Origin of the sequence: Micromonospora coxensis, from assembly GCF_900090295.1 — a bacterium.
Lineage (GTDB): Bacteria > Actinomycetota > Actinomycetes > Mycobacteriales > Micromonosporaceae > Micromonospora > Micromonospora coxensis.
On record NZ_LT607753.1, the window covers coordinates 1,137,313 to 1,251,409 of the forward strand.

Annotated in this window: 99 protein-coding genes (2 of these 99 running past the window's edge); 56 read left to right on the forward strand and 43 right to left on the reverse strand. The window is 74.1% G+C overall.

Features of this window, described 5'->3' with window-relative positions:
• The 7 genes in view from GA0070614_RS05070 to GA0070614_RS05100 are tightly spaced (at most 30 nt apart) and all read right to left on the reverse strand, a layout consistent with a single transcriptional unit that may run on beyond the window.
• Positions 1–425: the 5' portion of a sugar kinase gene (locus GA0070614_RS05070; RefSeq protein ID WP_088974866.1), read on the reverse strand. 637 nt of this gene lie to the left of the window's left edge; the window shows 425 of its 1,062 coding nt (coding positions 1–425); it begins with the start codon at positions 423–425; the stop codon falls past the left edge of the window.
• A complete protein-coding gene (locus GA0070614_RS05075; RefSeq protein ID WP_088974867.1) occupies positions 422–1,270 on the reverse strand; it encodes a DUF6807 domain-containing protein in 849 nt (282 codons plus the stop codon). Before GA0070614_RS05075 ends, GA0070614_RS05070 begins: the two co-directional genes overlap by 4 nt.
• Positions 1,267–1,875 carry a hypothetical protein gene (locus GA0070614_RS05080; RefSeq protein WP_088974868.1) on the reverse strand — a complete coding sequence of 203 codons (609 nt, stop codon included), beginning with the start codon at positions 1,873–1,875 and terminating at the stop codon, positions 1,267–1,269. The genes GA0070614_RS05075 and GA0070614_RS05080 overlap by 4 nt, the downstream gene beginning before the upstream one ends.
• Positions 1,872–2,753: a carbohydrate ABC transporter permease gene (locus GA0070614_RS05085; protein ID WP_088974869.1), complete on the reverse strand. Its 882-nt coding sequence runs from the start codon at positions 2,751–2,753 to the stop codon at positions 1,872–1,874. The genes GA0070614_RS05080 and GA0070614_RS05085 overlap by 4 nt, the downstream gene beginning before the upstream one ends.
• Positions 2,753–3,730, reverse strand: coding sequence for a carbohydrate ABC transporter permease (locus tag GA0070614_RS05090; protein ID WP_088974870.1), 978 nt, complete (start codon positions 3,728–3,730; stop codon positions 2,753–2,755). The genes GA0070614_RS05085 and GA0070614_RS05090 overlap by 1 nt, the downstream gene beginning before the upstream one ends.
• 30 nt (positions 3,731–3,760) lie before the next feature.
• A complete protein-coding gene (locus GA0070614_RS05095) occupies positions 3,761–5,104 on the reverse strand; it encodes an ABC transporter substrate-binding protein (protein ID WP_088974871.1) in 1,344 nt (447 codons plus the stop codon).
• Between the two features lie 19 nt (positions 5,105–5,123).
• Complete coding sequence (locus GA0070614_RS05100) at positions 5,124–6,248, reverse strand: LacI family DNA-binding transcriptional regulator (RefSeq protein WP_088974872.1); 1,125 nt, start codon at positions 6,246–6,248, stop codon at positions 5,124–5,126.
• A gap of 243 nt (positions 6,249–6,491) precedes the next feature.
• On the opposite strand from GA0070614_RS05100, the gene GA0070614_RS05105 reads away from it, so the two are divergent.
• From GA0070614_RS05105 to GA0070614_RS05145, 9 genes are all read left to right on the forward strand, one after another.
• A complete protein-coding gene (locus tag GA0070614_RS05105) occupies positions 6,492–7,820 on the forward strand; it encodes a Gfo/Idh/MocA family protein (RefSeq protein ID WP_088974873.1) in 1,329 nt (442 codons plus the stop codon).
• Positions 7,821–7,837: 17 nt separating this feature from the next.
• Positions 7,838–9,259 carry a glucuronate isomerase gene (uxaC, locus tag GA0070614_RS05110; RefSeq protein ID WP_172892372.1) on the forward strand — a complete coding sequence of 474 codons (1,422 nt, stop codon included), beginning with the start codon at positions 7,838–7,840 and terminating at the stop codon, positions 9,257–9,259.
• Positions 9,256–10,560 (forward strand): enolase C-terminal domain-like protein, encoded by a 1,305-nt coding sequence (locus GA0070614_RS05115; RefSeq protein ID WP_088974875.1) that lies wholly within the window; start codon positions 9,256–9,258, stop codon positions 10,558–10,560. Before uxaC ends, GA0070614_RS05115 begins: the two co-directional genes overlap by 4 nt.
• Positions 10,551–12,041, forward strand: coding sequence for a mannitol dehydrogenase family protein (locus tag GA0070614_RS05120; protein WP_408630734.1), 1,491 nt, complete (start codon positions 10,551–10,553; stop codon positions 12,039–12,041). The genes GA0070614_RS05115 and GA0070614_RS05120 overlap by 10 nt, the downstream gene beginning before the upstream one ends.
• A gap of 193 nt (positions 12,042–12,234) precedes the next feature.
• Positions 12,235–13,413, forward strand: coding sequence for a Gfo/Idh/MocA family protein (locus GA0070614_RS05125; RefSeq protein WP_088979227.1), 1,179 nt, complete (start codon positions 12,235–12,237; stop codon positions 13,411–13,413).
• Between the two features lie 254 nt (positions 13,414–13,667).
• The gene (locus GA0070614_RS05130) at positions 13,668–15,029 is read left to right on the forward strand and encodes a pectate lyase family protein (RefSeq protein WP_088974876.1); all 1,362 of its coding nucleotides are present in this window, start codon (positions 13,668–13,670) and stop codon (positions 15,027–15,029) included.
• A 359-nt stretch (positions 15,030–15,388) separates the two neighbouring features.
• Positions 15,389–19,510: a SpoIIE family protein phosphatase gene (locus tag GA0070614_RS05135; protein WP_172892373.1), complete on the forward strand. Its 4,122-nt coding sequence runs from the start codon at positions 15,389–15,391 to the stop codon at positions 19,508–19,510.
• A 59-nt stretch (positions 19,511–19,569) separates the two neighbouring features.
• Entirely contained in the window at positions 19,570–20,286 is a 717-nt protein-coding gene (locus tag GA0070614_RS05140) for an HD domain-containing protein (protein ID WP_088974878.1), read from the forward strand.
• Positions 20,287–20,324: 38 nt separating this feature from the next.
• Positions 20,325–20,855, forward strand: coding sequence for a hypothetical protein (locus GA0070614_RS05145; protein WP_088974879.1), 531 nt, complete (start codon positions 20,325–20,327; stop codon positions 20,853–20,855).
• A 15-nt stretch (positions 20,856–20,870) separates the two neighbouring features.
• Here GA0070614_RS05145 and GA0070614_RS05150 read toward each other — a convergent pair whose 3' ends face one another.
• The 6 genes from GA0070614_RS05150 to GA0070614_RS05175 all read right to left on the reverse strand — a co-directional run bounded on the left by GA0070614_RS05150 (position 20,871) and on the right by GA0070614_RS05175 (position 31,613).
• Positions 20,871–25,862: a hypothetical protein gene (locus GA0070614_RS05150; protein WP_088974880.1), complete on the reverse strand. Its 4,992-nt coding sequence runs from the start codon at positions 25,860–25,862 to the stop codon at positions 20,871–20,873.
• Between the two features lie 134 nt (positions 25,863–25,996).
• Complete coding sequence (locus GA0070614_RS05155) at positions 25,997–29,038, reverse strand: WD40 repeat domain-containing protein (RefSeq protein WP_088974881.1); 3,042 nt, start codon at positions 29,036–29,038, stop codon at positions 25,997–25,999.
• Positions 29,013–29,840, reverse strand: coding sequence for a lipase family protein (locus tag GA0070614_RS05160; RefSeq protein WP_088974882.1), 828 nt, complete (start codon positions 29,838–29,840; stop codon positions 29,013–29,015). Before GA0070614_RS05160 ends, GA0070614_RS05155 begins: the two co-directional genes overlap by 26 nt.
• Before the next feature lie 117 nt (positions 29,841–29,957).
• Positions 29,958–30,323, reverse strand: coding sequence for a nuclear transport factor 2 family protein (locus GA0070614_RS05165; protein ID WP_088974883.1), 366 nt, complete (start codon positions 30,321–30,323; stop codon positions 29,958–29,960).
• A gap of 65 nt (positions 30,324–30,388) precedes the next feature.
• Positions 30,389–31,321, reverse strand: coding sequence for an HNH endonuclease (locus GA0070614_RS05170; RefSeq protein ID WP_088974884.1), 933 nt, complete (start codon positions 31,319–31,321; stop codon positions 30,389–30,391).
• A gap of 52 nt (positions 31,322–31,373) precedes the next feature.
• A complete protein-coding gene (locus tag GA0070614_RS05175) occupies positions 31,374–31,613 on the reverse strand; it encodes a winged helix-turn-helix domain-containing protein (protein WP_088974885.1) in 240 nt (79 codons plus the stop codon).
• Between the two features lie 291 nt (positions 31,614–31,904).
• Between GA0070614_RS05175 and GA0070614_RS05180 the strand changes: the two genes are divergently transcribed.
• Both GA0070614_RS05180 and GA0070614_RS05185 read left to right on the forward strand, forming a co-directional pair.
• The gene (locus tag GA0070614_RS05180; RefSeq protein WP_231933535.1) at positions 31,905–32,183 is read left to right on the forward strand and encodes a DivIVA domain-containing protein; all 279 of its coding nucleotides are present in this window, start codon (positions 31,905–31,907) and stop codon (positions 32,181–32,183) included.
• A 31-nt stretch (positions 32,184–32,214) separates the two neighbouring features.
• Positions 32,215–32,409 carry a hypothetical protein gene (locus GA0070614_RS05185; RefSeq protein ID WP_231933536.1) on the forward strand — a complete coding sequence of 65 codons (195 nt, stop codon included), beginning with the start codon at positions 32,215–32,217 and terminating at the stop codon, positions 32,407–32,409.
• Between the two features lies 1 nt (position 32,410).
• Here GA0070614_RS05185 and GA0070614_RS05190 read toward each other — a convergent pair whose 3' ends face one another.
• The 3 genes from GA0070614_RS05190 to GA0070614_RS05200 all read right to left on the reverse strand — a co-directional run bounded on the left by GA0070614_RS05190 (position 32,411) and on the right by GA0070614_RS05200 (position 36,908).
• On the reverse strand, positions 32,411–35,017 hold the full coding sequence (locus GA0070614_RS05190; protein WP_157744939.1) for a tetratricopeptide repeat protein: 2,607 nt from the start codon (positions 35,015–35,017) through the stop codon (positions 32,411–32,413).
• Between the two features lie 221 nt (positions 35,018–35,238).
• A complete protein-coding gene (locus tag GA0070614_RS05195) occupies positions 35,239–36,564 on the reverse strand; it encodes an RNA polymerase sigma factor (RefSeq protein ID WP_088974888.1) in 1,326 nt (441 codons plus the stop codon).
• Positions 36,561–36,908, reverse strand: a complete 348-nt coding sequence (locus GA0070614_RS05200; protein ID WP_088974889.1) for a YciI family protein — start codon at positions 36,906–36,908, stop codon at positions 36,561–36,563. The genes GA0070614_RS05195 and GA0070614_RS05200 overlap by 4 nt, the downstream gene beginning before the upstream one ends.
• Positions 36,909–37,044: 136 nt before the next feature.
• Here GA0070614_RS05200 and GA0070614_RS05205 point away from each other — a divergent pair, with 136 nt between their 5' ends.
• From GA0070614_RS05205 to GA0070614_RS05225, 5 genes are all read left to right on the forward strand, one after another.
• Entirely contained in the window at positions 37,045–38,361 is a 1,317-nt protein-coding gene (locus tag GA0070614_RS05205; protein WP_231933537.1) for a flavin monoamine oxidase family protein, read from the forward strand.
• 115 nt (positions 38,362–38,476) lie between these two features.
• Positions 38,477–39,211 carry a lysozyme gene (locus GA0070614_RS05210; protein ID WP_088974890.1) on the forward strand — a complete coding sequence of 245 codons (735 nt, stop codon included), beginning with the start codon at positions 38,477–38,479 and terminating at the stop codon, positions 39,209–39,211.
• A gap of 22 nt (positions 39,212–39,233) precedes the next feature.
• Positions 39,234–39,905 (forward strand): peptidoglycan recognition protein family protein, encoded by a 672-nt coding sequence (locus GA0070614_RS05215; protein ID WP_088974891.1) that lies wholly within the window; start codon positions 39,234–39,236, stop codon positions 39,903–39,905.
• A 38-nt stretch (positions 39,906–39,943) separates the two neighbouring features.
• Complete coding sequence (locus GA0070614_RS05220; protein ID WP_088974892.1) at positions 39,944–40,312, forward strand: ArsR/SmtB family transcription factor; 369 nt, start codon at positions 39,944–39,946, stop codon at positions 40,310–40,312.
• Positions 40,309–40,947, forward strand: a complete 639-nt coding sequence (locus tag GA0070614_RS05225) for an SRPBCC family protein (RefSeq protein WP_088974893.1) — start codon at positions 40,309–40,311, stop codon at positions 40,945–40,947. The genes GA0070614_RS05220 and GA0070614_RS05225 overlap by 4 nt, the downstream gene beginning before the upstream one ends.
• Positions 40,948–41,035: 88 nt before the next feature.
• Here GA0070614_RS05225 and GA0070614_RS05230 read toward each other — a convergent pair whose 3' ends face one another.
• The gene (locus GA0070614_RS05230) at positions 41,036–41,398 is read right to left on the reverse strand and encodes an ADP-ribosylation/crystallin J1 (RefSeq protein ID WP_088974894.1); all 363 of its coding nucleotides are present in this window, start codon (positions 41,396–41,398) and stop codon (positions 41,036–41,038) included.
• A 123-nt stretch (positions 41,399–41,521) separates the two neighbouring features.
• On the opposite strand from GA0070614_RS05230, the gene GA0070614_RS05235 reads away from it, so the two are divergent.
• Together GA0070614_RS05235 and GA0070614_RS05240 are read left to right on the forward strand one after the other, a co-directional pair.
• Positions 41,522–42,079: an NADAR family protein gene (locus GA0070614_RS05235; protein ID WP_088974895.1), complete on the forward strand. Its 558-nt coding sequence runs from the start codon at positions 41,522–41,524 to the stop codon at positions 42,077–42,079.
• A 41-nt stretch (positions 42,080–42,120) separates the two neighbouring features.
• A complete protein-coding gene (locus GA0070614_RS05240) occupies positions 42,121–42,630 on the forward strand; it encodes an NUDIX domain-containing protein (RefSeq protein WP_088974896.1) in 510 nt (169 codons plus the stop codon).
• Between the two features lie 147 nt (positions 42,631–42,777).
• On the opposite strand, the gene GA0070614_RS05245 is transcribed toward GA0070614_RS05240, so the two are convergent.
• Both GA0070614_RS05245 and GA0070614_RS05250 read right to left on the reverse strand, forming a co-directional pair.
• Positions 42,778–44,190 carry an endo-1,4-beta-xylanase gene (locus GA0070614_RS05245; protein WP_088974897.1) on the reverse strand — a complete coding sequence of 471 codons (1,413 nt, stop codon included), beginning with the start codon at positions 44,188–44,190 and terminating at the stop codon, positions 42,778–42,780.
• A 419-nt stretch (positions 44,191–44,609) separates the two neighbouring features.
• A complete protein-coding gene (locus GA0070614_RS05250) occupies positions 44,610–46,574 on the reverse strand; it encodes an ABC transporter ATP-binding protein (RefSeq protein WP_088974898.1) in 1,965 nt (654 codons plus the stop codon).
• A gap of 240 nt (positions 46,575–46,814) precedes the next feature.
• Between GA0070614_RS05250 and pgi the strand changes: the two genes are divergently transcribed.
• The 4 genes from pgi (at position 46,815) to GA0070614_RS05270 (ending at position 50,789) form a co-directional block, all read left to right on the forward strand.
• Positions 46,815–48,452: a glucose-6-phosphate isomerase gene (gene pgi / locus GA0070614_RS05255; protein WP_088979230.1), complete on the forward strand. Its 1,638-nt coding sequence runs from the start codon at positions 46,815–46,817 to the stop codon at positions 48,450–48,452.
• A 107-nt stretch (positions 48,453–48,559) separates the two neighbouring features.
• On the forward strand, positions 48,560–49,285 hold the full coding sequence (locus tag GA0070614_RS05260) for a FadR/GntR family transcriptional regulator (protein ID WP_088974899.1): 726 nt from the start codon (positions 48,560–48,562) through the stop codon (positions 49,283–49,285).
• The gene (locus tag GA0070614_RS05265) at positions 49,282–50,130 is read left to right on the forward strand and encodes a sterol desaturase family protein (protein WP_088974900.1); all 849 of its coding nucleotides are present in this window, start codon (positions 49,282–49,284) and stop codon (positions 50,128–50,130) included. Before GA0070614_RS05260 ends, GA0070614_RS05265 begins: the two co-directional genes overlap by 4 nt.
• Positions 50,127–50,789: a lysoplasmalogenase gene (locus tag GA0070614_RS05270; RefSeq protein ID WP_088974901.1), complete on the forward strand. Its 663-nt coding sequence runs from the start codon at positions 50,127–50,129 to the stop codon at positions 50,787–50,789. The genes GA0070614_RS05265 and GA0070614_RS05270 overlap by 4 nt, the downstream gene beginning before the upstream one ends.
• Before the next feature lie 90 nt (positions 50,790–50,879).
• Here GA0070614_RS05270 and GA0070614_RS05275 read toward each other — a convergent pair whose 3' ends face one another.
• Both GA0070614_RS05275 and GA0070614_RS05280 read right to left on the reverse strand, forming a co-directional pair.
• Positions 50,880–52,595, reverse strand: a complete 1,716-nt coding sequence (locus tag GA0070614_RS05275; protein WP_088974902.1) for an acyl-CoA dehydrogenase — start codon at positions 52,593–52,595, stop codon at positions 50,880–50,882.
• A 14-nt stretch (positions 52,596–52,609) separates the two neighbouring features.
• Positions 52,610–53,170 (reverse strand): PadR family transcriptional regulator, encoded by a 561-nt coding sequence (locus tag GA0070614_RS05280; RefSeq protein ID WP_088974903.1) that lies wholly within the window; start codon positions 53,168–53,170, stop codon positions 52,610–52,612.
• Positions 53,171–53,361: 191 nt separating this feature from the next.
• Here GA0070614_RS05280 and GA0070614_RS05285 point away from each other — a divergent pair, with 191 nt between their 5' ends.
• A complete protein-coding gene (locus GA0070614_RS05285) occupies positions 53,362–53,658 on the forward strand; it encodes a hypothetical protein (RefSeq protein ID WP_157744940.1) in 297 nt (98 codons plus the stop codon).
• A 135-nt stretch (positions 53,659–53,793) separates the two neighbouring features.
• Here GA0070614_RS05285 and GA0070614_RS05290 read toward each other — a convergent pair whose 3' ends face one another.
• Both GA0070614_RS05290 and GA0070614_RS05295 read right to left on the reverse strand, forming a co-directional pair.
• Entirely contained in the window at positions 53,794–54,657 is an 864-nt protein-coding gene (locus GA0070614_RS05290; protein WP_088974905.1) for a siderophore-interacting protein, read from the reverse strand.
• 5 nt (positions 54,658–54,662) lie between these two features.
• A complete protein-coding gene (locus GA0070614_RS05295; RefSeq protein WP_088974906.1) occupies positions 54,663–55,694 on the reverse strand; it encodes an ABC transporter substrate-binding protein in 1,032 nt (343 codons plus the stop codon).
• Positions 55,695–55,897: 203 nt separating this feature from the next.
• Between GA0070614_RS05295 and GA0070614_RS05300 the strand changes: the two genes are divergently transcribed.
• The 3 genes from GA0070614_RS05300 to GA0070614_RS05310 are packed head-to-tail and all read left to right on the forward strand — an operon-like array spanning position 55,898 to position 58,683.
• The gene (locus GA0070614_RS05300; RefSeq protein WP_408630758.1) at positions 55,898–56,833 is read left to right on the forward strand and encodes a FecCD family ABC transporter permease; all 936 of its coding nucleotides are present in this window, start codon (positions 55,898–55,900) and stop codon (positions 56,831–56,833) included.
• Positions 56,830–57,855: a FecCD family ABC transporter permease gene (locus GA0070614_RS05305; RefSeq protein WP_088974908.1), complete on the forward strand. Its 1,026-nt coding sequence runs from the start codon at positions 56,830–56,832 to the stop codon at positions 57,853–57,855. The genes GA0070614_RS05300 and GA0070614_RS05305 overlap by 4 nt, the downstream gene beginning before the upstream one ends.
• A gap of 42 nt (positions 57,856–57,897) precedes the next feature.
• Complete coding sequence (locus tag GA0070614_RS05310) at positions 57,898–58,683, forward strand: ABC transporter ATP-binding protein (RefSeq protein ID WP_088979231.1); 786 nt, start codon at positions 57,898–57,900, stop codon at positions 58,681–58,683.
• 60 nt (positions 58,684–58,743) lie between these two features.
• On the opposite strand, the gene GA0070614_RS05315 is transcribed toward GA0070614_RS05310, so the two are convergent.
• Genes GA0070614_RS05315 through GA0070614_RS05325 form a run of 3 tightly spaced genes read right to left on the reverse strand, consistent with a single transcriptional unit; the run spans position 58,744 to position 61,357 of the window.
• Positions 58,744–59,334: a GerMN domain-containing protein gene (locus tag GA0070614_RS05315; RefSeq protein WP_088974909.1), complete on the reverse strand. Its 591-nt coding sequence runs from the start codon at positions 59,332–59,334 to the stop codon at positions 58,744–58,746.
• Positions 59,331–60,686, reverse strand: coding sequence for a sensor histidine kinase (locus tag GA0070614_RS05320; protein ID WP_088974910.1), 1,356 nt, complete (start codon positions 60,684–60,686; stop codon positions 59,331–59,333). Before GA0070614_RS05320 ends, GA0070614_RS05315 begins: the two co-directional genes overlap by 4 nt.
• Positions 60,683–61,357 (reverse strand): response regulator transcription factor, encoded by a 675-nt coding sequence (locus GA0070614_RS05325; protein ID WP_088974911.1) that lies wholly within the window; start codon positions 61,355–61,357, stop codon positions 60,683–60,685. Before GA0070614_RS05325 ends, GA0070614_RS05320 begins: the two co-directional genes overlap by 4 nt.
• Positions 61,358–61,570: 213 nt before the next feature.
• On the opposite strand from GA0070614_RS05325, the gene GA0070614_RS05330 reads away from it, so the two are divergent.
• From GA0070614_RS05330 to GA0070614_RS05340, 3 genes are all read left to right on the forward strand, one after another.
• Positions 61,571–61,843 (forward strand): GlsB/YeaQ/YmgE family stress response membrane protein, encoded by a 273-nt coding sequence (locus tag GA0070614_RS05330; protein ID WP_088974912.1) that lies wholly within the window; start codon positions 61,571–61,573, stop codon positions 61,841–61,843.
• Positions 61,844–61,948: 105 nt separating this feature from the next.
• Positions 61,949–62,233 carry a BON domain-containing protein gene (locus tag GA0070614_RS05335; RefSeq protein WP_088974913.1) on the forward strand — a complete coding sequence of 95 codons (285 nt, stop codon included), beginning with the start codon at positions 61,949–61,951 and terminating at the stop codon, positions 62,231–62,233.
• 194 nt (positions 62,234–62,427) lie between these two features.
• The gene (locus tag GA0070614_RS05340; RefSeq protein WP_088974914.1) at positions 62,428–63,546 is read left to right on the forward strand and encodes an FUSC family protein; all 1,119 of its coding nucleotides are present in this window, start codon (positions 62,428–62,430) and stop codon (positions 63,544–63,546) included.
• Positions 63,547–63,628: 82 nt separating this feature from the next.
• Here GA0070614_RS05340 and GA0070614_RS05345 read toward each other — a convergent pair whose 3' ends face one another.
• Complete coding sequence (locus GA0070614_RS05345; RefSeq protein ID WP_197701424.1) at positions 63,629–65,827, reverse strand: sulfatase; 2,199 nt, start codon at positions 65,825–65,827, stop codon at positions 63,629–63,631.
• Between the two features lie 53 nt (positions 65,828–65,880).
• Positions 65,881–66,900: a CDP-alcohol phosphatidyltransferase family protein gene (locus GA0070614_RS30990; protein ID WP_088974915.1), complete on the reverse strand. Its 1,020-nt coding sequence runs from the start codon at positions 66,898–66,900 to the stop codon at positions 65,881–65,883.
• 94 nt (positions 66,901–66,994) lie between these two features.
• Between GA0070614_RS30990 and GA0070614_RS05355 the strand changes: the two genes are divergently transcribed.
• From GA0070614_RS05355 to GA0070614_RS05405, 11 genes are all read left to right on the forward strand, one after another.
• Positions 66,995–67,972 carry a zinc-dependent alcohol dehydrogenase gene (locus GA0070614_RS05355; protein WP_088979232.1) on the forward strand — a complete coding sequence of 326 codons (978 nt, stop codon included), beginning with the start codon at positions 66,995–66,997 and terminating at the stop codon, positions 67,970–67,972.
• 2 nt (positions 67,973–67,974) lie between these two features.
• A complete protein-coding gene (locus tag GA0070614_RS05360; RefSeq protein WP_088979233.1) occupies positions 67,975–68,373 on the forward strand; it encodes a 6-pyruvoyl trahydropterin synthase family protein in 399 nt (132 codons plus the stop codon).
• A 3-nt stretch (positions 68,374–68,376) separates the two neighbouring features.
• Positions 68,377–69,408 carry a glycosyltransferase family 4 protein gene (locus tag GA0070614_RS05365; protein WP_088974916.1) on the forward strand — a complete coding sequence of 344 codons (1,032 nt, stop codon included), beginning with the start codon at positions 68,377–68,379 and terminating at the stop codon, positions 69,406–69,408.
• Positions 69,405–70,226 carry a class I SAM-dependent methyltransferase gene (locus tag GA0070614_RS05370; RefSeq protein WP_088974917.1) on the forward strand — a complete coding sequence of 274 codons (822 nt, stop codon included), beginning with the start codon at positions 69,405–69,407 and terminating at the stop codon, positions 70,224–70,226. Before GA0070614_RS05365 ends, GA0070614_RS05370 begins: the two co-directional genes overlap by 4 nt.
• Positions 70,227–70,285: 59 nt before the next feature.
• Complete coding sequence (locus GA0070614_RS05375; RefSeq protein ID WP_231933538.1) at positions 70,286–71,308, forward strand: lysylphosphatidylglycerol synthase domain-containing protein; 1,023 nt, start codon at positions 70,286–70,288, stop codon at positions 71,306–71,308.
• Between the two features lie 12 nt (positions 71,309–71,320).
• Positions 71,321–71,977, forward strand: coding sequence for a GTP cyclohydrolase II (locus tag GA0070614_RS05380; RefSeq protein ID WP_088974919.1), 657 nt, complete (start codon positions 71,321–71,323; stop codon positions 71,975–71,977).
• Between the two features lies 1 nt (position 71,978).
• Positions 71,979–72,716, forward strand: coding sequence for a RibD family protein (locus tag GA0070614_RS05385; protein WP_088974920.1), 738 nt, complete (start codon positions 71,979–71,981; stop codon positions 72,714–72,716).
• Positions 72,717–72,866: 150 nt separating this feature from the next.
• Positions 72,867–73,418 carry a sigma-70 family RNA polymerase sigma factor gene (locus GA0070614_RS05390; RefSeq protein ID WP_088979234.1) on the forward strand — a complete coding sequence of 184 codons (552 nt, stop codon included), beginning with the start codon at positions 72,867–72,869 and terminating at the stop codon, positions 73,416–73,418.
• Positions 73,419–73,448: 30 nt separating this feature from the next.
• Positions 73,449–74,225 (forward strand): zf-HC2 domain-containing protein, encoded by a 777-nt coding sequence (locus tag GA0070614_RS05395; protein WP_088979235.1) that lies wholly within the window; start codon positions 73,449–73,451, stop codon positions 74,223–74,225.
• A 96-nt stretch (positions 74,226–74,321) separates the two neighbouring features.
• Positions 74,322–75,017, forward strand: coding sequence for a response regulator transcription factor (locus GA0070614_RS05400; protein ID WP_088979236.1), 696 nt, complete (start codon positions 74,322–74,324; stop codon positions 75,015–75,017).
• Positions 75,010–76,038 (forward strand): sensor histidine kinase, encoded by a 1,029-nt coding sequence (locus tag GA0070614_RS05405; protein WP_088974921.1) that lies wholly within the window; start codon positions 75,010–75,012, stop codon positions 76,036–76,038. The genes GA0070614_RS05400 and GA0070614_RS05405 overlap by 8 nt, the downstream gene beginning before the upstream one ends.
• Before the next feature lie 58 nt (positions 76,039–76,096).
• On the opposite strand, the gene GA0070614_RS05410 is transcribed toward GA0070614_RS05405, so the two are convergent.
• Positions 76,097–76,534, reverse strand: coding sequence for a DUF4395 domain-containing protein (locus GA0070614_RS05410; protein WP_088974922.1), 438 nt, complete (start codon positions 76,532–76,534; stop codon positions 76,097–76,099).
• 160 nt (positions 76,535–76,694) lie between these two features.
• On the reverse strand, positions 76,695–77,132 hold the full coding sequence (locus GA0070614_RS05415; RefSeq protein WP_231933539.1) for a TlpA family protein disulfide reductase: 438 nt from the start codon (positions 77,130–77,132) through the stop codon (positions 76,695–76,697).
• A gap of 353 nt (positions 77,133–77,485) precedes the next feature.
• Between GA0070614_RS05415 and GA0070614_RS05420 the strand changes: the two genes are divergently transcribed.
• Together GA0070614_RS05420 and GA0070614_RS05425 are read left to right on the forward strand one after the other, a co-directional pair.
• Positions 77,486–77,698, forward strand: coding sequence for an SHOCT domain-containing protein (locus GA0070614_RS05420; RefSeq protein ID WP_088974924.1), 213 nt, complete (start codon positions 77,486–77,488; stop codon positions 77,696–77,698).
• Between the two features lie 102 nt (positions 77,699–77,800).
• A complete protein-coding gene (locus GA0070614_RS05425; RefSeq protein WP_157744941.1) occupies positions 77,801–78,715 on the forward strand; it encodes a F510_1955 family glycosylhydrolase in 915 nt (304 codons plus the stop codon).
• Between the two features lie 177 nt (positions 78,716–78,892).
• Here GA0070614_RS05425 and GA0070614_RS05430 read toward each other — a convergent pair whose 3' ends face one another.
• On the reverse strand, positions 78,893–81,229 hold the full coding sequence (locus tag GA0070614_RS05430) for a heavy metal translocating P-type ATPase (RefSeq protein ID WP_231933540.1): 2,337 nt from the start codon (positions 81,227–81,229) through the stop codon (positions 78,893–78,895).
• Positions 81,230–81,599: 370 nt separating this feature from the next.
• Between GA0070614_RS05430 and GA0070614_RS05435 the strand changes: the two genes are divergently transcribed.
• Positions 81,600–82,832, forward strand: a complete 1,233-nt coding sequence (locus GA0070614_RS05435; RefSeq protein ID WP_088979238.1) for an acetyl-CoA hydrolase/transferase family protein — start codon at positions 81,600–81,602, stop codon at positions 82,830–82,832.
• A gap of 4 nt (positions 82,833–82,836) precedes the next feature.
• On the opposite strand, the gene GA0070614_RS05440 is transcribed toward GA0070614_RS05435, so the two are convergent.
• A complete protein-coding gene (locus tag GA0070614_RS05440) occupies positions 82,837–83,733 on the reverse strand; it encodes a DUF4231 domain-containing protein (RefSeq protein ID WP_172892374.1) in 897 nt (298 codons plus the stop codon).
• 275 nt (positions 83,734–84,008) lie between these two features.
• On the opposite strand from GA0070614_RS05440, the gene GA0070614_RS05445 reads away from it, so the two are divergent.
• Entirely contained in the window at positions 84,009–85,319 is a 1,311-nt protein-coding gene (locus tag GA0070614_RS05445; protein WP_088974927.1) for an extracellular catalytic domain type 1 short-chain-length polyhydroxyalkanoate depolymerase, read from the forward strand.
• Between the two features lie 46 nt (positions 85,320–85,365).
• Here GA0070614_RS05445 and GA0070614_RS05450 read toward each other — a convergent pair whose 3' ends face one another.
• On the reverse strand, positions 85,366–85,692 hold the full coding sequence (locus GA0070614_RS05450) for a hypothetical protein (RefSeq protein ID WP_088974928.1): 327 nt from the start codon (positions 85,690–85,692) through the stop codon (positions 85,366–85,368).
• Between the two features lie 307 nt (positions 85,693–85,999).
• Here GA0070614_RS05450 and GA0070614_RS05455 point away from each other — a divergent pair, with 307 nt between their 5' ends.
• The 3 genes from GA0070614_RS05455 to GA0070614_RS05465 all read left to right on the forward strand — a co-directional run bounded on the left by GA0070614_RS05455 (position 86,000) and on the right by GA0070614_RS05465 (position 87,690).
• The gene (locus GA0070614_RS05455) at positions 86,000–86,590 is read left to right on the forward strand and encodes a hypothetical protein (protein WP_172892375.1); all 591 of its coding nucleotides are present in this window, start codon (positions 86,000–86,002) and stop codon (positions 86,588–86,590) included.
• 11 nt (positions 86,591–86,601) lie between these two features.
• Complete coding sequence (locus tag GA0070614_RS05460) at positions 86,602–87,243, forward strand: copper resistance CopC family protein (protein WP_157744942.1); 642 nt, start codon at positions 86,602–86,604, stop codon at positions 87,241–87,243.
• Positions 87,244–87,390: 147 nt separating this feature from the next.
• A complete protein-coding gene (locus GA0070614_RS05465; protein ID WP_157744943.1) occupies positions 87,391–87,690 on the forward strand; it encodes a hypothetical protein in 300 nt (99 codons plus the stop codon).
• 271 nt (positions 87,691–87,961) lie between these two features.
• On the opposite strand, the gene GA0070614_RS05470 is transcribed toward GA0070614_RS05465, so the two are convergent.
• Together GA0070614_RS05470 and GA0070614_RS05475 are read right to left on the reverse strand one after the other, a co-directional pair.
• Positions 87,962–90,142, reverse strand: coding sequence for a peroxidase family protein (locus tag GA0070614_RS05470; RefSeq protein WP_231933541.1), 2,181 nt, complete (start codon positions 90,140–90,142; stop codon positions 87,962–87,964).
• A gap of 308 nt (positions 90,143–90,450) precedes the next feature.
• The gene (locus tag GA0070614_RS05475; protein WP_197701425.1) at positions 90,451–91,305 is read right to left on the reverse strand and encodes an AfsR/SARP family transcriptional regulator; all 855 of its coding nucleotides are present in this window, start codon (positions 91,303–91,305) and stop codon (positions 90,451–90,453) included.
• A gap of 374 nt (positions 91,306–91,679) precedes the next feature.
• Here GA0070614_RS05475 and GA0070614_RS05480 point away from each other — a divergent pair, with 374 nt between their 5' ends.
• Positions 91,680–92,660 carry an NAD-dependent epimerase/dehydratase family protein gene (locus tag GA0070614_RS05480; RefSeq protein WP_088974931.1) on the forward strand — a complete coding sequence of 327 codons (981 nt, stop codon included), beginning with the start codon at positions 91,680–91,682 and terminating at the stop codon, positions 92,658–92,660.
• A 94-nt stretch (positions 92,661–92,754) separates the two neighbouring features.
• Here GA0070614_RS05480 and rfbH read toward each other — a convergent pair whose 3' ends face one another.
• The 4 genes from rfbH to GA0070614_RS05500 form a co-directional block, all read right to left on the reverse strand.
• Complete coding sequence (gene rfbH / locus GA0070614_RS05485) at positions 92,755–94,056, reverse strand: lipopolysaccharide biosynthesis protein RfbH (protein WP_088974932.1); 1,302 nt, start codon at positions 94,054–94,056, stop codon at positions 92,755–92,757.
• A gap of 120 nt (positions 94,057–94,176) precedes the next feature.
• Complete coding sequence (locus tag GA0070614_RS05490) at positions 94,177–94,794, reverse strand: TIGR03086 family metal-binding protein (RefSeq protein WP_088974933.1); 618 nt, start codon at positions 94,792–94,794, stop codon at positions 94,177–94,179.
• A 187-nt stretch (positions 94,795–94,981) separates the two neighbouring features.
• Entirely contained in the window at positions 94,982–96,004 is a 1,023-nt protein-coding gene (locus tag GA0070614_RS05495) for an alcohol dehydrogenase catalytic domain-containing protein (RefSeq protein ID WP_088974934.1), read from the reverse strand.
• A gap of 183 nt (positions 96,005–96,187) precedes the next feature.
• On the reverse strand, positions 96,188–97,597 hold the full coding sequence (locus tag GA0070614_RS05500) for a nucleotide disphospho-sugar-binding domain-containing protein (protein WP_088974935.1): 1,410 nt from the start codon (positions 97,595–97,597) through the stop codon (positions 96,188–96,190).
• Between the two features lie 354 nt (positions 97,598–97,951).
• On the opposite strand from GA0070614_RS05500, the gene GA0070614_RS05505 reads away from it, so the two are divergent.
• The 3 genes from GA0070614_RS05505 to GA0070614_RS05515 all read left to right on the forward strand — a co-directional run bounded on the left by GA0070614_RS05505 (position 97,952) and on the right by GA0070614_RS05515 (position 102,683).
• Positions 97,952–99,169 carry a cytochrome P450 gene (locus GA0070614_RS05505; RefSeq protein ID WP_231933542.1) on the forward strand — a complete coding sequence of 406 codons (1,218 nt, stop codon included), beginning with the start codon at positions 97,952–97,954 and terminating at the stop codon, positions 99,167–99,169.
• A 34-nt stretch (positions 99,170–99,203) separates the two neighbouring features.
• Entirely contained in the window at positions 99,204–100,319 is a 1,116-nt protein-coding gene (locus GA0070614_RS05510) for an abortive infection protein (RefSeq protein WP_088974936.1), read from the forward strand.
• Between the two features lie 180 nt (positions 100,320–100,499).
• Positions 100,500–102,683 (forward strand): molybdopterin oxidoreductase family protein, encoded by a 2,184-nt coding sequence (locus GA0070614_RS05515; RefSeq protein ID WP_088974937.1) that lies wholly within the window; start codon positions 100,500–100,502, stop codon positions 102,681–102,683.
• Between the two features lie 197 nt (positions 102,684–102,880).
• Here the strand turns inward: GA0070614_RS05515 and GA0070614_RS05520 are convergent, their stop codons facing one another.
• A complete protein-coding gene (locus GA0070614_RS05520; RefSeq protein WP_088974938.1) occupies positions 102,881–104,062 on the reverse strand; it encodes an acyltransferase family protein in 1,182 nt (393 codons plus the stop codon).
• A 362-nt stretch (positions 104,063–104,424) separates the two neighbouring features.
• Here GA0070614_RS05520 and GA0070614_RS05525 point away from each other — a divergent pair, with 362 nt between their 5' ends.
• Positions 104,425–105,672, forward strand: a complete 1,248-nt coding sequence (locus GA0070614_RS05525) for a cytochrome P450 (RefSeq protein WP_088974939.1) — start codon at positions 104,425–104,427, stop codon at positions 105,670–105,672.
• Between the two features lie 77 nt (positions 105,673–105,749).
• A complete protein-coding gene (locus GA0070614_RS05530; protein WP_088974940.1) occupies positions 105,750–106,970 on the forward strand; it encodes a cytochrome P450 family protein in 1,221 nt (406 codons plus the stop codon).
• Between the two features lie 63 nt (positions 106,971–107,033).
• On the opposite strand, the gene GA0070614_RS05535 is transcribed toward GA0070614_RS05530, so the two are convergent.
• Together GA0070614_RS05535 and GA0070614_RS05540 are read right to left on the reverse strand one after the other, a co-directional pair.
• Positions 107,034–107,588 (reverse strand): TIGR03086 family metal-binding protein, encoded by a 555-nt coding sequence (locus tag GA0070614_RS05535; protein ID WP_088974941.1) that lies wholly within the window; start codon positions 107,586–107,588, stop codon positions 107,034–107,036.
• 230 nt (positions 107,589–107,818) lie between these two features.
• Positions 107,819–109,204, reverse strand: a complete 1,386-nt coding sequence (locus tag GA0070614_RS05540) for an aminotransferase family protein (protein WP_231933543.1) — start codon at positions 109,202–109,204, stop codon at positions 107,819–107,821.
• A gap of 534 nt (positions 109,205–109,738) precedes the next feature.
• Here GA0070614_RS05540 and GA0070614_RS05545 point away from each other — a divergent pair.
• From GA0070614_RS05545 to GA0070614_RS05555, 3 genes are all read left to right on the forward strand, one after another.
• The gene (locus GA0070614_RS05545) at positions 109,739–110,512 is read left to right on the forward strand and encodes a hypothetical protein (protein WP_088974943.1); all 774 of its coding nucleotides are present in this window, start codon (positions 109,739–109,741) and stop codon (positions 110,510–110,512) included.
• Between the two features lie 479 nt (positions 110,513–110,991).
• Positions 110,992–112,344 carry an FAD-dependent oxidoreductase gene (locus tag GA0070614_RS05550; protein WP_231933544.1) on the forward strand — a complete coding sequence of 451 codons (1,353 nt, stop codon included), beginning with the start codon at positions 110,992–110,994 and terminating at the stop codon, positions 112,342–112,344.
• A 264-nt stretch (positions 112,345–112,608) separates the two neighbouring features.
• A complete protein-coding gene (locus GA0070614_RS05555) occupies positions 112,609–113,925 on the forward strand; it encodes a DUF4872 domain-containing protein (RefSeq protein WP_231933545.1) in 1,317 nt (438 codons plus the stop codon).
• A gap of 35 nt (positions 113,926–113,960) precedes the next feature.
• On the opposite strand, the gene GA0070614_RS05560 is transcribed toward GA0070614_RS05555, so the two are convergent.
• Positions 113,961–114,097, reverse strand: the 3' portion of a protein-coding gene (locus tag GA0070614_RS05560; RefSeq protein WP_157744944.1) for a 4-hydroxyphenylacetate 3-hydroxylase family protein. The gene runs 1,438 nt beyond the window's last position; the window shows 137 of its 1,575 coding nt (coding positions 1,439–1,575); its start codon lies beyond the right edge, outside the window; the stop codon is at positions 113,961–113,963.

Genomic DNA, 114,097 nt, shown 5'->3' on the forward strand with positions numbered 1-114,097 from the left:
CCGGCCAACCGCCGGTCGTCCAGCGCCTCCGGCCCGAGTCGGGAGGCCGCCGAGCCGGCCCGGTAGTAGTGCACGGCCGTACCCTCGGGGGCCGGGTCCTTGAGGTAGACGCCGGTGGGCGCGGCCGGGTCGACCTCGACCAGCGCGGTGTCCACCCCGGCAGCGGCGACCTGCCGCACCACCCGACGCCCGAACGGGTCGTCGCCGACCCGGCTCACCCAGCTGACCCGGTGGCCGAGCGCGGCCAGCCCCACCGCCACGTTGGACTCCGCGCCGCCGATCGAGACCCCGAGCCGGTCGGCCCGCTCCAACGGCCCCGCCGGATCGGGGCCGAGCACCACCATCGTCTCGCCGACGGTGGCCACCTCCGGGCCGGCCGCCGACGCCCCGTGGCCGTCGTCGGCGGGGCCGCTGCGCGCGCTCATCCGGCGGCCCCGGCGGCGAGCAGCGCGGCGATCCGCGCCCGGTCGAGCGTCCCGTCGGCGACCAGCACCGCGTGCCGGCCGTGCCGGTCACCGCCGGCCGGCACCAGGGCCGGCCGGTCGAAGGCGAAGGCCACGCAGACACCCGGGTACATGGCGGTCCGCACGAACCACCGGTCGCCGGGGCCGAGGCCCGTGAAGACCAGGGTGTACGCCCCGCCGCCCGGCCCGACACCGGTCAACGCGACCCACGCCTCGGCGCTGCCGTTGACCGACTCCTCCCCGTCCGCGCCGGCGCTGAAGGCCCGGGGCTCGCCCTCGGCGACGGCCCGCCAGAAGAAGCCGCCGTAGCCGGCCCCGCCGGGGCGGCCGTTGGTGGCGGGGCTGCCCAGCCGCACGTCCCGCCCGGCGGGGGCGGTGAGGGTGTAGTCGACCGCCAGCCGCCACACGTCCGCCGCCACCGGGGCCGCGGCGAGCCGGCGGCGCTCGGTGAGCAGCACCCCGTCGTCGCGGTCGCGCCACTCCAGTCGGTGCTCCAGCCGGTCGGCGCCCCGCTCGACCCAGCCGGTGTGGGCGATCACGCCGTGGTCGTCGCGCCAGGTGTAGCCGGTGTCCCGGACGTAGGTCCGGCCGCCCCAGAGGTTGGTCCCGTCCACGTCCTGCACCGCCAGGGACGCCCCGAGGTGCCAGACGTGGTCGGCCGGCAGGGTGTCGGTGACCGGCGTGCCGGCGAGCGTACGGACCGGGTGCAGGTACGGCCGGGGGCCGTGCCGGCGGTCCAGGTCGGGCTGGAGCACGTAGCGGGCCACCTCGACCTCACCCACCCGCAGCCGGGGCTCGTCGCTCACGACGCCTCCGTCCGGGCGACCGGCCGGCGGGCGGCGACGGCGTGCAGGGCGGCCAGGGCGTACCCGGCGAGGATCGGCGCCGCCACCGGGGTGACCAGCACGCCGAGCAGCCCGGCGACGGCGCACACCCCGCTCGTGGCGGCCCAGGTGCCCGGCTGCCGCGTCGCGGTGCGCGCCGCCGCCCGGGCCGCCTCCCGCCAGCCCCGTCCGCCGGCCCGCCCGACCTCGACCACGACCAGCCCGGCGTACCCGGTCAGGGCGGCCGTGACCACGACGGTGAGGGCCAGCGCGGGCGCGCCCCCGGGGACCCGCCCGGCGGCGAGCGCGGCCAGGTCGGCGCCGAGCGCGGCGGCGACCGCCAGCGCGGCGAGGCTGACCGCCAGGCCGGCCGGCAGCGCCCGGCCGAACCGGGACAGCGTGGTACGCGGGGCGGGCCAGCCGCCCCGCGTCGCCCGGTCGTGCACCGCGGCGCTGGCGGCGGCCACCGCCGGAGCCAGGGTGAGCAGCGGCAGCGCGGCCAGCACCAGGGCGAAGCCGAGCAGCGCCAGGTCGGTGGCGTCGCGCAGGGTGTCCCGCCAGTCGCGGCGGGGCCGCTCGTCGCTCATCCCTTGAGCCCGCTGGTGTTGATGCCCTCCACCAGCATCCGCTGGAAGGCGAGGAAGAACAGGAAGACCGGCAGCAGCGACAGCACCGACATGGCGAACATCGGCCCGACCGCGCTCTGGCTGGTGGAGTCGATGAACAGGGTCAGCGCCACCGGCACCGTGTAGTCCTCCAGGTTGGACAGGAAGACCAGCTGCCGGAAGAAGTCGTTCCAGGTCCAGATGAACGAGAAGATCGCGGTGGTGACCAGCGCCGGGCGGCTCAGCGGCAGGATCACGTGCCGGAAGATGCCGAACGGGCTGGCCCCGTCGATCTTGGCGGCCTCGTCCAGCTCGCGCGGGATGCCCCGCATGAACTGCACCATCAGGAACACGAAGAACGCCTCGGTGGCCAGGAACTGCGGGATCAGCAGCGGCAGGTACGGCCACTCCCCGCCGACCAGGCCGAGGCTGCGGAACAGGATGTACTGCGGCACGATCAGCACGTGCCCGGGCAGCAGCAGGGTGCCGATCATGACGGCGAACCAGACCCCGCGCAGCCGGAAGCGCAGCCGGGCGAAGGCGTACGCGGCCAGCAGGCAGGAGACCGCGTTGCCGACCACGGTGAGCAGGCTGACCATGGCGCTGTTGAGGAAGAACGCGCCGAAGCTGAAGTCGAAGTTGTTCCACCCGTCGGTGTAGTTGCCCGGGGTGAACGTCTCCGGCAGCAGGCCGATGTTGTTGACGATCTCCTCCTGGGACTTCACCGACGTCCCGAGCATCCACACCAGCGGGTAGAGCACGACCGCGACGATCGCGATCAGGACGACCAGGCGTACGGCCTGCCGTCCGCTCGGCTTGCGGGCGCCCTGCACGGGCGCCGTCGAGGTCACCGCCGTCATCACCGCTCCCCGTCGGAGTAGTGCACCCAGAACCGTCCGGTGCTGAAGAAGACCGTGGTGATCAGCCCGATCGCGATCAGGAAGACCCAGGCCATCGCCGAGGCGTAGCCCATCTCCAGGTCGGTGAAGCCGGAGATGTACAGCTTCAGCGTGTACATCAGGGTCGAGTCGACCGGGCCGCCGGTGCCGTTGCTGAGCACGAAGGCCGCGGTGAAGCCCTGGAATCCGTTGATCGTCTCCAGCACCAGGTTGAAGAAGATCACCGGGGAGAGCATCGGCAGGGTGACGTGCCAGAACTGCCGGAACCGGTTCGCCCCGTCGACCGAGGCGGCCTCGTACAACTCGGTGGGGACCTGCTTGAGCCCGGCCAGGAAGATCACCATCGGGGCGCCGAACTGCCAGATCGCCAGCAGCATCAGCGTCTCCAGGGCCCAGTCCGGGTCGTTGACCCAGGGCAGCCCCTCGATGCCGAAGATCGCCAGGAACGAGTTGAACGCGCCGTCGCGGTTGAACATGTTGACCCAGACGATGGCCAGCGCGACGCTGCCGCCGAGCAGCGACGGCAGGTAGAACAGGCTGCGGAACAGCCCCACCCCGCGCCAGGCCTTGTTGAGCAGCACCGCGACGCCGAGCGCGGCGGCGAGCTTGAGCGGTACGGCCACCAGCGCGAAGGTGAGGGTGACCTGGACGGCGTGCCAGTACGACGGGTCCTGGGTGAACATCCGCTCGTAGTTGGCCAGCCCCACCCACTCCACCTCGGACAGCGGGGTGAGGATGTCGTAGTTGGTGAAGCTGAGGTAGAGCGAGAGCAGCATGGGGATCGCCGTGACGCCCATCAGTCCGATGAGCCAGGGCGAGAGGAATACGTAGCCCGCCAGACCTTCGCCGTGCCGGTCCCGGCCGGCCCCACGCCGGGTGGCGTGGGGCCGGGGGGAACCGGTGCGGGTGGTCCGGCCGGGGGCCGTGGTGAGGGCCACGGGGCCGGCTCCTTTCCGTCGACCGCGAGGTCAGGCGATGGCGGACTTGCAGGCCGCGACGTACTGCGCCGCCGCCTCGGCCGGCGTGGCCCGGCCGTACTGGACGTTCTCGGCGGCCTTGACCAGCTCGGACTTGACCTTGCTGTGGCCCTTGATCGGCACCTGCGCCGCCTGGCCGAACTTCTGCGCCAGCTCCGTCTCGACCTGGATGGACTGCTTCATCGCCGGGTCGGTCGCCGTCTCGCTGACCTTGGCCCGCAGGTCGAGGTTGGAGGGCAGACCGCGGTCGGTGCCGAGCAGCGCGACCGCCTCCGGGTCGTTGGCCAGGAAGTTGATCACGTCGACCGCGACGTCCCGGTGCTTGCTGCCCTTGAACACCGACCAGTACATCGCGGCCCGGGCCCACTGCCCGCTCGGGTCACCCGGGTAGGCGACCACGCCCAGCTCGTCCTTGGTGTTCTTCTTCAGGTCGGGCATCTGGTTGACCCAGACCCAGCTCGTGGCGGCCTTGCCGGTGACCACGAGCTGCTTGGTGACGTCGCTGGCGTTGCCCTCGTGGATCACGTCCGGGGTCGGGGTGGCGCCCCGCTCGCGGGCCCCCTTCCACAGCTCGAACCACCTGGTCACGTCCGCCTCGTCGAAGCCGAGTTCCTTGCCCTTGTAAAGGTCCTTGCCCTGCTGGCGCAGCCACACCCAGAACGCCTTGTAGTCGGCGCTCGGGTCCTGGGTGCCGGGGACCTTGGTCTTCTTCGTCACCTGCTCGGCCCAGGCGATGTGCTCCTCCCAGCTCATGCCGGTGGTCGGCTCCGGGAGGCCGTTGCTGGTCAGCAGGGTCTTGTTGTAGACCAGGCCCTGGGTGTTCTCGCCGGAGGCCACCCCGGCGAGCTTGCCGTCGACGACGCCGTACTCCAGCAGGCTCTTGGGGAACTTCGACACGTCGAGCTTGCCGGAGTCCTTGTAGCTGTTGAGGTCCAGCACCGTGCTGCGCTCGGCGTACTCGGACAGGTAGTTGTCGTCGATCTGGAAGATGTCCGGCGGGTTGCCGCCGGCGGTGAGCGTGGCCAGCTTGTCGAAGTAGCCCTGGTTGGCCTGCCAGGTCTTCTCGAACGTCACGTTCGGGTGCTTCTTGGTGTAGAGGGCCAGGGCGTCCTCGGTGAGCTTGGCCCGGTTCTCGCCGCCCCACCAGAAGATGGAGAGCTTGACCGTGCCGTCGCCGGCCTCGGAGCTGTCGTCGCCGCAGGCCGCGGCGCCGAAGATCAGCGGCGCGGCCACCACGGCGGCGACCAGGCCACGCAGGAATCGACGGCGGGGTGCGAGGGTACGGTGAGTGGGTTCGGCCGGCGTGCCGGCGGTGGGGGACGTTGCGGGGTGCATCTGCGCTCACTCCTCGGCGTTAGGAGGCGACGACGCCACCGGTGGTCCTGGCCGGGCCGCCCGGGTCCGCAAGGCGATGCGGACCCGGGCCCTCCGGGGTACCTCCGGGGCGGGTTCGACCGGTTTCCGGTACGGGTCCGGTCGAGTCGCGGATGACCAGTTCGGTCTGGAGCATTACCTGTGCGGTGGTGCGACGGTCGCCGACGGCCGCCGTCCGGCCCCCGCCACGCGGGCGGGGCTCGGAGTCGTGTTGCAGCAGCATGTCGACGGCCGTCCGGCCGGCGGCCGCGGTCGGTGTGGCCACCGTCGTCAACTTGGGGCGGGTGAGCCGGCTCAGCGCGATGTCGTCGACCCCGACGACGCTGACGTCCTGCGGCACCCGCAGGCCGAGCTGGTCGAGCCCTTCGATCAGCCCGATCGCCATCAGGTCGTTGTAGGCGAGCACGGCGGTGACGCCGCTGCGGCGCACCTGCTCGGCCTGCGCGCCGCCACCGGTCTCGGTGGGCGGGTTGGGGCCGAGCAGGGTCAGCTCGGCGCCGCCGGCGCGGGCGGCGGCCCCGGCCGCCCGCCGGATCTCGCGGTTGGTCCAGGACCCGCGCGGGCCGCCGAGCAGGGCGATCCGCCGGTGGCCGAGGCCGAGCAGGTGCTCGACCGCGGACCGGGCGCCCTGGCCGACGTCCATCATCACGCAGGGCAGCCCGGCCACCTGGCGGTTTATCACCACCACCGGGACCTCTCTGCTGACCTGCTCGATGAGGCTGTTGCTCATCCGGGGGCTGCACAGCAGCACCCCGTCCACCTGCTTGGCCAGGGCGTGGACCAGCTCCTCCTCGGCCGCCGGGTCCTCGTTGGTGTCGGCCACGAAGACGTGGTAGTCGCGGTGCCGGGCCTGCCCCTCGGCCGCCTTGATCAGCGGCGGGAAGAACGGGTTGGCGATGTCGGCGATGATCAGGCCGATGTTGTGCGTACGGCCGGTGATCAGCGCCCGGGCGGCCCGGTTCGGCCGGTAGCCCAGTTCCTCGGCGCTGGCCAGCACCCGTACCCGGGTCTCGGGGTTGACCAGGTGCGGCGCCGAGAAGGTGCGGGACACCGTGGAGATGTGCACGCCGGAGGCCCGCGCGACGTCGCGGATGGTGGCTGGCACGGGCGGGCCCCCTCGTCAGGTGTTGTGGCTGCGGTCACATGGGTGCCGCCAATTAATGCAAACGGTTGCTCCAGTGTCAACGGGCGATTGTTACGGCTCGATTGCGACCGCGCTCCCAGCCGACCATCAAGTCGGCACTAATCGGGACGAATGCCACGGGATTGGCATCCATCGTTGACGCCGTCTTCATCGACATGGTTTCTTCGCTGCAAACCTTTGCAGCACGAGCGGGAGGTCCACCGCATGTCACCACCACCCGGGCGGCGGCGCCGCCACGCCCTCGTCGGCACCGGGGCCCGGGCGGAGATGTTCGTCCGCGCCCTGGTCGGCGAGCACGCCGCGCACGCGGAGCTGGTCGCCTTCGCCGACGTCAACCAGGCACGGATGGACGCCCACAACCGGTGGCTGGTCGAGCTGGGTCACCCGGCGGTGCCGACGTACCGGGCCGGGGACTTCGTCGCCATGCTCGAGAAGGAACGCGTCGACGTGGTCCTGGTGACCACCGTCGACTCCACCCACGACGAGTACATCGTCGCCGCGCTGCGCGCCGGCTGCGACGTGATCACCGAGAAGCCGATGACCGTCGACGCCCCGCGCTGCCGGCGCATCCTGGACGCCGTCGCCGAGACCGGACGGCAGGTCACCGTCGCCTTCAACTACCGCTACAACCCGCTGCACGAGCAGCTGCGCCGGCTGCTCGCCGACGGGGCGGTCGGCGAGATCGGGTCGGTGCACTTCGAGTGGCTGCTCGACGTCCGGCACGGCGCCGACTACTTCCGCCGCTGGCACCGCGACAAGGCGTCCTCCGGCGGGCTGATGGTGCACAAGGCCAGCCACCACTTCGACCTGGTCAACTGGTGGCTCGACGCCGAGCCGGTCGAGGTGTACGCCGCCGGCCGGCTCTTCTTCTACGGCGACGAGGGCCGCCGGCACGGGTACGCCCGCGACTACGACCGGGCGCACGACGCCCCCGCCGCCGCCGACGACCCGTTCGCGCTGCGCCTGGCCGAGCACCCCCGGCTGCGCGAGCTGTACCTCGACGCGGAGGCCGAGGACGGCTACCGGCGCGACCGCAACGTGTTCGCCCCCGGCGTCACCATCGAGGACGACATGGCGGTGCTGGCCCGCTACAGCAGCGGCGCGACGATGACCTACCACCTCACCGCGTACGCCCCCTGGGAGGGCTACCGGGTGATGGTCAACGGCAGCCGGGGCCGGCTGGAGCTGGAGGTCGTCGAGAGCGACTTCGTCAGCCCGGCGGCGGCCGGCGCGCTCAAGGGCGCGGCCCTGCACGGCGACGAGGCCGCCGCCGAGTCCGGCGGCGCCACCCTCACCCTGCGCCCGTTCTGGGAACCGCCCACCGTCATCCCGGTCGAGGGTCACACCCGGCAGGGCCACGGCGGGGCGGACGCCCGGATGACCCGGGTGCTCTTCGGCGGGGCGGCCGACCCGCTGCACCGGGCCGCCACCGCCCGCGACGGCGCGCTCGCCCTGCTGACCGGCCTGGCGGCCAACCGCTGCATGGAGACCGGTGACCCGGTCCGGGTCGCCGACCTGCTCCCCCTGCCCTGACCCTGCGAGGAGTCCCCGTGCCAACCCCTGACCTGCTCCTCCCCGCGGACCCGGGCGTCCGCGGGCTCGCCCGGGAGCTGTACGCCCTGGCCGCGCCGCAGCCGATCATCTCGCCGCACGGGCACGTGGACCCGGCGATCCTCGCCGAGGACCGCCCGTTCCCCGACCCGGCCCGGCTGCTCATCGTGCCCGACCACTACCTCACCCGGATGCTGCTCAGCCAGGGCGTCCCCCCGGCGCGGCTCGGTGTGCCGACGGTGGACGGCAGCCCGGTGGAGCCCGACGGACGGACGATCTGGCGGCTCTTCGCCGCGCACTGGCACCTGTTCCGCGGCACTCCGTCCCGGCTCTGGCTGGAACGGACCTTCGCCGACGTGTTCGGGGTGACCACCCCGCTCTCCCCCGCCACCGCCGACGCCGTCTACGACGAGCTGGCCGCCCGGCTCGCCGAGCCGCAGTTCCGTCCCCGGGCGCTGTTCGAGCGGTTCGGCATCGAGGTGCTGGCCACCACCGAGTCGCCGCTGGACGACCTCGGCCCGCACGCCAAGCTCGCCGCGGACGGCTGGGGCGGGCCGGGTGGCCGGGTGGTCACCACCTTCCGTCCGGACAACGTGGTCGACATGGAGTTCGACGGCTGGCGGACCAACGTCGCCCGGCTCGGGGAGATCGCCGGCGAGGACACCGCCACGTACCCCGGCTACCTGGCCGCGCTGCGGGCCCGCCGGGCGGCGTTCGTGGCCGCCGGGGCGACCTCCTCCGACCACGGCCACCCGACCGCCCGTACCCTGGCGCTCTCCCCCGGCGAGGCCGCCGCGCTGTACGACAAGGGGCTGCGCGGCGAGGCCGACGCGACCGACGCCGAGGCGTTCCGGGCGCACATGCTGCTGGAGTTCGCCCGGATGTCGCTGGACGACGGGCTGGTGCTGCAACTGCACCCCGGCGCGGCGCGCAACCACAACCGCTGGCTGTACGCCACCCACGGCCGCGACGTCGGCGGCGACGTGCCGCAGGCCACCGAGTACGTCAACGCCCTCGCCCCGCTGCTCGACGCCCACGGCAACGACCCCCGGCTGCGGGTGGTCGTCTACACCCTGGACGAGTACACGTTCAGTCGGGAGCTGGCCCCGCTCGCCGGCGGGTACGCCGCGCTCTACCTCGGCGCGCCCTGGTGGTTCCTGGACTCCCCGGAGGTGCTGCGGCGCTTCCGGGAGGCGGTCACCGAGTCGGCCGGCTTCTACAACACCGCCGGGTTCGTCGACGACACCCGCGCGTTCTGCTCCATCCCGGTACGCCACGACGTGGCCCGCCGCATCGACGCCGGCTTCCTCGCCCGGCTGGTCGCCGAGCACCGGCTGGCCGAGGACGAGGCCGCCGAGACCATCGTCGACCTCGCGTACCGGCTGCCCAAGAAGGTCTTCAAGTTCGGGGAGTCGTCATGAGTGTCAGGATCACCGACGTCGAGGTGCACGACGTGCGCTTCCCCACCGCGGCGGCCGGCGACGGCTCCGACGCGATCAACCGGGGCGACTACTCGGCCACCTACGTCGAGCTGCGCACCGACGGCGGCCCGACCGGCGCCGGGTTCACCTTCACCAACGGCCGGGGCAACGAGATCACCTGTGCCGCCGTCCGCGCCCTGGCCCACCACGTGCGGGGGCGCACCGTCGCCGAGATCGAGGCCGACCCGGTGGCGTTCTGGCGCTCGCTCGTCGCCGACGTGCAGCTGCGCTGGCTGGGGCCGGAGAAGGGGGTCATCCACATGGCCACCGGCGCGCTGGTCAACGCGGTCTGGGACCTGCGCGCCAAGCTGGCCGGCAAGCCGATGTGGCGCTACCTGGCCGAGCTGCCCACCGACGAGCTGGTCGCCAACGTCGACTTCCACCACATCACCGACGCGCTGACCCCGGACGAGGCCGCCGCCATCCTGGACAAGGGCCGTGACGGGCTCACCGACCGGCTCGCCGAGCTGGAGCGTGACGGGCTGCCGTCGTACACCACCTCGGTCGGCTGGCTGGGCTACCCGGACGACAAGGTCCGGGCGCTGACCCGCGAGGCGTACGCCCAGGGGTGGCGGGCGATGAAGATGAAGGTCGGCGGGCCGCCGGAGGACGACCTGCGCCGGGCCCGGATCATCCGGGCCGAGATCGGCCCGGACGCGCTGCTGATGATGGACGCCAACCAGGTCTGGGACGTCGACGAGGCGATCGTCACCATGACCGCGCTGGCCGAGGTGGACCCGTACTGGATCGAGGAGCCGACGCACGCCGACGACATCCTCGGTCACGCCCGGATCGCCCGGGCGGTGACCGAGCTGACCGGCGGCCGGTGCCGCGTCGCCACCGGCGAGGTCGCCGCCAACCGGGTGATCTTCAAGCAGCTGCTCCAGGCCGAGGCGATCGGCGTGATGCAGGTCGACGCCTGCCGGGTCGGCGGGGTCAACGAGGTCCTCGCCGAACTGCTGATGGCGGCGAAGTTCGGGGTGCCGGTCTGCCCGCACGCCGGCGGGGTGGGCCTCTGCGAGTACGTGCAGCACCTGACCGCGTTCGACTTCCTGCGGGTCGGCACCAGCCTCGACGGGCGGATGGTGGAGTACGTCGACCACCTGCACGAACACTTCGTCGACCCGGTCCGCACCCGTGGCGGCCGGTACGTGCTGCCGACCGCCCCCGGCTACAGCACCAGCATGAGGCCGGCGTCGATCGCCGAGTTCCGTTTCCCGGACGGCCCGGCGTGGCGGTGAGCGTGGGCACGGAGCGGCTCGGCCTGGCGACCCTGCGCCGGGTGCCCGCCGAGTGCCGGCCGCTGCTGCGTCCGGGCACGGTGCCGGCCGGCGTGGTGCACCTGGGGCTGGGCGCGTTCCACCGGGCCCACCAGGCGGTCTACACCGAGGCGGCGGTCGGCGCGGCCGGCGGGGACTGGGGCATCGTCGGGGTCGCGCCGCGCAGCACCGCGCTGGTCGAGGCCCTGGCCGCGCAGGACAACCTGTTCAGCGTCACCACGCTCTCCGCCGAGGGCGCGGCTGTCCGGGTGGTCGGGGCCCTGGCCGGGGTACGCCACGCCGCCGGTGACCCGACGGCGGTGGTGCGCCTGCTCGCCGACCCGGCGATCCGGGTGGTGACGCTGACCGTGACGGAGAAGGCGTACCAGCTCGACCCGGTCAGCGGAGTGCTGCGCGCCGACGCGGAGCTGACCGGTGACCTGACCACCGACCGGCCGCCGGTCACCGTGCCCGGGCTGCTGGTACGCGGGCTGCTCGCCCGGGCCGCCGCCGAGGCCGGCCCGATCGCGCTGGTCAGCTGCGACAACCTGCCGGCCAACGGCCATCGACTGCGCGGGCTGGTGCGGCAGTCGCTGGCCCTGGCCGGCACGCCGGACGCGACGCTGGACCGGATCGCCGGGCAGGTCAGCTTCCCCTCGACGATGGTGGACCGGATCGTCCCGGCCAGCACCGGGGAGACCCTGGCCACCGCCCGGGCGCGGCTCGGGGTGGCGGACCTGGCGGCGGTGGCGGCCGAGCCGTACACCCAGTGGGTGGTCGAGGACGACTTCCCCGGCGGCCGGCCGGCCTGGGAGCGGGCCGGCGCGGTGCTGACCGACGACGCCGGCCCGTGGGAGCGACTCAAGCTGCGCGGGCTCAACGGGGTGCACTCGGCGGTGGCGTACCTGGGCGCGCTGGCCGGCTGCGAGACGATCGCGGACGCGCTCGCGCTGCCCGGCCTGACCGGGGTGCTGCGCCGCTTCGTCGCCGAGGACGTGGCCGCCAGCTTCACCCCGCCGGACGGGGTCCGGGTGACCGACTACGGCGAGCAGGTGCTGGCCCGCTTCGCCAACCCGGCGATCCGGCACCGCACCCTCCAGGTGGCGATGGACGGCTCGCAGAAACTGCCGCAGCGGGTGCTGCACACCATCGCCGACCTGCGCGCCCAGGGCCGGCCGGCGCACTGGGGCACCCTGGTGGTGGCGGCCTGGCTGCGCTTCGTGGCCGGGCGGGCCGACGACGGCCGGCACCTGCCGCTGGACGACCCGCTCGCCGACCGGATCCGGGCCGCGCTGGCCGCCGCCCCGGACACCCCGGCCGGCACGGTGGACGCGCTCTTCGCCCTGCGCGAGGTGTTCCCGGCGACGCTGGCCGAGGATGACGAGGTGCGCGACGAGGTGACCGGCTGGCTGACCGCCCTGCGCCGCCACGGCGTGGCGGCGACCCTGGCGGGTGCGGCATGAGCGCGGTGCCGCGTCTGCGAGCGCCGCAGTCGCGAAACCGAGGTGACGCCGTGAGCGCGAGGAGTGGGCCGGGTCTGCGAGCCCCGCAGTCACGAGCGGAGGTGGCACGGTGAGCGCGGTGCCGCCCGCCGCCGCCGGCGGGCTGGCGGCGTACGGCGCGCCGGGCGGTCGGGCCGGCGGGCGCCGTACGCCGGTGGCTCCGCCGCGGGTGGCGATCATCGGGGCGAACGGGCACGGCCGCTGGCACCGCCGGGTCCTCGCCCCGCTGCACGAGGCCGGCCGGGTACGGCTGGTGGCGCTGGTCGACGTCCGCCCGATCGAGGAGGAGGCGGCCGCGCCGGTGCCGCCGGAGGCCACGGTGCACACCGACCACCGGGTGATGCTCGCCGCCGCCCGGCCGGACGTGGTGATCGTCTGCACCCCGCCGCACACCCACCTGCCGATCGCCCTGGACGTCCTGGCCGCCGGCGCGGACCTGCTGCTGGAGAAGCCGCCGGTGCTCTCCACCGCCGAGCACCGGACGCTGTCGCGGGCGCTGGCCGACACCGGCCGGGTCTGCCAGGTGGGCTTCCAGGCGCTCGGCTCGGCCGCCCTGGCCGAGTTGACCGGCGCGGTGCGGCAGGGCCGGCTCGGCACGGTCACCGGCATCGCCACCGTCGCGGCCTGGCAGCGCTCGGACGGCTACTACGCCCGCTCCCCCTGGGCCGGCCGGCGCACCCTCGACGGGCGGCCGGTGCTGGACGGGGCGTTGGCCAATCCGCTGGCGCACGCCGTGATGCAGTGTCTGGCGGTGGCCGAGGCGGTGGCCGGCGCGCCCGTGCGCCCGGCGGCCGTCGAGCTGGAGCGGTACCGGGCCCGCCCGATCGAGGTGGACGACACGGCGACCCTGCGGGTGCTGTCGCGCGGCGGGCCGCCGATCGTGGCCGCGGTGACCCTGGCCGGTGAGGACTTCGTCGCCGGTGAGGTGATCGTGACCGGCACGGCGGGCCGGGCGGTGCTGGAGTACCCGACCGACCGGCTGCTGCTGCCCGGCGACGACGCGCCCCGGGAGGTGCCCGGGCGGCGTGGCCTGCTGGAGAACCTGGTGGCGCACCGGGCCGACCCCGCCGGGGTGCCGCTGATCGCGCCGCTGGCGCGTACCGCGCCGTTCACCGCGGTGCTGGAGGTGGTCCAGGCCGCGCCCGAGCCGGCGCTGCTCGGCGGCGAGCTGGTGAGCGTGACCGGGGAGGGGCCGCAGCGGGTGGTGACGGTACGTGGGGTGAACGACGCCCTGCGCCGGGCCACTGAGCAGGGGGCGCTGCTGTCGGAGCTGGCGGTGCCATGGGCGGTGCCGCCGGTACGCAGGGAACTCACGGACGAGGGGGACGGCTGACCGCGGGCCCGGGGAGGGGCCACGGAAAACGCACTGCAAACGCCGGACGACCCGGCCGTCGGCAAATAGGGCGCAACAGCCGCAATCTCGACCGCGACCGGCCGAGTGAATGCCGCTTGTCACGATTCAATGCAAAATAGCTGCATATTGATTTCATTGACTGTCTTGTGTGACTTTCCTTACCGTCAGTCGTATCGGCATTTCGTACCCGTCACGGAATCCGCCGCACCGACCGGACACTTCGGAGAGCTCACATGCGTCCACCACTTCTCGGGGCGACCCTGGTCGCCTTCTCCCTGATCCTCGTGCCGGGCGCGGCGATCGCCGCGCCCGGCCCCACCGCCACCGACACCGCCGGCGTCCCCCGGGCCGTCGAGGCGCTGGCCCGCCAGACGCTGCCGGCCGGCGACGGCTGGGCCGCCGACGGGGTCGGCACCACCGGCGGCGCGGCGGCCGGGACCGACCAGGTGCACCTGGTCCGCACCCGCGCCGAGCTGGTCCGCGCCCTGGGCGGCGACAACGCCACCAACAGGGCCAACGCCACCCCCAAGGTGATCGTCGTCGACGGGGTCGTCGACGGCTTCGAGGCCGACGACGGCACCCTGCGCAGCTGCGCCGATCTGGCCGACCCGGCGTACTCGCTGCCGGAGTACCTGGCCGCCTACGACCCGGCGGTCTGGGGCAGGGTGGCGCCCACCGGGGCGCTGGAGGCGGCCCGGGTGCGCTCGGTGGCGAACCAGACCCGGCAGACGCAGATCAACGTCGGCCCGAACACCACGATCGTCGGGCTGCGCGGGGCGACGCTGACCGGCCTGACCCTGATGATCGACGGGGCCAGCAACGTCATCGTGCGGAACCTGACCTTCGACGACGCCCGGGACTGCTTCCCGGCCTGGTCCCCCACCGACGGCGACGCCGGCAACTGGAACTCCCAGTACGACCAGATCTCGGTGCGCCGCAGCGAACACGTCTGGATCGACCACAACACCTTCACCGACGGCGACAACCCGGACAGCGCCCAACCGACCTACTTCGGCCGGCCGTACCAGGTGCACGACGGGTCGCTGGACGTCACCCACACCGCCAGCCTGGTCACCGCCTCCTGGAACCGGTTCACCGGGCGGGACAAGCTGATGCTCATCGGCTCGTCCAACACGGTCGGCCCGGACGTCGGCCGGCTGAAGGTGACCCTGCACCACAACCTGTTCGACCGGGTGCTCCAGCGGCTGCCCCGGGTCCGCTTCGGCCAGGTCGACGTCTACAACAACTGGTACCGGCTCGCCGACCCGGGCTTCGACTACGCCATCGGGGTCGGAGTGCAGTCCGCGGTGCACGCCGAGAACAACTACTTCTCCCTGGGCGCCGGCATCGCCGCCGAGGACCTGCTGCACGACTGGGGCGGCACCGCGATCACCACCCGGGGCAACTGGGTCCGCGCCGACGGTGACCGGCCGCGCCCGGTAGACCTGGTCGCCGCGTACAACGCCGGCCACGACCCGGACCTGGGCGTCGACGCCGGCTGGACGCCGACCCTGCGCGCCGGTCGGGTGCTGCCCGCGCCGGTGCTCCCGATCGTGGTCGGGGCGCTCGCCGGGGCGGACCGGCTGCCGCTGTAGGCCCGCGGGCGCGTCGCGTGTTCCGCGCGGCGCGCCGGCAGGACGTGGGCCGCCGCGTCCGGCGCTCAGCGCGGCGGCCCACCCACACCCCACCACCCGATCCCCTACCCGTACACCGTCGACCCCGTCGGCGGGGTGGAGGCGGCCGTCACCGCCGGCGCCGGCCACCTCGCACGGTGAGTCCCGGGTCCCGGCGCGGGCGTCCCACCGCGCCGGGACCCACCCCGCCGCCCGGATGGCCCGGCCCCCGCCCCCGGGCAGGTTGCTGCCGGGTCGACGTTCGAAGTCACCCCCCGCCGGGGACAATGGGGGCCGCGGGGCGACCGGACCCGGGCGACGAGGGGCGGGAGGTGGCCGCGGTGGGGACGTACGGATCGGCGTACGACGCCGCGGCGCGGGTCTTCCCCGGCGACGACCCCACCAGCGTGGCGCACCGGCACACCGACTGGGCGGCCACCCCGCTCGGCCCCGTGACGTCCTGGCCGGCCGAGCTGCGGGCGGCGGTGCGTACGGTGCTTCCCTCCACCATCCCGATGCTGCTGTGGTGGGGCCCCGAGCTGGTGCAGATCTTCAACGACGCGTACACGCCGATCATGGGCGACAAGTACCCGGCCGGCATCGGGCAGGCCGCCGCCGAGTGCTGGCCGGACGTGTGGGACGCGATGGGACCGCTGGCCGAGGGCGTCCTCGCCGGCCGGGGCGCCGCGCACGGCGAGAACACCATGCTCTACATGTACCGGCACGGGTACTGGGAGGAGACGTACTGGACGTTCTCCTACAGCCCGATCTGCGACGACCGGGGCGGGGTGGCCGGGATCTTCGTGGCCACCTCCGACGTGACCCGGCGGGTGGTCGGCGACCGGCGCCTCTCCCTCCTGCGTGACCTGGGCGAACTCTCCATCGCCGAGGCGGACACCGCCGCCGACGCCGTCCGCGCCGCCGTCGCGGTGCTCGCCCGCGGCCATGCCGACCTGCCACTGGGCCAGGTCTACCTGCGCGAGCGCTTCGACGCGCCCGACGCCGACACGGCGCAGCAGGACACCCTGACCCTGGCCGCCTCCTTCGGCGAGGCTCCACCCGGGCGGCTGGCCACCGCCGGGCAACTGCCCGAGGTGACGCAGGTGCTGCGCACCGGACACCCGGCCCGGATCACCGACCTCGGCGAGCTGCTGCCCGAGTCCCACCGGCCCGACCTGCACCCGGGCACGGCCCCGGTCGTGGAGGCGGTGGCGCTGCCGCTGCTGGCCACCGGGCGCAGCCGGCCGGTCGGGGTGCTGGTGCTCGGGGTCAGCCCGTTCCTCGCCCTCGACGAGCCGTACCGGCACTTCATGGACCTCGTCGCCAGTCGGGTGTCGACCGCGCTGACCGACGTGCTGGCGTACGAGGCGCAGCGCCGCCGGGCCTCGGCCCTGGTCGAGCTGGACCGGGCCAAGACCGAGTTCTTCACCGACGTCAGCCACGAGCTGCGCACCCCGCTGACCCTGATCGCCGCGCCGGTGCAGGAGAGCCTGGCCGACCGGCGCGAGCCCCTGCCGCCGGCGCAGCGGGAACGGCTGGAACTGGTGCACCGCAACGTCGGCCGGCTGCGCAAACTGGTCAACGACATGCTCGACGTGGCCCGCATCGAGAGCGGGCGGACCGACCCGGACCGGGCGCCCACCGACCTCGCCGCGCTCACCACCGGCGTCGCCGAGTCGTTCGCGCACGCCATGCGCCGCGCCGGGCTCACCTACACCGTCGACGTCGCGCCGCTGCCGCGCACCGCGTACGTCGACCGCGACATGTGGGAGAAGGTGGTGGTCAACCTCCTCTCCAACGCGCTCAAGTACACCCCGGCCGGCCGGGTCGAGGTGCGCCTGCGCGGCGACGACACCCACGCCACGCTCGCCGTCGGCGACACCGGCGTCGGCGTGCCCGCCGAGGAGCTGCCGCTGGTGTTCCGGCGCTTCCACCGGGCGCACGGCGCCGGGCACACCGAGGGCACCGGGATCGGGTTGGCCCTGGTCCGCGAACTGGTCCACCTGCACGGCGGCGACATCGAGGTCGAGTCCGTCGAGGGCGCCGGCTCCACGTTCACCGTCCGGCTGCCGTACGGGACGGCGGCAGCGGCGGCGCAGCCGCCGGAGATCGGCGGGCCCGCGTACCCCCGGGAGGCCCTGAGCTGGACCGCGGCGAGGAGCACGGCGCCGGCCCCGGCGCCCGCGCCGGCCCGCCCCGCCGCGGCCCCGTCGGTGCTGGTGGTGGAGGACAACGCCGAACTGCGCGCGTTCCTGGCCGGGCTGCTCGCGCCGCACTACCGGGTGGTGACCGCGGTGGACGGCCGCGACGCGCTCGAGCAGGCCCGCGCCCGGCCACCCGACCTGGTCCTCACCGACCTGATGATGCCCCGGCTCGACGGCGTCGGGCTGCTGCGTGAGCTGCGCGCCGACCGGCGCACCGCCACCGTGCCGGTGATCGTGCTCTCCGCCCGCGCCGGGGAGGAGGCGGCCGTCGAGGGGCTGCGCGCCGGCGCCGACGACTACCTGGCCAAGCCGTTCTCCTCGGAGGAGCTGCGGGCCCGGGTCCGCGCCCACCTGGAGCTGTCCCGGCTGCGCAACCACGAGGCGACCTGGCGGGCCGCGCTGATCGACTCGTTGCAGGACGCGTTCGTGGTCATCGAACCGGACAGCACGATCGTCGAGGCCAACGAGGCGTTCGGCCGGCTGGTCGGGATCGCGCGGCTGGAGCTGCCGCTGCGCCCGCCGTTCGCCTGGTGGCCGGAGGACCAGCTGGAGCCGGAGCAGCAGGCTCGCATCACCGGGGCGCTGGCCGCGGCGGCGCGCGACGGCCGGGGCCGGGTGACGCTGCCGGCGTGGCACGCCGACGGCCACCGGATCTGGGTGGAGGCCGTCTACAACTGCGTACGCGAACCGGGCACCGCCCGCCTGCTCTACGTGGCCACCCTGCGCGACGTGACGACCGAGGTGGGAGCGGCGGCCCGCAGCGCGACCCTGGCCGCGCTGGCCTCCCGGCTGGCCGGGGCGACCGACATCGGCGAGGTGCTCGACGCGGGCCTGCGGGAACTCTGTGGGCTGGTCGGCGGCGCGCGCGGGATCGCGGTGGCGCTCGACGGCGCCGGCGCGCCGGTGGTGGTCGGCGCGGGTGTCGAGTTCACCGAACCGGTCCGGCGGGTCCTCGCCGAGCTGCGGCCGGACGGCGAGCCCCAGCTGACCCGCGACGACGCCGGCCGGGTGACCGGGATCGGCGCCCGGATCGAGCCGGGGCACGCCGAGGGTGGCATCTGGGTGGAGCTGGACCGGCCGCGCCCGCTGCCGGCGCTGGACCTGCCGCTGGTCCGGCAGCTCGGCGGCGCGCTCGCCCAGGCGCTGGTCCGGGCCCGCGCCTTCCAGACGCAGCGCACGGTGGCCCTGGCCATGCAGCGGGCGCTGCTCGGCCCGGTCGAGCTGCCCGGCGGGTTCGCCGTGCGCTACGAGCCGGCGGTGCGTCCGCTGGAGGTCGGCGGCGACTGGTACGACGTGGTCCCGCTCCCCGACGACCTGGTCGGTGTGGTGGTCGGGGACTGCGTGGGCCGGGGGCTGTCCGCGGCCACCGTGATGGGGCAGCTGCGCAACGCCTGCCGCGCCCTGCTGTTGCAGGCCAAGAGCCCGGCGGAGGTGCTGGCCGCGCTGGACGACTTCGCCCGGCTCGTCCCCGGCGGGGGCAACACCACCGTCTTCTGCGCCATCGTCGACCGGGCGCTCGGAGTGCTGCGGTACTCGTCGGCCGGGCACCCGCCCGCGATCCTCACCCACCCGGACGCCACCTCCGAACTGCTGGACCGGGCCGGTTCGGTGCCGCTGGCGAGCGTGACGGTCAGCGGCCGGCCCGAGGCCGAGGTGCGGCTGCGTCCCGGCTCCACCCTGCTGCTCTACACCGACGGCCTGGTGGAACGGCGGCGGGAGCTGATCGACGCGGGCATCGCCCGGGCGGTCGCCATCCTCACCGAGGGTCGTCAACTGCTCGAGGGTGAGCTGGCCGACCGGCTGGTGCGCGACCTGCTGCCCGACGTCCGCGACGACGACGTCGCGGTGCTCGTCTACCGGCACCGGGAGCCGGCCCTCTTCCACGCGACGCTCGCCGCCGACCCGGCGCAACTGCGGCCCACCCGGGAGTCGCTGCGGGCCTGGCTGGTCGGGCTCGGGGTGGGCGAGTCGGACGTCGAGGCCGCGCTGATCGCCGTCGACGAGGCGTGCGCCAACGCCATCGAGCACGGCTACCGGTTCGCCCCCGGCGCCACCGTGACGGTCCGGGGACACCTGCGCGCCGACCGGCTGGAGGTCGAGGTCGCCGACACCGGCGGGTGGCGGGAGGCCGGCGCGGAGGGGTCGGAGCGGGGGCGAGGGCGATTGATCATGGCGCGGCTGATGGACGAGGCGGTCATCGACGGCACTCCGCGGGGGACGGTCGTGCGGCTGGTCAAGCGGCTGTCCGGCACCGCCTGACCCGTCGCCCATCCGACGGCCGTCACCATCGGTGAGTGATGATCGGCTATAAGTAGGGGATGGAGCTCCCGCCGTACCTCGCGACCATGCCGATGCACGCGATCACCGAGATCCACGGTGAGCGTGGCCTGCTGGAGCGGTTCCGGCTGGAGATCCGAACCTTCGACCCGGCGGCCCGCGAGCGCCTCACCGAGGCCCTCGACCTCGCCGCCGACCTGCACCGTGACGACCGGCGGGTACGCGAGCCGTACCTCAACCACCTGCTGCGGGTGGCGATCCGGATGATGCACCACTACCAGGTGCGTGACGTCGACGTCATCGTCGCCGGCCTGCTGCACGACGCGGTGGAGGACCACCCCGACGAGCTGGCCGGTCCGGGCGCCGCCGACCCGACAGCGGCGGCGCTGGCCGCGCTCGCCGACCGTTTCGGCCCGCGCGTCGCCCGCCTGGTCGGCGCGGTCACCAATCCGGCGTACGACCCGGGCCGCGACCGGCACGTCCAGTACCGCGAGCACGTGGCGGCCAGCCTGGACCGGGAGCCGTGGGCCCGGGTCATCAAGATCTCCGACTTCACCGACAACGGGCTGGGCGTGGTCTACACCATCGGTCCGAAGGTGGCCCGCTCGGCGGCGAAGTACCGCCCGCTGGTGCCGGTGTTCCGGGACCTGATCTCCCGGCCGGACACACCGCTGTCCGCGCCGGTGAAACGGCACATCTTCGCCCAGCTCGACCTGGCCGAGGAGCGGTTCAGCGCGATCCTCGACCAGCCGAACTAGCCCCCGGCGATCATGACCGCTTCCGGGTGGATGGCACGATGTCCACCATGGACTGGATGCCGTTGCTGAGCACGGGAGCGGGCGCCCTCATCGCGCTCTCCGGCAGCCTCCTGGTCGACCTGCGCCGGGAGCGCGACACCCGCTCCCGTGACCGCGACCTGGACCGCTGGCGCACCTGCGTGGACTTCGCCCTCGCCCTGGACGCGGCGCACACCGCGCTGCGGACCGTCCCCGCCGGCGACCGGCAGGCGGCCGGCGTCGCGATGACCGAGGCCGGGGCGTACCAGGCGCGTGAGCGGCTGCTGATGTCCGGCACGCCGGACCTGGTGGTGGCCGGCGAGGCCGCCTTCCACCGCCTGGTGGCGATGCGCAAGCTGATCGGCGCGGGCTCGGACCTGCGCTCGCCCGCCGGACACGAGTCGTACCACGAGTTCGCCGAGACGCTGTGGACGTTCCGGATGGCGGTCCGCAAGCACTTCGGGCACCGGGCGATCCAGCCGGGGGCGCTGGAACGCAGGGACTGGTCGGAGCGGCACGAGTGCGCGTACTGCGTGACGGCGACCGACTGACCGGTCCCCCGCCCGTCAACCGGCCTGCGGCGTGTTCGCGGGCACCCTGGCGTACCACTGGCGGACGTCCCGGGCGTGCACGCTGAGCCGTCCCTCCGGCACGGTGGTGGTCCGCACCACCGCCTCCCGATGCGCGACCAGCAGGTCACGCAGCCCCGCATGCCTCATGGACATCGCCTGCAGCGCGCGTATCCGGGTGAAGGAGACCTGGGGCAGCAGTTCCGCCACCTGGTCCTCGTCGGGCAGGACGCGGTCCAGTGGCACGTCCTGGGCGGACGCGGCCGCGAGGCTGAAGAACAGCTCGGTCGGAGTGGCCGGGCGCCGGGCACTCACCGCGTCGATGCTCTGCCGTTGGCCGGTACGCACCCACGGCACGTCCGCCGGGAGGTGGGCCATCGCCCAGGCGGCGTGATGCGGCACGGTGAGATTCACGGTCAGCGTCTGCTTCCGGGGCAGCGCCAGCTCCACCCCGCGCGCTCGCGCCAGCCAACCGACCCACCCGATGGTCGTCCACCGACGCTGCTCGTCGAGGACCATGGTGCGCGCCAGTTCGCCGGGCAGGTCCCGTACCGATGCCTCCGCGAGGTCCCAGGCCAGATCGGGGTCGTGCCGGTCGACCGCCGTCACCAGGTCGTAGGAGACGTCCAGGCCGGTGGCCGCGACGACGTCCGCCGGCGTGAGGCGGCCGACCGCGTCGACGACCTCCGCCGCGTCGTCGCCGTGGTCGGCGAGGTCGAACGCGTTGATCAGGCGCGGCACCGCCACCAGGTCGTCCCGCCGCCCGTAGCCGAGTCGCCCGGCGAGCCGGTCGACCGAGATCTCGCCGGCGATGGCGCGGCTCCAGTCGTCCCGGCCCCACAGCAGGAACACCCGGAGCAGATCGGCGACCCGACGCGGCCCGGCGATCAGGTGCGCCGTCTTCGACCAGCGGGAGAAGACCTTCTCGGTCCAACTGCTGTACGTCCGCCCCGGCAGCAGGCCCACCCGGGCCAGGTGCCGCACGGCGGCGAACAGGCTGGCCGGGTCCTGGAGGTGTTCGAGTTCGGTGGTGAAGACCCGCCAGCGGTGCGAATGGCCGCTCACCGTCTCGAGCAGTCGGCGCCCCGCGTCCGGGCTCACCCGCTCGACCGCCGCCATCAGGTCGGCCGCGTCGAGCTGGTGGTTGAACATCGCGAATCCGACCTGGCGTTCCAGCGGGGTGTTCCGTCTCCCGCTGCGGTCCGTGACCGGCCGACTGACCTCGTCGAGCACGGCCTTCGCGCGTTCGGGGTGCAGACGCTCCAGAACGCGGAGCACGGACGCCGTCTGGCCCGGGGTGGCGCTGCGCCGCAGGCGCTTGCCCCAGCCGACGCCGCCCATCCGCCCTTCGACGGCGTCGAGCACCTGATGACCGGCGTCGGAGAGACCGGCCAGGGTGAGCGTCTGCGCGGTGGCCAGGCACCACTGCACCGTGGCGTCCGGTGAGAAGGACAGCAGGCGCGAGTGGAGGTTCCCGGGGTCGAAGTGCCGCAGGTACTCGCCCGCGATGCCCGGGTACAGGGCCCGACCCAACCGGTGGAAGTGCACCTGCGCGTCCGGCGTCGGGGCGTTGCGCATGGCGTGCAGCAGCCGCTGGTGGGAAACCCGGGCGGACAGCTCCCGCATGGCCACCTCACCCAGCTCACGGTCCTCGCCGAGCATGACCGCCAGTTGCGGCCCCCAGGAGCGCAGCGACTTGTTGATCTCGTTGGCGACGGCCTCGACGGCCGCCTCCATGATCTCTTCCCGGTAGTCGATGCCGGCCTGCCAGACGCCCTTGATCAGGTAGTACTTCGTCGAGGTGCGGGGATCGTTGGCCACCTGGTCGAGCACCCACTGCCGGCCGAGGAAGCCGGCCAGGAGATGGGCGAAGGACGCCCCGGTGAAGCGGTATTGGTCGTCGATCGCCTGGGTCACCGAGAGCAGCATCCCGGCGCCCTTGCCGTCGCGCGCCTGGGTCACCCGGGACGCCAGGTGCTGGGCGAGGGTCTTGTGCGCGGTGGAGTCCCGGTCGGTGGTGATGACCCGGAACGCCGTCATGCCGTGGATCCGCAGGACCGTGTTGAGCAGGTCGGCCGCCTCCGTCGGCAGCGCGTCGACCAGCAGCAGGTTCCGTACCGCCGAGTCGAAGTGCCGGAACTCGTTGAGCAGCATGGTGCAGAACTGCGGGTTGTAGTCGTACAGCTCGCCGAGGGCGAGCCGGAGTTCCCGGGCCTTGCTGGACCGCATGGACTTGCGGATGCGTTCCTCGTGCGTCCTGATCACCGCACGCCAGTCGGTGTCCTCCCGGCCGAAGTGCATCCGCAGGGTCAGCCACGCGAGTTGCAGAGCCACGCCACGGTTCGCCGGCGGGACGCTGTCCAGCAGGTCCTGCACGTCGGGCTCGTTGTCCACCGGAGCGGCCCACACGCCATCGCCGGTGGCCTGCCGGATCAGCTTGTCCACCCGGCGCACCGTGATGTAGTCCAGCACCCGGTTGCGGGACAGCCCGCGCAGGATCTCGCTGCCCCGCTCCCGCAGGACCGTGTTCGTCACGTCGTGGTGCAGTCGCACCATCCGGTACTCGATGCGGAAGAGGTCGGTCCGGTTGCGCGGGCCGATCGCCCGGTCGAGCTGCGCGGCGAAGGCTTCGGCCACCCACTCGGCGCAGCGGTCGAACGCCGCGTCCTCGATCAGGTCCCGACGTCGGGCCAGCACGTAGAGGACATCGGCCAGACCGGCCGGGGTCATGGCGCGGGAGCTGTCCGGCAGGGTGTCCGCGAACTGCTTCAGCAGTCGCGGCAGCAGGTCGTCACCGAGCGCGCCGTCGACGAGTCGGAGCAGCGCGGCGCGTTCTGCGACGTCGACGTTGGACATCCAGGTGGCGAAGCCGTCCACCCGCTTGGCGGCGGCGATGATGCCGTCGCACACCGCCTCGGAGCCGAGCCGGGCACCGCGCAGCAGGGACAGGACGTCACGCTGGGACGGGTCGGCCACCCGCAGGGCGTTGACCAGCTCCCGGCCGCCCAGCTCGATCAGGACCGGGTCGATGGACTGGTCCGGGTGTGCCCCCGGCTGGTCGTCACGCCCGTACTCCCGCAGGACCTGCCGACACCGCTGGTAGCTGCTGAAGCGCCAGTGTCCCCGCCGGTATCCCCGCTCCGCGCCCAGCGCGATCAGCTCCTGCGGGGTGAGACCCTGCAGGTGTCGCTCATGGGTCTCACTGCGCAGCAGCGACCGTGCCGCCATGCCCGCCACCTGGTCCCGGCCACCGTCACCGAGGCGACCGAACAGGTTGCGGAACTCCGCCTCGGCCTGCTGCACGCTGCGACCGCCGGCCGCGTCCGCGAGGGCTGCGGTGAGGGCCCGGGCGTCGTTGGGGTACCGCTCGGCCAGGCTGCGTACGGTCGCCGAGTCGACGCCGGCCAGTTCCGGCGTCTGGGCGACCAGGGTGAGGGCGAAGAGGCGGCTCGCCTCCACCCCACCGGGCGCGGTGACCACCGCCACCGTGTCGGTCTCCCAGTCCCTCAGGCTGTGCGGCTCGTAGCGCAGCACCGCGAGGACCGAGGCGTCGAGCTGCTCGGCCACCTCGGGCAGGATCCGGTCGACGTCGCCCTCACCCACCGGCAGCAGGTCGTCGAGGATCAGCAGCCGGGGGCCGGCGCCGGCCTCGGCCAGTGCCAACGCGTGCCGGCCCAGCGCCACCAGTTCGTCGGTCTCCGGCAACCACGTGGCGTTCACGCTCATCATGGCGACCGTCCACCGCGGGGCCGGTGCGTCGGGGGCGGCGAGCCGGCGGGCCACCTGGCCGGCGATCACGGTCTTGCCGCTGGACGCCGGCCCGCCCAGGACGACAGTGGCCACCGGCCGGTTGCGCAGCACGCTCAGGATCTCGTCGACCTGCCCCATGGGGGCCTCGGGCACCGGCTCCCGGACCGGCCGGCTCCAGTCCCGCAGATAGCAGTCCCGCCGCTCCAGCAGGGCGCGGCGGCAGCGGCCGGCCCAATTCTCCCAGTCATCCCCCCACAGCACGCGCGCCGCGCCGTCGACGTCGCGCCGGTCGTCCGGGAGCGACTCGCCGCCGCCGTCGACCCGCAGCAGCCGCCATCCTCCGCCGGCCGGCACGAGCAGGGCGTCGTGGCGACCGTCGACACGCAGCGCGGCCAGCCGGGAGGCGGCCTCGTCCTCGTCCATCGGCACGAACTGCCCGCCCTCCCACGCCCCGGCCGCCACCACCCGGCGCCGGGGCATTCCGACCAGCTCGCCCAGGAGCCACAGGGCCGCCGGCAGGGCCAGGGTCGCGTCCTCGATCGTGGTCGGCGGCAGGCAGCCCGGCACCCCGTACCGGGTCGGCGCCGGACGGGTGGCGAACTCCAACTCCTCGAGGAGCAGGCCGACGGCCTCGGCGGCTGCGGACAGGGCCGACCGGGACGTCGCGGTCAGCGGCTGCCAGCCCTGCTGAGGGCCGTGGCCCCGACCGGGGGACGACCTCTGCACCGGTGCGTTCGTGTCGGGGGCCGGCCCGCCCTCGCCGTTCGTCGTGGCTGTCGCCGTCGGGACCGGCGACAGCCCCAGCAGCAGGTGACCGTTGCGGGCCGGACGGGCGACGGTGACCTCCAGTCGCCGCTCGCGTCGACGCAGGTCGTCCCGGTACGCGGCGTCGCCGGCGCCGTCGACCCACGGCCGGGGGCCGCCGTCCAGCACCTCGACGAGCGCGCAGAGCCGGTCGAAGGCGGGGACGTCCAGCACCTCGGCCAGCCCCGGGTCCACATCGGTGGAGGTGACGGCGTCACAGAGCCACTTCACCGCGTCCAGGTCGTCGGCGGTGAAGCCGTATCCGAGGTTCGCCGCGCCATCGTGTGCCACGCTGCGGACCAGCGTGTCGACGACGTCGGCGTCGAGCTGCCCGAGCACCGCACCGATCCGGTGCGGGTCCCCGCCGCCGCGCCGGATCTGGTCGAGCGCCAGCAGAGCGCCGACGACAAGCTCCCGCGGTCCTGGCTCCGGCATGGACACGGCGCATCTCCCCCTCGGAGGACGCACCCTCGACCGGACGAGAGACCACCCGACAGGCATGGCGTCCATACTCGACGCTGGTGATCGTGAGCCGTCAGCCTAATCGTCGATCCGTCGTCAGATCGCCTTCATCGGATATGCGACAGCACGGTCAACGTCGAGGCCGACTGCACGACGAGCAGGTCCCCGACGGCCCCCACGCCGGTCGGGGCGTCGTCCCAGGGCAGCTCCGTCACCTCGCCCAGATCCACGTCGTACACCCGCAGCCACCGGTCGCCGGCGATCGCGACGAACCGGTCGGCGGCGGCGACGCTCATCGCCGGGGTACGGCTCGGCAGCCCGACGGTGGCACGTAGCCGGTGCACCGCCACGTCACCCCGAGCGCCGATCCAGGCGACGACCGTCCCGGCGGGGGACATCGACAGCGCGTGCACCGTGCCGGAGAGGATCGGGGTGCCCGCCCGAACCGGGGCGCCGTCCGGGCTGACGTCCACCACCTGGATGCGTCCCCGCACGGTCGCGACGGCCGCCCGTCCGCCACTCATCCGCACCGCGCGGGTGGGTCCCCCGCCGAGCGGGTGGGGGCGGACGTCACCCTCGACCGGGTCCAGCACCGTCCAGCCGCTGTCGGCGGGCAGCACGATCCGGCCGTCGCCGGTCCAGGAGACGCTGTCCAGCACCCTTCCGTCCGGTGGTCGTACCTGATCCACCCGCCCCTCGGTGGGATCCCAGACGTCGACGCCACCGTCGGATCGGGCGATCGCCACGACCGGCGTCCCCCGCCGTACCGTGAGGGCCAGGGCGGACGGCACCGCCCGGTCCGCCGGCGCGGGCAGCTCGCCCACCGGCGCCAGGTCCGGCACCCGCCAGAGCCGCACCACACCGTCGTCGTGGGCGGTCGCCGCCAGGCCGTCGGTCACGCTCACCCGGTACATCGGGGCGCCTTCCACGGTGCGTGCCGCGTCGGGCCGCCACCGCGCCTCGGGTGACGTGTCCTCGACGAGTTCGGCCACACCGTGTCGCCGGGCGAGCAGGGACAGCAGGAAACCTCTGTTCCCCGTCACCCTCGGCCGGGCGCGCAGGGCCGCGCAGACGGCGCGCAACCCCTCCGCCACGTCGTGGATGTCGGCGGCGGCGAGCGCCGGATCCGTCGGCGCGGGCAGGGCGGCGAGCAGGAAACCGTGGTTCAGCAGATAGGGCCGGACCGTGCCGGCGCGGGGTAGGCATCGCAGGACGGCGCGGACCAGGAACGGGTCGGCCGTCGACCAGTCCGGCCCCTCCGGCGTGGCGGGGACGAGGTCGCGCAGGACCGCGACGACCCGTTCGACCGGCACCCGGGCCGGCGACGCCGGCGGCGACACCGGAAGACGCCAGGCCGACGTGCCCGTCTCCGAGCCGGTGCGGGTCAGCAGGCCGGCCACCGCGTCGACCGCGTCCGCCACGTCCTGCGCGGTCCGGTCCCTGCCCGCGAGACCGCTGGCCAACGACGGCCAGAACGCCTCCGGCACCGGCTCGTCGGGCAACGCGTCCAGCGGGGCCACCAGATCCGCCGCCCAGCGGTCGTCGCGCCGCAGGTCCCGCAGGGTGTGCAGGAGGTCGCTGTGCAGGACGGCGGCGATCGCCGTCCGCGCCCCGGACAGCGTGCCACCGCCGCACAGTTCCCGAGCGGCGCGGGCCGCCGCCCGGAAGCTCGTCCGACACAGGGGGGCGAGCTGGTGGGCGAGGTTCTCGGCCTCCCGCCGGCCGTCCGGCCCCTGCGCGTACGGCGACCCGGGGGCACGGACGAGCCGCTGCCGCAGATAGACGCGGAGGTCCGTCGACGTGTCCGGCAACTGGTCCAGCCGCAGCAGCACCGCGTCCGGCCGGACGCCGAACGGGTCGCCGCCGCGCACGGCCGCCACCAGGCGCACCGAGGGCAGCTTCGCCAGGTCGGCCAGCAGTCCCCCGAGTTCGTGGGCATCGGCCGCCGACTCGTGGGTGAGGTCGACGAGGATGCCGTGGCACCCGGGATCGTCCGCCAGGCGGGCGATCAGCTCGGCGGGGGCGAGGCGCAGGCCGCCGTAGAGCTGTGCGCTGATCTCCCGGGCGGCGTCGGCGACCGGGTGGTGGTACCGGATCCGCAGCGCGGCGGAGACCAGGCCCGGCGCGACGCCGACGGACCTGCGCAGCGGCCGGGGCAGACGCTCCCGCATCCGCCGGTCGCCGGTGACCGCGGCCCAGCCGAGCAGGGCGGACTTGCCACAGCCGCGAGGCCCGGTGACCACCATCGGCCCGCCGTGGGGACCGCTCAGGTGCGCGGTCAGCAGCGCCATGGCCGACCGGCGGCCGGTGAAGAACCAGCCCTTCTCGTCCCGGTCCTCGACCCCGCGCGCGACCCCGCGCCAGGACGCGTCCAGCCAGAGCGGCGCGTCCAGTGGCAGGTGACGGGGATTCGGCAACATCCGGCTGGGCACCACCCGCTGGGTGATCGGCCGCGCCTCCTGCCCCGCCGGCAGGCGGAGGTTGACCGCCGCCATCAGGTCCTCCACGACGAGGTACTCGTCGGTCTGCCGACCGTCCCCGACGACGTGGGCGAACGCGTCGGCGAAGGCGAGCTGCTTCGCGACCTCGTTACGGGATGCGGCCGAGACCACGCAGAAGTTCACCCGGGTCGCCTCGCGTTGGGTGACATCGCTCAGCTTGCCGACCGCCTCCGTCACCCCGTGCTGGGCGTAGCAGGCGTCGAGGATGAGGACGAACTCGTCGAGCACGGGAAACGTCAGGGCCGGCATCAGGAGATCGGCGGCAGGGACCATCGTCCTGGCGACGTGCAGGGGGTTGCCCTCCCTGCCGGGCAGGTGCCAGGTGTCGTCGATGGTGCGGACGTACCCGTGCCCGGTGTAGTAGACCAGCAGGCGCAACGGTGGCGGCTGTTCCTCGCCGTCGCGCTCCCGCTTCCGCGCGGCCAGCCACTCGTTGAGTGTCCAGCGCAGCCAGTCGCTGTCCCTGTCGTCGTCCGGCACGTCCGGGAACAGCTCCGTCAGGCCGAGGCCGGTGAGCGTACGCCGCATCACCCGGAGCTCGTCGGGCACGTGGACGAGTTCGGCGAACTCCCCGCCCTCCGGGTACGACTTCGTCCCGGCCAGCAGGAAGTACCGCTCCGGCTCAGTCGAGGGCGGCGGCGAGGACATCGGCGCAGTGCGCGTTCTTCAGGTACCAGGTCACGTCGTGCGCTCGCAGCCGCGGATTCGCGCACAGCCGGTCGTCGACGCGGTGGTCGTACACCTCGGAGAGCGTCTTGACCATCGCCACCGCGTCCTGCCGGGCGGCGATGTTCACCCAGCCGGCGACGCTGCCCGGCCAGCCGTCACCGGGTCCGACGGGCGGCACCAGCCGGTCGACGACGGCCCTCAGCCCCAGCGGCGAGCCGAGGGTGACCAGTGTCCGCACCGGCCAGTCCGGATTGTTCCGCAGCGCCTCGTAGGCCACGATGCTGCCCAGCGAGTGGCCGACCAGGACCCTGGTGTCCTCGTCGACGGCGGCGGCCACCTCCTGCTGGACCCGCCACCGCAGGTCGGTGTCGTCGAGGTAGCGGTGGACCTGTTTGACGAAGCGGACGATGAGGCTGGTGGTCGCCGTGCCGAAGAAGGTCGTCCGTTGCAGCACCGCCAGGGCGGCCTGGACGCCCTGCGGCAGGTAGACCTTCGTCGGTTCGGTCGCCTCCGTCTGCTCGGCCGCCACCGCGTCGTGCAGCGCCCAGAACAGCTCGGTCTCGAAGCCGTCGTCGAGGTCGTCGAGGTGGTACTGCGGCCCGGCGCCCTTGCCGTCGTTGTAGAGATCGCCGTAGAAGGCCGGAGCGAAGGCGACCTCGGCCGCCCGGGGGTGTCGTCGATTGTGCAGGCCGCTGCGGATCGCCGCGCCCCACAGCTCGGACATCTGTGCCCGGGACTGCCAGTTCCACATGATGCCGTGCACACCCACGATCTCCGCCACGGGTCCAGAGTAGGCAGTGCGGCGATGCTCCGAGTGACGGGAACCGGACGGAGCAGCGCGTCCGACGGTGCGGCGGTGACCGGTCTGTCCGCACCCGTCCGACCGGCCGGGGCCGGGTCAGCGGGTCGACTCGACGGTGTAGTGGATGGTCTGCGCGACGATCCAGCCGTCCTCGATGACGAAGGAGTCGGCGCCGTCGCGGACCCGGGCGCCATCGGCCTCGGCGGTCCATTCCAGGAACGCGATGCGGTCCTCGACGATCCGGGTGCGGTACGTGAAGCGCGCCGCCGGCAGCTCCTCGCCGAGCCAGCGCGCCAGCAACGTCACCCCTTCGTGGCCCCGGAACACGCCACGTCGATCCAGCACGAGGCAGGTCGGTGAGACGTTGCGATCGATGTCCTCGGCGAAGCGGCCCTCCGCGGCCAGCCGCAGGTGTTCGTCGAAGACGTCCGCGGCCGACCGTGCCCGCAGCTGCGCTGTCATGACCCGATCGCCCCTCGCCGTCGACGCCCTCACCTGACCTGCAGAAACGATAGTCGGTGGACCGGTCAGGCCGCTTTGAAAACCGTGTCGAGGTGCCATTCGAGGAATTCGGCGTGGGGTCGATCCGCGCGGCGCGCCGGCACCGCGATCGGCGTACCGGCCCTGGCGTAGAACTGGTCGCCGTTTCCGAACTCGCTTCGCAACCGCGGACTGACCAGCAGACGGTATTTCGGGTCGACGCCCAGATAACCCCGGTCGAACAGGATGTGCACGTCCGACTTCAACAGCAAGCCATTGTCGAGTCGGTGCTCTCCACCCTCGGGCAACGGTCGGATATGCGCAGCCTGGAGCACCGGTCGCACCTTGTTCCCGGTGATGGCGCACCGTCGACCGTAGGCACCGAGCACGACGGCCTTGAAGGACTGCTGGCCGAGACGCTGCGGCACCAGGCGTGGGTCGCCGTAGACCGGACCAGGGCGATGCCACGGCTCGCTGAGGTCGATCTCGACGGTGGCGCCGATCAGTCGGTGCAACAGCAGTTCGAAGTACCGGGTGACGGCCGGGTCGGCCAGGTCGTAGGTCTTGCCCTGCACCACGTTGGACGCGAAGCCGGGAGGTGGGTCGACGGTCGACTCGTCCGGGAAGAACACCGTGTCCCGGACGAAGATGCAGCCGATCACGGGATCCTCATCGGGCCCGATCGGCGCGCGACGGTACCGCCCGACGCTGTCGCGCATCGCCGCGAGGCTGGCGACGCCGTTCGCCTCGCCGAACAACTCCCAGGCCTCGGAGATCCGCAGCTGGGTGAAGCCGCTGAAGAAGCCTCCACCGACCACCCGATTCAGCGGGTGGTGGGCCTTGAAGAGGAAGGGTTCACCGGGCGTCAGGGCGCGGAAACCGCCGCCGGACGGGCGCCAGAAGTTGACCTCTGTCAGGTCCGGGCGGGCGGCGAGGAACCGGTACCACTTCTCGTCGGTGACCCCGACAAAAGCCTTCACATCGGCCAGCCTGCACCAGAGGTGATCACCACGGCACCACCGAACGGACGGTTCAGGGCTCGCGCATCCAGAGCTTCGGATCGTTGACGAAGATGCCCTTGCCTTGATGACGCCAGATCACCCGGAGCGCTTCGAGGCGCACGTAGGTCTGCTTCACGGTCGACGGGCTGACCTTGTGCGTCGCGGCCAACTGGGCGATCGAGGGCAGCTTGTCGCCCGGCTTGAGCCTCTTGGCTCTGATGTCGGCGACGATCTCGTCGGCGATACGGATGTAGTCGGCGGTGATCGGCATGACTCCCCCTGCGTGGCATGCCAATTCGATCACGCAAGGAGACCCGTCAACAACTCTATGTTTGACTTAGCCCACTGAGACAGCTAAGTTTCTTCCTGCCCCTCCCCTTGCGTGGCAACAAGGAGCAGAGGCGTCCCCCTGGTCGGGGCGGGTGCGCGTGCCCGTCCCGACCCACCGGACCGCTCCGCTGTCGTACCGCTGATCCCAGGCTGCGGCGGTGGGGCCGGCGGGTCGCGCGCGGCCCGCCTTCCAGGCAGCGCACGGCACACCGACGCTCAGGAGAGGACCGACGTGGCTCAGGTGTATCGCTCAGGCCGGCTCTACGGGACCGGCCGCCCGGCCCGGACGACCCCGCACGAGGTACGCACCCGCACGTTCGCGCCGCGCTGGCGCGGCGTCGACCCCGACCAGGTACGCCAGTTCCAGGCACAGGTCGCCGACGAGCTGGCCGACCTGCACCGGCAGGTACGCGAACTCGCCCAGGAGAACGGCCGGACCAAGCAGGCCCTGCGCGACTGGCGGCCCCTGCACGCCCGCGAGTGCCGCGCACCGAACTCCGGGCACTGGTGAACGAGCGGCCCTCCCCGGCGACCTGCTGATCGTGGACGGGGCGGCCTCGGTGCAGTTCGCCGGGAACCGGGCGCTGCGGCTGCGGGTGGTGTCGGTCGGCGCGGACGAGCCGTACCCGGGCTGGCTCTGGCTGACCGGGTACGTGCTCGACCGGCGGGACCGGGCGATCGCCAAGCGGGAGATCTACGTTCGCCATGCAGGTCTGCGTACCACTGCGGCGCCGTGATTCAGGGGCGGAGCCGCTCCTCAGGCTGAGGCGGTCGTTCGATGTCTATCGGAAAACGCTGGAGATGCTCCGCCACCCGCTGCCACTCAGACGCCCGGACCGTGCAGAGATCATGAAGTTCCCGCAGGCTCGGCAGGATCCCGCGATGGTCCCGACTCTGCGCCCTTGCCGTCCCGACCCGTCCCATCGAGGCCGCCCGCTCGGCGAGGTATCCGACCAGACACTGGAGCATTTGGTCGATGACGAAAGCGGTGGTGTCGGACAGGTCAGTCGGTGACGCGGAGGCTGTCGCCTCCGCCGTCCCCGACCCGTCGAGCGACAGGTTCACCTCCTCATAGCGCGGATACGGCGGGGGGAAGCCGGCGCCGGCCACCGCCATCGGGTCGACGGTGTCCTGCACCAGCCGGATGAACCTGGCACGGTCCCGCCAGTACCAGGCGCGATCGTCCGTGATCTGGTGCAACGCCTCCCACAGGTCCACGTCTCCGCGGAGCCACTCGGCGATGTCGTGGACGTCCCCGCCGCGACTCCAGTTCTCGTGCCACTGCTGTTCGAGCAGCTGTGCCGCGTCCAGGATCAACTGCCGGGCATAGGCGCGACTGCACACATGAAAGGAGACGGCGGGACGGGCGGGTACCGGGCCGGGACGGGGGAACAGGTCGCGTTCGAAGTGCTGGAACTCAGGGCAGGATCGGAGCTCGGTAAGGTCCAGGTCCCCGGCCAGCACCCAGTCCCTCACTCGCGCGGCCACGCCACTCTCCACCGAGGCCAGCGCTGCTCGGAGATGCCAAACTGCCTTCCGGGCCAGTTGGGTGCGGCTTTCCGAGCCCTGGGGACTCCATTTCAACGCAATGCTGTACGCACAGGCCGCGTGGTAATGGTCCGCGTATGTCATCGGTGCCAGCAACTGGCGGACACGGCCACCCGACGCTTGGTTGATCGCCGCGTCGATCATTTCGGGCCTCCACGAAATCTCGAGTTGGAGCACCTCACCAAGGACCGACGGCGTCCAAGGTGTCGCGACCTGCGGACCACAGCCGAGCAACCCCGATATCAAGCGTTGCGCCACCTGGGGCGGTACGGACGAACGCTCGACAGGAGCCGCCAGATATCGACTCAGCGCCTCACTCACCCGCAGCGGCGCCCACACGTCCCGCAAGATGAGCAGCGACCGACCGGTCAACTCGCCACCCCTGCTCCTTCCCAGACGACGAACGCGCTTCCCGACCGGCAGCTCGTCGAAGAGATCCTGGAGCTCACGCATCGCCATCAGCCTGAAGAGCACCTCCAACAGCCGTTTGTCCCTCTCGCTCCGACCGTCGAGCGCCGAAGCGAAGTCCCGGTCGATCGACTCCCCGTTCGGCAACTGGACGTAGTGCGTGAAGCGCTCGGCAAGGCTTGCCCGCAGACGCTCCTTCATCTGCTCACGGACCTCGGCTCGCTCCCCCTTGGCATCGTCGACGAGCCACTCGTGGGCGCTCCATTCCGTAGCCGCCAGCGTGTTCGCGTAGCGGTAGCGCAGCTTCAGGCCTGGTCGTTCATTCCATCGGTGCCAAATCCGGTTCGAGAACCTCTCCAGCTTCTCCCGGAACCACCCCCTAGACGTCGTCGCACATCCCCCGCGTCCCTCGTCAATGCAGTGTCGCGCCCCGCTGTAGATGTCGAGCGCCTCGAGGTACAGGCCAAGTTGTTCGAGCACGTCTGCGACCAACAAGCGCACCTCGATGTTGTACGGGTCCGCCCGGAGCACCTCCCCGTACTGCCACAGCGCCAGGTCGAACTGGCGCTCATCATGGTGGCGCCGGCCCTCGTTGTACGCCTGAAAGAGTCCCCACGGCAGGACGCGACCACGCCACAGACGCCATGGTGGAAGCCGTACCTGCCTGGTCACGGGCAGGATGGCCGCCATCACCCAGTAGCCGACATGACACGTGACGTCCTCCCAGCTCCGCCCCCACAGCGTCGTCATCGCACTGCGACCACCCAGCGCGAGCGAGGTCACTGTCACCGTCATCCCGAACTCGGGCCGCTGGTCTCGCTTGAGTACTGTCACGTTGACCCGGTAGGCAGCTTGCGGCCAACTGTTCATTGCCAAGCCGAGGGCAGTGGAGACAGCGCTCATCCAGTTCGTCGGGGCCGCCTGTCCCGCTGCCACATCCAGAAAAACCGTAGGGTTCGCCGGCGCCCGACCGGTGGACGGCGGGTACAGCCGAGTCTCCGAGAGCTGCTTGGCGAGCAGGCTACGTAGTGCGACCCTCGGGGCGTCCACCGCGCTGCCGCCGTCCTCGAAGTCGCACACGTCGACCGGGCCCGGCGCAGCCGCGACACAGGCGCGGCACCAGCTACGGCAGGTGAAGAACAACAGCACGAACAGCGACAGCACCGTAAGCCGAGCCGGCAGCCCGGCGCCCTTCCCGGTCGTCACCACGGCGGACAGCCCGGTCATGAGCCGGTATGGCAGCCATGCCAGTAACGATTGGTCGAAGGCCGCAATCCGTTGCGGCGGCTCACCCAGCGTCCAGAGGCAGAACAGCAGCACAACCGCGACCGCTGTCGTGATCAAGGCCCACCGAAGCCGATGAGGCACCGGCAACAGCGCCGGATCCATGGGGACCCTGCGCCCCCGCAGGAAGGAAAAGCCGTTCAACGTCGGTTCGGCCCACTGACGGGTCGCACGCCTACCCTGTGCAGCCTCCCACATTCCGTCTTCCGATCGCACACCGACACCGCCCACGCCTCGACAGGCGCAGCTCTGTCTCTCGTTGAGAACCAACTTATGGAGCCATTAGCGGCCTCACAGCATTTGGGCCGACTGATCCCCCGTACCGGTTACCGCGCAGGACGATTCGCCGGATGCGTCACCCCACCAGTCACCGCCTCTGCGGTGGTTGCACCACAGGTCTCCCACACCGATCCGTCACAACCGGCCAGGGAGGCGAGGCGGCTGTGAAGGTACGCCTGCTCGGCGGGGTTGGCCGTACGCCTCACGGCGGTGCCGTAGGCCGCAGCCGCCTCCTCGGTGCGCCCCAGCCGGCGCAGCAGGTCGGCGCGGACGGCGTGGAAGACGTGGTAGCCGTCCAGGTCGAGGGCGTCGACGAGGGCGAGCGCCACGGCGGGCCCGTGCACCTCGGCCACGGCGACGGCCCGGTTCAGCGCCACGACCGGGCCGGGGGCGAGCGCGTGCAGGTGGTCGTACAGTGCCAGGATCTGGGCCCAGTCGGTGTCGGCGGCCGTCGCGGCGTCGCTGTGCACGGCGTTGATCGCGGCCTGGATCTGGTACGGGCCGGGACGTCCGCGGCGCAGGCAGCGGCGGACGAGCGCCTGTCCCTCGGCGATCAGCGCGTGGTCCCAGCGGCTGCGGTCCTGGACGGCCAGCGGCACGAATCCGTCGGCGGTGACCCGGGCGGGGCGGCGGGCTTCGGTGAGCAGCATCAGCGCGAGCAGGCCCAGCGCCTCCGGCTCGTCGGGCATCAGCTCGACCAGCAGCCGGCCGAGCCGGACCGCCTCGGCGCACAGCTCGGCGCGGACCGGTTGGGGTCCACTGCTCGCGGTGTGTCCCTCGGTGAAGATCAGGTAGACCACGGCGAGCACGGCACGGAGCCGGTCGGGCAGGTCGGCGTCGCGCGGCACCCGGTACGGGATGCCGGCGTGGCGGATCTTGGCCTTGGCGCGGACCAGCCGCTGCGCCATGGTCGGCTCGGCGACCAGGAAGGCGCGGGCGATCTCGGCGGTGCTGAGCCCGCCGAGCAGGCGCAGGGTGAGCGCGACCCGGGCGGCCGGGGCGAGGGCCGGGTGACAGCAGGTGAAGATCAGGCGGAGCCGGTCGTCGCGCACGGGTCCCTCCTCGGCGGGCGGCTCCTGGGCGCCGCACCCGGACCCCATCCCGGCTCCCGCGTGCAGCAGGGCGGCCTGGGCGTGCCGGTCGGCCCGGGACGCCTCGCGGCGCAGCCGGTCGATGGCGCGGTTGCGGGCGGTGGTGATGATCCAGCCGGCCGGGGCCGGCGGTGACCCGTCGACCGGCCAGCGTCGGACGGCCTCGGTGAACGCGTCCTGGACGGCCTCCTCGGCGAGGTCGATGTCGCCGAGGAGGCGGACCAGGACGGCGACCGCGCGGCCGTACTCCGCGCGGAACACCCGCTCGACCGGGTCGGTCACCCCTCGCCCTGGAAGGGTCGGACCTCGATGGGCAGGGTGGTGGCGCGGGCGTAGCGGCGGCCCCAGTGCAGGGCGGCGTCCAGGTCGGGGGCCCGCAGGATGGTGAAGCCGCCCAGGTGCTCCTTGCCCTCGACGAACGGTCCGTCGGTGACGAGGACGTCGTCGCCCTGGGCGCGCAGCACGGTGGCGGTCTCCGGGCCGTGCAGGCCCTGCCCGAAGACCCAGCAGCCGGCGGCCTCCAGTTCGTCGCGGATCGCGCCCAGCTCGCGCATCACCCCGGCCAGGAACTCCGGGTCGGGCGTGCCGCCGTCGGGCTGGTAGATGCTCAACAGGTACTGCTTCACGTGACGCCTCCTGGTGGATGTGGTCGGCTTCCACCTTCCACACGATCGGCGGCCCGGCGAATCGACACTCCGGCGCCGGGAACCTCGCCACCGGCGGCCAGGTGTGCCCGACGGTGGCACGGGTATCCGGCCGCCCGTGCGGGTCGTGGTGGTGGGCGCGGGGTTCTCCGGGCTGGCCGCCGCGTCCGTGTTGGCCGGGGCCGGCGCGCAGGTGGCGGTGCTGGAGGCCCGGGACCGGGTGGGCGGCCGGGTGCTCACCCGCCGGCTGGCCGACGGCACCGCGCTGGACCTGGGCGCGCAGTGGATCGGCCCGACCCAGGACCGGATGGCGGCGCTGGTGGCCGAGCACGCGCTGACGACCTTCCCGTCGGCGTCCGTCGGTGCGGCCACGGTGCTCTGGGACGGCCGGCGGCGGGACGCGCCGCCGGACTCGGCGCACCGGCTGGTCGCCCTGCTGGACGCGGACGCCGCCGAGGTGGATCCGGCGGCGCCGTGGCGGGCCGCGCGGGCGGCCGAGTGGGACCGTACGACGCTGGGTGGCTGGCTGGCCGAGGTGGCGGCGGACCCGGTGTCGGCCCGGTACGTCGGACGCCTGCTCGCCGGCGGCCTGCTCGCCGCCGACCCGGCGGAGGTGTCGCTGTTGCAGCTGCTGTTCTACCTGCGCAGCGGGGGTGGCAGTGGGTTGCTGCTGGCGATGGCGGGTGGGGCGCAGCAGGACCGGATCGTCGGTGGGCCGGCGGCGCTGGCGGAGCGGATGGCCGCCGCGCTGCCGCCGGGGAGCGTCGTCACGGGCACGCCGGTGCGCGCGATCGGCCACGACGACGCCGGTGTGGTGGCGTACACCGACGGAGGCCTGCACCGGGCGGACGCGGCGGTGGTCGCGCTGGCCCCGGCGTTGGCCGGCCGGATCGGGTACGACCCGCCGTTGCCCGCGCTGCGCGACGGGCTGACCCAGCGGATGCCGATGGGTGCGGCGCTGAAGGTGCACGCGGTCTACCCGGAGCCGTTCTGGCGGGCCGACGGTCTCTCCGGGGTGTCGACCGCCGCCGAGGGGCCGGTGACCGAGACGGTGGACAACGGCGTGCCGGGCTCGTCGCGCGGGGTGCTGACCGCGTTCGCGTACGGCGGTGAGGCCCGCGAGTTGCGGCGGATGTCGCCGCAGCGACGGCGGGCGGCGCTGGTGGACGCGCTGGTGGCGATCGTCGGCCCGGCCGCCGCGCGCCCCGACGAGGTCGTCGAGTACGACTGGTCGGCCGACGAGTGGACCCGGGGCTGCTTCTGCGGCGCGCTGACCCCCGGCTCGTGGGCCGGGTACGGCCCGGAGCTGCGTCGCCCGACCGGCCGGGTGCACTGGGCGGGCACCGAGACGGCGACGCGGTGGGCCGGTTACCTGGAGGGCGCGGTGCTGGCCGGCGAGCGGGCGGCGGCCGAGGTGCTGGCCGCACACGCCTGACTGAATGGACAATCTTGATTGAAGCTATTGAAACCTATCTACGTCTCGTGCCCTAATACTGACAGTTCCTTTCGCCACTCCCCGCCGCCCGCGCGGCATTCCCCCGGGAGGAAAGATGAACCGTCTGCGCGCGAGCGCGGCGGCCCTGCTGGCGACCGTCATGGTGCTCGCCGGCGTCGCCGCCCTCCGCCCCACCTCCGCCGACGCCGCCCCGGCCGGGCTGCCCGGCCTGGACGTCTCCAGCTACCAGGGCAACGTCAACTGGTCGGCCGCCTGGAGCAACGGCGCCCGCTTCGCGTACGTCAAGGCGACCGAGGGCACCACCTACACCAATCCGTACTTCGCCCAGCAGTACAACGGCTCCTACACCGTCGGGATGATCCGGGGCGCGTACCACCTCGCGCTGCCCGACCGGTCCAGCGGCGCCACCCAGGCCAACTGGTTCGTCGACCACGGCGGTGGCTGGTCGCGGGACGGCCGGACGCTGCCCGGGGCGCTCGACATCGAGTACAACCCGTACGGCGCGACCTGCTACGGGCTGAGCCAGAGCGGCATGCGCAGCTGGATCACCTCCTTCGTCAACCAGTACCGCGCCCGCACCGGCCGCTGGGCGACGATCTACACGACCACCGACTGGTGGAGCACCTGCACCGGCAACTACGGCGGGTTCGCCGCCACCAACCCGCTCTGGATCGCCCGGTACGCCGGCGCCGTCGGCACGCTGCCGGCGGGCTGGCCGACGTACTCCTTCTGGCAGTGGTCGTCCTCGGGAGTGCTGCCGGGCGGCCAGAACGTCTGGAACGGCTCGCTCGACCGGCTCAAGGTGCTCGCCTGCGACGGACCCTGCTGACCCCGGACCGAGGAGGACGAGAATGTCCGTACCCGTCTCCCGCCGCACCGCGCTGCGCGGCGCGGTCCTGCTCGGCGCCGCCGCCGGCGTCTCCGGGCTGGCCCAGCTCGGCGGCGACCGGGGCGTACGCGCCGCCGCCACCCGCGTCGACCAGCCGATCATCGCCAACTGCGCCACCTGGGGCGCCCGGCCGCCGGCCTCCCGGGTCAGCGTGGTGCAGAGCCGCCCCAACAAGATCATCGTGCATCACACGGCGTTCCCGAACTCGACCGACTACAGCCTGGCCCACGCGTACGCGAACTCCCGCGACATCCAGGACCTGCACATGGACACCAACGGCTGGCTCGACTCCGGGCAGCACTTCACCAACAGCCGCGGCGGCCACCTCACCGAGGGCCGGCACGGCAGCCTGTACGCGTTGCTGCACGGGCAGACCATGGTGCAGGGGGCGCACTGCGTCGGGCAGAACAGCCAGGCGATCGGCATCGAGAACGAGGGCATCTACCTGGACGTGCAGCCGCCCCAGGCGCTCTGGGACAGCCTGGTCCGGTTCTGCGCCTTCACCTGCCAGCAGTACGCCATCCCGGCCAGCGAGATCTACGGCCACAAGGACTTCAACGCCACCCAGTGTCCGGGGCTGCTGCACGGCCGGCTGCCCGAGCTGCGCGCCGCCGTCGCCGCCCGCCTCGGCTAAGTTGTTGCTTATATAAGTCGGTCTTGATAGAAAGGGCTGTGCACGCCTTCGACGTCCTCGGCGACCCGGTACGCCGCCGCATCCTGGAGCTGCTGGCCCAGGGTGAGCGGAGCGCCGGTGAGGTCTGCGCGGCGATCCAGGAGGAGTTCGGCATCTCCCAGCCCGCCGTCTCGCAGCACCTGCGGGTGCTGCGGGACAACGGCTTCGCCACGGTGCGCCCGCAGGGCACCCGCCGCCTCTACGCGGTGGACCCGCGACCGCTGCGGGAGGTCGACGAGTGGCTGGCCGGCTTCCGTGGGTTCTGGGGCCCGAAGCTCGACGCCCTGGGCACCGAACTGGCCCGCGGCCGGCGCGAACGGCGGATGCGCCAGGAGCAACAGACCGACGAGGAAGAGAGACCACGATGAGCGACGTCACCCACCAGATCGCCGCCGTACGACGCACCGTCGGCACCCGGACGCTGGAGGCCGGCGAGGCCCGCGTGCTGACCATCAGCCAGACGTACGACGCGCCGCTGGAGGACGTCTGGGACGCCTGCACCAGCGCCGAACGGATCCCCCGCTGGTTCCTGCCCATCACCGGCGAGCTGCGGTTGCACGGCCGCTACCAGTTCGAGGGCAACGCCGGCGGCGTGATCCAGCGCTGCGACCCGCCCAAGAGCTTCTCGGCCACCTGGGAGTACGGCGACGAGGTCTCCTGGATCGAGGTCCGGCTCACCCCCGAGGGCGACGGGCGCACCCGGTTCGAACTGGAGCACGTCGCCCACGTCGACGACGAGCGCTGGCTGCAGTTCGGCCCGGGCGCGGTCGGTATCGGCTGGGACTCCGGCCTGCTCGGCCTCGCCTCCCACCTGGCCGCCGACGGCAGCGGGATCACTCCCGACCAGGCCGCCGCCTGGATGGCCTCCGAGGAGGGACGACAGTTCTTCACGCTCTCCGGCGAGCGCTGGTGCGAGGCCGACATCGCCGGCGGCACCGACCCGGAGGCCGCGCGGGCAGCCGCCGCGCGCACCATCGCCGCCTACACCGGCGCGCCGGCCTGACGGCCACGCGACGGCGCCGGGTCGCGCCTGCACGCGGCCCGATCGGGGGTACGCCGGGCCACGCGACAGCCGTGGCCCGGCGTCACCCTCAGCCGCCGTCGGCTCCGGCGCCGAAGGTGTGCACCACCTCGATCCGGCCGACGATGTGCCGGTTGAACTCGGCCAACTCCTCGGCCGGCACCCACAGCTCCAGGATGTCCCGGCCGCCGACCTGCCGGACCGGGTACCGGGCGGCGAACTCCCGGTCCACCTCGAACCGGGTGACGAAGCCGACGCCGGAGGCGGGCACGTTCCAGTCCCGGGCGATCATGACGGCGTACGCCTCGGAGAGCACCGGGTAGAAGATCGGCTGGTCGGGCAGGCGCGGCGGCCACGCCGTCCAGCCCGACGCCTCGACCAGCGCCAACTCCTGCGGACCGGTCGGCCGCCACAGCGTCATCGTCGCGTCCATCGCTCCCCTCCCCCGCCGTGCGTGCCGCCGGACGTTACCGGTCGACCGCCGGTGCGACGAGGCGGTTTCCGGGCGCGGAAAACGGAGGGCGGACTGTCGGTGGTCCCGGGGAGACTGTCCGGCATGTCGTCACCGCGTACCGCCGAGGACCTCGCCGCGCTCGCCCGCGAGGGCCGGCGGCTGACGTACCTCTGCTTCTGGGGGCACCGGCCACGGCCGGACGGCACGGTCGGCGCCGGTTGCCTGAGCCAGTGGTGGCCGGCGGCGTTCGAGGTGGACGGTCGGCGCTTCGCCACGGCCGAGCACTGGATGATGTGGCACAAGGCGGTGCTCTTCGGCGACGGGGAGACCGGTGAGCGGATCCTCGCCGCCGGGCACCCGCACCGGGCCAAGGCGCTCGGCCGTCAGGTGCGCGGCTTCGACGAGGCCGTCTGGCGGTCCCGGCGCTACGACATCGTGGTCGCCGGCAGCCTCGCCAAGTTCGGCCAGCACGACGACCTGCGGGCGTACCTGCTGGGCAGCGGTGACCGGGTGCTGGTCGAGGCGAGCCCGGTCGACCGGGTGTGGGGCGTCGGCCTGTCCGCCGACGACCCGCGCGCCGAGGACCCGAGCCGCTGGCGAGGGCTGAACCTGCTCGGGTTCGCGCTGATGGAGGCGCGGGAGACGCTGCGGGCGGCGTGACGCGAGCGGGGTGGCGCACCCGGGCGGTAACGTGCGGCGGCATGACCGGCGTACCGTACTCGCACTGCTCCTTCTGCGGCGTCGCCTATCCGGCGGACGTGGCCTGGCCCCGGGTCTGCGCGGCCTGCGGCGAGACGGTCTGGCGCAATCCGCTGCCGGTCGCGGTGGCGCTGCTGCCGGTGCGCACCGACGCCGGGCTCGGCCTGGTGGTGGTCCGCCGGGACATCGAGCCGGCGCGCGGGCTGCTCGCCCTGCCCGGCGGCTTCATCGAGTACGGCGAGGAGTGGTCGCAGGCGCTGGTACGCGAGTTGTGGGAGGAGACCGGCCTGGTCGGTGACGCCGGTCAGGCGCGGCTGTTCGCGGTGCACGGCGCCCCGGCCGGCGGCACCATCATGATCTTCGGTGAGCTGCCGGAGCGGCCGGCGGCCGAGCTGCCCCCGTCGGCGCCCACCGAGGAGGCCACCGAGTGGCTGGTCCTCACCGAGCCGGTCGAGCTGGCCTTCTCCACCCACACCCGCGCGATGGCCGACTTCTTCGCCCGCCACCGCTGACGGTGAGCGTGGCCGGGGCGGGCATGACGTCGGCGGCACGACACGCCGTGTCGTGCCGCCGACGTCATGGTCAGCGACCCGGCTCACGGGCGGAGCCGGAGCGTGCGCCCGCCGCGGCGGGTGCGCCCGCCGCGCCGGGCCGTAGGGTCAGCTCGCCGCGCAGGTCGGCGTGGCGGACGGGCCGACGCCGGTGCCCTGGAAGCCGAACGTGGTGCTGGTGCCGGCGGCGACGCTGCCGTTGTAGCTGACGTTGCGGAACGTCACGGCGCCGCTGGTGGCGCTGGGCTGCGCGCTCCAGGTGTTGGTGATCGCCGTGCCGCCGGGCAGGGTGAGCCCGACCGTCCAGCCGTTGAGCGGCGACGAGCCGGCGGTGACCGTCACGTTCGCCACGAAGCCGCCGGTCCAGGAGTCGAGCCGGACGGTGGCGACGCAGGCGGCGTTGCCCGGCGGCGGAGTGGTCGGCGGCGGCGTGGTGGGCGGCGGGGTGGTCGGCGGCGGAGTGGTCGGCGGCGGGGTCGTCCCGCCGCTGTTGAGCGCGGTCAGCACGGCGTTGTAGGCGGGCTTCTTGTTGCCGCTGCCGTCGAAGAGCAGCGGGCTCTCCCCGGAGCGCCACGAGTCGGAGTCGCGGATGCCCCAGACCGTGATGCCCTTGCACCGGGCGACCGCGAGGCAGTCGGTGACCACGTTGCGGTACGCGTCGGACGGCGCGTTGCGGATGTCCAGCTCGGTGATGTGCACGTCGACGCCGAGGGCGGCGAAGCTGGACAGCGTGGTGCGGTAGTTGCTCGGGTAGTTCGAGCCACCGGTGAAGTGCGACTGCAGGCCGACGCAGTCGATCGGGACGCCCCGGCTCTTGAAGTCCTGCACCATCCGGTAGACGGCCTGGGTCTTGGCGTCGTTCCAGTTGTCGATGTTGTAGTCGTTGTAGCAGAGCTGCGCGTTCGGGTCCGCCGCGTCCGCGGCCCGGAACGCCGCCTCGATCCAGTCGTTGCCGGTGCGCTGCAGGTTCGAGTCACGACGGGCGCCGCTGCCGCCGTCGGCGAACGCCTCGTTCACCACGTCCCACCAGTCGACCTGGCCGCGGAAGTGGGTGGCGACCTGGGTCACGTGGTTCAGCATCGCGCTGCGCAGCGCGCTGCCGGACAGGTTCTGCATCCAGCCGGGCTGCTGCGAGTGCCAGGCCAGCGTGTGGCCGCGGACCTTCATGCCCTGGCTGCGGGCGTGCGAGACGATCCGGTCGGCGTTGCCGTACGTGAACACGCCCTGCTGCGGCTCGGTCGCGTCGATCTTCATCTCGTTCTCGGGCGTGACCTGGTTGAACTCGCGGTTCAGGATGGTCGTGTACGCCGAGTCGCTCAGTCTGTTCGCCGCGACGGCGGTGCCGAAGTACCGGCCGGACTCGGCGGCGGAGGCGCCCAGCGTCGTCGCGGCGCTGGCGCCGGGGGCCAGGGCGACCGTCGTGCCGACGGCGGCGACCCCGGCGACGGCGGCGATGAGCGCGGCGCGTAGCCGGGCCCGGGTCGTCGAACGCCCGCTGGCGCGGGCGGGGACATGGTTCATGGCAGATCGCCTTTCGACAGGTGTGGTGGGGGGACCGTCGCCTCGACCGTCGCCCGACGCGGTGGCCGTCGCCGACGCGCCTGCCCGGAGGCCACGTCGGGAACCGCCGTGGTGGGCGGTGCCACCGCGAGGGTCGAAGCGTTCCCGCCGCCACGGTATCGAAATGCTTTCGATAGTTCAACGAAAGTCGATGGCCCATCCGACCGTCTCGCCGGGCGTCGCGGAGAGCGCCGCCGTCCGGCCGCGACGCGGCGAGCGGCGACCGCCCGTACGGCCGCTCGCCGCGCCGCCGCACGCCACCGTCGGTCCGATGACGTACGGACACCGGCCGGACGGTGGGCCGTGCCGGCGGGCCGCTCCGCCCTCGGCCGGACGGTCGGTGCCGAAACTTTCGGAACCCCGAGGCGCCGGACCCGGGGTCAGGCGTCGACCGGGTGGGGGTCGCCGAATCCGCCGCCGTGCGCGACGTAGCCGCTGGCCTGGAGCTGGAACAGCTCGCGGTAGAGCCCGTCGACCGCCATCAGCTCGTCGTGGGTGCCGCGCTGCACGAGCCGGCCGCGCTCCATCACGAAGATCTGGTCGGCGTGCCGGACGTTGGCCAGCCGGTGGGTGATCAGGACGACCGCGCGGTCCGGCCGGCGGCGCAGATGCTGGAACAGGGCGTGCTCGGCACGGGCGTCGAGGGCGGCGGACGGCTCGTCGCAGATCAGCAGCCGGGCGTCGCGGTAGAGGCTGCGGGCGGCGACGAGGCGCTGCCACTGCCCGCCGGAGAGGTCCTGACCGTTCTTGAACTCCCGGTCCAGCAGGGTGTCGTACCCGAACGGCAGGTCGGCGATCATGTCGTGCGCGGCGGCGGCCCGGGCGGCCTCCTCCACGCTCGGGCCGCCCTGGCCGGGTTGGCGCTCGTGCCGGCCGATGCGGATGTTCTGCCCAGCGGTGAACGGGAACTTCCACCAGTCCTGGGTCATCACGGCCACCTGGGCGGCGGTCTGCTCCGGGTCCAGCTCGGTGGTGTCCACCCCGTCCCAGCGGATCACCCCGCCGGTGGGCCGGTAGAGGCCGGCGATCAGCTTGGCCAGGGTGGTCTTGCCGGAGCCGTTCTCGCCGACCAGGGCGACGACCTCGCCGCGCCGCAGGGTGAGGCTGACCTCGTCCACGGCCGCCGTCTCGGTGTTCGGGTAGCGCAGGGTGACCCGGTCCAGCTCGATGGTGTCGAACCCGGCGGTGGGCCGGTCCGCGCCGGTGGCGACCCGCTCGCGCGCCCGGTCCAGGAAGTCGCGGTAGTCCTGGTAGTAGAGCGCGTCCTCGTAGAGGTTGTTGGTGGCGAACACGGCGACGCCCAGGCTGGAGCGCGCGGACTGCAGGGCGAGCAGGGCGGTCGCCGCGGCGGCCAGGGCCACCACCCCGGTGAGCAGCAGGCCGCCGAGGAGCGCGTACACGGCGAAGGCGGCGACGCCCCCGACGGACATGCCGAGCGCCCGGGTGGTGCTCTGCGCGCGGGCCAGCCGCAGCAGGGCGCGCGTCTCGACGGTCATCATCCGGCGGTACTGGCCGAGCAGGAAGCCGCGCATCTGGTAGGCCCGGACCTCGGCGGCGGTGTGCCGGTTGGCCATCAGGTGGGCCAGCATCCACATCCGGCGGCGCCGGGTGATCCGGGCCAGCATGTGCAGGTACTGCCGGCGGGCCATCTTCACCGCGGTCACCGCCTCGGGCACCGCCGCCAGCAGCAGGCAGGGCAGCAGCACCGGCTGGATCACGGTCACCGCCACGGCGGTGGCGAGCACGCCGACCACCCCGGTGAGCAGGTTGACGGTGTGGTCGACGATGGACGCCGCCTCGGCCATCCCCCGGTCGCGGACCCGGTCCATCTCCTCGGCGAAGCCGGCGTCGTCGAAGGCGGCCAGCTCCACCGCCGTGGTGGCCTCGAAGAGCCGCAGCTCCACCGCGTAGTTGATCTGCGGGATGAGCCGGGCCTGCGCCCACCCGGCGGAGACGGTGAGCGCGCCCTTGGCGGTCACCGCCGCGGCGGCCAGGGCCAGCGACGGCAGCGCGGCACGCACCCGGTCCGGGGTGGGTCCGGCGGCGAACAGCTCCCGCAGCACCCCGGTGGTCGCCAGCAGCCCGAGCGTGGTCATCACCCCGGCGGCCAGGTTGAGGCCGATCGCCGCGCAGGTGTCCCGGCGGCTGGTCGACCAGGCCAGCGTGACGGCCTCGCGGACCAGGTACGGCAGGCGCCGGGCGACCGCCCGGAAGCTGGTGTGCGCGAACCGGGTGGCGTGGTGCATCCAGTGACCGTCCTCCAGCTCCGGCAGGTCGAACCCGTCCTCCTCACCGGACGGAGAGTCCGTGCCGGGCGCGGGGCGGGAGCCGGTCACCGTCGCCATGGGTCCTCCCGGGGGTCGAGGAGCGGAGCACGGCGAGCCTACTGTCGGCGATCGTCCGGTGTCTGCGCGTGACCGGCGTGTCGTACACGTGTCGCAACGGCGTGTCGGCGACCACCCTGCGGGACGGGTCTGACGCGTCGCGTCGCGCGGGTCCCCCACGGGTGGCAGGCTGGACGACGAGCCGGCGGCCGGCGCGAGGCCCGCCGCCGGGTGAACGTCGTGAAGGAGAAGATCGACCCGATGGCAGCGAGTGTGACCACCACCGACGAATGGCAGGCGCTGCGCAAGCACGCCGAGACGATGCGCGGCGTCCACCTGCGGGAGCTGTTCGCCGCGGACCGGCGCCGGGGTGAGCGGCTCACCGGCGAGGTCGCCGACCTGCACGTCGACTACAGCAAGAACCTGGTCACGGACGAGACGCTGACGCTGCTCACCGCGCTGGCCGAGCGGGTCCGGCTGACCGACCGGATCGCCGCGATGTTCGCCGGCGAGCACATCAACACCACCGAGGACCGGGCGGTGCTGCACACCGCGCTGCGGCTGCCCCGCGACGCCTCGCTCACCGTGGACGGCCAGGACGTGGTCGCCGACGTGCACCGGGTGCTGGACCGGATGACGGCGTTCGCCGAGCGGGTCCGCTCCGGGCAGTGGCGCGGGCACACCGGCGAGCGGATCACCACGGTGGTCAACATCGGCATCGGCGGCTCCGACCTCGGGCCGGTGATGGCGTACGAGGCGCTGAAGGCGTACCGGGACGGTGGGATCAGCTGCCGGTTCGTCTCCAACATCGACCCGACCGACATCCACGACAAGACCCACGACCTGGACCCGGCGACCACCCTGTTCGTGGTCGTCTCGAAGACCTTCTCCACCCAGGAGACCCTGGCCAACGCGAACCAGGCGAAGACCTGGCTGCTGTCCGGGCTCGACGCCGCCGACGACGCGGCGATCGCCCGGCACTTCGTGGCGGTCAGCACGAACGCCCAGCGGGTCGCCGACTTCGGCATCGACCCGGAGAACATGTTCGGCTTCTGGGACTGGGTGGGCGGGCGGTACTCGCTGCCGTCGGCGGTGGGGCTGTCGGTGCTGCTGGCGATCGGCCCGGACCGCTTCCGGGAGCTGCTGGCCGGGTACCACGCCGTGGACGAGCACTTCCGGACCACACCGGTGGAGCGCAACGTGCCGGCCCTGATGGGCCTGCTCAACGTCTGGTACACCAACTTCTTCGACGCGCAGACCCACGCCGTGCTGCCGTACTCGCAGTACCTGCACCGGTTCCCGGCGTACCTGCAGCAGTTGACGATGGAGAGCAACGGCAAGTCGGTGACGCTGGACGGCACCGCCGTCGACCACGCCACCGGGGAGATCTTCTGGGGCGAGCCGGGCACCAACGGCCAGCACGCCTTCTACCAGCTCATCCACCAGGGCACCGTGCTGATCCCGGCGGACTTCATCGCGTTCAGCCGACCCAACCACGACCTGGGCGACATGCACGACCTGTTCATGTCGAACTTCTTCGCCCAGACCGCCGCGCTGGCGTTCGGCCGGACGAAGGAGCAGGTCGAGGCGGAGGGCACGAAGCCGGAGGTGGTGGCGCACCGGGTGATGCCGGGCAACCACCCGACCACCTCGATCATCGCGCCCAAGCTGACCCCGTCGACGCTGGGCCAGCTGATCGCCCTCTACGAGCACATCGTGTTCACCGAGGGTGCGATCTGGGACATCAACCCGTTCGACCAGTGGGGTGTGGAGCTGGGCAAGGTGATGGCCAACCAGCTCGCGCCGAAGCTGACCGGTGACGCGCCGGACCTGTCCGACGTGGACTCCTCGACGGCGGCGCTGATCCGTCGCTACCGCGCGGAGCGCGGCCGGGCCTGAGGTTCACCGACGGCGGCCGGGTCCCGGTGACCCGGCCGCCGTTTCTCGTACGGAAAGACTGGTCCAACCAGTTGACGGGTTGATGTGTCTGCCGTCACACTGCTGCCGTGGCCTTCCTCCCCGTCCCCCGAAGTTCCGTCTCCGACCACGTCTTCGCCCAGCTCCGCGACGCCATCGTCAGCGGGCGCTACCGCCCCGACGACCCGCTGCCCGGCGAGCGGGAGCTGGCCGCCGCCTTCGCCGTCAACCGGCACGCCGTCCGCGAGGCGCTGCGCCGGTTGCAGCAGCTCGGCCTGCTGCGGGTCAGCCAGGGCGGCGCGACCCGGGTGCTCGACTGGCGCGAGCACGCCGGCCTCGACCTGGCGCTGTCCCTCGCCCAGTCCGGCGACGTGCTGCCGGTCGACAACCTGATGCGCGACATGCTGGAGATGCGGGCCTGCATCGGCGTCGACGCCGCCCGGCTCTGCGCCGAGCGGGCCGACGCGGCGCTGCGGCGCACGGTCGTCCGCGCCGTCGAGGAGATCGCCGCGCTCGCCCCCGACCTGCACGCCATGGGCGAGGCGAACATCGCGCTCTGGCGGCACGTCGTCAACGGCTCCGGCAACACCGCGTACCTGCTGGCGTTCAACAGCCTGGTCGCCGGGGCGGTGGCCGTCGGCGAGGTGCCGCCCGAGCGGCGCGCCGCCGAGCTGCTGGACGTCGCCGGGCACCGCCGCCTGGCCGAGGCGATCGCCGACGGGCGGGGCGCCGACGCCGCCCGGGAGGCGCACGCCCTGCTCACCGCCTCCCTCCCCACCCCCACCACGCCACCGGAAAGGGAATGTCGCGCATGATCCCCGCCGTGCTCTACGCCGTACCGGCGTTCCTGCTGCTCATCGTCGTCGAGGCGTTGTCGTACCGGTTCGCGCCGGACGACGACGAACGCGGCTACGAGCTGCGTGACACCACCACCAGCCTGTCCATGGGCGCCGGCAGCCAGGTGATCGGCTTCCCGTGGAAGCTGCTCACCGTCGGGCTCTACGCGGCCGCCTGGACCGTCGCGCCGGTGCAGCTCTCCCCCACCAGCGTCTGGACCTGGGTGCTGCTCTTCTTCGCCGACGACCTGGCCTACTACTGGTTCCACCGGGTCCACCACGAGGTGCGCTTCTTCTGGGCCGGCCACGTGGTGCACCACTCCAGCCAGTTCTTCAACCTCTCCACCGCGCTGCGGCAGAGCTGGACGCCGATGACCTCGCTGCCGTTCTGGCTCGGCCTGGCGCTGCTCGGCATCCCGCCGTGGATGATCTTCCTGCAGCAGTCGGTCAGCCTGCTCTACCAGTTCTTCCTGCACACCGAGCGGATCGACCGGCTGCCCCGGCCGATCGAGTTCATCTTCAACACCCCGTCGCACCACCGGGTCCACCACGGCGCCAACGCCGAGTACCTGGACCGCAACTACGGCGGCATCCTGATCATCTGGGACCGGCTCTTCGGCAGCTTCGAGCCGGAGCGCGCCGCCGTCCGGTACGGGCTGACCAAGAACATCACCACCTACAACCCGCTGCGGGTGGCCACCCACGAGTACGCCGCCATCTGGGCGGACCTGCGCTCGGCCACCTGCTGGCGGCACCGGCTGGGCTACCTGTTCGGCCGGCCCGGCTGGCAGCCGGCCTCCCCGCAGCCGGCGGTCGGCCGGTGAGGCGGCTCTGGCCCTGGCTGTTCGGGCTGGTCGTGGCCGTCGAGCTGACCGGTGTCGCGCTCGACGCGCGGGCGGTGCAGTGGGCGGCGAAGCCGCTGCTCGCGCCGCTGCTGCTGGTCCTGCTGGGCGTACGCCGCCGGTGGGACCTGGTCGCGACCGGGCTGGTGTTCGCGACGGCCGGTGACGTGGCGCTGCTGCTGCCCGGCACCACCGCGTTCCTGGTCGGAATGGGCTGCTTCCTCGGCACCCAGCTGGCCTTCCTCACCGCGTTCCTGCGACACCGGCGGGCCCCGCTGGCGGTCTTCGCCGGCTACCTGACGCTGTGGGCGGCGGCCAACGCGCTGCTCTGGGGGCGGCTGGACGAGCTGCGGCTGCCGGTGCTCGGCTACAGCCTGGCGCTGTGCCTGATGGCCGCCGCCGCGGCCGGGGTGTCCCGGCGGGCCGCGGCCGGCGGGGCGCTCTTCCTCGGCTCCGACCTGCTTATCGGGCTCGGCGCGGCCGGGGCCGAACTGCCCGGGCGGGGGCTGCTGGTGATGATCACCTACATCGCCGCGCTCTACCTCATCACCACCGCGTGGGCGCGGCGCGACCAGCCCGAGCGTCCCACCCCGTCGACGACCAGAACGCCGGCCGGAGCGGAGCCCGCGATCGACGCCTGATCGGCCGCACGGTTTGCGGCGTGTCGCGGTGTCCGAGTGCGCTGACACCGCAACACGCCGCAAACCGTGAGCCCGGCGGGACCGGGTCCGTCAGGGGTTCATCTCGTAGGCGCCGGAGAGGGCGGTGACCTGGGTCCAGACGCGGGCGGTGCGCTCGGGGTCGGTGACCGGGCGACGGACGTGGGCCAACGCCCAGGCCGCCTGTTCCTCGCTGGTGGCCGTCTTGCCGTGCAGCTCGGTGGCGTGCCCGGAGAAGTCCCGGACCAGCACGTCGAAGATCTCGTCGAGCAGGTCGGCGTCGAGGCCGGTCAGCTCGGCCTGCTCCAGGATCAGCTGGCCGTAGACCACCAGCGCGAAGAGCTGCCCGACGGCGAGCAGGAAGTCCAGGTCGCGCTGCTGCTCCTCGCTCGGGGCGTGCGCGGCGAGCAGCGCCCGGAGCCCGTCGGCCTGCTCGGTGAACCGGGCCACGTTCGGCAGGTGGGCGTAGGCGGCGTACGCGGCCCGCCAGTCGTGGAAGCGGATCGCGCCGAGGCCCCGGGCCGGGCCCTGCCGGAACAGGAACTCGTCGTCGGCCGGGTCGTGCCGGGTCGGCACCGGCGGGAACTCGGCCGGGGCGAAGAGGTAGTTCGCCATGAACTTCAGGATCAGGGCCAGGTTGACGTGCACGGTGCCTTCGAGCTTGGGCAGGCCACGGATGTCCCGGGCGGCCTTGTCGAAGTAGGTGTCCGCCTCGAAGCCCTTGGCGGCGATGACGTCCCAGAGCAGGTCGATCACCTTCTCGCCCTCGGTGGTCACCTTCATCTTGGTCATCGGGTTGAACAGCAGGTAGCGGCGGTCGTCCGGCCCGGCCGAGCGGAAGTAGTCCACCGCCCGGTCGCTGAACAGCTTCATCGCCACCAGGCGCACGTACGCGTCGGTCAGCTCCCGGCGCACGTGCGGGAAGTCGGTGACCCGCCGGCCGTACAGCACCCGGTTGTGGGCGTGGGTGACCGCCTCGAACATGGCGTGCTCACAGATGCCGACGGAGGCGGTGCAGAGGTTGAACTTGCCCACGTTGACGGTGTTGAGCGCGGCGTCGAAGGCCGCCTTGCCGGTGTGCAGCACGTCCTCGGCGCGCACCGGGTAGTCCTCCAGCCGGAACTCGCTGACGAACATCTGCGCGTTGACCACGTTGCGCACCAGCCGGTACGCCGGGTGCCGGCTGTCGGCGGCGAAGAAGACGTACCCGTCGGGGCCCTCGACGTCGGCGCGGCGGCCGAAGACGGAGACCAGGCCGGCGACGTTGCCGTTGCCGATGTAGTACTTGCCGCCGGTGGCCCGGAAGCCGCCCGAGCCGTCGGGGGTGAGCAGCATGTCGGTGGAGTAGATGTCGGCGCCGTGGCTGCGCTCGGAGAGGCCGAAGGCCATCACGTGGCCGGCGTCGAGCAGTTCGGCGGCCCGGGCGCGGGCGGCGGCGTTGTCGCTCTGCCAGACCGGGCCTAGGCCCAGGACGGTGACCTGCCAGGTGTACCAGTAGCCGAGGCCGTAGAAGCCGAGCACCTCGCTGAGCGCGGCGTTGCGGGCGGTGTCCCAGCGCTTGGCTGGGTCGCCGCCGCCGTCGGCGGCCGGGGTGCAGAAGGCGGCGAAGAGGCCGGACTTGGCGGCGAAGTCGAGGAAGTCGCCGTACCAGTCGTGCCGGTTGTAGCTGTCGACCAACGCCTGCTTGCCGCGCTGCTCGAAGAAGTCGACGGTGGCGCGCAGCAGCCGCCGGGACTCGTCGTCGAGGTGGGCGGGGTCGTAGGTGCGGGGGTTCAGCAACACGGACATGGGGGCGTCCTTCCTCAGGAGGTGGGGCGGTCGAGGTCGCGCAGGGTGGCCAGGACGTCGTCGAGCCAGGCCAGCACCATCCGCTCGTACGCGATGCCGCCGCGCAGCACGACGTGCTGGAGGGCGGCGCGGGCGTCCGGGTCGGTGGCGTCGGGGAAGTCGCGGCGCTCGCCGGCGAGGTAGCGGGCGAGGACCGCCTCGTGGTCGACCCGGTAGCGCTCGACCTCGGCGACGAGCGCGGCACGCCCGGCCGGGTCGGCGAAGGCCGCGCCGCGGATCTTGACGGCCAGCTCGTGCCGGACCGCCTCGGGCTGCACGGGAGCGCGCAGCCACTCGGCGAGGGCGGCCCGCCCGGGCGGCGCGGCGGACCAGCGCCGCTTGTCCGGCCGGCCCTCCTGCCCGACCTGCTCGGCGGTCACCCAGCCGTCGGTCTCCATCCGCTTGAGCACCCGGTAGATCTGCTGGTGGGTGGCGGTCCAGAACCGGCCGATCGAGCGGTCGAAGCGCCGGGCCAGCTCGTAGCCGGAGGCCGGCTGCTCCAGCAGGGCGACCAGGATCGCGTGTTCGAGGGCCATGCCGGCATCCTGCTATGCAACGAGTTGCATAGGCAAGGTGCCAGGGGCATCCGTCACACGACGACGCCGCGCACCCGACGGGGCCGGATGCGCGGCGTGGACGGCGCGACGTGGCGAGGACCACCCGCGGCGCAGGTTTGGCGTACGGCACGCCGGGAGACTGTCCTCCGGTGCGAACAGAGGGGAAAACCGTGTCCGAGCAGACCCGACCGCAGCCGCGAACAGCGCCCGCCGGGGTGACCGATCCGCTGCTGTGGCGGCTCGCCGCCGACGTGGCGCAGGCGCACCAGCCGGACCGGACGGGGCGCTGCGACAACCTGCTCTGCGACCGTCAGGAGTGGCCCTGCGAGGCGGCCAGCAACGCCCGACGGGCCCTGGAGATGTCCGGCCTGGCGGCGGAGGAGCTGCCCGGGCCGCCCCGGGCGGAGTCGGAGTCGTCCCTGCCCGCCCTGCCGCACCGCCGCTCGCGGACCGCCGAGGCGGCCTGATCCCACAGCCGCCGGCCGGGCCGACGCGACGCGCGACCGCACCGACCCGGACGGGATCCCCATGGCGCCGACCAGCCGGCGCCCGTCAGGGCAGGCCGGGCACCCTATGGACACCTCCGATGCCGGGTCGCCCGGTCAGGACAGCTCCGCCGCGTCGGCGGTGACGGCCTCCGCGCGCAGGTCCTCCTCCGAGGCGCCGCGCCGCCAGTAGCCGGCGAAGGTCACCCGCCGCCGGTCCAGGCCACGCTCGGCGACCAGGTGCCGCCGCAGCGCCCGTACGGTCGCCGACTCACCGGCGATCCAGGCGTACGGCAGGCCGGCGGGGAGCCGGGCGGCGCGGACCGCCTCGACGAGCAGTCCGCTGCCGGGCGGGGTGCTGCCCCGCACCAGCCAGCGCAGCTCCGCGTCGGCGGCGGTCGGCAGCCGGCGGATGTCCCCGGCGTCCGGCACCTCGACCCAGGCCCGTACGGACGTGCCGGCGGGCAGCCAGGCGAGGATGCCGGCGAGGGCGGGCAGCGCCGTCTCGTCGGCGGCGAGCAGCACGTGGTCGGTGTCCGACGGCGGCCGGAAGCAGACGCTGCGGTTGTCCGACGTGGCGGGCCCGAGCAGCACCACCGCGTCCCCGGGACGGGCCCGGCCGGCCCAGCGCGAGGCGGGGCCGACGTCGCCGTGGTGCACGAAGTCGATGTCCACCTCGGACACCTCCGGACGCTGGGCGCTGATGGTGTACGAGCGCATCACCGCCCGCACGCAAGGGTCGGTCGCCCGCCACTGCGCGTACCAGTCCTCGCCGGCGTCGAGCGGCACCACCGGCTCCGGCTGGCCGGGGTGCGGCAGGAAGAGCGAGACGCTCTGGTCCCGCCCGCCGCCGGCGAAGCCGGCCAGCTCGGGGCCGGTGAGGGTGACCCGGATCAGCGACGCGCCCACCCGCCGGGTGGAGCGCACCCGCGCCCGGTAGAAGCGGTAGACCAGCGGGGGCGCTACGGTCGCGGTGCCCACCGGCGTCAGCCCAGCCGCTTGGCGGACCGGATGGCGGTGGCCAGGTTCTCCAGCAGCGGGGCCGCGCCCGCGTACGAGAAGCGGGGCACCGCGTCCCACGGGGTCACCTGACCGGCGCGGACGGCGGGCAGCGCCTGCCAGGTCGGCTTGGCGGCCAGGTCCTTGGGCTGCAACGCGGTGGACCGGTTGTCGAGCAGGATCAGGTCGGCCGGGAACTTGCCGGCGTTCTCCCAGCTCAGGCTCTCGAAGTAGTCGCCGCCGGAGAGCTTCGTCGGCACCACGATGTCCACGCCCAGCTCGGCGAAGTACATCAGGTCGGTGCTGACCTTCGGGTTGGAGACGTAGAACAGGTCGGGGCTGCCGGAGGCGGCCATCACCCGGATGCCGGGGTTGGCCTGCACCGCCTGCCGGACGGACTCGGCGGCCGCCTCGAACCGGGCCTTGGCGTCGGTGACCTTCTTGGCGTCCAGGTCCGCGCCGAGGGAGCGGGCCAGTTCGGCGTAGCGCGCGATGGGACGGGTCATCGGCACCCGGGCGGTGGTGACGGTGACGCTCGGCGCCAGCGCGAGGATCTTGTCCTTGCTCTCGTCCGGGACGTACCAGAACGCGCCGGGGTCGTACATGTGGGTGACCAGCAGCTCCGGGCGGAGCCCGGCGTACTTCTCCAGGTTGAACTCGCCCCACACGTTGCCGAGCACGGTCACCTTGTCGACGTCGAGCGCGCCCGCCTGCGGGTCGAGGGTGCCGTCGGCGCGGGTGGTCTCCCCGAAGACCCCGACGATCTGCGAGTCCAGCCCGAAATCGATCAGTGCGGCGGCCACCCCGGTGAAGGCGACCACCCGGGTCGGGGTGGCCTTCAGCTCGACCTTCTGGTTGCGGTCGTCGGTGAACGACCAGGGCCCGCTCGCCTTCTTCTCGTCGGCGGAACCGGCCTTGTCGGCGCCGCCGCAGCCGACCAGGAGGGAGGCGAGGGTGGCACCACCGGCGGCCAGCAGGCCCCGCCGGGAAAGTCCGCGTGCGGACGAGGAAGGAAGCATCGTTGACGTCTTTCGATCAGGGGCGGACTGCGGTGATCCGCGATGACGCGGTTAGGTTAACCTAACCTAACCAGCCGTCAAGAGCCGCCGTGCGGTTTCTCCCCACATCGGAGCCGACACTGTCCGTCACCACACTCGTCGACGCGCCGCCCTCGGTGCCGGCCGGCCGTCGTCGCCGGCGGGCCGGGGTGCTCGCCGCCGGCCTGCTGCTCCTGGTCACCGTCGCCCTGCTCAGCATCGCGGTCGGCGCGCGCCCCCTCTCCCCCGCCGAGGTCTGGCAGGGCCTGGTCTCCGCCGCCTCCCCCGAGCACGCCGTGGTGCACCGGATGCGCCTGCCCCGGACCCTGCTCGGCCTGCTCGCCGGGGCGGCGCTCGGCACGGCCGGGGCGCTGATGCAGGCGCTCACCCGCAACCCGCTCGCCGACCCGGGGCTGCTCGGCATCAACGCGGGCGCGTCGGCCGCGGTCGCCACCGCCGTCGGGCTGCTCGGCGTGGCCACGGTAGGCGGCTGGATCTGGTTCGCCCTACTCGGCGCCGCCGTCGTCACCGCCCTCGGGTACGCCGTCGGCGGCGGCCGGCGGGCCACGCCCGAGCGGCTGGCGTTGGCCGGGGCGGCGCTCAACGCGGTGCTCTACTCGTACGTCAGCGCGATGATGCTGCTCGACTCCGCCTCGCTGGACCGGCTGCGGTTCTGGACGGTCGGCTCGCTGGCCAACGCCGACTTCGGCACCGTGCGTACCGTCGCGCCCTTCATGCTGGCCGGCCTGCTCGCCGGCCTGGCCGGCGCCCGCGCGCTGAACGCCCTGGCGCTCGGCGACGACGCGGCGCGGGCGCTCGGCGCCCGGCCGGCGCTGGTCCGCGCCGGCGCGATCACCGCCGTCACCCTGCTCTGCGGCGCGGCGACCGCGGCCTGCGGGCCGATCGTCTTCGTCGGGCTGCTCGTGCCGCACCTGGTCCGGCCGCTGACCGGGCCGGACCTGCGCTGGCTGCTGCCCGCCTGCGCGCTCTACGCCCCGGTCCTGCTGCTCGGCGCCGACGTGCTGGGCCGGGTGCTCGGCCGCCCCGGCGAACTCCAGGTCGGCCTGGTCACCGCGATCCTCGGCGGGCCGCTCTTCCTGCGCCTGGTGGCCCGCCGATGAGCGTGCTGCGGGCCCCGGGCGGCATCTCGCTGCGCTGGCGCGCCCGGTCGCTGGCCGTCGGCGGCGCCTGCGTGCTGGCCGCCCTCGTCCTCGGGGTGCTCGCCGTCGGCGGCGGCGACTACCCGATGAGCCCGGCCGACGTGCTGCGCACCCTGACCGGCGGCGGCACCGCCGCCGAGGAGTTCGTCGTCGGTGAACTGCGGCTGCCCCGGCTGGTCACCGCGCTCGGCGTCGGCGGCGCGCTGGCGCTGGCCGGCGCGGTGATGCAGTCCCTGCTGCGCAACCCGCTCGCCAGCCCCGACGTGCTCGGCATCACCCAGGGCGCGGCGACCGGGGCGCTGGTCGTGGTCGTCGTCGGTGGCGGCAGCCTCACCCTGGCCGGCGCGGCGCTGGCCGGTGGAGTCGCCACCGGCCTGCTGATCGGCGCCGTCACCGGCGGGCGCGGACTGGCCGGCTTCCGGGTCGTGCTGGTCGGCATCGGCGTCACCGCGATCCTCACCGGGTTCAACGGCTGGCTGCTCACCCGCGCCCCACTGATGGACGCCGCCCGGGCGGTGCTCTGGCTCACCGGCAGCCTGGACGGGCGCGGCTGGGCGCAGGCGCTGCCCCTGCTCGCCGTGCTGGCCACGCTGACCCCGGTGCTGCTCACCGGGGCGCGGGCGCTGTCCATGGTGGAACTCGGCGACGACACCGCGACCGCCCTGGGCGTGTCGGTGGCCCGGGTCCGGCAGGCGTTGCTCGCAGCGGCGGTGCTGCTCGCCGCCGTCGGCGCGGCCGCCGCCGGACCGGTCTCGTTCGTCGCGCTCACCGCCCCGCACCTGGCCCGCCGGCTGACCCGCGCCCCGGGGCCGAACCTGCTGGCCTCGGCGCTGGTCGGGGCGGTGCTGCTGGTCGCCGCCGACCTGATGGCGCAGCGGGCGTTCGCCGACCGGCAACTGCCGGTCGGCGTGGTGACCGGCGTGCTGGGCGGGGCGTACCTGGTGTGGTTGCTCGCCGCGCAGCGGCGGGCCGGACGGAGCTGAGGAGATCACGTGTCGGGAAACCCACGTCTGGGCGGGGTCGGGCTGACCCTGGCCTACGAGCGGCGGGTCGTCGCCGAGGGGCTGACGGTGGACGTGCCGGACGGCTCGTTCACCGTGGTGATCGGGCCGAACGCCTGCGGCAAGTCGACCCTGCTGCGCGCCCTGGCCCGTACGCTGCGCCCCCGCGCCGGGACGGTGCTGCTGGACGGGCGGGACATCCACTCCCTGCCGTCGCGCGCGGTGGCCCGTACCCTCGGGCTGCTGCCGCAGTCGTCGGTCGCGCCGGACGGCATCACGGTGGCCGACCTGGTGGCCCGGGGCCGGTACCCGCACCAGGGGCTGCTGCGCCAGTGGTCGGCCGAGGACGAGCGGGTGGTGGCCGAGTCGATGGCCGACACCGGCGTCGCCGACCTGGCCGACCGACCGGTCGACGAACTCTCCGGGGGGCAGCGGCAGCGGGTCTGGATCGCCATGGCGCTGGCCCAGCGCACCCCGCTGCTGCTGCTCGACGAGCCGACCACCTGGCTGGACATCGCCCACCAGGTCGAGGTGCTGGACCTCTGCGCCCGGCTGCACGAACAGGGCCGCACGCTGGTGGCGGTGCTGCACGACCTGCACCAGGCGGCCCGCTACGCCACCCACCTGATCGCCATGCGCGACGGCCGGGTGGTGGCCGAGGGCGACCCGCGTGAGGTGGTCACCGTCGAGCTGGTGCGGGAGGTGTTCGGGCTGCCCTGCCGCATCGTCCCCGACCCGGAGACCGGCACCCCGCTGGTCGTCCCCGTCGCCCGCCCGTCGACCGCCCGGGTGCCCGGGCCACGCCCGTGACGTCCTGCGCCCTCCCGGCCCGGCCGGAGCAGCCGGCCGCCGGCACCACACGCGGACCGGTCAGCTCGGGACGGTGAGGGCGGCGTAGTCGGCGGCGGTCAGCGGGCCCGGGGAGAGCGAACCGTCGGCCCGGGGCACCCCCAACGGCCGTCCGTCCCGGACGAACGACACCCCGCTGACGTCGTCGCGGGCGTCCAACGTGCAGACGACCTGCCCGTACGCCAGCACCTCGTCGGCGCGGCCGGACTCGTCCGCCGGCGGGGCGACCACCACCTCGGCCCGCCCGTCCACCAGCCGGGCCCCGGTGACGCCGACCGCCCCGGGCAGGGCGCTGCCCAGCCCGGTCTCCCGCTCGGCCGCCGAGGCCCCGGCCAACAGCCGGCGCAGGTGCAGGTCGACGTCGCCGGCCACGTCGACCTGACGGACCACCCGGACCAGCCGGTCGTCGCGGACCAGGCAGAGCGGCTGCGCCACCCGACCGGCCGCCGGGCTCGCCGCCGCCACCGACGGCAGGCCCACGCCCGCCGGCGGGCGGACCGCACGGGGCCGGTCCTCGGCGGGCACCCCGCACCCGGCCGTGCCCAGCGCCAGCAGCGCGAGCAGGGCGGACGCCCTCCGCCACCGGCGGCCGGCGGCGGCGGACCCGGTCACGGCAGGGCCCCCGGCAGCTCGACCCGGAACCGCGCGCCGCCACCGGGCCGGTCCCCCACCGCCGCCCGGCCACCGTGTGCGGCGGCGTGCTGGGCGACCAGCGCCAGACCGAGCCCGGTGCCGTCCCCACCGGCGCGGGCGTGCGCCGCGCGGCCCCGGACGAACCGGTCGAAGACCACCTCCCGGTCGGCCGGTGGCACGCCCGGGCCGGCGTCGTCGACCTCCACCACCCCGGACCCGCCGGCACGGGACAGCCGCACCGCGACCGGGCCACCGCCGTAGCGCACCGCGTTGTCGAGGAGGTTGACCAGCACCTGCTCGACCCGGCGCGGGTCGACCGACCAGAGCGCGGTGGCCGCGGGCTCCGGACGGACCAGCGACTCCGGCAGCGCCTGCGCGCGGCACACCCGGCGGGCCAGGGCCACCACGTCCACCGGCTCCCGCTGCGCCGGCCGGTCGCTGCGGGCCAGCTCGATCAGGTCGTCGACCAGGTGCTCGAATCGGGTCACCTCGTCGACGACCAGCCCGGCGGCGGTCGCCGTGCGCTCGTCGAGGTGCTCCCGACGGCGGGCGAGCACGCTCGCCGCGGCGGAGAGGGTCTGCAACGGCGAGCGCAGCTCGTGGCTGACGTCCGCGGCGAACCGGCGGTCCCGCTCGATGCGCTCCGCGACCTGGTCCACCATCCGGTTGAACGAGGTGGAGAGGCGGGCCAGGTCGGGGTCGGTGCCCGGCGCCAGCCGCGCCGTCACGTCCCCGGCGGCGATCTTCTCCGCCGCGTCGGCGACCGCGGTCAACGGCCGCAGGCCGTGCCGGGTGGCGTACCAACCGAGCGCCGCCCCGGAACCGGCCACGGTCATCGCCACGACGGTCAGCGCCAGCGCCAGCACCTGGATGGTCTGCTCCAACTCCCGCAGCGAGGTGATCTCGTAGTAGCCGGTCGACTCCGACAGCGGCAGCCCGACCAGCAGCGCCGGCTGGCCGTCGACCCGTACCCGCTGCACCGCCGGCTCGCCCGCGGCCACCATCGCCACCAGCCCCGCCGGCACCGCCGCGGACGGGCCCTCGTCGGCGGTGCGCGCGTACCACCGCCCCTCGCGGTGCACCAGGGCCCGGCGGCTGCCGCCGGTGTCCAGCGACCGCAGCACCTCGTACACGTCGGGCCGGTCGGTGTCCAGGCCGGTGCGCACCACGGCCGCGTCGAAGTACGCCGCCCGCACCGCGGTGCGTTCCCGCTCCTCCAGCAGCGAGCGCCGGACCAGTTCGTACGAGACCAGGGCCATCAGCGCCGACAGCAGCAGAGCGCCCACGGCGAACGCGGCGGTGACCCGGGCCCGCAGGCCGAGACGCCTCATCGTTGCAGCTTGTAGCCGAGACCGCGCAGCGTCACCAGGTGCCGCGGGTTGGCCGGGTCGGCCTCGATCTTCTGCCGCAACCGACCGACGTGCACGTCGACCAGCCGCTCGTCGCCGGTGTCGTACCCCCAGACCCGGCTGAGCAACTGCTGGCGGGACAGCACCCGGCCGGCGTGCTCGGCCAGCTCGCACAGCAGCCGGAACTCGGTGCGGGTGACCGGCACCGGGCGGCCGTCCCGGCGTACCTCGCCCTCCTCCGGGCTGATCTCCAGATCGCCGAAGGCGTACACCGGCACCGGCGCGGCGGCGGTGCGGGCCCGGCGGCGCAGCGCGCGCAACCGCGCCGACAGCTCCTTGATCGCCACCGGCTTGACCACGTAGTCGTCGGCGCCGGCCTCCAGCGCGGCGACGATGTCGTGGGTGTCGTCCCGGGCGCTGACCACCACGATCGGCACGTCGTCGTCGCGGCGCAGCTGCCGGATGCACTCGAAGCCGTCCAGGCCGGGCAGCATCAGGTCGACCAGGACCTGGTCGGCCGGGTCCTGCCGCTGCGCGCGCAGCCCCTCCTCCGCGGTGGCCGCCCCGCGCACCACGTAGCCCTCGTCCTCCAGGGCCAGCAGCAGCGCCAGACGGATCCGGTCGTCGTCCTCGATCACCAGCACGCCCGCCATATCCGCATCGTGCCCGGACCGGGGCGGGAACGGCCAACCCGGTCGGCCGGACGGGGGATTTGTCACGCAACTGTCATCCGACCGCGCGGCGGTCGCCAAGGGCCGTGACCAGGCTGGGCACCGACGACGACAGCAAGGGGGCGCGTTCGTGACACCGTCCGGGAGCAGTGCGTCACCGGTGCGGATCAGCAGCACCGGTCGGGAGCGGATCCGATGACCGTCACCAGCATCGTCGGCGCCGTCGTCGTCGGCCTCGTCGTCGGCGGACTCGGCCGGCTCGTCATCCCCGGCCGGCGGCGGATACCGGTCTGGTTGACGGCGGCGGCCGGGCTGGTGGCCGCGCTGTTCGGCCTCATCGTCGCCCGGCTGGCCGGCATCGACACCGACGGTCCCCGCCTGCTCCCCCTGGTCGTCCAGGTCGGTCTCGCCGGTCTCGGCGTCGCGCTCGTCGCGGGCACCGCCGGGGGATCCCGATCAGAGCGTTGACCCGGCCGGCCCGTCCTGGTCGCGCACCGGCAGCCGCTCGTCCGTCGACCGCGCCGGGAGGTGGCCGGACCGCTCGGCACCCGGCCCCGAAGGAGGAGTACGCACATGGTGATGCCCTGGCCGCTGCCCGACGACAGCTGGTTCCGAGCCGAACCGCAGCCGCCCGTGTCGGGCGGGGACGACGCGTGGCTGGCCACCGAGGTCACGTACCGGATCGTCGGCGGCGCTGGGCCTCGGGCCCGGCGCGTCTCGGTCACCGTGCAGAACCGGGTGGCCATCCTCACCGGCAGCGTGCGCGACCCGTCCACCCGGCAACTCGCCGGTGAGCTGGCCTGGCTGGTCCCCGGCGTGGCCGACGTCTGCAACAGCATCCGGGTGCGCGTCCGCTGACCGCCGGCTCCGGCTCACGCCCGACGCGCCGCCGTACCGACGGCCGACACCTGTCGATCGGATGCCGCCACGGCGGACCCGGGAACTCCACGGCGCGAAGCGTCCGTGATCGTTTGCGCCACCGCGCGATCCGGGTAGTCACGAGCCCGGGACCGGGCGGCACGATCCGGTGCACAACCGGAGGAGAGTCGACGATGGCACGCGGGCGACGGTGGGCGGGGACGGCGGCCGGCCGGTTACGGCAGGGCTGGGTGCCGGCGCTGGAGGCGGCGGTCGCCGCGACGATCGCCTGGGTGGTGGCGGCCCGGCTGATCGGTCACCCCGATCCGTTCTTCGCGCCGAGCGCCGCGCTCATCGTGCTCGGCGAGGCGCGCGGCAAGCGGGTACGCCAGAGCGTCGAGATGGTGCTCGGGGTGGCCGCCGGGGTGCTCGCCGCCGACCTGGCGGTGCAGGCGCTGCCCACCGGCACCGGCACGCTCTTCCTCGTCCTGCTGCTGACCATCGCCCTGATGGTCGGCGCCGGGGCGAGCAGCACGCTGACCGTGCAGGCCGCGATCTCCGCGCTCTACCTGGTGGTGGTGGCCGCGCCGCAGGGCACGATGGTGCCGTTCCGCTTCGTCGACGCGCTGATCGGCGGCGCGGTGGCGCTGGCCGCGAGCCAGCTCATGGTGGGCCGCGACCCGCTCGCCCCGCTGATCGCCGAGGCCCGCCGCACCTACGGCGACCTGGCCGAACTGCTCACCCGGCTGGACGACGCGCTGTGCCGCTGCGACGAGGAGGCCGCGCGGGCGGCGCTGGAGCGGGCCCGCGAGGTGGACGGGTGCGTGGACCGGTTCCGCACCGCCGTGCAGGCCTGCACCGAGTCGCTGCGGCTGCGGGTGCGCAAGCGCCGCCACCTCGGCCAGGTGGAGGAGGTCGAGGCGACCTGCCGCCAACTCGACTACGCCGTACGCAACATCCGGGTGCTGGCCCGCAACGGGGTGACCCTGACCCGGCTGCACACCGCGACCCCGCCGGAGCTGGGGGCCGCGCTGCGGGCGCTCGGGCAGGCGGTCCGCGCCGCCGCCGACGCCCTCTCCACCGACCTGGGCGGACGCTCCGACGCCGACCGGCACGCCCGGCGGGCCGACGAGCACGCCATGGAGGCGGTCCGGATCGCCGCCGGGCTGCTGCGCACCGACCCGCCGCTGCCGGTGGTGATGATCGTGGGCCAGATCCGGGCCACCGCCATCGACCTGCTGCGCGGCGTCGGCGTGGACGACGCGGCGGTGCTGGGCCGGGTCGACCAGGCCCTGGGCCTGCCCTGCGGCTGACCGGCCCCGGCCCGGCCGGGCACGCCCCGACCCGCCCCCGCCCGGCCGCGCGACCCGCCGCAACGGCCGGCGGCGCGGCAGGTCAGCGGGGCGCCGGCGCGGCGGGCATCGGCGGTGGGGCAGGCCAGCGGGGTGCCGGCGCGGCGTGCGTCGGCGGCTGGGGTCCGAAGGCGGTGAGGAAGCGGTCCCGGAAAGCGTCCATCCGCCACACCGGCGCGTCCGGGCCGGGCCGCAGCCCCGCGTGCCAGCCCCAGCCGTCCACCCGGGCCAGCACGGCCGGGTCCCGGGCCACGATGGTGACCGGCACGTCCCGCCCGGCGTCCTCGCCGGTGATCACCGGAGCGGGCTGGTGGTCGCCGAGGAAGACCAGCACCAGGTTGTCGTCGCCGTAGGTCTCCACGTAGGAGATCAGGCTGTTCAGCGAGTACTCGACGGCCTGCCGGTAGCCGGCGCGCACCTGCGGGACGCTGCGCCCCACCACGTCGGACGGGTTGGCCGCCACCGAGGTGGGCCGCCGGTAGATCGAGCCGTCGCCGACGTGGTCCCAGTCGAGCAGCCGGGGGATCGCCGCCCAGGGCGAGTGGCTGGAGATCAGTGGGATCTCCGCCATGATCGGGGCGCGATCCTTCGTGGCGCGCTCGCGGCGCTGGAACTCCGCCAGGGTGTACTGGTCGGGCATCGGGGCGTAGCTGAACTTCGGGCCGCGGTAGCCGAGACCGGCCGCGTCGTGGTAGCGCTCGTAGTCGAAGAACGCCCCCTCCGGCCAGGGCGCGGTCGCCGCCGGCATCACCCCCACGGTGTCCCAGCCGGCCCGCCGGAACGCGCCGTTGAGGGTGAGCCGGTCACTGGCCAGCAGGGTGAGGTGGCGCTGCTGGTTGTCGACCCAGAGCCCGGACAGCAGCGTGTCGTGGGCCAGCCAGCTGCCGCCGCCCGTCGTCGGGGAGGTGAGGAAGCCGCTGCGGGCCGCGTACCCGGCCCCGGCCAGCCGCCGGGTGCCGCCGTCGAGGAGCGCGCCGATGCGGGGCGCGTACTGCGGGTCCTCGACCGCGTCGCGGCCGTAGCTCTCCACGAACGCCAGCACGACGTCCTTGCCGCGCAGGCCGGTCAGCAGCCGGTCGGCCGGGACGTCCCGGAAGGCGTCGGCGGCGAGTTCGGCGGTGAACGCCTCCCGGTCCCGCAGCCCGGCGCCGACCTGGCCGACGTGCTGGCCCACCAGCACCGACGAGCGGGAGTCGGCGACCGGCACCCCGATCGTCGCCCCGGCCACCCAGACCGCAACGAGGGCCGCGAGCACCCGGACCGTCGCCCGGTCGTGCCGGGCCACCAGCCGGGCCAGCCGCAGCACCGACCGGGTGGTCAGCACCAGCAGCGCGACGACCAGGGCGCCCAGCCCGACGGCCGCGCCGACCGCGCCACCGGAGCCGACCGAGTCGGTGACGAAGCCGTACGCGTCGTCGAGCAGCACCCAGTCGAGCACCAGGTCGAAGGGGCGGGCCAGGCTCGCGGACATGCCCATGTCGAGCAGCTTGACGATGGCGAGCAGCCCGAGGGTGACCCCCAGCACCAGGGCTGCCGCCCGCCGCGCCCACCCGCGCAGCACCAGCAGCAGCACGCCGGCCGCCAGCGCCTCCACCGGCACCCGCAGGAACGCGGCGGGGGTGAGCTGGTCGAGCCGGTTCGGCGCGGCCAGCACCGCGAAGACCAGCAGCACGGCCAGGACGCTGGTCACCGCGCCGGCCACGGTCCGCAGCCGACCGCGCGGGCCGGCGGATCCCACGCCGGCGTCGTCGTCCTGCCGCACGCCGGCCGGGTCACCGTCGGCAGCGGCCGGCGGGGCGGAGCCGTCCGCGCCCGGGGAGATCGTCGGGTCATCGCCGTCCGGTGGGGTCGCTGCGGCGTCGCCCTCATCCGGTCGAGTCGCCGAGCCGTCCTCATGCCGGTCCGGCCCGGAGTCCACATCGCCCTGCCGGTCCGGAGCCGGGTCGCCGTCGCCATGACCGGCCGCGCCGCCGTCGCCGTGACCGGCCGGCGGCAGGGTGGCGTCGCCGACCGGCGGCAGGGTGGCGTCGCCGACCGGCGGCAGGGTGGCGTCGCCGACCGGCGGCAGGGTGGCGTCGGGTGCGGCGGTGTCCGGGTCGGCGGGGACGCGGGCGGTGTCCGCCGCCGACGCGGCCCGCTCGGGCCCGGTGTCCGGCGACGGCTCGGGGCGAGCGGCGTCGGCCTCGACGCCGGACGGGTCGTCCGCCGCCGGTCGGGGCTGGGAACGCGACGGCACTGACACGGTGGAGTCCCTTTCCTGGGCAGGTCCCGGCGGTGGCCGGCGGGCGGTACGGCTCAGACCGGCTGGTGCGCGACCAACGGACGCTCGGGCGCGACGACCTCCCGCCGGGGCCGCCCGGCGACGACCTGCGGCGCGGAGCCGGACGGCACAGCCGGGACGGGCTGCGGCGCGGAGCCGGACGGCACAGCCGGGACGGGCTGCGGCGCGGAGCCGGACGGCACAGCCGGGACGGGCTGCGGCGCGGAGCCGGACGGCACAGCCGGGACGGGCTGCGGCGCGGGGACGGACTCCGGAGCCGCGACGGACTGGCCGGCGGCGGCGGGCTGGCCGGCCGCGGTGGGCTGCCCGGCCGGAAGCGTGGCGGCGCGGGACGGGCGGTGCCACCACAGCCAGCCGACGTCGTGGCCGAACGACTCCACCAGCAGCGCCAGCGAGACCGCGACCAGCACGGCGGTCGCCGGTCGGGGCAGCACGTCCGCGACGGCGGTCAGCAGGAAGACGCCCTGCGCGGCGGCGACCACCTTGCGCCAGTAGCGCGGCGGCAGGGTGCCGCGCATCCAGGGCAGCACCCAGCTCGCGGCGACGAAGGCGTACCGCATGCCGCCGATGGCGAGCACCCAGGGCCCGACCACCGGGGCGACGTGCAGGCTCAGCACCAGGATGAGGAACGCGTCGACCTCCATGTCGAACCGCGCCCCGAGCGCGCTGGCGGTGCCGGTGCGCCGGGCCACCCAGCCGTCCACCGCGTCCAGGGCGAGCGCCACCGCGGTCAGCGGCACCAGCACCGCCAGCGGGGCCGAGGCGTCCGGCGCGTCCGCCACCAGCGCGTCCACCACCAGCGCGGTCACCCCGCCGGCCAGCACCGCCCGGGCCGACGTCACCCGGTCGGCCGGTCCCAGCCGGTCGCCGCCGTGCCGGCGTACGCCGCGCGCCAGCACGGCGCACAGGACGAGCCCGTACCCGGCGCCGGCCAGCCACCCGGCGACGCCGAGCCCGACGGTCGCGGCCAGCACGGCCAGCAGGACGAGCTGCGCGATCAGTCCGAGCACCGGACCGGTTCGAACCCTGGACACGCTGCCTCCGTGTTTATGATCGACGACCTCGACAGAGCAGTACGGAGCGCACGGCCGATCGGTTCGGTTCCGCCGCCAGATGGGAGACGACCGCGTGATCCGAGACGCCCGCGCCTTCTGGCTCCGCTCCCCCGGCCGGGGTGAGATCCGACCGGTGACGCTACCCGCGCCCGGCCCGGACGACGTGCTGGTACGCAGTCTCTTCTCCGGCGTCAGCCGGGGCACCGAGACGCTGGTGTTCACCGGCGGGGTGCCGCGCGGCCAGTACGCCGCGATGCGCGCCCCGTTCCAGGAGGGCGACTTCCCCGCCCCGGTGAAGTACGGCTACCTCAGCGTCGGCGTGGTCGAGGCCGGGCCGGCGCGGCTGCGCGGGCGTATCGTCTTCTGCCTGCACCCGCACCAGACCGCGTACGTGGTGCCCGCCTCGGCGGTGACCCCGGTGCCCGAGGGGGTGCCGCCCGCGCGGGCGGTGCTGGCCGGCACGGTGGAGACCGCGGTGAACGCGCTCTGGGACGCCACGCCCATGGTCGGCGACCGGGTGAGCGTGATCGGCGGCGGCATGGTCGGCTGCGCGGTCGCCGCGCTGCTCGCCCGCTTCCCCGGCGTCCGGGTGGAACTGGTCGACACCGACCCGGCGCGCGCCGCCGTGGCCGACGCGCTCGGCGTCGGGTTCGCCGCGCCGCAGGACGCCACCGGCGGGCGGGACCTGGTGGTGCACGCCAGCGCCACCGGCGCCGGCCTGCAACGGGCGCTGGACCTGCTCGCCCCGGAGGGGACGGTGGTCGAGCTGAGCTGGTACGGCGACCGGCCGGTGCAGGTGTCGCTGGGCGGGGCGTTCCACTCCGGACGGCTGACGATCCGCAGCAGCCAGGTCGGCACCGTCTCGCCGAACCGGGCCCGGCGCAGCTACGCCGAGCGCCTCGCGCTGGCCCTGGACCTGCTCGCCGACCCGGCGTTCGACGCCCTGCTCACCGGCCGGTCGCCCTTCGCCGACCTGCCCGACGTGCTCGACCGACTGGCCGCGGGGACGCTCCCCGCGCTGTGCCACCTCATCACCTACGACGGGGAGTGACCGTGTTCAGCGTGACCGTACGGGACCACATCATGATCGCCCACAGCTTCCGGGGGGAGGTCTTCGGGCCGGCGCAGAAGCTGCACGGGGCCACCTTCGTGGTGGACGCGACGTTCCGCCGGGCCGACCTGGACGCCGACGGCATCGTGGTCGACATCGGCCTGGCCACCACCGAGCTGAAGGCCGTGCTGGCCGAGCTGAACTACCGCAACCTGGACGACGAGCCGGCCTTCGCCGGGGTCAACACCACCACCGAGGTGCTCTGCCGCACGATCGCCGACCGGCTGGCCGAGCGGGTGCACGCCGGCTCGCTCGGCGAGGGCGCGCGGCAGCTGGCCGGGATCACCGTCACGCTGCACGAGTCGCACGTGGCCTGGGCCGCCTACGAGCGGTCGCTGTAGCCCGTGCCCGTGGTGCACGTCGTCCTGCCCGGCGACATCGACGACCCGGCGACCCCGAGCGGCGGCAACGGCTACGACCGGCGGGTCTGCGACGGGCTGGCCCGGCTCGGCTGGACGGTGCGCGAGCACGGCGTACCCGGGGACTGGCCGCGCCCGGACGGCCCGGCGCGTGCCGGGCTGGCCGGGCTGCTCGCGGGCCTGCCCGACGGCACGCCGGTGCTGCTGGACGGGCTGGTCGCCTCGGTGACGCCGGAGGTCCTGGCCGGGCACGCCGGGCGGCTGCGGCTGGTGGTGCTGGTGCACATGCCGATGGAGGGCGACACCGAGGCCGCCGCGCTGGCCTGCGCCGCCGCCGTGGTCACCACCAGCGACTGGACCCGGCGGCGGCTGGTCGACCGTTACCGGCTCGACCCGGCCCGGGTGCACGTGGCGGTCCCGGGCGTGACGCCGGCCGCGCCGGTCCGGGGCACGGCGGCCGGTACCCGCCTGCTCTGCGTCGCGGCGGTCGTGCCGCACAAGGGACACGACGTGCTGCTGCGCGCCCTCGCCGAGGTGCCCGCGCCGTGGACGCTGGACTGCGTCGGCGCGCTCACCCGGGATCCCGGGTTCGCGGCGGGGCTGCGCCGGCTCGCCGTCGACCTAGGGCTGACCGGGCGGGTGCGGTTCACCGGCCCGCGCACCGGTGGCGCGCTGGACGCCGCGTACGCCGACGCCGACCTGCTGGTGCTGGCCTCGCGCGCCGAGACGTACGGGATGGTGGTCACCGAGGCCCTGGCCCGGGGCCTGCCGGTGCTCGCCACGGCGGTGGGCGGGGTGCCGGAGGCGCTGGGCCGGGCCCCGGACGGCGACCTGCCCGGCCTGCTGGTGCCGCCCGACGACCCGGCCGCACTGGCCGGCGCGCTGCGCCGCTGGCTCGGCGGGTCGCCGCTGCGCGACCGGCTGCGCCGGGCCGCCCTGGCCCGGCGGGACACGCTGGCCGGCTGGCCGGCCACCTCGACCCTGATCGCCCGCGTCCTGGACGGAGTGACGAGATGACCCTACCCGCCACCGACCCCTTCGCCGACTGGCTCGCCCTGCGCGAGCCCGCCGACGCCGCCGCCCGCGCCGAGGACCTCGTCGAGCGGGTCCGCGCCCGGCTGGGCCCGGACCGGCCGCTGGTGGTGCACGACCTCGGCAGCGGCACCGGCTCGATGGCCCGCTGGCTGGCCCCGCGGCTGCCCGGCCCGCAGCGGTGGATCCTGTACGACCGCGATCCCGGCCTGCTCGACCGGGCCCGCGCCCAGCCCCCGGTGGCCGCCGACGGCAGCCCGGTGACGGTCGAGACCCGGCAGGCCGACATCACCCGGCTCACCGCCGCCGATTTGTCCGGGGCCGGCCTGGTCACCGCGTCCGCGCTGCTGGACATGCTGACCGGCGCGGAGATCGAGCGGATCGTCGCGGCCTGCGCCGGGGCCGGCTGCCCGGCGCTGTTCGTGCTGTCGGTCGTCGGGCGGGTGACGTTCGACCCGGCCGACCCGCTGGACGCCGAGGTCGCCGCCGCGTTCGACGACCACCAGCGTCGTACCGTCGAGGGCCGGACGCTGCTCGGGCCGGACGCCGCCGCGGCGACCGTCGCCGCGTTCGCCCGCCACGGCGTGCCCACCGAGGTCCGCGCGACCCCGTGGCGGCTCGGCCCGGCGCAGACCGCGCTGACCGCCGCGTGGTTCACCGGCTGGCTGGAGGCCGCCGTCGAGCAGCGCCCCGAGCTGGCCGACCGGACCGCGGAGTACGCCCGCCGCCGGCTGGCCGCGGCCGCCGCGGGTGAGCTGACGGTGACCGTCGGGCACGACGACCTGCTCGCCGGGGCGGAATGAACCGGTCGGCCGGCTGGTACGTGCAAGGAGGTGACGATCTTCGCGCTAGGAGGCTCCGCGTGCCACAGGCTGCCGGCGACACATCCCCCGCGCCCGCCCGGACGGTCTGGGCGTGGGTGAGCAACCTGGGCGGCGTGGCGCTGGTGGTGGCGCTGCTGTGGGGGTTGGGCACCGGGCCGGTGCTGGCGGCGCTGCGCCGCATCGACGCCGCGACGGTGGTGGCGGCACTGCTGCTCGGCGCGGTGGCCACCGTCTGCTGCGCCTGGCGGTGGCGGCTGGTCGCCGAGGGGCTCGGTGTGCGGTTGCCGCTCGGCACGGCCGTCGCCGACTGCTACCGGTCGGTCTTCCTCAACGCCACGCTGCCTGGCGGGGTGCTCGGCGACGTGCACCGGGCGGTGCGGCACGGGCGGGACGCCGGGGACGTCGGCCGGGCGGTGCGGGCCGTGGTCTGGGAGCGCGGCGCGGGGCAGGTGGTGCAGGTGGCCGTCGCGGCGGTGATCCTGCTGGCGCTGCCCTCCCCGGTGCGGCCGTACCTGCCGACCGCCGTCGGGCTGGCCGTGGTCGCCGCCGTGGGGCTGGTGCTGCTGGCCCGGGCGCTGCCCCGCTCCGGGCCGTCGCGTCGGGCCCGCGCGCTGCGCGCCGCCGCGTCCGACGTCCGCGCCGGCCTGCTGGGACGGCGGGCGCCGGGGGTGCTGCTCGCCTCGGTCGTGGTGGTGCTGTGCCACCTGGCCACGTTCGTGCTCGCGGCCCGGGTGGCCGGGTCGGCCGCACCGGTGGCCCACCTGGTGCCGTTGACCCTGCTCGCGCTGCTGGCGATGGCGCTGCCGGCCAACATGGCCGGGTTCGGCCCGCGCGAGGGCACGGCCGCCTGGGCGTTCGGGGCCGCCGGCCTCGGCGCGGCCCAGGGGGTGTCCACCGCGCTGGTGTACGGGGCGTTGGTGCTCCTCGCCGCCCTCCCCGGCGCCGCCGTGCTGCTGCTGCGGCGTCGGCCGTCCAGGCGGCGGGAACGGTCCACGGCTCGTACGGTGAACCAGGGTGGTTCTGCCGCGGTATCCGCTGCCGGGCTGGCCGGCGGCGTCTGACGGAGGAGACACATGTTCGAAGCACTGCCGGTCGCGACGGTCCGCACGCAGGTCACGGTCCCCCTCCGCTTCCCCGACGGGTACGCCACGACGGCCCGGGTCTTCTCGTTCGACGGGTTGGTGGACGGGCGGGAGCACCTGGCGTTCGGGCTGGGCGACTGGGCGGGCGCGCTGCGTCGCCACGCGGCGGGCGGGGTCGCTCCCCTGGTCCGCCCGCACAGCGAATGCCTCACCGGGGACGTCTTCGGCAGTCAGCGCTGCGACTGCGGCCCGCAACTGCGCGAGGCGGTGGAACGCATCGCCGACGCCGGCGGGTTCCTGCTCTACCTGCGGCAGGAGGGCCGGGGCATCGGCCTCTACCCGAAGCTGGACGCGTACGCCCTGCAGGACGCCGGCCTGGACACGTACGAGGCGAACGTGGCGCTCGGGCACGGCGAGGACGAGCGGGACTACCGGGCGGCGGCGCAGATGCTGGCGGTGCTGGGGGTGGAGCAGCTCGCCCTGCTCAGCAACAACCCGGAGAAGGCCGAGCAGTTGGACCGGCTCGGGGTGACGGTGACCGAGGTGGTGCCGACGGGGGTCTTCCTCTCCCCCGCCAACGCCGACTACCTGGCGGCGAAGGCGAACCGGGCCGCCGCCCGGACCGCCGACGCGCCGTCGTTGAACTGACATGGACACCGCACCGACCGCGACGGCGGTCACCACGGTCCCGGCGCCGACCGGGCGGCCGTACGTGCTGCTCAGCTGCGCCACCTCGATCGACGGCTACATCGACGACGCCACCGAGCAGCGGTTGCTGCTGTCGAACGACGAGGACCTGGCGCGCATCGACGCGGTCCGGGCCGGCTGCGACGCCATCCTGGTCGGCGCGGGCACCGTACGCTGCGACGACCCGCGCCTGGTGATCCGCTCCGAGGGGCTGCGCCGGGCGCGGGTGGCGCGGGGGCTGGCGCCGTCGCCGATCAAGGTCACCCTGACCGCCCGGGGCGACCTCGATCCCCGGGCCCGGTTCTTCACCGTCGGCGACGCCGAGAAGCTCGTCTACTGCGCGTCGCCGGCGGTGGACAAGACCACCGAACTGCTGGACGGCCTGGCCACCGTGATCGACGCGGGGGATCCGCTGGCGCACGACGTCGTGCTGGCCGACCTGGCCGCCCGGGGGGTGCGGCGGCTGATGGTGGAGGGCGGCGGCCAGGTGCACGCCCAGTTCCTCGGCGCCGGGCTCGCCGACGAGTTGCACCTGGTCGTCGCGCCGTTCTTCGTCGGCGACCGCCGGGCGCCACGTTTCGTCGGCGACGGCCGGTTCCCGTGGCACCCGGGGCGGCGGGCCCGGGTGGCCGAGGTCCGCCAGATCGGCGACGTGGTGCTGGTGCGGTACGCCCTCTCGGAGCGCTGCGACGGCGGGTGACGCAGGTCACCGCGAGTGACGGTTCGTCGCCGTTGAACCACCGGACGTGTGCGTCCGTACCATCGGGCGCGGCCGACCGACGATCTACTACTGTCCGTCGTACGGTCGAGCCGTCGGACGACGGGCTGCCGGTGGACGGAGGTCAGGGTGATCGCGGAGGAGGACGACGGCCAGGTGACCGCCTGGGCGCTGGCCGCCGGTCGGGGTGACCGCCAGGCCCTGGCGGCGTTCGTCCGGGCGACGCAGGCGCAGACCTGGCGCTTCCTGCGCCACCTGCTCGCCTCGGCGGAGACCGACGACCTGGTGCAGGAGACCTACCTGCGGGCGATGCGCTCGCTGCCCCGCTTCGCCGGCCGCTCCTCCGCCCGGACCTGGCTGTTCAGCATCGCCCGGCGGGTGGCCGCCGACCACCTGCGCGCGGCCCGCGCCCGACCGGAGGTGACCGCCCTCGACGGCCGGGAGCCGCCGGCGGAGGGACGGTTCGAGAACGGGGTCGTCCTCGACCAGCTGCTGTGGGAGCTGCCGGCGGAGCGGCGGGAGGCGTTCGTCGCCACCCAGGTCCTCGGCCTGTCCTATGCCGAGGCGGCGGAGGTGTGCGGCTGCCCGGTGGGCACGATCCGGTCCCGGGTCGCCCGCGCCCGGGAGGACCTGGTCGCGGCCGTCGAGGGGCGTACCGGCCGGCGCGCGGGACGCGTCGGCTGACGGCGGGACCCGATGAACGACCTCCGGTACGTGCGGTGCGCGAGCTGGCGGGAGATCCTGTCGGCCCGGCTGGACGGGGAGGAGAGCGCCGCGGAGGCCGCCGCCGCGCAGCGGCACCTCGACGGCTGCGCGGACTGCCGCGACTGGCTGGACGGGGCGGCGGCGGTCAACCGGCGGGTACGTACCCGGACGGCGACCCCGCTGCCCGACCTGACCGACGCCATCCTCGCCGCCGCGCCGCCGCCGCACCGGCTGGCCGGGTGCCGGGTCCGGCTGGTGACCGCGCTGCGGGTGACCCTCGGCGTGCTCGGCGCCGGGCAACTGGTCCTCGGGCTGACCCAGGCCGGCCGGGGCGCGCTCGGCGACCACCTGCACCCGGCCGGGCAGCACCTGTGGCACGAGGCCGCCGCCTGGAACGTCGCCGTCGGGGCGGGTTTCGTCCTCGTGGCGCTGCGCCGGACCCCGCCGGCGGGTCTGCTGCCGACGCTCAGCGCGTTCGTCGCCACCCTGGTGCTGCTGTCGGTCAACGACGTGCTCACCGCACGGGTGGACCTGTCCCGGCTGGTCAGCCACGCCCTGCTGCTCGGCGGCTGGCTGGTGACGGCGTTGCTGTCCCACCCGGGGCTGCGCGCGGACCGGCCGCCACCGGCCGGCGGACGCGCCGGGCGGTCGCGGTGGCGGCTGCGCCTCGACGAGGCCGAGCCGCCGGCCGGTCCCCGACCCGCCCCGCCGCACGGTGTGCGGGCCGCCGTCGCCGTCGCACCGGTCGCCGACCCGCAGGCGAACGCCGAGCGGTCCGCCGCCTAATACCGCCGCGACGGCCGTAAGGAGTTCGCAAGGATCGTGCGTCCCGCCCGGCCGGCCGCGCGCCGCTACGCTGACCCGGCACGCGGGGAGGTGGCGATGACGCAACGGGTGCTGGTGGTCGACGACGACCGGACGGTCAGCGACGTGGTCTGCCGCTACCTGGAGCACGCCGGCTACCGGGTGGAACACGTCGCCGACGGCCCCGCCGCGCTGGCCGCCGTGGCGGCCGCCCCGCCGCACCTGGTGGTCCTCGACGTGATGCTGCCCGGACTGGACGGGCTGGAGGTGTGCCGGCGGCTGCGGGAGCGGCCGGACGGCGTACCCATCGTGATGCTGACCGCGCGCGGCGACGAGGCCGACCGGATCCTCGGCCTGCAACTGGGCGCGGACGACTACCTGAGCAAGCCCTTCTCCCCGCGTGAGCTGGTGCTGCGGGTCCGGTCGGTGCTGCGGCGCGCCGGCGGTGAGCCGGCCGGCGCGACGCCGGAGGTGCTCTCCGACGGGGGCCTGACCGTGCGGACCGGCCCCCGGGTGGCCCACCTGCACGGTCGTGAGCTGTCGTTGACGCTGCGGGAGTTCGACCTGCTGGCCCACCTGCTGCGACACCCGGCGCGGGCGTTCCGCCGGGCGGAGCTGCTGGAGCGGGTGTGGGGCTGGCAGTTCGGCGACCAGTCCACGGTGACCGTGCACGTACGCCGGCTGCGGGAGAAGGTCGAGGCGGACCCGGCCGATCCCCGCCGGATCGTCACGGTCTGGGGCGTCGGCTACCGGTACGAGCCGGTCGATGGCTGACCTCGCGCTCATCTTCGGCGCGGCGCTCGCGGCGGCCTGCGCGGTCGGGCTGCTCGGGGCGGGCGCGCTGCGGCTGCTGCGCGGCCGGTCGATCACCGTGCACATCACCGTGCTGCTGGCGATGACGGTCGGCGCGGTGGTGGCCGGTGTCGCGGTGATCGCCGAGGCGATGTTCCTGTCCCCGCACGACCTGGAGGTCGTGCTGATCACCGTCTCGGCGGCGGCGGTGGTGAGCCTCGGCGTCGGCTGGCTGTTCGGGCGGCGGCTCGCCGCGGCGGCGGTCTGGGCCGACCAGGCCCGGGAGCGGGAGCGGCGGATCGAGAAGGGCCGCCGTGACCTGGTCGCCTGGGTGTCGCACGACCTGCGCACGCCGCTGGCCGGGTTGCGCGCGATGGCCGAGGCGCTGGAGGACCGGGTGGTCGCCGACCGGCGCACGGTCGACGAGTACCACCGCCGGATCCGGGTGGAGACCGACCGGATGACCCGCCTCGTGGACGACCTGTTCGAGCTGTCCCGGATCAACGCGGGCGCGCTGCGGCTGTCGCTGTCCGCCGTGCCGCTGGGCGACGTGGTCTCCGACGCCCTCGCCGGCACCGCGCCGCTGGCCGCGGCCCGCCGGATCCACCTGGTCGCCGCCGACTCCGGCTGGCCCACGGTGGCCGCCAGCGAGCCGGAGCTGGCCCGGGTGGTGGGCAACCTGCTGCTCAACGCGGTCCGCTACACCCCGGAGGACGGCACGGTGCGGGTCGACGCCGGCCGGGACGGCGACGACGCCTGGCTGGCCGTCGCCGACACCTGCGGCGGCATCCCGGAGGCGGACCTGTCCCGGGTGTTCGACGTGGCGTTCCGGGGTGAGCCGGCGCGTACCCCCCGGCCGGGCGACGGTGGCGTCGAGGGCTCCGGCGGGCTGGGCCTGGCGATCGTGCGCGGGCTGGTCGAGGCGCACGGCGGCCGGGTCGACGTGCGGAACGTCTCCGGCGGGTGCCGCTTCGAGGTGCGGCTGCCGCTGGCCCGCGCCTGACCGCGGCGGACAGCCCGCCCGGCCCGGGCGCCACGCGCCGGGCCGGGCCGCGCGCCGGTCAGGGGCCGACCGGCACCCGGGCGGTGACCGGCCGGCCGGTCATCCGGCGCAACGCCAGGTACGCCTCGCAGCCGAGGCAGAGGTCGAAGGCGACGTTGAGGAAGGCGGCGGCGAGCGCCGCGCCGGTCGCCGTCAGGGCGAGCACCGGCGCGCCGGCCAGCTGGCCCGCGATCGCGAGCAGCGTGAAGACCAGCCCGACGAGCTGCGCGAAGCGCACCGGGGCGGCGGGTTCGAGTTCGGTCGGCGGGTCGAGCCGCGGCGCGACGAGCACCCGCCAGGCCAGCGCGTACGGGCCGAGCCGCGGATTGGCGGCGGTGAGCGCGAAGACGGCCGCCTGGGCGAGCAGCACCGGCACCGCGCCGGTGATCAGCGCGGCGGCGAGGACGACGGTGGTGACGGCCGCGGCGAACCGGGGCGCGCGAGGGTCGAGCAGCATACGGGGATTCCGTTCGGCGACGAGGGCGCGGCCCGCCCGGACCGGAGGGGGCCGGCGGGCGCGCGGGGGCGGAGACGTCAGGCGGAGCGGAAACCCGGACAGAGGCTGGCCGAGAGCCAGCCGTGGTCCACCGTGCGCCGGCGCGTCAACCGCACGCCGGTCATCGCCGGGCCTGCGCCAGCAGCGGCCGCAGGGCGGCGGTCAACTCGTCCCGGGCGGGCACCCCGGCGGCGCGGCGCACCACCCGGCCCGCGCCGTCGACCAGCAGCACCGTGGGGGTACGCCAGACGTCCAGCGCCCGTACCGCGTCGAGGTGCCGCTCGGCGTCGACCTCCAGCAGACGTACGCCGGCGACCTCGCCGGTGACCTGTTCGAGCACCCGGCGGGTGGCCCGGCAGGGCGCGCAGACCGGGGCGGAGAACTGCACCAGGGTGACCTCGCCGGGGCGTACGCCCAGGGCGTCGAGCGCGGCGTGCCCGGTCGGGGCGGCGGACGCCGCGCGGAGCCGGCCGTCGCGACGGCGACGCCACACGCCGACGACGGTGGCGGCCATCAGGACGGCCACCACCACGACGACGCCGGTCATCGACACGCGCACCGTCCCAGCGTGCCACAGTCGTGCCCGGCCCGACCCGACCGTCCCGCCGGGCGGGAGCCGCCGGGGCGGGCCGGCGTCGACCTCCCGGGTACGGGCCCGGCCGGTTCACCGCGGCGGCCAGCTTCCGGCACGCCTGCCCGCAGGGCACGGCGGGCCTGCGCGCAGATCCGGCACCGGGTGCGGGCGGCACCTCGTCGACCCGAGGGTGGCGGCGGCAGGGCGGTGGGCGGTGGGCGGTGGGACGGTGCCGCGTCCGGCCACCCGTCCGGCGGACCGGGGCCGGACGACCGGAGCCTGGGCCGTGACAGCCGTAGCGTGGACGGGCGGGGAGCCGGCACGGGAGGGGACCGACGATGCACGGCACGGGAATGGCGGGCTGGATGTGGGTCTGGCCGCTGCTGGTGGTGGCCGCGCTGGTGGTCCTCGCCGTGCTGGTGGTCCGGGCCGTCGGGGCAGGTCCGCAGCCGGGGGGCCGCCGCTCCGCCCGGCAGATCCTCGACGAACGCTACGCGCGTGGCGAGATCGACGAGGAGGAGTACCAGCGCCGCCGCGACTCCCTCGACTGAGTGGCCGGCAGGACCGGGCTCGGCCGTCGGCACCGCCGCGAGCTGGCAGCTGGCTAGTCTCGGACAGTGGCAAACAGGTTCTCCAGGGCGAGGAGTCGAGGCGTGACCCGAGGGTGCGGAACGAGATGGCTCGGCGCGGTGCTCGCGGCGGCCCTGGCGCTCACCGGCTGCACCGGCCCGGCGAACCCGAGCGGTGGCCCGGCGGCCACGGGCAGTGGCCCGGCCGCCCCGAGCAGTGGCCCGGCCGCCCCGAGCAGTGGCGCGGCGTCCGCCGGGGACGGCGAGGAGTTCGGCCACGTGCACGGCCTGGGCGTCAACCCGCGCGACGGGCAGCTCTACGCGGCCACCCACCACGGCGTGTTCCGGCTGACCGGGACCGGCCCGACCCGCGTCGGCGACGGCCGGCAGGACACCATGGGGTTCACGGTCACCGGCCCCGACGAGTTCCTCGCCTCCGGCCACCCCGCGCCCGGCACGCCCGGGCCCGCGCATCTCGGGCTCATCGGCTCCACCGACGCCGGTCGCACCTGGCGGACCCTCTCCCTGGCCGGCGAGGCCGACTTCCACCTGCTGCGACAGGCCGGCGCCACCGTCTACGGCCTCGACTCCACCAGCGGCGCCCTGATGGCCAGCACCGACCGCGCCACCTGGGAGCGACGCGCCCGGATCGAGGCGTACGACCTCGCGGTCGACCCCGCCCGCCCGGACACCCTGCTGGTCACCGGCGAACAGGGCGTCCGCCGCTCGACCGACGGCGGTCGCACCTGGTCGCCGGCGGGCGGGCCGGCCGTCCTGCTGCTGCACTGGTCGGCCCGGGAACTGGTCGGAGTGGCCGCGGACGGGCAGATCCTGCGCTCCACCGACGCCGCGGCGAGTTGGACGCCCACCGGCGGGCGGGCCACCGACGCCCCGGCCGCGTTCACCGCCCACGAGGGGCGGCTCTACCTGGCCACCCGGGACGCGCGGGTGCTGCGCAGCGACGACGCCGGCAGGACCTGGCACCCGCTGGCGGGCTGACCGTCCGCGGGCTCCCGTACGACCAGCCCGCACCAGCCGGACACCGCCGACCCCGATCGCCGTCGGCGTCGGCGTCGGCGTCGGCGTCGGCGTCGGCGTCGGCGGTGACGGTGACGGTGACCCGGCGCGACGGTGTCGGCCCGGCCGGGGTTCCGGCCGGGCCGACACCTCGCGCTCTCAGCGCCGACCGGGGGTGAGCCGGACCCGGCGCAGCAGTTGCGCGTTGAGCGCCACCACGATGGTGGAGGCGGACATCAGCACCGCCCCGACGGCGGGGCTGAGCGCGACGCCGGCCCAGGCGAGCGCCCCGGCGGCGAGCGGGATCGCCACCACGTTGTAGCCGGCGGCCCAGGCCAGGTTCTGGATCATCTTCCGGTACGACGCCCGGGACAGCCGGATCACCCCGGTGACGCCGCGCGGGTCGGAGGAGGCGAGCACCACCCCGGCCGACTCGATCGCCACGTCGGTGCCGGCGCCGATGGCCACCCCGACGTCGGCGCGAGCCAGGGCCGGGGCGTCGTTGACGCCGTCGCCGACCATCGCCACGGTCAGCCCCCGCGCCTGCAGGTCGGCCACCGCCCGGTCCTTGTCGGCGGGCAGCACCTCGGCGAAGACCTCGTCCACGCCGGGGCGGAAGCCCAGGTCGGCGGCGACCGCCTCGGCGACCGGCCGGGCGTCACCGGTGATCATGACGATCTTCCGGACGCCCTGGTCGCGCAGCTCGGTGATCGCCTCGCGGGCCTCGGGGCGCACCTGGTCCTCCAGGGCGAACGCGCCAACCACCGTCGGCCGGCCGTCCGCCGGCAGCCGGAGCAGGTGCAGCACCGCCGCGCCCCGGCGCGACCACCCCTCGGCCGTCGCTACCAGGGACTGCGGCACGGTGACGTCGAGTTCGCGCAGCAGCGCCGGGCCACCGACCGCGTACGCCTCGCCCCGCACCACGGCGCGGACGCCGCGACCGGTCATCGAGCGGAAGTCACCGGCGGCCGGGACCGGCCCGCGCGCCTCGGCGGCGGTGACGATGGCCCGGGCCAGCGGGTGCTCGCTGTCGGCCTCCACCGCGGCGGCGATCCGCAGCGCGTCGTCCTCGTCGAGGCCGTCGGTGCCGACGACCCCGGTGACGGTGTGCGCCCCCATGGTCAGGGTGCCGGTCTTGTCGAACAGGACGGCGTCGACGGTGCGCATCCGCTCCAGGGCCAGCCGGTCCTTGACCAGGATGCCGGCCCGGGCCGACACCGCCGTGGAGAGCGCGATCACCAGGGGGATGGCCAGCCCGAGGGCGTGCGGGCAGGCGATCACCAGCACCGTCACGGTCCGGACCACCGCCTCGTCGACGTCGCCGAGCGCCCACCAGCCGACGAAGGTGACCAGCGCGGCGACGGTCGCGACGTAGAAGAGCATCGCGGCGAACCGGTCGGCGAGCACCTGGGCCCGGCCGCTGGACGCCTGCGCCTGGGCGACGAGCCGGCCGATCCCGGCCAGCGCGGTGTCCTCGCCGACGGCGTCGACCCGCACCCGCAGCGCCGAGTCGGTGGCGACGGTGCCGGCGACCACCCGGTCCCCCACGCCCCGCGACACCGGGCGGGACTCACCCGTGATCATCGATTCGTCCAGCTCGGCGGTGCCCGTCACGATCCGGCCGTCGGCGGGGACCCGGCCGCCGGAGCGGACCAGGACCACGTCGCCGATGCCCAGCTCGGCCACCGGCACCGGGCGCACCGTGCCGTCCGGCTCGACCCGTTCGGCGTCGTCGGGCAGCAGGGCGGCCAGCGCGGCGAGTGCGCCCTGGGCCTGGCCGATCGCCTTCATCTCCTGCCAGTGGCCCAGCAGCATGATGGTGACCAGGGCGGCCAGCTCCCACCAGAAGTCCAGGTCGAACGCGCCGAGGCTGGTCGCCAGCGAGGCCCCGTAGGCCACCGTGATCGCCATCGAGATCAGCAGCATCATCCCCGGGGCCCGGTCCCGGACCTCGCGGACGCCGCCGGCCAGGAAGGGCCAGCCGCCGTAGCCGAAGACCACCGTGCCGAGGACCGGGCCGACCCAGGCCATGCCGGGGAAGTCGAGGGAGTAGCCGAACCAGTCCATGACCATGTGGCTGGTCGCCACGATCGGCAGGGTCAGGGCCAGGCTCAGCCAGAACTTGCGCCGGAACTGCTCCGGGTCGTGCCCGGCGTGCTTGTCGTGCCCGCCGTGCCCGGCGGCGTGGCCGTGGCCGTGGTGCCCGGCGTGGCCCTGCCCGGCGGTATGGCCGTGGCCGGGCCCGTGGTTTCCGGCGTGGCCGTGCCCGGCGTCACCGTGCGCGGCGGCGTGGCCATGACCGGTGCCGTGCGCGGCGGCGTGGCCGTGGTCGTGGTGGCCGGTTGCGGCGGAGGGCGTCGCGTCGGGTCCGCCGTGGTTCCCGGCGGGCGGGCGCGGTCCGGGGGCGTGCCCGTCGTGCGGGGGCGTGGTCACCGCCGCACCGTGGGTGCCGTGGTCGTGGGATCCGTGCCGGTGAGTCGTGTGCTCGTCAGTCATGCCGTCCACCTCCGGGCCCGACGTTATACCCCCTGGGGGTATAAGCGCAAGTACCCCCAGGGGGTACCTCGGACCGGCGTCGGCCGGTGCTCCCCGACCCGCGCACCGACCGGAGCCGACCGCCGGACGGGGCAGGCACCTCCCCGAGGACGACCGGTGGGACGGGGTGGCCGGGCGGCTGCGGTCGATCGAGGCGCTCGGCGAGGCCGCCCCGCCAACTTCTGCCGCCCGGCCAACTTCTGCCGCTCGGCATGCCGGGGCGTCGCGGTGATCCGCTCGGTGAGCCGGCTCACGGACCTCCGGCCCTGTCCGGTGGGACTTCCCGGACGCGATGCTCCGGTCGGAACAGCAGGTCGACGGGCGGAGTGTCATGCGCGTGGTGTCGGAAGCGGAGTTGGCGGCGGCGTTCGGGCGGCTGCCCGACCGGCCACGGGTGGTGGCCGGCGGCAACCACGCCGCCCCGATGCGGATCCTCGGGCTGCTGGACGCCGCCGTCGAGCGGTACCGGCTGTACATGCTCAACGCCCCGCGCGGCATCCCCGACCGGGAGGGGGTCGACTACGAGACCTCCTTCGTCGGCGCCGGCATGCGCGGGCACCCCCGCCTGTCGTACCTGCCGAGCCGGCTGTCCCTGGTGCCGGCGCTGCTGCGCGACCGGCTCGCGCCCGACGTGGTGCTGCTGCACACCACGGTGCCGCGCGGCGGCACGCTCAGCCTCGGCGTCGAGGTCAACATCCTGCCGGCGGCGATCGAGGCGGCGCGCGCCCGGGGCGCCCTGGTGGTCGCGCAGGCCAACCGGCAGATGCCGGTGACGTACGGGGACGCGGCGCTGCCCCTGGACGCGGTCGACCTGGTGGTGGAGGTCGACGAGCCGCTGCCGGTGCCCGCCGCCACCGAGCGTGATCCGGTCAGCGCGGCCATCGGCGCGCGGGTGGCCGCCCTGGTGCCCGAGCAGGCCACCCTCCAGCTCGGCATCGGCGGCGTCCCGGACGCGACCCTGCTGGCGCTGACCGACCGGCGAGGGCTGCGGATCTGGTCGGAGATGTTCAGCGACGGCGTGCTGGCCCTGGAGAAGGCCGGCGCCCTGGACCCGGACGCCCCGGTCACCGCCTCCTTCTGCTTCGGCTCCGACGAGCTGTACGACTGGGTCGACGGCAACCCCCGGGTGCGGATGCTGCGCACCGAGCAGACCAACGACCCCGGCCGGATCGCCCGCAACCCGCGCCTGGTGTCGGTGAACAGCGCGCTGGAGGTGGACCTGTTCGCCCAGGCCAACGCCAGCCGGATCGGCACCCGGGTCTACTCCGGCTTCGGCGGTCAGACCGACTTCATCGTCGGCGCGCTGCACTCCGAGGGCGGGCAGGCGATCGTCGCGCTGCGGTCCTGGCACCCGAAGGCGGACGTGTCCACCGTGGTTCCGCTGCTCTCCGGGCCGGTGACGTCGTTCCAGCACAGCGCGATCGTCACCGAGCAGGGGTGCGCGGCGCTGTGGGGTCGGGACGCCGTCGCGCAGGCGCAGCAGCTGGTCGACCACGCCGCCCACCCGGACGCGCGGGACGGGCTGCGCGAGGCGGGCCGGCGGATGGGGCTGGCGTTGCGCTGACCGCCTACCTCGGCTCGTCGTCGTGCGTCCAGGCGGCCAGCCAGCTCTGGTTCTCCCGGGCGATCGCGTCCTCGCAGGCCCGCACGAACGCCCCGACGGCGGCGGGCGTCCGGTCCGTCGTCGCCTCCCACCCGTGCAGCAGCGCGCGCAGTTGCCGCGCGGTCGCCAGGTACGACACCACCAGGTGCTCGTACCGGGCGGCGGAGACGTGCGCGGTGAGCGAGGCGCCCACCACCGTCACCACCGCGACCCACGCGCCGACGCCACCGGCTCCGGTCGTGGCGGCGACGGCCCCGAGCACCGCGCCGAGGGCCGCGACGACGAACTCCGCCGTCCGGAACCGGGTGAGCCGACGCTGGTGCCGGGCCGCCCCGGCCCGGTAGTAGCCGTCGATCTGAGGGCGCACGCGGCGGGCGGCGTAGTCGTCGCCGTCCCGCACGGCGGGCAGCGGGGTGTCGGCGGCGGCGGCGCTCAGCGCCAGGCCGGCCAGGTCCGCCACGTCGTCCTCGACCGTCGCGGCCACGGTCCTGAGCCGCTGGTCGCGGTCCGGCCCGTCGTACGGCTGTGCGCCGGCGAGGTACAGGTACACCTGCGCCTTGAGGGCCTCGCTGGTGGCCCGGACCCGGGTCCACGCCTCGACCCGGTCCCGGCCGAGGCGGAACACCCGCACCACCGGGACGACGGCCAGGGCCACCGCGCTCAGCAGGGCCATCGACCGCCCCGCCGGGTCGCCCGGCCCGACCTGCACGGCGGCGGTGGCCAGCACCGCGCCGCAGACCCCGGCCGCCAGCGCGGCGCCGCGCCAGATCACGATGCTCCGCTTGACCGCGCCCGCCGCCCGGGACCACCGCCGGTGCTCCTGCCACACACCGGCCACGGCGGACGTGTCGACCTGCTCCATCCCCACCCTCCCTGCCTCCCTCGCCAGCGCCGGCCCGGGACCGCGACCCGTCGGGCCGGCGGCGTCACCCGGCCGGCTCCGTCCACCGGGGAGCGTCCCGCCTCCCAGCATGCCGATCCAGATCAATGTCCGAAAGTTCCGGAGCGTCCGACGCCCTTGCCAGCGCTTTCCGGGCCTATCCATACTTGTTGATGTTCCTGAGCCGGACATGATCGGGTGCCGGGCAGCCTCGATCGGAACCCGACCCATCGGCCCATCCGGAGGAACCCCGTCCCATGAGATCCAGGCTCAGACTGATCGGCGCCGCCCTGGCCGCCGCCGCGCTGACCGCGCTGGCCGCCGTGTCCGTCCCCGCGCCGGCATCGGCGGCCGCGCTGACCGAGGTGACCAACTTCGGCGCCAATCCCAGCAACCTGAGGATGTACCTGTACGTCCCGGACCGGGTCGCGCCGCAGCCGGCGCTGGTGGTCGCGGTGCACTACTGCACCGGCACCGGCCCGGCCATGTACTCCGGCACCCGGTACGCGGCGCTGGCCGACCGGTACGGCTACCTCGTGGTGTACCCGTCGGTGACCCGCAGCAGCCAGTGCTTCGACGTCTCCTCGCCGCAGGCGCTGCGCCGCGACGGCGGCAGCGACCCGGTCGGCATCAAGTCGATGGTCGACTACGTCCGGCAGCGGTACCCGGTCGACCCGAACCGGATCTTCGCCACCGGCATCTCGTCCGGCGCGATGATGACCAACGTGCTGCTCGGGCTCTACCCCGACGTGTTCCACGCCGGCGCCGCCTTCTCCGGCGTCCCCTTCGGCTGCTTCGCCACCACCAACGGCTCGGAGTGGAACAGCGAGTGCGCCGACGGCCAGCTCGTCCGGACCCCGCAGCAGTGGGGCGACCTGGTCCGCAACGCCTACCCGGGGTACACCGGCAAGCGACCCCGGATGCAGCTGTGGCACGGCACGAACGACGAGGTGCTGCGCTACCAGAACTTCACCGAAGAGATCAAGCAGTGGACCGACGTGCACGGCCTGAGTCAGACGCCGACGTACACGGACACCCCGCAGGCCGGCTACACCCGCACCCGGTACGGCGGCAGCGGCGGACAGGCGCCGGTCGAGGCGATCAGCATGCAGGGCGTGTCGCACAACCTGCCGGTCGACGCCGCCCAGGCGATCCGCTTCTTCGGCCTGGACACCAGCACCCCGCCCACCACGCCGCCGCCCACCTCGCCTCCGCCGAGCAGCCCTCCGCCGACCACCCCGCCGCCGGCCGGCCCGTGCCGGGTGGGCTGGACGGCCAACGCCTGGAACACCGGGCTGACCGCGTCGGTGACCATCACCAACACCGGCACCGCCACGGTCAACGGCTGGAGCCTCGCGTTCACCCTGCCCGCCGGGCAGGCCGTCACCAACGGCTGGAACGCGACGTACGCGCCGACGAGCGGAGCGGTGACCGCCCGTAACGTCTCCTACAACGGCACCATCGCGCCGAACGCGTCGGTGACCATCGGCTTCCAGGCCACCCACACCGGCAACACCGGCCGGCCCACCTCGTTCACCCTCAACGGATCGCCCTGCGCGACCGCCTGACCCGACAGGTGGCGGCGGCGGGCGTGAGGACGCCCGCCGCCGCAGCTCAGCCCGGCGAGGGCTCGTCGGCGGGCGGACCCGAGTGGGCCCGGCGCGAGACCGCGACCAGCGTGGCCGTCACCGCGCCCCGGTTGTGCAGCGCTCGCAGCGGCAACGCGGCCAGCCACAGCACGTCGCCGCACCCGACGATCTGGCGCGTGCCGCCCACCGCCTCCAACTCGACCTGCCCCTGTTCGACCACGACGATGGCGTCGCGCCAGTCGGCCTCGTCGTAGTCGAGCGCGCCCCCCGGCGGCAGGGCCACCACCCGCATCTCCATCTCCGGACCGAGCCGGGAGTGCAGGAAGGAGAGCGGTCCCTCACCGTCGTCCATCAGCGGGCGGCGTACGGGCCGGACGGACGGGGGGCACCAGCGCGCGGGGGCCGCCCCGCCTGAACCACAGTCACGGACCGCTCTCCGCTTCGACTGGCGGCCTGGCGCCGCGTCCGACTCCGTTGGTGGTATGACGGCCGGGGCCCGGAAAACTCATCGCCGCGCCGCCCGCCCCGTCGAGGTGGACGCCGGGACGGGCATGGTCGATTCCGGTCACCGAAACTGCGCACGGACGAATAAGCGCCGTCACACGGTGGCACCTAGTGTGTTCGCTGAGTTGTCCGGCCCTTCTGGATGGAGTGCACACATGACAGTGGCCAACGGGCACACCTCGCGGCGCGGTCTGATCGGCGCGATCAACGAGCGGCACCATCGCGCGGTTCTCGGGCTGTACATGGTCATCGTGCTGGGCCACTGGGCCGAGCACCTGGTCCAGGCGTTCCAGATCTGGGGGCTCGGGTGGGCCCGCCCCCAGGCGCGCGGCGTGCTGGGCATGCCGTTCCCGTGGCTGGTCAGCTCGGAGTGGCTGCACTACGGGTATGCGATCGTCATGCTGATCGGCCTGTTCGCGCTGCGCCCCGGCTTCGTCGGCCGGGCCCGCACCTGGTGGACGATCGCCCTGGTGATCCAGTTCTGGCACCACGTCGAGCACCTGCTGCTGCTGTTGCAGGTCCAGATGGGCTTCCTGCTGCCCGGGACCACCGTCCCGACCAGCCTGGCCCAGCTCGTCGTGCCCCGCGTCGAGCTGCACCTGTTCTACAACTCCATCGTCTTCCTCCCGATGCTGATCGCGATGTACCTGCACCTGCGGCCGAACGACGGCGAGCTGCGGCAGATGACGTGCAGCTGCACCCACGAGAGCCGTCGGCGGCTGACCCTCGCCCCGTCCGCCGGCTGACCGGGGCCGTCTTGTCCGCCGGACGCCGTACCCTGGCCGTCGCCACCGCCCTGGCCGCCGTCGGCATCGCCGTCGCCGTCGGGGCGGTGGCCCGGCAGTCGGACGCGGAGCCGGCCCGGGTGCTGGCGGTGACCCCGGCCGACGGGACCGCCCTGGCGGCCACCCCGGACCAGGTCACCCTGCGGCTCTCGACCGACGCGGACCCGGTGCTGTCGCACGTCACCGTCCGCGACAGCGCCGGGGCCACGGTCAACGACGGCCGGGTCAGGACCGACGGGCAGAGCGGGTTGCGCCAACCGGTCCGCCTGGACCGGCCCGGCGACTACAGCGTCGCCTACCACGTCACCTTCACCAATGGACAGGACGACACCGGGGTACTGCGGTTCAGCGTCGGCACCGGCGTGCCGCCCCGGGCCACGGGCGAGATCCCCGACGCGATCACCGACAGCGGCGAGCACGCCCACGGCGTCGACCCGTTGGGCGCCACCCTGCTGATCGTCGACGGTCTGGTGCTGCTCGGCGTCCTCGTCCTGCTGATGCGCCGACGCCCGTCCGGCCCGTCGCACCCGGCCACCGCAGGCACACCGACGCCCGCCGGCCCGACCGCGTCCGGGCCCCGCGACCGAGGGCCGTCCGAGCCGCCGGGCGACTGACCGGCGTCCGTCTTCGGCGGCCGCCGGCCCGCTCCCCCGGCGGCCGCCGGACCGCCGCATCCCTGACGTCGCCCGTCCGGCGCCCTCCGGCTACGGCGGTGGAGCCCCGGATGAGGGCTGTCCCGCCGGCCGGGCACGATGATGTCCGTGCGTAGCGAGCGGCTGAGCTTCTCCGTCGAGTCCGTCCAGGACGTGCCGGGAGGCTGGCAGTTGGCGGGTGAGCCGGGGTATCACCCGCGGCACTGGGCGCGCCCGGGTGACCGCTTCGACCGTGCCTGCGGCGAGCACGGCCGCGAGGAGCGCACCGTGGACCTGGTCGTGGTGGAGCTGACCGGGACATCCGCCATCGTCACCGGTTCCGGTGGCGACCAGCTCAGGCCCGGCGACATCGTCTCCGGCGAGCGCCTCGTTCAGGACAGCGGCCCAGCCAGCGAAGGCTTGCGCTGAGGAAGAGGGCCGCATGGCGGGCACTGCCGAGTCGGGTTCTCCGTAGCACTGGTCGGCCTGCTCACCGGCGAGATCCAATCCGAGTACCTGAGCCGTCGGCTCGGTGGACCGCACACCTACGGCCGCTGACCGTCATCACCGTCGAGCCGCGCCGCCCGACCCCGACAGGGCGAGCCGGCAGCACCGACGAGAGCGGACGCCGGCACGGCACGGGCACACGGATCGGGCCGGGTGCGCGAGGCACCCGGCCCGATCGTGATCGGTGCGGTGGTTACGGCCGGCTGTGCCGGCGCGACGCCCGCCGGGGCGTACGCGACGCCGAACCGGACGGGGCGAGGCCCGGCGGGAGCAGCGCGGCGCCGTCCGCCGGCAGCTTCGCGGGGCCGGCCTTGCCGACGACGAGGGCACGCGTGCCGGAGCGACCGGGCAGCAGCCGCTCGCTGCCGCGGACCTTCGGGACGGCCCGGTCCTGGGCCTGCGGCGTGCGGAACACGTCGGCCGCCAGGTGGTCGCGGGGGATGTCGGTGTTCAGGGCGATGATGTCACCGAGCGTCTTCCGGTAGTCGATCTTGAAGGCGGCCCGGATCAGCGGCAGCAACGGGTCGTTGCCGTAGTGGAACCGGTCGCCGTCGCGCAGCGCGAGGAACTGCTTGCGCCAGATCGCCAGCTGCAGCTCACCGAACTCCTTGCCCGGCAGGTTCGGCTCGGCCATCATGCCGACGAACGCGTCGAGCCGGTCCACACTGCCGTAGACGGCCTTGAGCCGGGCCGCGATCGGGGTACGGCGCTCGGCGCGCACCGCGTCGTCGGCCGCCGCCGTGGTACGCCTGCCCTCGGCGTCGTACAGCGCGGTGAAGTCCAGGCTGTCCGGGTCGTCGATCTCCGCGCCCGGGGTCAGCTCCGGGTCGGCCGGGAAGGACTCCGACGCCTCGCCGGTGATCGCCGCGAACGACGGCTTGGCCGGCAGGCCGTACGCGGCCCGCAGGTCGTTGTAGCTCGGCATGCCGTGGTCCCGGCTGCGGGCGATGTCGATCGCGCCCAGGTCGTTGCGCCCCGCCAGGCAGGGCGGCAGGGCCGGGTCGTCCGCACAACCGGGGTTGCCGGGCACGGGGACGGTGAACGGGAAGCTGCGCAGCATGTTGCTCATCAGCTCGTCGTTGCGGGTCTGCGGGCGCAGCCCGACGCCGTGCAGCATCGGCCCGAGCTGGAGCAGCTCCAGCAGGTCCGGGTTGAAGAAGGCGTCCTCACCGAGCGGGATCATCAGCCGGACGGTGTCGCCCTCGACCGTCACCTCGACGTCCAGCTCACGCAGCCGGTCGAGGGTCTGCTGGCTGTAGCGGCCGACCTCGGCCTCCAGCCGGAAGTCACCGCGGATCTGGCTGTGCGCGCGGTACCCGACGGTGGCGAACTCGTTGCTCACCGACACGTCCACGTCGGACTTGTACCCGGTGTAGCGGGGCAGGTCGACGCCGAGCGACGGCAGGAACTGGGTGTAGGTGATGTACTGCTGCTCGGCGATGACCACCGCTCGGGCGATCTCGAACTTGTCCTGCTCGGACAGCCACTTCGGCAGCTGGGCGACGATCCGGTTGTGTTCCCGGGCGAAGAGGGTCTGGATGGCCAGCAGCGCCGGGTTCTCGTTGGCCCGCTGGTCGCCGGTGACCGCCGCCTTCTCCGGGGTGTTGAACAGCTGCCCGCCGGCGACCATGTTCGGCGCGGTGGAGGCGTCGCCCCGGGTGTCCCGCCGGGGCAGGTAGTTGCCCGGCATCAGCAGGGTGGCCTTGTTGTTGCGCGGGTCACCGTCGACGGTGCCCTCGCGCAGCCAGTCGAGCCGGTCGATGGCGTTGCCGTAGACGGCGGCCCCGTCGAGGTAGGAGCTGACCGTGTTGATCTGCTCCCGGGGGGTGGTGACGCCGGTGCCGTCGGCCGGGCGGGACCGGTCGAACGGGACGATGCCGATGTCGTTGCGGAACGATTCCATCGGATCGGCGTTGTCGAAGACGATGTTGCGGGTCTCACCGGGCGGGCTGACCAGCCGCCGGCCGAGCCGCTGGGCGATGGTGTGGTCGACGAACTGGCCCCACACGAAGCCCCACTGGCTGACGCCGTTGGGTGAGTAGATGTTCTGGTCGACGTCGTTGAAGATCCGGTTGCTGACGTACCGCTCGGGCGGCAGGTCGACGATCTCGTTGAGCCCGTCGGCGTACCAGGCCGGCCCGACCCGCGGGTAGATGGTGTCGATCTTCCCCCAGGTGGGGTTGGCCCGGTTGTTGCCGGACCCGTCGATGCTCTGCACCTCCCAGAGGCCGAGTATCCGGTCCGGCCGGGCGGCGCCGGCGTTGGCCGGACCGCTCAGCCCCACCCCGGCAGCCACCACGAGGGCGACGACCGCGGCCTGGGCCGCCTTGGCTGATCGGGCCCGGCCACGCCGGCCCCGTGCGACTGCACGCATGCCCATCTCCTCCCCTTTGACTTGACGAACACGATGGGCCGGAGACCGTAGCGACCCCACCGCCGGACGTCCGTCCGGGCGCGACAGGTCAGGTCGACCGGCGGGTACGACCGGGCGTCGCGTGGCGTCGACGGGCGAGCCCCCCGAGCGCCGGGTACGGCTGTCGATCTCCCCGGTAGTGTGGACGCCACCCGGGGGTGGCGCTTCTTCCGCCGTGCGCAGCGGGGCGGCCCGGGCTTCCGGTCACCGGCGCGGCCCCACCCGCCGGCCGGTCCGGCAGCGGTTGCCCACCACCCCGCCACGGCGGGTCACGGCCGCCCTGCGGGGGACGGACGCGGCCCCACGAGGGGGCGGCGCTCCGCCGACCAGCCGTCGACGTCGCTGTCGGCGTTGAGGATCGCCTGGTGCAGGCGCTGCACCGGCGGGCCGGGTTCCAGGCCCAGTTCGGTGACGAGGTTGCCCCGCACCCGGTGGAAGACCTCCAGGGCCTGGGCCCGCCGGCCGCTGAGGTGCAGCGCCCGCATGTACTGCGCGTGCAGCCCCTCGTGCAGCGGGTTCTCCACGGTCAGGGCGGCCAGTTCGGTCAGCACCTCGCGGTGCATGCCCAGCCGCAGCTCGGCGTCGACCAGGTACTCCAGGGTGACCAGCCGGGACTCCTCCAGCTGCCGGCGGCGCGCCTCCAGCAGCCGGCCCACCGGCACGTCCACCAGCGCCCGGCCCCGCCACACCCGCATCGCCTCGGACAGGTGCCGGACGGCCCCGGCGTCGTCCCCGTCGGCCAGCGCCTGCCGCCCCCGCAGCGCCAGCAGCTCGTAGCGACGCAGGTCCAGGCCGGTCAGGCGGCTGCGCAGCAGGTACCCGCCGGCCCGGGTGACGAGCAGGTCGGTGCTGACCTCCGCCACCGACCGGCCGGTCGCGGCCGCGAAGTGCTTGCGCAGGTTGAGGATGTACGTCTGCACGGTGGTCGACGCGCTGGCCGGAGGCTCGTCCCCCCACAGCTCGGTGCTCAGCGAGGACGCGGGCACCACCTGGTCGGCGTGCGCGATCAGCACGGCGAGGACGTTGCGCACCTTCGGCGCCGTCGGCGTCCAGGCGACGCCCCGCACCCGTACGGACAGCGGCCCGAGCACGGCCATGTCGATGAATTGACCCGTAGCTTCCACGCGCGCCCCTGATCGGATGGACTTGAGCGGATCCTTATGGTCATCGGCGGCCCGTCGCGCCTGCATCTTCTACCGTGCCGGCCGCCGTCGTGCGATGGTCGGGACGCCTCGAGCGAGTTGCGACCGGCCGTCGAGCACGGCGTTCCTACGCTTGCCGGCACCGGCCGGCGGGTCGGCGTACCCGATGGTGGCCGCCGGCCGCCCACCTCCGCGCCGCGGAACGGGCCGGGTCGGATCGACCCGGGCCGCCCTTCCCATCGCACCGCCGCTGGTCCGGTCTCACCGGGACGTCGTGGCCCCCACCCGGCCCGGCCGCGGCGCGCCGGGCCGCACGCCGGCCCGCCAGCCGACCGGGGGCCGACAGGAGGTGCGCGATGACCGAGCAGACGAGCACCGGCGGCCCGGCCCGCCGGGCACGCTCGGGCCACCGGCCCGGCCGGGCCGCCGGCGACCGGGCGGGCACGACGGTCGCGGTGCTGGGCGCGACCGGCTGTGTCGGGCGGGCCGTCTGCGCCGCGTACGCCCGGCGGGGCGACCGGGTCCTCGCCATCGCCAGGACGGCGCCGCCCGACCCCGACCACCCGTTCCTCGCCCTAGACGTCGCCGACACCGCCCCGGCCGAGCTGGCCCGGATCCTCGGCGACGCCGGGGTGGACACGGTGGTCAACGCCGCCGGCGGTTGGGCGCGCACCGAGGAGCTGCACCGGGGACACGTCCAGCTCGTGCGCCGGCTCGTCGCCGCCGTCGGCGCGACGCGGACCCGGCCCCGGCTGGTGCACGTCGGCTCGGTGCACGAGTACGGCCCGATCGCCGAGGGCACCAGCGTCCGCGAGACCGCCGAGGTCCGTCCGGACACCGCGTACGGCCGGATGAAGCTGGCCGGGAGCCGGATCGTGCTGCGGGCCGCGCAGGCCGGTTCGGTGGACGCCGTGGTGCTGCGGGCGGTGAACGTCTACGGCCCGTACACCACACCGGCGAGCTTTCTGGGGACGCTGCGCGACCGGCTGCGGCGGGCCGGCCCGGAGGGGTTGACGGTGACCGTCGCCGCGGCCCGGCGCGACTTCGTCGACGCCCGGGACCTGGCCGAGGCGGTGGTGCTGGCCGGCCGCGCGCCGGTCACCGGAGAGGTGATCAACATCGGGCGGGGCGTCGCCGAGGACGTGCGGGAGCTGGTCCGGGTGCTGCTGGAGACGGCGGGGCTGCGGCCGGACGCGGTGCCGCTGGTCGACGCCCCGGTGTCCAGCAACGGGGGCGCCTGGACCCGCGCCGACATCGGCCGGGCCCGGCGCCTGCTGGGGTGGCGCCCCCGGGCCGGGGTGCGGGAGTCGATCGAGGCCCTCTGGGAGCAGGGCTGACAGCGGATGTGCCGGCGGCCGGTCGACCGGCCGCCGGCACGCCGGGGCTCGGGGTGCGCCCTCGGCGGGAGCGGATCCCGTCCCGGGCGCGGTGTCAGTGCCGCCCGGTCACGAAGGTGCGGATGGTGTCGATCACGAAGTCGGCCATCTCCAGCGTGATGCCGGGGTAGACGCCGATCCAGAAGGTGTGCTCGGTGACGAAGTCCGAGTTGGCCAGGTCCCCCACGATCCGGCACGGCACGTCCTGGTAGGCCGGGTGCCGGGTGAGGTTGCCGGCGAAGAGCCGGCGGGTGCCGATCCTGCGCTCCTCCAGCCGCGCCACCAGTTGCTGCCGGGTGAACGGCGCCTCCGGCCGGACGCTGATCGGGAACCCGAACCAGCTCGGGTCGCTGTCCGGGGTGGCCTGCGGCAGCAGCAGGCCGGGCAGGTCGGCCAGTCCCTCGGACAGGCGGCGGAAGTTGCGCCGCCGGGCCTCGATGAACTCCGGCAGCCGGCGCAGCTGGCTGAGCACCAGCGCGGCCTGCGGGTCGGTGGCCTTGAGGTTGTAGCCGACGTGCGAGTAGACGTACTTGTGGTCGTAGCCGGCGGGCAGGGTGCCCATCTGGTAGTCGAACCGCTTGAGGCAGGTGTTGTCGGTGCCGGGCTCGCACCAGCAGTCCCGCCCCCAGTCGCGCAGCGACTCGACGATGCGCGCCAGCTCCAGGCTGCCGGTCAGCACGCAGCCGCCCTCACCGGCGGTGATGTGGTGCGCCGGGTAGAAGCTCACCGTGGTCAGGTCGCCGAAGGTGCCGGTGAGCTGGCCGCGGTACGTCGAGCCGACCGCGTCGCAGTTGTCCTCCACGAGGAACAGGTCGTGCTCGGTGGCCAGGTCGGCGATCTCCGCCACCGGGAACGGGTTGCCCAGGGTGTGCGCGATCATGATGGCCCGGGTACGCGGCGAGATCGCCTCGGCGACCCGCTCGGCGGTGGTGTTGTAGGTGCCCAGCTCCACGTCGACGAAGACCGGCACCAGCCCGTTCTGCAGGATCGGGTTGACCGTGGTCGGGAAGCCGGCGGCCACCGTGATCACCTCGTCGCCGGGGCGTAGCCGCGCCTCACCCAGCTTCGGCGAGGTCAGCGCGGTCAACGCCAGCAGGTTGGCCGACGAGCCCGAGTTGACCAGGTGCGCCTTGCGCAGCTTGTAGTAGGCGGCGAACGCGCTCTCGAAGCGCCGGGCGCTGATCCCGGCGGCGATCCGCATGTCCAGCGCCGCCTCCACGAAGGCCGCGCGGTCGTCCTCGTCGAGCACCGCACCGGAGGACAGGATCGGGGTCACCCCGGGGACGAAGTCTCCCGGCTCCTGCTCCCGGTGGTACTTGCGGGTCTGTTCGAGCACCAGCGCCTTCAGCGACGTCATCTTCGCGCCCCCTCCGCTCCACGTTGCGTACGCCCATGCTCGACGGCGCCGGTCGAGGATGCGTCGAGGAACGGTGGAGGCACCGCCGGCCGGCGGTGTCCCGGCCGGCGGTGCGGCCCGTCAGGCCCGGCGCCCCAGGTACGCCAGCAGCTTGGTCTGCTCGTCCGCGCCGGGCGGCGGCTCGAGGGCCGGCCCGCTGACCATGCGGCTGCGCACCACCTCCTCGCCGACCATCCGCAGCGCCTCCCACGCCTTGTCGATGTCGACCTGGTCGATCCGCTCGTCCTGCCCGGTGGCGCGGGCCAGGTCCCAGCCGTGCACGACCAGCTCGGTGCAGACCGCGCTGTCGATCGCCTGGGAGAAGCTGCGCAGCCCGAAACGCCCGTCGAACTCCGCGCGGGCCTGCTCGGGGTCGTTCAGGCTGGTCTCGATCTGGTCGCGCACGCGCACGAACGCCTTGTACGGGTCGACGTCCACGCCGGGGCCCTGCGGCACCGGCAGGCCGACCATGTTGAGGTGGATCTCGCTCATCTCGACGACGTGCGCGACGAGGTCGCGCACGCTCCACTCGGTGCAGGGCGTCGGCCCCGACCAGGCGTCCGCCGGCACCGCGGCGATCCGGTCGGCGAACTGGGCCCCGAGCCGCGCGAACCGGTCGGCGACGGCGCGTTCCTCCGCCGTGAGCCCCGCACCGCTCACCGACGGACCGGCCGTCCGTCCGGGCTTCACCGTTGACATAACCGTTCTCCTGCCACTCGACGTCAGGTGGCCCCGGCGTACGCCTGTCGAGGCGCCACCGGGGCCCTACCTGTACGACGGGTGGGCAGCGGGAAAGTCATCGCCGCAGGGTCCGGCCCGGCGTGTCGCGCACCGCGCTGGCCTGCGGCGACACGGCGGAGAGGGGTCGGCGGACGGCCGCCGGCGCTCAGTACTCGACGACGGCCCGGAACCGCACCTCGCCCTTGGCGACGCGGTCGACGGCCTCGGCGACCCGGGTCGCCGGGAAGGTCTCCACCCACGGGGTGACCCGGCCCGCGGCGACCAGCTCCAGCGCCTCGCGCAACAGGTGGGGGCCGCCGTGGGTGGCGCCGGTGATCCGCTGGCCCTGGGAGAAGAACGGGTAGGTCATGGCCGGCGGGATGGTGAACGGCTCGACGCCGTCGATGCCGGCGAGCACCATCCGGCCCTGCACGCGCAGGCCGGCCAGGCAGGCCGCGGCCGCCCGGTGCGACGGCGCGGTGAGGATGACCACGTCGGCGCCGCCGGCGGCGCGCAGCTGCTCCCCGTCGGCGACCACCAGGTCGGCGCCGAGCCGGCGGGCCGCCTCGTGCTTGTCCGCCGAGCCGGTGATGGCGACGGTCTCGTGCCCGCACGCCTTGGCGTACTGCACGGCCAGGTGGCCGAGGCCGCCGATGCCGATCACGGCCACCCGGTCGTGCGGACGGGGCTCCGCCGCGCGCAGCGCCGACCAGGCGGTGTAGCCGGCGCACATCACCGGGGCGGCCAGCTCCCAGGCGAGCCCGTCGGGCAGCAGCACGGTCGACTCGGCGGCGGCCACCAGGTACTCGGCGTGCCCGCCCGGCGCGGTGAACCCGGTGGTCGTCGGCGCGGGGCAGTTCAGCGCCGTCTGGCCGGTCACCGGCAGGCCGCGCAGGCAGTAGTCGCACCGGCCGCAGCCGGCGCGCACCCAGGTCACCCCGACCCGGTCACCGGGCCGCCGGCTGGTCACCCCGGCGCCCACCTCGACCACCTCGCCGACCGGCTCGTGCCCGGTGACGGCCGGATCGACCGCCGGGAAGGGCAGCATCCCCCGGGTGGCCAGCACGTCGTTGACGCAGACCCCGCAGGCCCGCACCCGTACGAGCACCTCACCGGGACCCGGCGAGGGCGTCGCCACCTCGCGCAGCTCCCACGCCACGTCGACTCCCGGCACGACCGCCGCTCTCATCACCGACCACCACCGTCCTGTGCACGACCCGAAAGGAGGAACCGCCCGGACGCCACGACGCCCGGGACGGGCGGCGCCGACGGAAGCCGTTCCGCCCGCGCCGCCCCTGCATGCTCGCCCTGCCCCGACCGGCGGGACATCCTCGCGATTGCCGCACGGCCGGTGGCCGCGCCGCCGGGCCGGTCAGGACCGGCGGGCGGCCAGCGACTCCAGCGTCGGGACGATCTCGTTGGGGCTGGGCATCGCCTGCCAGGTGTCGCGCAGCGCGCTCGCCCCCTCCCGGAAGGCCGGCTCGGTGAGCACCCGCCGGATCTGCTCCCGGATCTCCTCGACGCTCTGCTTCTGGTGGTCGAGCCGGACCCCGGCGCCCTGTTCGGTGACGTAGGAGGCGCAGGGGGTGGCCAGCAGGTTCTTCTCCGGGTGCAGCCAACCGGCCGCCTCCTCGGCCACCTCCTCGTCCCGGACCCCGAACTCCCGGCCGGCCCGGTAGGTGCCGCTGTCGGCCTCGGCCGGCGCGGCCGTCGCCGGACGGAACAGCAGCGAGTCGTCGGTGTCGCAGACCAGCTGCGGGATGCCCGCGGCGACGGCGGAGCTGAAGGTGCCCATGCCGCCGTGGTGCACGAGGGCGTCGCAGGTGGGCAGCAGCTGGGTCAGCGGCACCCACTCGATCGCCCGCACGTTGTCCGGCAGCGTGTCCACGGCGGCCAGTTGCAGCGGGCTGAGCGTGGCGACCACCTCGACGTCGAGGCCGGCCAGGGCGGCGAGCAGCTTCGGGGTACGACCCCAGTCGCCGGCCACGTAGCGGCGGGTCGACTCGCCCAGCGACAGCGCGATGCGGGGCCGGCCCTGCGGGCGGGAGTGCAGCCAGCGCGGGAAGACCGACGCGCCGGTGTAGGGGACCTTGCGCACCGGCACCTTCACCGTGGCGGTGGGCAGGCTGAGCCCCTTGGGCAGCGGGTCGACGGTGAACTGTCCGAGCAGGAGCTCGTCGTCGACGGTCACCCCGTACCGGTCGGCCAGTGGACGGACCAGGTCGCCGAGCGGGTCGTCGGCGAGGCCGGCGGCGCGTACCGCCTGCCGGTGCGCGGCCAGCCGCTCCTGGCTGTAGGCGAAGTAGTCGAGGTTGCTGCCGAGCAGCCGGCCGTGCGCCGCGCCGGCGGCCCGCGCCGCCACCGCCCCGGCCGGGAAGACCAGGTCCCACAGGACCAGGTCCGGGCGCCAGGCGCGGGCGAACTCGACCAGCGCCGGGGCGTCGGGCAGGTCGGCGCGCACGTAGTCCGAGGCGGGGTTGAGGTTCCACTGGTAGAAGGCGATCCAGTGCTCGGCCTCCTCCGGGCTCAGGCCCATGGCCCGCACGTACGCGTTGACCTGCTCCGGGGCCGGCGGCTGCCGGGCGTCCTCGCGCAGCCGCGGCTCCGGCGACCCGGCGTCGCCCAACGCGACCGGGACCAGGCCGGTGCTGGCGATGGTGTCGGCGAAGCCGGCGTGCGACGCGACGCGGACCTCGTGCCCGGCGGTCTGCAACGCCCAGGCGTACGGCACCACGGGGTACAGATGCGCCACGGCGGGATAGACGGTGATCAGCACACGCACAGTGGTCCTCCTTGGGCACACGGGGTGGCACCGGTCCCCCGGCGTCCGGGCGCGCGACACCCCCGGCGGGTCGCCGGCGGGGCGGGCGCGGACGACGGGTCGTGCCGGCACGGCGTGTCGCCGTGCCGGCCTGGAGATCAGGATGCCGACCCCGCGCCGCGGCGGCTTCTCCTGCCATGCGCAGGCCCCACCGGGCCGGCCGGTCGGCGGGGTCGGCCGCTCGGCGGTGGGCAATCAGGAAGATGCCGCCCCCGGGTGGCCGGTTGGACGATGAGCGCCGGACGACATCGGATCCTGCGGGCGGCGTGTGTGCCATCACGCGCGTGGCGACCCGTGGTGAGTGAGGGGTGACCCATGGCGATGCCCGAAGCCGCCGACCCGCCGGCCTTCCCGATCCCACGGGAATGCCCGTACCGGCCGTCGGCCCGACACGTCGGCCTGCGGGCGGACAGCCCGATGACCAAGGTGAAGCTCTACAACGGACGGACCGCCTGGCTGGTCACCGGCGCGGCACAGGCCCGTGCCGTGCTCTCCGACTACCGCCGGGTGTCGATCCGCCCGTACCACGGCAACTACCCGTTGCTGAACGAGGAGTTCGAGAAGGTCGTCGACAGCGGCTACGCCGACGTGCTGTTCGGGGTCGACCCGCCGGAGCACACCAAGCAGCGCTCCATGATCATGCCGAGCTTCACGCTGCGGCGCACCGCGCTGCTGCGCGACGACGTCCAGCGCATCGTCGATACGAAGCTGGACGACATGATGCGCCACGGCGCGCCGGCGGACCTGGTGAGCATGTTCGCCCAGCCGGTGCCGTCGATGGTGATGAGCACCGTGCTCGGCGTGCCGTACGACGAGCACGAGGACTTCGAGACCCCCGCGCACAAGCTCTTCGTGCCGGAGCTGGCCGAGGAGGCCACCGCCGAGCTGGGCGAGTACCTCGACCGGCTGATCCAGAAGAAGGAGAACGACCCGGGCGCCGGGGCCGTCGGCCTGCTCGACGACCTGATCGCCAACCACCTGCACACCGGGGAGCTGACCCGCTCGGAGCTGGTGCACATCGCCATGGCGATGCTGGTGGCCGGCACCGACACCACGACCAACGTGATCTCGCTGGGCACGATGGCGCTGCTGGACAACCCCGAGCAGTGGGAGGCGCTCCGGGCGGACCCGGACATCGTGCCCGCCGCCGTCGAGGAGATCCTGCGCTACGTCTCGCTGGTCGAGGCGTTCGCCCGGGTCGCCGTCGAGGACATCGACCTGGGCGACGGCAACGTCATCCGCAGCGGCGAGGGGATCCTGATCAGCTGTGCCGGGGTCAACTTCGACCCGGCGCACGTGGCGGAGCCGGACACCTTCGACATCCGCCGCCCGGCCAAGCCCAGCTTCTCGTTCAGTCACGGCATCCACCGCTGCCCGGGCGACAACCTGGCCCGGCTGGAGCTGGAGATCGCCTTCCGGACGCTCGTCGAGCGGATGCCGAACCTGCGCCCGGCGGCCGACCTCGACAAGCTGCCCAGCAACAACAACGACGGCACCCTGCAACGGCTCTACGAGCTGCCCGTGGTGTGGTGACCGGCCCCGTACGGCTACGAGGAGAAGGAGCAGCATGGCACAGCCCCGCACCGATCAGGCCGGCGGCGCGACCGGCGAGGTCCTGGAGTACCGCGGCGTCGCCTACGACACCGGTACGAACTTCGCCACCGGTCAGGGCGACCTCTCCCGCACGGCGTGGAGCAGGCGACAGATGCTGGAGGAGCTGAGCCTGATCAGCGACCAGCTCAACTGCAACTCGATCACCGTCTACGGCAGTGACCTGGAGCGGCTGCGGGAGACCGCGGAGGCCGCCGTCGAGCGGGACCTGCACGTGCGGTTGCAGCCCCGGCTGGCGGACCGGCCGCAGGGCGAGGTGCTGGACCACCTGGCCGAGGCGGCCCGGCTCGCCGAGTCGCTGCGCCGGCAGGACGCCCGCATCGACCTGACGGTCGGCGCGGTGCACCTGCTGTTCACCCCCGGCATCGCCGACGGCGACCAGTACCACGAGCGGATGGCCAACGCGTACGCCGACGCGGACCACCACCTGCTCAAGCCGACCGGCCGGATCGACTTCGCCGAGGCGGCGCCCCGGCTCAACGAGTTCCTGGCCCAGGCCAACGGGGTGGCCCGGCAGATGTTCACCGGCCCGGTCAGCTACTCGGCCGCGCCGTTCGAGCAGGTCGACTGGTCGCTGTTCGACCGGATCGCGCTGATGTGGCAGTACCTGCCGACGTACCACACGCCGGAGCAGCACCGGGCGGTGCTCGACGGCTACCGCGGCTGGAACCTGCCCATCCAGGTCGCCGAGTTCGGCACCGCCACCTACCAGGGCGCGGAGGAAAAGGCGTTCTTCTTCTGGGACGTCGTGGACCGGGCCGGCGACACGCCGCTGGTGTTCGACGGCGTGGTCCGCGACGAGGGCCGGCAGGCGGCGTACCACCTGCGGATGTTCGAGCTGTTCGAGCAGGCCGGGGTGAACGGGGTGTGGGTCTCGGAGTTCATCCACCCGACCCACCCCCACTCCCCCGACCCCCGTCTCGACCTGGACACCGCGAGCATGGCGATCGTCAAGACGATCCGGGACGACTTCGCCGACCCGGCCTCGACCTACCGGGTCGAGCCCAAGGAGTCGTTCCACGCCATCGCCGACCACTACGCGCACCTCGGCTTCCAGGCGGCCCGCCGCTGAGCGTCCGGGCCGGACGGCTCACCGTCCGGCCCGGCACCACCGTCACCGCAGCCCGCCGCGTCGGCGTCCGGCACCACGGCCGGGGGACCCTCGGGGGTTCCCCGGCCGACGCGCGGGAGGGGCCACCGGCCCGTCCCGCGTACCGCCGTCGGCAGCCGGGCCCGATCCCTCAGGAGCACCATGAGAACCGCGCACCGGACCTGCCCCATCTGCGACGCCGTCTGCGGCCTGCGGCTCACCCTCGACGAGGCCGACCACGTCACCTCCGTCCGGGGCGACCCGGACGACCCGTTCAGCGGCGGGTACGTCTGCCCGAAGGGGGCCAGCCTCGGCCGCCTCGACGAGGACCCGGACCGGCTGCGCGCGCCGATGGTGCGCGACGGCGACCAGTGGCGGGAGGTGAGCTGGCAGGAGGCGTTCCGCCGGGTCGACGAGGGCCTGAGCCGGGTGGTCGCCGAGCACGGCCGGGAGGCGCTCGCCGTCTACTTCGGCAACCCGACGTACCACACCATGGCGGGCTTCATGTACCGCGAGCCGCTGACCCAGGCGCTCGGCAGCCGCAACGTCTTCTCCGCCAGCACCATCGACCAGATCCCCAAGCACGTCTCGACCGGGTACATGTTCGGTGACCCGTTCGCCATCGCGGTGCCCGACGTGGACCGCACCGACCACCTGCTGATCATCGGGGCGAACCCGTTGGAGTCGCACGGCTCGCTCTGCGCCGCGCCGGACTTCGCCGGCCGGCTGCGGGCGCTGCGGGAGCGGGGCGGCCGGGTGGTCGTGGTCGACCCGCGACGCACGCGCACCGCGGCGTTCGCCGACGAGCACCTGCCGGTACGCCCCGGCACCGACGCGTTCCTGTTGTTCGGGATGGTGCACACCCTCTTCGCCGAGAAGCTGACCCGGGTCGACCTGGAGGTGGAGGGCCTCGACGAGCTGCGCGAGCTGGCCGAGGAGTTCAGCCCGGAGGCGGTGGCGCCGGTCTGCGGCATCGCCGCCGAGGACGTACGGCGACTGGCCCGCGAGCTGGCCGCCGCGCCGACCGCCGCCGTCTACACCCGGGTCGGCACCTCCACCGTGGAGTTCGGCACCCTGGCCCAGTGGCTGGTCGACGTGGTGAACATCCTCACCGGCAACTTCGACCGCCCGGGCGGGGTGATGTTCACCCGCACCGCCGCGCTGGAGATCTTCCGCACCGGGCAGCCGTTCGCGACGGGACGCTGGCACAGCCGGGTCCGCAAGCTGCCGGAGGTGCTCGGGGAGATTCCGGTGGCGACCCTCGCCGACGAGATCGAGACCCCGGGCGAGGGGCAGGTCCGGGCGTTCGTCTGCCTCGCCGGCAACCTGGTGCTCTCCGCGCCGAACGGGCCCCGGCTGGACCGGGCGCTGCCCGGCCTGGACTTCATGGTCGCCGTCGACCCGTACCTCAACGAGACGACCCGGCACGCGGACGTCATCCTGCCCCCGCCGCGGATCCTGCAGATGCCGCACTACGACTTCCTGCTGCTGATCGTGACGGTCCGCAACTACACGCGGTTCTCCCCGCAGATCCTGCCGCTGGCGCCGGGCCAGCCGTCCGAGGCCGAGATCATGGCCCGGCTGCTGCTGATCATCTCGGGTCAGGGCGCCGACGCCGACCCGTCGCTGGCCGACGAGGCGATCCTCGACGCGGTGCTACGGGGCGGCACGTCGATCCCGGGCTCGCCGCTGGCCGGGGCGGACGTGGCGGCGCTGCGCGCCGAGCTGACCGGCGACAGCGGGCCGGAGCTGATGCTCGACGCGATGCTGCGGCTCGGCCCGTACGACCTGTCGCTGGAGAAGCTGCGGGCCAATCCGCACGGCATCGACCTGGGGCCGCTGGAGCCGCGCCTGCCGGAGCTGCTGCGCACCGCCTCGGGACGCGTCGAGCTGGCCCCGCCGCAGCTGACCGCGGACGTGGCCCGGCTACGGGCGCGCTTCGCCGGGCCGCAGCCGGAGTTCCTGCTCGTCGGCCGCCGTCAGCTCCGGTCGAACAACAGCTGGCTGCACAACACGCCGACGCTGGTGGGCGGCAGCAACCGGTGCACGCTGCACGTCAACCCGGCCGACGTGGCCCGGCTCGGGCTCGACGGGCACGCCGTCGTCCGGTCCGCCGCCGGCGAGGTGGTCGTCCCGGTGGAGCCGAACGACACGGTCATGGCCGGTGTGGTGAGCCTGCCGCACGGCTGGGGTCACCGCCGTACCGGGCAGCGGCTGGCCGCCCGGGACCCGGGGGTCAACGCCAACGCCCTCACCGACGAGACGGTCGTGGACGTGCTCTCCGGCAACGCGGTGTTCAGCGGGGTCCCGGTGACGGTCGCCCCGGCGCCGGCGCCGGCGGACTGACCACAGCGCCAACCGGCGCCCCCGCCCGGGTCGGGCGGGGGCGCCGTGGCGTGTGGACGGTGGTGTCCGGGGGCGCGCCGGTCGGCCCTCGCTCGGCCGGGGCGGCGCCGGCCCCGGACAGCCCGGATCCCCGGCGGGACGGCGACGCTGCCACCCACCGGGGATCCTCCGCCGGCCGGCCCGGGGCCGGCGGCAGGTCAGCGGGGCACGGCCGGCGCCTGCTCCCGCCGGGGGTACGCCCAGAGCCGCATCGCGGGCCGTTCCACCAGGGCGTAGAGCGCCCAGGAGACGAGGATGCAGACCAGGTAGACCCCGACCAGGAAGGCGATGCCGGTGAAGGTGTCGAACTGGTACGGCTGGTACGCCGCCCGTACGCCGAGCTGCCCGTTGACCGCCGCGTGCAGCAGGAAGAGCACGTGCACGTGGACCAGGAAGAAGGCGTAGGAGATCTCACCGAGCCAGACCATCGGCCGGTTGTTCAGCAGCGAGGGGCGGCCGGCCACGTCGCTCGCGGCGGCGGCGGTGATCAGCAGCGCCATCGGGACGAGCAGCACCGACTGGTAGCCGTCCATCAGGCTCAGCGGCACGGTCGCCACGTAGACCACCACCAGCAGCAGCGCCGGCAGCATGGTGCGCAGCCCGATCCAGCGCCCGGAGAGCAGGATCCGGGCCATCACCATGCCGACCAGGAACTCGAACAGCCGCGCCGGCGGGAAGAAGTAGACGAACCACTGCTCGGTCCAGCTCAGCGTCGTCGACATCGGGCTCAGCGGCGCGTCCGGCAGCGCCGCCCGGGCGATCACCGGCAGCAGCATGGCGCCGGCGGTGAACAGCCCGGCGGTGAGCCAGAGCCGCTGCGGCCGGATCCGGTTCACCAGCGGCAGCAGCACCGGGAAGAGCGCGTAGAACAGCAGCTCGACCGAGAGCGACCAGGTGACGCCGTTGACGGCGAAGAGGTGGTAGTTCGGGTCCGGCAGGAAGCCCTGGACGAGCGGGAGGCTGGCCAGCGTCGGCCCGAGCATCACCGGCAGGCCGGCGATCAGCATCAGGGCCAGCACCCCGAGGTAGACCACCACGTGGTTGGGGAAGATCTTGAAGAAGCGCCGGCGGTAGAACGCCCCGGTGCTGTCGGCCGAGCGGGCCGACCAGGTGAGGACGAAACCGCTGAGCACGAAGAAGAAGGCGACGCCGACGGATCCGGTGTTGTGGGCGAGGATGCCGTACACCTCGTTGACGTCGTCGTTGCGGAAGAGCGGGAAGATGAGCCCGTGTCCGATGAATACCAGACTCGCGGCGATGATGCGTAGTGCGGTCAGGGAGGGAAGTCTCGTCGGAACGGACTCCTTGGCCTGTGTCGCCGCCCCGTCTATCGCTGTCATATTCGCGGCCGTCCTTTCCAGGCGCCAGGGGCTGTGTGCACGGCTGATGCGATTGCCATTTGCGTTGCCGGCAATCTAGCAACGTGGATCCCCCGTCAGTTCTCTCGAATTGCGGATTTCCGCGCGCCCGGTTGCGGCCCGCGAACCGGTCCGGCCGGATCCCCGCACGGCCCATCGCAATCGGGAGGATGCGCAGGCCAACCCGGTGAAGCGACCGTGGACGCGTCGTGTCAGCAGCGCCGCCGGGCCGTGGCGCGACCGCGACGGGCGTCGCTGTGGACGCCGGTCACCGGTCGGCCGTGCAGAGGCGGAGCGCGCCGAACGCGGGACGACGGTTCCGCTTTGACGTTCGAGGGGTGGCCATGGCCGTGCCAACGAAGACCACATCGGAGCCGGGCTCGTCGGAACTGCCCAGCTATCCGATTCCCCGCGAGTGCCCGTACCACCCGTCGCCGGAGACCGCCCGGCTGCGTGAGCCCGGGCCCATTTCGAAGGTGCGGCTCTACGACGGCAAGGTCGCCTGGTTCATCACCGGACCGACCGAGGCCCGCGCCCTGCTCGCCGACCGGCGGGTCTCCAACCGCTCGGACTTCCCCAACTACCCGGTGATGGACGAGCGGCACACCCGGATGCGGGCCACCCGGGAGATGGCCAAGGAGGAGGAGGGCGGCTTCGCCGGCGCCCTGTTCGGGGTGGACCCGCCCGAGCACACCCGGCAGCGGCAGATGCTGGTGCCGCGGTTCACCGTACGCCGGGTGGCGGTGCTGCGCCCGGAGATCGAGCGCATCGTCGAGGAGTGCCTGGACGCGCTGGTCGACGAGGGCGCGCCGGGTGACCTGGTGTCCACCTTCTCCACCCCGGTGCCGACCCGGGTGGTCTGCGCCTACCTCGGCGTGCCGTACGCCGACCGGGCCATCTTCGAGCCGCTGGCCCGGGACCTGTTCGAGCCGGAGCGGGCCGACGAGGCGATGGAGAAGCTGACCGCGTACCTGACCGACCTGGTCGAGGCGCGGCAGGCGCAGCCGGCCACCGGTCTGATCGACGACCTGATCGCCGGCCAGGTCGCCAAGGGCACCCTGACCCCCAAGGAGCTGGTCTCCTTCGCGATGGCGATCCTGGTGGCCGGCACCATCACCACGTCGAGCATCATCGGGCTGGGCACCCTCGCCCTGCTGGAGCACCCGGAGCAGTACCAGCGCCTGGTGGCCGACCCCGATCTGGTGCCCGGCGCGGTCGAGGAGATGCTGCGCTACATCTCGCTGGTGGAGCAGCTCGCCCGGGTGGCCACCGAGGACATCGAGATCGGCGGGCACGTGATCCGCGCCGGTGACGGCATCCTGGTCAGCTTCGCCGGGGCCAACCTCGACCCGAGCGTGACCAGCCACCCGGACACCCTGGACATCACCCGGCCGCCGTCGAACCACCTCGCCTTCAGCTACGGCATCCACCACTGCCTGGGGCACAACCTGGCCCGGCTGGAGCTGGACATCGCCTTCCGCGCCCTGGTGCGGCGACTGCCCGGGCTCCAGCTCGCGGTGCCGGCCGCGCACATCCCCACCTACCAGAGCGGGGACGTGCAGCGCCTGGCCTGCCTGCCCGTCGTCTGGTGATCCGTGCCGCCCCGACCGGCCCGCCGGACGCCTTGTCCGGCGAGCTGCCCACCCCGCCGTAGCCCCCGAGGAGTCCGATGCACAACGTAGACGGCGCGGTCGCGCTGAGCACCGAGGTGTTCGCCAACCCGTTGGCGCTGCTCACCCAGCTGGGCGAGCGGCGCCCGGTCCACCGGGTGACCCTGCCGGACGGGATGCCGTCCGTCCTGGTCACCGGCAACCGCGAGGCGCGGGAGGCGCTGTCCGACCCGAGGCTGGTCCGCAGCGTCGAGGCAGCCGACCCGGAGCTGCACAAGTACCACCCGTTGGCCAGCGACGACTACCCGCTCTCCCGGCACATGCTCTTCGCCGACCCGCCGGACCACGCGCGGCTGCGGCGGCTGGTGTCCAAGGCGTTCACCCGGCGCCGGGTGGAGCAGATGAAGCCGCGCATCCAGGAGATCACCGACCGGCTGCTCGACGCGGTGATCGCGCAGGGGCGGGCGGACCTGGTCCGGGACCTGGCGTTGCCGCTGCCGATCGCGGTGATCAGCGAGATGCTGGGCGTGCCGTTCGAGGACCGGGACGAGTTCGAGCAGCACGCCGAGACGCTGACCGGGATCAACGCCTCGGCCAGCTTCGACTCGATCATCGCCGCCGGCACCTGGTTCGACCGGTACCTGACCGATCTGGTCGAGCTGCGCCGCAAGGATCCCCGCGACGACCTGATCTCGGCCATGATCGCCGCCCAGGAGCAGGGCGACCGGCTCAGCGACCTGGAGCTGCGCTCCAACGCGCTGCTGCTGCTCAGCGCGGGCTTCGAGACCACCGTCAACCTGGTCGCCAACGGGCTGCTGGCGCTGCTGCGCCACCCCGACGCCATCGCCCTGCTGCGGGCCGAGCCGGCGCTGATGCCGAACGCCGTCGACGAGCTGCTGCGCTACGACAGCCCCGTCTCCTGCGTGACCTACCACTTCGCCCGGGAGGCGCTGGAGATCGGCGGCTTCGAGATCCGTCCCGGCGAGCACGTGGTCATCGCCGCCGCGGCGGCGAACCACGATCCCGCGGTCTTCGACGACCCGGGCCGGCTCGACCTGCGCCGGGAGAACAAGGGGCAGATCCTCAGCTTCAGCCACGGCATCCACTTCTGCCTCGGGGCGCCGCTGGCCAAGCTGGAGGGCGAGGTGGCGTTCGAGACGGTGCTGCGCCGGTTGGAGGGCCTCGCGCTGGCCGTACCGGCCGACGAGCTGACCTGGAAGGCCAGCTTCGTCCTGCACCGGCTGGAGCGGCTGCCGGTCACCTTCACCGCACGACCCTGAGCCGGTCCGGCCCGCCACGGCGGGCCGGGGCGGATCCGGCGGCCGCCGGCCCGGTGAACCGGGTCAGCGGCCGTCGTCGTGTCGGCCCAGGTGGGCCAGGAGGCGGGCCTGCCCGTCCGCGTCGGCGGGCGGCGGCACCGCCGGGCCGAAGCCGAACCGGACCTCCTCCTCGCCGACCAGCTCGACGGTGCGCCAGAGGTGGTCGATGTCCGTCGGGTCGATCCGGGCCCGCCGGCCGAGGGCGCGGGCCAGGTCCCAGTGGTGCACCACCAGCTCCATGCCGATGGCCCGGTCGATGACCTCGGCGTACGTCCAGTCACCGAGCCGTCCGCCGACCCGCGCGCCGGCGACGGCGGGGTCGGCGAGCGCGGCGAGGACCTGCTCCCGGATGGCCCGCCACGCCCCGAGCGGGTCCTCGGCCACCGGCGGCACGGCGCGCCGCGGCGCCCCGGCCCGTCCGAGGTGGACGGTGTTCATCTCGGCGACGTGGGCGACCAGGTCCCGCACGGTCCAGTCCCCACAGGGCGTGGGGCCGTCCCACCCGTCCTCCGGCACCGAGGCGACGGTGCGGGCGAAGACGTCCGAGCGGCGCAGGTACCGGTCCGCGACCTCGTCCATGCCGGCACTATAGGGCGCGTCGGGCGGCCCGACGCCGCGCACACGCCGGGCGGTCGGCCGCGGCCGACCGCCCGCGCACTCCCGGTGCCCGGCAGTCGCGGGACCCCGCACACGCCGGTGCCCGGAGGCGGGACCACGCACACGCCGACGCCCGAAGGCGGGACCGCGCACACGCCGGTGCCCGGCAGCGGCGGGGACAGCCGCTGCCGGGCACCGGGGATCGGGGCCGGTCAGCTGGGGTTGATCTTGCCGGCCTTGACGTCCAGCCGGGACAGCACGTCCACGATCGCCGAGGACGCCCGCTTGGCCTGCTGGTCGTCGAGGACCAGCGGCGGAGAGAGCACCAGCGTCGGGCCGTAGTTGCGGGTGATGATCCGGTGGTTCTCGTAGAGCTCGTCGGCGACCGCGAGGGCGAGGTCCGGCGCGACCGGCTCGCGCGTCTCGGGGTTGGCGACCAGCTCGATGCCGACGGTCGCGCCCTCGACCCGGACCTCGCCGACGGCCGGCAGCGCCGCGGCGGGGGCCAGGCCCGCGCGCAGCCAGTCGCCGATCTCCAGGGACCGCTTCAGCAGCCCCTCGTTCTCCAGCAGGTCCAGGTTGGCCAGTGCCACCGCGCAGGCCGTGGGGTGACCGGAGTAGGTGTGGCCGTGGAAGAAGCTGGCCTGCCCGGCGGCCATGACGTCGGCCACCCGGTCCCGCATCAGCACCGCGCCGAGCGGCAGGTAGCCGCTGGTGAGGCCCTTGGCGGTGACGATGATGTCCGGGTCCATGCCGCGCTCGGCGGAGTCGAACCAGGCGCCGGTACGGCCGAACGCGGTGATCACCTCGTCGGCGATCAGCAGGATGCCGTAGCCGGTGAGCAGTTCCCGCACCCGGGGCCAGTAGTCGGCGGGCGGGGCGATGACGCCGCCGCCACCGAGGATCGGCTCACCGATCATCGCCGCGACGTTCTCCGGCCCGAGCCGCTCGATCGTCGCCTCCAGCTCCCGCAGCAGGAAGTCGGTCGGGTCCTCGCCGCCGTACATCTCGCTGTGGTACGGGTACGGCGGGGTGACCTTCTCCACGTGCGGCAGGTTCGGCCCGACGCCGACCTGCATGTCCGGGATGCCGGTCGCGGTGCCGCCGCCGAGGGTGGCGCCGTGGTACCCGAAGTGCCGGGCGATGATCCAGTTCCGCTCGGTCTGCCCGCGCCGGTGGTGGAACAGCCGGGCCAGCTTGATCGCGGTGTCCACGCCCTCGGACCCGCCGGAGGTGTAGAAGACCCGGTTGACGTCGCCCGGGGCGAGGTCGGCCAGCCGCTGGGCCAGCAGCGCCGACTTGTCGTTGCCGAACTCGAAGAAGCTGGTGAAGTGGGCCAGTTCGGTGATCTGCGCGGCGGCGGCCTCGGCCAGCTCGCGACGGCCGTGGCCGACCTGGGCGACCCAGATGCCGCCGCCGAGCATGTCGAGCAGTTCGCGCCCCTCGGCGTCCCACACCGTGGAGCCGACGCCCCGGACGATCATCCGGCGGAACGGCCGCTGGTCGCGCTGGTGCGAGTGCAGGACGTAGCGCTTGTCCAACTCCCCCAGTTCGGCGCCGGACACGGCGCGCCCGGCCCTGGTCGTAGAAATCGTCACGTGACCACTCCCTCGTGTGCAGACGATGCGGGCTTGCCGGTACGTGGTGCGGCCCGGGGACACCGGTGCGGTGGCCCGTCACGGCGGACGACACCGTGGCGATCCGCGCCGCCGGCGTCGTCGCCGGTGACGACGGCCGCATGGGCGACGGTCCACTCCACCGCCCCACCCGCCGGCCGGGGCGTGGACGGCCGGGCGTACCTGCGCCCCTGCTGGTGGATTCCCCGAAACAATGGCAGCCGGCCGCCGCGGGAACATCTTCCGGCGTGCGCAGCCCTGATCACGCACCGCTCCGGCGCCACGTCACTTCGTGACGGTGCCGGGCCCGCCAAATAAGCACTCTGGAAGATGCCCGGGCGGTATGCCGCTGATTACGGTACGCGTTCGAGGTGGGAATGGCGGCGGCTGGAACAACGTGCAGCGGCACCTTCCACACCGGGCAATAGCGGCAAATACAGAATTGACGCCGCGTTTACCAGGATGGGGGAGAATATGCCCGTACGGGGCAAGAAGATAGCCACGGTGTTGGCTGCGATGACGCTGGTGTTCGCCGCCGGGTGCGCCGACGGCGAGTCGGCGACCAAGGAGACGAAGGCCGAGGCGTCGGCCCCGGCGTCGCCGAAGGCGCCGGCCGACCTGAAGGACCTGCTGACCAACCCGCACGCCGACCCCAGCAAGGACGAGGTGCTGACCTTCGACTTCAAGCAGGTCGCGGAGAAGTCGCTGCTGGCGCCCCCGAAGGGGATGGCCTTCACGCCGGACTCCTGCGTCAACTACGTGACCCTGGGCGACGCCGCCGGCACCCCGCTGCAGACCGCGCCGGCCGCCACGATCGCCGGCCTCAACGGCTGGATGCAGTTCAACACCGCCAGCCCGGTGGGCAAGGACCACAACCTGGGCCACGACAACTTCTTCGCCCAGTTCGTGGTCGAGCTGCCGGAGGGGCCGAAGCTGGCCGAGATGCACAAGGCCGCGCTGGAGTGCGCCAACGGCGACATCACGCTGGACGGCAAGGTCCCGGGCAAGCTGAGCAACGTCGACTTCCAGACCCCGGCCCTGCCCGGCGCCGAGACCATGGGCCTGCTCCAGCGGATCACGTTCCCGCCGCAGAAGGACAAGGCGGCCGCCAAGGTGCTCCAGACCTTCTACGGCCACGTCGACCCCGACGGCGGGGTCGACCGCCCCAAGCACATCGCCATGGTGGTGATGGGCAACGTGTTCTACTACGGCATCGTCACCGACGCCGAGACGGCGATCAAGATGGCCGCCAACTTCCACCGGCTGGCGACCGCGCGCGGTCTCGCCTGATCCGGACCCACCCGTGCCCACGCCCGCCAGGGGGCGTGGGCACGGTCGTGTCCGGGGTAGGGGCCCACGCCCACGACGGGTGTGGGCAGGGTCGTGTCCGGGCTCGCTGACCCACGCTCACGGCGGGCGTGGACACGGTCGTGTCCGCGGCCCGGTAGCCGGCGGCGAACGGGCGGTCCTTCCGCCCGAAGGAGCCGACCGGGGCAACACAGAAGATGCCCACCCCACCATCGAATGCCACCATTACCTCGTGGCCGAAAAGGCGGAAAATCAGTCCGCGTAACATTTTCGGAGATTGCTGGTCGTGGTTCGCCGCCACCGACCTCGATCGACCCGAAATCCACCTCGCAAAACAATTCGGCACCATTGTCGACAGCTTCCGGAACGGCGTTGGCCGGGGGTGCGAGGGTCGCCGGCCACGATTCGTAGAACCGCTGACAGCGTCCCCGGTTTCGCTCGACAGGCAGGAGATGGTCGCCGTGGGTTCCGAAGTTGGAAATCGCGTGGTGGTGCTCGGCGGGAGCATCACCGCGTTGTTCGCCGCCAGCGCGCTGAGCGAGGGCTACCGGGAGGTCGTCCTGGTCGACCGCGACGACCTGCTCGACGTCTGGGACGCGCGCCGTGGCGCGCCGCAGGGCCGGCACATCAACGGCCTGATCGCCCGCGGCGCGCGGGCGATGGAGGACCTGTTCCCCGAGATCACCGCCCAGATGGTCGCCGCCGGCTGCCCGCTGACCGACCTGGCCGGCACGGTCAAGTGGTACATGAACGGCAGGCCGCTGGCCCAGACCCGGGCCGGGCTGACCTGTGTGGCCGCCCGGCGGCCGGTCATGGAGGCGCACGTGCGCCGGCGCATCGCCGCGCTGAAGAACGTCACCTTCATGGAGCGCACCGACATCACCGGGCTGGTCTTCAGCCAGGACAAGTCGCGGGTCATCGGCGCGCGGGTGCAGCGCCAGGGCGAGGGCAACAGCGAGGAGATCCTCACCGCCGACCTCGTCGTCGACGCCACCGGCCGGGGCTCGCGCACGCCGGTCTGGCTGGAGGCGCAGGGCTACCCGCGGGTGCAGGAGGAGGGCACGAAGATCGGGCTCGGCTACGCCACCCGGCACTACAAGCTGCGGCACGACCCGTTCGGCACCAGCCACTCGATCATCTCGGTCGCCTCGGCGGACAACCCCCGGGGCGCCATCTTCACCAAGTCCGACAGCAACAAGGTCGAGCTGACCACGTACGGCATCATGGGCGACCACCCGCCCACCGACCCGGAGGGCTTCAACCAGTTCGTCAAGTCGCTCTCCGCCCCGGAGATCTACGAGGGCATCTCCGACGCCGAGCCGCTCGACGACCCGGTGCTGTTCAAGTTCCCCACCACTTTGCGCCGGCGCTACGAGCTGATGTCCCGCTTCCCCGACGGGCTGCTGGTGCTCGGCGACGCGGTCTGCACCCCGAACCCGGTCTTCGCCCAGGCGCAGACGCTGGCCTCCCTGGAGGCGCTGGCGCTGCGCGACCTGCTGCGCGCCGGCCAGGCGCCGAAGTCCAAGGAGTTCATGCGCACGGTCGGGCGGATCATCGACCCGGCCTGGGAGATGACCGAGGCGATCAACCTGACCTTCCCCGAGGTCGAGGGCAGGCGCACCCCCAAGGTCCAGGTGCTGCACGCCTACATGAAGCGGCTGCAGGTGGCCGCCACCAAGGACGCCAGCCTCACCGAGGCGTTCATGCGCTCCGCCGGGCTGGTCGACCCGCTGGAGGCCCTGCTGCGTCCGAGCGTGGTGTGGCGGGTGATGCGTCACTCGCGGGCCGAGATGCCGCTGCTCGGGCGGTTCTGACCCGCCGCCGCCCCGGGACCCGGTCGCGTCCCGGGGCGGTCGGACATCGCCGGCACGGCCCCCGACGGACCCCGTCCCCGCCCGGGACGGGGTCCGTCCGTGTCGCCGCGCCGGGTCGAATCACCCCCGGCGGTCACCGTGAGCACGTATCCTCCGACGAGGCGCCGACCGGGACGCGCCGGCACGGCCGCGCGTCCGCCGGCGCCCGGCGGCGTACCCGGCCGCCCCGTCAGCCACCAGCGACAGCGCGCCCGAGGGGGGACCATGACCACCCGCAAGCCCAGCGAGTCCCGGATCCGGACCCGGATGGCCCGCACCGGCGAGAGCTACGCGACCGCGCGGGCCGGGCTCTCCGGCGCCCGTACGTCGCCGAAGCCGGTGACCGACGCCGGCTGGGCGCTGCGCGGCGGCCTGCACGCCGAGACCTCGAACCTGACCAACGTGCTGGCCCACCTGGGCGGCGACGCCGCCCCGGCGCGGCTGAGCGAGGCGATGCTGCTCGGCGTCGGCGGCGGCCTGGGGGCCGGCTACATGCTGTGGGAGATCAAGGGACAGACGCCGAACCTGTTCCTGGGCTTCCGGTACCGCTGGACCTTCCACGACTGGGCCGAGCGCACCATGGACCGCCTCGGCGTGGGCTACCAGGTCAAGACGACCGGCAGCAGCAAGGCCGCGGCCACCGCGCTGCACGAGCAGCTCGCCGACGGCGCCCCGGTCCTCGTCACGCCGGACCGGCAGGTGGTCGGCTACTGGCACCTGCCCCCGGAGTACGCGCTGGCCGGCCGGGGCCGCCCGGTCTTCTCCGGCGCCCGGCGCAGCCCGGTGGTGGCGTACGCGGCCGCCGACGACGGCATCCGGCTCGACGACCGCAACCTCGCCCCGCTCACCGTCGACGCGGACACCCTGGCCGAGGCGCGCGCCCGGGTCAGCTCCACCAAGAACCGCATGATCGTGGTGCACACCGTGCCGGAGGAGATCGCGCTGGCCGACGCGGTGCGGGCCGGCATCGCCGACTGCATCACGCAGCTGGACGCCAAGGCCGCCACGGTCGCGCTGCCGGCGTGGAGCAAGTGGAGCCGGCTGGTGACCGACCAGCGCAACGCCAAGGGCTGGCCCAAGCTGTACGGCAAGGGCGGGATGGCCACCACGCTGCTGTCCGTCTGGGAGCACGTCGAGCCGGCCGGGCTCACCGGCGGCAACCTGCGCGACCTGTACGCCGACTTCCTGGAGGAGGCGGCGCCCCTGCTCGGCGACTCCGCCGACGCGGCGGCCGACGCGGCGGCGCTGTTCCGGCAGGCGGCGCGGCTGTGGCACGACGTGGCCGAGACGGCGCTGCCCTGGGACGTGCCCGAGTACGCCCGGATCCGGGAGCTGGTCGCCACCATCTCCGCCGGCGTCGCGGCCGGTGACTCCGCCGTCGCCGACCGCGTCGAGGCCGCCGAGACGCTGTGGGACCTGATCGCCGAGTACGACCGCAAGCCGCCCGCCGAGCCGGACCTGGCCCGGCTGTCCGAGCAGATCCAGGCGGTCCACGACACCGAGCGGGAGGCCGTCGGGGCGCTGCGCCACGTGGTCGGCTGACCCGCCGTGGCGGCGGGCGCCCGGCCCGGCGCGGCTCAGTAGTCGCGCAGCTCGTCGCGCAGCCCGCGCAGGTCCTTGAACGAGGAGAGGTCGTCGACCCGCCAACCGTCCAGGTCGTACTCCGCCAGGCACTGGTCGACGAACGCCTTGTAGCCGTCCAGCTCGCCGCCGA

Excerpts from the sequence above, each read along its gene's own strand:
- GA0070614_RS05080 (WP_088974868.1), bottom strand. The coding sequence starts at position 1,875 with ATGAGCGACGAGCGGCCCCGCCGCGACTGGCGGGACACCCTGCGCGAC.
- GA0070614_RS05085 (WP_088974869.1), bottom strand. The coding sequence starts at position 2,753 with ATGACGGCGGTGACCTCGACGGCGCCCGTGCAGGGCGCCCGCAAGCCG.
- GA0070614_RS05095 (WP_088974871.1), bottom strand. The coding sequence starts at position 5,104 with ATGCACCCCGCAACGTCCCCCACCGCCGGCACGCCGGCCGAACCCACT.
- GA0070614_RS05105 (WP_088974873.1), top strand. The coding sequence starts at position 6,492 with ATGTCACCACCACCCGGGCGGCGGCGCCGCCACGCCCTCGTCGGCACC.
- GA0070614_RS05115 (WP_088974875.1), top strand. The coding sequence starts at position 9,256 with ATGAGTGTCAGGATCACCGACGTCGAGGTGCACGACGTGCGCTTCCCC.
- GA0070614_RS05130 (WP_088974876.1), top strand. The coding sequence starts at position 13,668 with ATGCGTCCACCACTTCTCGGGGCGACCCTGGTCGCCTTCTCCCTGATC.
- GA0070614_RS05140 (WP_088974878.1), top strand. The coding sequence starts at position 19,570 with ATGGAGCTCCCGCCGTACCTCGCGACCATGCCGATGCACGCGATCACC.
- GA0070614_RS05145 (WP_088974879.1), top strand. The coding sequence starts at position 20,325 with ATGTCCACCATGGACTGGATGCCGTTGCTGAGCACGGGAGCGGGCGCC.
- GA0070614_RS05150 (WP_088974880.1), bottom strand. The coding sequence starts at position 25,862 with ATGCCGGAGCCAGGACCGCGGGAGCTTGTCGTCGGCGCTCTGCTGGCG.
- GA0070614_RS05155 (WP_088974881.1), bottom strand. The coding sequence starts at position 29,038 with ATGTCCTCGCCGCCGCCCTCGACTGAGCCGGAGCGGTACTTCCTGCTG.
- GA0070614_RS05165 (WP_088974883.1), bottom strand. The coding sequence starts at position 30,323 with ATGACAGCGCAGCTGCGGGCACGGTCGGCCGCGGACGTCTTCGACGAA.
- GA0070614_RS05175 (WP_088974885.1), bottom strand. The coding sequence starts at position 31,613 with ATGCCGATCACCGCCGACTACATCCGTATCGCCGACGAGATCGTCGCC.
- GA0070614_RS05190 (WP_157744939.1), bottom strand. The coding sequence starts at position 35,017 with ATGGATCCGGCGCTGTTGCCGGTGCCTCATCGGCTTCGGTGGGCCTTG.
- GA0070614_RS05210 (WP_088974890.1), top strand. The coding sequence starts at position 38,477 with ATGAACCGTCTGCGCGCGAGCGCGGCGGCCCTGCTGGCGACCGTCATG.
- GA0070614_RS05215 (WP_088974891.1), top strand. The coding sequence starts at position 39,234 with ATGTCCGTACCCGTCTCCCGCCGCACCGCGCTGCGCGGCGCGGTCCTG.
- GA0070614_RS05225 (WP_088974893.1), top strand. The coding sequence starts at position 40,309 with ATGAGCGACGTCACCCACCAGATCGCCGCCGTACGACGCACCGTCGGC.
- GA0070614_RS05230 (WP_088974894.1), bottom strand. The coding sequence starts at position 41,398 with ATGGACGCGACGATGACGCTGTGGCGGCCGACCGGTCCGCAGGAGTTG.
- GA0070614_RS05235 (WP_088974895.1), top strand. The coding sequence starts at position 41,522 with ATGTCGTCACCGCGTACCGCCGAGGACCTCGCCGCGCTCGCCCGCGAG.
- GA0070614_RS05240 (WP_088974896.1), top strand. The coding sequence starts at position 42,121 with ATGACCGGCGTACCGTACTCGCACTGCTCCTTCTGCGGCGTCGCCTAT.
- GA0070614_RS05245 (WP_088974897.1), bottom strand. The coding sequence starts at position 44,190 with ATGAACCATGTCCCCGCCCGCGCCAGCGGGCGTTCGACGACCCGGGCC.
- GA0070614_RS05250 (WP_088974898.1), bottom strand. The coding sequence starts at position 46,574 with ATGGCGACGGTGACCGGCTCCCGCCCCGCGCCCGGCACGGACTCTCCG.
- pgi (WP_088979230.1), top strand. The coding sequence starts at position 46,815 with ATGGCAGCGAGTGTGACCACCACCGACGAATGGCAGGCGCTGCGCAAG.
- GA0070614_RS05265 (WP_088974900.1), top strand. The coding sequence starts at position 49,282 with ATGATCCCCGCCGTGCTCTACGCCGTACCGGCGTTCCTGCTGCTCATC.
- GA0070614_RS05275 (WP_088974902.1), bottom strand. The coding sequence starts at position 52,595 with ATGTCCGTGTTGCTGAACCCCCGCACCTACGACCCCGCCCACCTCGAC.
- GA0070614_RS05280 (WP_088974903.1), bottom strand. The coding sequence starts at position 53,170 with ATGGCCCTCGAACACGCGATCCTGGTCGCCCTGCTGGAGCAGCCGGCC.
- GA0070614_RS05295 (WP_088974906.1), bottom strand. The coding sequence starts at position 55,694 with ATGCTTCCTTCCTCGTCCGCACGCGGACTTTCCCGGCGGGGCCTGCTG.
- GA0070614_RS05305 (WP_088974908.1), top strand. The coding sequence starts at position 56,830 with ATGAGCGTGCTGCGGGCCCCGGGCGGCATCTCGCTGCGCTGGCGCGCC.
- GA0070614_RS05320 (WP_088974910.1), bottom strand. The coding sequence starts at position 60,686 with ATGAGGCGTCTCGGCCTGCGGGCCCGGGTCACCGCCGCGTTCGCCGTG.
- GA0070614_RS05325 (WP_088974911.1), bottom strand. The coding sequence starts at position 61,357 with ATGGCGGGCGTGCTGGTGATCGAGGACGACGACCGGATCCGTCTGGCG.
- GA0070614_RS05330 (WP_088974912.1), top strand. The coding sequence starts at position 61,571 with ATGACCGTCACCAGCATCGTCGGCGCCGTCGTCGTCGGCCTCGTCGTC.
- GA0070614_RS05335 (WP_088974913.1), top strand. The coding sequence starts at position 61,949 with ATGGTGATGCCCTGGCCGCTGCCCGACGACAGCTGGTTCCGAGCCGAA.
- GA0070614_RS05340 (WP_088974914.1), top strand. The coding sequence starts at position 62,428 with ATGGCACGCGGGCGACGGTGGGCGGGGACGGCGGCCGGCCGGTTACGG.
- GA0070614_RS05370 (WP_088974917.1), top strand. The coding sequence starts at position 69,405 with ATGACCCTACCCGCCACCGACCCCTTCGCCGACTGGCTCGCCCTGCGC.
- GA0070614_RS05380 (WP_088974919.1), top strand. The coding sequence starts at position 71,321 with ATGTTCGAAGCACTGCCGGTCGCGACGGTCCGCACGCAGGTCACGGTC.
- GA0070614_RS05385 (WP_088974920.1), top strand. The coding sequence starts at position 71,979 with ATGGACACCGCACCGACCGCGACGGCGGTCACCACGGTCCCGGCGCCG.
- GA0070614_RS05400 (WP_088979236.1), top strand. The coding sequence starts at position 74,322 with ATGACGCAACGGGTGCTGGTGGTCGACGACGACCGGACGGTCAGCGAC.
- GA0070614_RS05405 (WP_088974921.1), top strand. The coding sequence starts at position 75,010 with ATGGCTGACCTCGCGCTCATCTTCGGCGCGGCGCTCGCGGCGGCCTGC.
- GA0070614_RS05410 (WP_088974922.1), bottom strand. The coding sequence starts at position 76,534 with ATGCTGCTCGACCCTCGCGCGCCCCGGTTCGCCGCGGCCGTCACCACC.
- GA0070614_RS05420 (WP_088974924.1), top strand. The coding sequence starts at position 77,486 with ATGCACGGCACGGGAATGGCGGGCTGGATGTGGGTCTGGCCGCTGCTG.
- GA0070614_RS05430 (WP_231933540.1), bottom strand. The coding sequence starts at position 81,229 with ATGACTGACGAGCACACGACTCACCGGCACGGATCCCACGACCACGGC.
- GA0070614_RS05435 (WP_088979238.1), top strand. The coding sequence starts at position 81,600 with ATGCGCGTGGTGTCGGAAGCGGAGTTGGCGGCGGCGTTCGGGCGGCTG.
- GA0070614_RS05440 (WP_172892374.1), bottom strand. The coding sequence starts at position 83,733 with ATGGAGCAGGTCGACACGTCCGCCGTGGCCGGTGTGTGGCAGGAGCAC.
- GA0070614_RS05445 (WP_088974927.1), top strand. The coding sequence starts at position 84,009 with ATGAGATCCAGGCTCAGACTGATCGGCGCCGCCCTGGCCGCCGCCGCG.
- GA0070614_RS05450 (WP_088974928.1), bottom strand. The coding sequence starts at position 85,692 with ATGGACGACGGTGAGGGACCGCTCTCCTTCCTGCACTCCCGGCTCGGT.
- GA0070614_RS05455 (WP_172892375.1), top strand. The coding sequence starts at position 86,000 with ATGACAGTGGCCAACGGGCACACCTCGCGGCGCGGTCTGATCGGCGCG.
- GA0070614_RS05470 (WP_231933541.1), bottom strand. The coding sequence starts at position 90,142 with ATGCGTGCAGTCGCACGGGGCCGGCGTGGCCGGGCCCGATCAGCCAAG.
- GA0070614_RS05480 (WP_088974931.1), top strand. The coding sequence starts at position 91,680 with ATGACCGAGCAGACGAGCACCGGCGGCCCGGCCCGCCGGGCACGCTCG.
- rfbH (WP_088974932.1), bottom strand. The coding sequence starts at position 94,056 with ATGACGTCGCTGAAGGCGCTGGTGCTCGAACAGACCCGCAAGTACCAC.
- GA0070614_RS05490 (WP_088974933.1), bottom strand. The coding sequence starts at position 94,794 with ATGTCAACGGTGAAGCCCGGACGGACGGCCGGTCCGTCGGTGAGCGGT.
- GA0070614_RS05495 (WP_088974934.1), bottom strand. The coding sequence starts at position 96,004 with ATGAGAGCGGCGGTCGTGCCGGGAGTCGACGTGGCGTGGGAGCTGCGC.
- GA0070614_RS05505 (WP_231933542.1), top strand. The coding sequence starts at position 97,952 with ATGGCGATGCCCGAAGCCGCCGACCCGCCGGCCTTCCCGATCCCACGG.
- GA0070614_RS05510 (WP_088974936.1), top strand. The coding sequence starts at position 99,204 with ATGGCACAGCCCCGCACCGATCAGGCCGGCGGCGCGACCGGCGAGGTC.
- GA0070614_RS05515 (WP_088974937.1), top strand. The coding sequence starts at position 100,500 with ATGAGAACCGCGCACCGGACCTGCCCCATCTGCGACGCCGTCTGCGGC.
- GA0070614_RS05520 (WP_088974938.1), bottom strand. The coding sequence starts at position 104,062 with ATGACAGCGATAGACGGGGCGGCGACACAGGCCAAGGAGTCCGTTCCG.
- GA0070614_RS05525 (WP_088974939.1), top strand. The coding sequence starts at position 104,425 with ATGGCCGTGCCAACGAAGACCACATCGGAGCCGGGCTCGTCGGAACTG.
- GA0070614_RS05530 (WP_088974940.1), top strand. The coding sequence starts at position 105,750 with ATGCACAACGTAGACGGCGCGGTCGCGCTGAGCACCGAGGTGTTCGCC.
- GA0070614_RS05535 (WP_088974941.1), bottom strand. The coding sequence starts at position 107,588 with ATGGACGAGGTCGCGGACCGGTACCTGCGCCGCTCGGACGTCTTCGCC.
- GA0070614_RS05545 (WP_088974943.1), top strand. The coding sequence starts at position 109,739 with ATGACGCTGGTGTTCGCCGCCGGGTGCGCCGACGGCGAGTCGGCGACC.
- GA0070614_RS05555 (WP_231933545.1), top strand. The coding sequence starts at position 112,609 with ATGACCACCCGCAAGCCCAGCGAGTCCCGGATCCGGACCCGGATGGCC.